The following is a 115343-nucleotide window of genomic DNA, read 5'->3' on the forward strand; positions in this document are numbered from 1 at the left end:
TCGAAAATGCGGGACAAGTCCGACTCAGCAATGCCGATTCCCGAATCCTTGATCTGAATTTTGGCTTGACCGTGCGACTTGCGTCCCGTGATCGTGACGGTTCCGGATTCCGTATACGCAATGGCATTGCCGATCAAGTTATGCAATATTTGCTGGAGCCTGTTCTCGTCCGCTATTACATACAGATCGTCCGGCAGCTTATTTTCCATATGGAGTCCCTTGTTTACTGCCAGAGGCTTAAGGACTTGAAGGGTCAGGTCGACGGCAAGGCGCAAATCCACCGTCACTTTGTGCAAAGTAATCTCCTGGTGTTTGAGCTTAGAGAAATCCAGGATGTCGTTCACCAGATGGGCCAGCCTTTGCCCGCTGATTTTCATGAGCCGCAGCAGCTCGATCACGGGCAGAGGGAGCTTGCCGGAGCTTCCGTCGATCAGCGAATCCGCCAGTCCGATAATGCCATGCAGCGGTGTCCGGAGTTCATGGGATGTTTTGGCTAGAAATTCATCTTTCAGCTTATCCAGTGTCAACAAGCGCTCTGATAAGCTCTCGACCTGGGAGAAAGCACGGGAAAATTTTTTGGATATAAGCAGGGATTGCATAAAAACAAAGCTAAGTACGCCAAATTGCAGCAGTGCCGGGGTATCCAGAATGCCTTTCCGGTTCAGCGTATCATTCAGTGCGGTCACGAAGATCAAACTAAACCCGAGGATGAGCAGCAGAGACCCTTCCTGGCGCTGACGGGCGATCCGGTAAGAAGCATAAATGGCGTACAGCACGAGGCCAATCGAATAAATCTCAAAGGGCAGCAGCGAATAATCGTAAATCCGTATATCCGTGGTAAGCACAAGCAAAGTCAAGATGAGGGTGAACATTTGGGTAACGCGTCGAACGGAACGCGACAAATATTGAGGAAACAAATAATAAATAAATGAGATCAAGAAAAACTCGCCCACGTAAACCGTTAAATAGGAGGCTTTGGCGAACCATTCCCACGAAAAACCGGGAAGGATCTCCAGAATGTATCTCGAACCGACCAGCATCGTTCGAAAGGCGATGCACATGCAGAACAACCCGAAATACAGCGGGGTAACATCTTTTCGCCTGAATCCATACAAGAACAGATGGTAGACTCCCATGACAAGCAGCGCCCCGATAACCAGGCTGTCCTGAACCAGCTCTCCTGACCTCTCCTTCCGAAGCAGCTTGGCATCTCCCAGCTCGAGAGAATTGTTGATTCCTCCCTTGGGATAAGTGAAATTGGACACCTGGATCAGCAGTGTCAAGCTCCCTTCCGGGCTGGGTCTAACCGGTACGACGATGGAGGCACCATACTTTGGAGATGTGTTTTCGGGCGTCGTTCCGGGTTGTCCGGATGAAGCCTCAAGTTCGTCATTCACCCACAAAGCGTAAGAAGAATACACATTCCGCAGTTTAATGGCCACATCATCCGACGGGTGAAGCCCGCGAATCACCATACGATACGTTGCATAGCCGTCCGCCGGAAGCGGTGATCCGTTCAGCCTGTGATTCGTCCAGTAGCCGGGAACTTCCACATATCCGCTGACCTCCGGTGATGTTGCGCTCTGCATATCCTCCGGCCAGAGGAGCTGCTTCCAGTAAAATTCCCAAGTCCCATTCAGTTCGATGGATCCGTCGCTTCTAAAGTCCCATCCGGAGAGCTGCATTTCGCCGTTCTTCACAGTCAGCGAAGACGAAGCGGAGATTACCGCCGGATTCCAGGCTGCAGTGAAGACCAGCACAGCAAATACGGCAGCCCTGATGCGGCGACGCCAACTCATGCACGAAACGAAGAGGCGTCCAAGTAAATTTCGTCGCCGAGTCTGGCGTTTCCAAGCAATGACAAACGATGCTTCGATGTGAAATCTCTAGGTTCGTAACTGTTAGGCGCTTTGGTGGAGGACAGCAGCTTGAGCTGGATATACGTTTCAGCTAACAATTTGCTGCAAAAGAAGTCGCGGAAAGAAGAAGTTATCCCGAACTTTCCCTCTATAATTTCCCAATACATTCTTTTCTTGTCGGGAAAAACTGCACCATGCACTTCTTCAATGAAGCGATCGAGCATAGCCTGCATCTCCGGTGTACGATCAGTTTGAAGCTGACGGATTGCGAAAATCGAGTCATAATGGTTCCCGACGTCCGTAGACAGGCGGTCACGAAGCTTAACGAGCTGGGGACCGGATTTCTTGACATGCAGCCAAGTATCCTCCAGATTATCCAGTGACGTGGATTCCCACAGCAGCGCTTCACCCTCCGGCGCCCGGACCACCATCGCCACGTGCGACCATGGACAATGCTCAAGCTCTTCGATCCGCTGACTGCCTTTGGCGACGCCGTGTGCCAGCAAAATATCCCCCGTTTGCAGCTTAGGTTCAATTTCTTGATAAGTAACCGTTAACAATTTCATCCAGACCCCCTGCCGGTATATGAAATACCTAATTTTTTCCTTCCATGTTTATAGTAAACCCAGCCTGACAATTGTCAATAACTTGATAGAACTGGGTGTTACCATTACTCCAGAATGCTTCGCAGAGGACGTGAACACGCAGCAAAAAAACCGCCTGCGTAGAGGCGGCTTCGTTGTCTGGATTAAACTCAGGACATTTCCCGGATACGCCGCTCCGCATCACGGATTACGCGTGCCATATTCGCGGTCATCATGTTATCGGCTTGATCGAAACCGATGTATTCATAACCGTCTACCTCCGGCTTCGCCTGACCGCTGTATCGGTCAATAAACATAGAGGTACAGGCCATTTCCTCTATCGGAGGGAGAAATTCCGTTTCCCATAAGAATAGATGAAGGTTTTTGGCTCGGTTATACGGGAAAACGCCTAAATCCTTGATTTGATCCGGTAGAATGTTAAGTCCGCTTTCTTCCCGGACTTCCCGGCATGCGGTCTGCTCCGGTGTCTCTCCCTCCTCCGGCATACCTTTTGGCAGATCATAAAACGTATTGCCCGTGGAATGGCAGGCGAGGAACACGGTACGGTTCGTGATGATGACTCCGACGGATGTTGCAGGCATATCCACATTTTCCTTTCCTGGCGTGGATTATTTATTTTATCCATACGATGCTGCTGTATAAGTATCTATTCTAACCGTTTCTGAGTGATTATTATCGTTTTTCAAATCCCCGCAAAGTTCATTCTCATTGAGTTCATCCAATCCGCAAGTACGCCCCTTGCCCGATGCAGCCTTGCCCTGACGGCGCCTTCCGAAATTTCAAGGATTTCCGCGATTTGCTTGACCGACAGGTCCTGATAATAAAACAAATGCACAACCAGTCTTAGCGTATCGTTTAACCGGTCAACAGCCTCCTGCAGGTCGCTCGTTTGATGATCTGCGCCATGAGCAGCGATTGGGTAGTTCGTTTCAGGAAGCTCACCCATCACGATGGTTCGTTTTCGGAGCCGCAGCACTTGATTGCATTCGTTGATCAAAATCCGGATGATCCAAGTATTGAAAAATTCGTGCTTCTTCAACGTATTTAATGACTTATATGCCTTAAGCAGCGTTTCCTGGATTGCATCCGCACAATCCTCGTCACGCTTCACAATAGACTTGGCCAAGCCGTACAGCCGTGATTCCAGTTGGCGTATAAGCTTGACAAAAGTATCGAGATCGCCCTCTTGAGCTTTTTTGACATCCACTACCATATCCAGCAAATTGTTTTCTCTCCTTTTCAAGCAGCATCATTAAGATGGATCGGCCGCATAAAGCGTGATTTGGATTTGACACCAATACAAAGGACCAGCCGAGACGCTTTCTGCAGCTTGCGCTCCTTCGCGATTTAGAATCGGAAAGCAAACTTTCCTTTTATGCGAAGCAGCTTCTCCCCTTGATTTAAGTTATAAATTCAATAAATATTTATAAAAAAATCCATATCTTGAAACATTTTCATATTTAACGACGTCTAGTGCATGAATACCAAACCATTTGGATACAAGACACAGGAGGGAAAACAACAAATGAAAAAATGGAGCTCTATCACCTTATCGGCCGCCGCCCTTTCGCTGCTGCTGTCTGCTGCCCCGATCTATGCGGCACCCCAATCCATGCCTGCTGAAGCGCAAATCGAAGCATCTTCCTTAAGCTTGGATCCTGCAGTTGAAGCTCAATTGACAAAAGTCCTGAACAAACTCTCAGGCAGCACCAAGATCGAATTTACGAGCGTGGATAAGGATGCAAACGGCCAGCCCCTGTTTATTTACGGAAAACTCAGCGGTCAAATCGATGCCGAGTTTAACCAGCAGTATAATCCGGCAAAGAAACGGGTGGAATCGACCAGCATCATCTATAAATCTTCGAATACCAATGCGATTATCGGTGCAGCCCTGGCCAATAAAACGACTGCCTTCTTGAAAACCTATGACACGGATCACAAGTTCAAAACAGAAGCCATCTGGCGTGTTTACTCCCCTTACCAGGATAATGCTCCCCGAAATTATTGGGTTCTCTGGGGGAACAACCAGAGCCTGTACATCGATCTGGATCAAGCGAACCAAATATCGGCAAGCATGACTTATTCATTAGCCTCCGTCAAAGCACAGCTTGCCAATAAAGCGAATCAGTCCCTGAAGACGCTGGGCATCAGCCTCACCAAATCGTTCGAATATGTGCTGCGCGAAAAAACCGGGGACAAGAAGTTTGTATGGAACTTCCGGGACGATGATGATAACAATCACGTCGTCATCGGGGCAAAAACCGGTAAGGTCTGGGAGATCCAAAATTTACTCGGCCAGGATTGGACGAACGACCAGGACTTCGCCAAATCCTTTGCCAAACCCGTTCTCAGCAAAAACCAGGCCCTATCCGCGATCAAGCCCAAAGCCAAGGCTGTGTTCGGGATTCAAATGAAAGGGTACTCGGTGCAAATCAAGAAGAACGAATACATCTTTACAAAGAAAGGCGCAGCCACCATTACCGGAAAGATTAATAAAAAAGGAAAGTTTTATTTCCTTCAGATGACACCGGTGAACGGCATTCGAAACTGATCTCCGGCAGGAGCCTTAGGGCTCCTTTTTTGCTGCCAGAGAACGGAAGAGCCAGAACGGAACATGCTCAGGTCAAAATACCCTAACAGAGTCGTCCATCCCCCTTACCTGTTCGGCGCAATCCGCCGCGCACACTGATGACCGATCCACACGACAGGCAGCACGGTAGCAGCACCAACGGGGATGCTCCAGGCGAGGTCTGAGCCATATACCAAGCCTGCATCCAGCAGGCGGTAAAATAAGTACATTGAATACGGCAGTGTAACCAACACCGCGGTCACCACGCCAGGCGTATATCTCCGAAGGTATATACTCTGCCCCACATGCGTAAATACATGGATAAGCATAATCGTATTAAAGCCTGTAAACAGAAGCATCCAATGATGATCGGCGGCCAAGTATGTAAAAGGGATAAACAAGATAAATTCGAAAAATACGGCTACGGCAAACTGGGAACCGGTGATATTGGAAAAATCTTTGAGGATCCGGCCCGCGCGGTCAGGGACGATCCGGCTGACCTGATCATAATTTCGCCTCATCCAGCCTTCCACCGTAATGATTTCTTCAAAATCGTGAATCATAAATGCAGCAAGAAACAACCAAATGAGCGAATTGATGCTCACTGCTTCGTCGATAGCTTCTAACATGCAAGCTCCTCCCCCGTTTCTGACAAAGTCTCGCTAAATATATTATGGAATTGGATGCATGTCTATCGTTAAAACAGCCGCCCTTTCGGGCGGCTGTTCGCGCATATTCGCTCTATTCGCTTGTATTCGCTTTTTGATCGTTTTTGTGCCTACAGTTGTGCAGCGATTTTATATGCCGTTTGCTCGCCGTTAGCGATACAATCCGGAATGCCGACGCCATAATAGGAACATCCGGCCAGATAGATGTTCGGGAACCGCTCGGCCATTTTCTGTTCCAGATCCTTGACGATGCTGTGGTGCTTGATATGATAATTCGGCATCACATTATGCCACTTCGTGACCTCGTGGGTAACCGGCTCGCCGGTAATCCCCAGGCTCTTACGGATATCTTCCAGCGCAACGTTCAGCAGCTCTCCCTCGCTTAGCTGAACCAGCTCATCGTAGCGTGGATTGCTGCTTTTGTAAAAGAGTCTCACGAGCAGCTTACGTTCACGGGAGGTATGCTCCCATTTCCGGCTTGTCCATGTGCAGGCATTGCACGTAATGTCGCTTCCATCGGCCGTAATAAAGCCCGTGCCGTCTGCTGGCAGTTCGGCATCCGGTAGATCGAAACCGACGTAAACACTGATCATGGAGCTGTTCTTCAACTGGTTGAATTCCTGATCCAATACCGGATCCGCAAGCAGCTGCTGCGCCGCATAGTGCATCGTGCCGAGCACCACATAGTCAGCATCAATCACGCGGCCGTCTGCCAGCGTCACCGCATAACGGCTTCCATCCTTGGCCACGGATTCGGCCCGTACCCCCTTCACGATCTCCGTTCCGGTCAGCTGCTGCTCTAAGGCATCAATCAACGCTGAAACACCGTTTTGGAAGGACATGAACTTTTTTTGCCCGCCGCTTTGAAATTTTGCGCGATTTTCGGACAGCCCTTTGATCAGGCTTCCGTATTCGTTTTTATAATCGATCAAGTAAGGCAGCGTTGATGCGATCGTCAAATCGCTCAGTTTGCCTGAATAAACGCCTGACAAGACGGGCGCGATCTGCTTCTCCACGAACTCCTTTCCAAGAAAGGCCTCCAGAAACGCACCGACCGAATCATTTTTCGTGAAATGCTCATTGGGGGTATACAGGTCTTTCAGGGCTTCCACCTTGCCCTCCGCGGATACCAGCTCGGTTGTGGCAAGCGATTCGATGCTGGTCGGAATCCCAAAGACGGCATCCTTCGGTATCTGCTTCAGCCTGCCGTCCGTATAGATGTAGGAAATACCCGTCGCATTATAGACAACCTGATCCGCCAGGTTCAGCTCCTGAATCAGCGGAGCCACATTCGTTTTCCGGGTCACAATCGAATCGGCACCGGATTCCATTGTAAAACCGCCGTCGTACACGGTCCGCATTTTTCCGCCCAGCGTCTGTTCCGCTTCAACGAGAATGATGTTCGCCGGCTCCGTCTGCCCGCTGTATTGATTTAAAGTTCGGCGCAAATAATACGCGGCTGACAGCCCCGTGATTCCCCCGCCGATAATGACGACTGTTTTCAAGACGCTTCACTCCTGCTTCCAAGATGACTGCATGTTCAACCTTCCCGTAAATTATAACATAGTGCTTCGTACCCGGACTTCCTCATTCGTGACGTTAATCGTACAAAAAAACCGCGGAATCCCGCGGATATGTTCGCCTGCTTCACATTTTATTTCTGCTTAGCCTTCTTCTTGAAACGGTCACGTTCCGTATCAATATCGCCGTCCTTTTGATTGCTCTGAACGACCCCGTAAGCGACATAACTGAGCAGCCCCATAAAGACGCCGGTGCCCACAACAATATAAATCATCGTAAAAATTTTGCCGAGTCCCGTCTTGGGTTTGAATTCCGGATGTCCTACTGTGCTCAGCGTCGTAATACAGAAATAAAGTGCGTCTATGACGCTCAAGTTTTCTTCCGTGGTATAAAAAATCGTGCCAGAAACAAGCAGCAGAACAATTAAGACAAAAAAAACCTGGAAATTTTTCAGTTTAAACGCATGAAGCAGTCCGGTCAGCAGCCGTTTCAAGGTCAAGACAAAGGATATCATGGTTGTTCCGCCTTGTCATAGATATTGGTAAATGAGTCCGCGTTCGGGTGGTGATTCTCCCTTAATATTCCCCTTTTTCCATCCAATAAACCGTGACTTGAACACGAACTTTGGGGTAGCGTTTTTTACTTTGGCTTAACCTAACGCAGGAGATTTTCACGACCATGGGTCCGGAAAATCATTTATAATGAAAAAGACCTAAACAGAGAAGGCTCGTAGGAAGGGAGTTATGTTATGAAACATTTAGCTGTGTATTGCGGATCAAGTTACGGTGCGTCGCCGGCGTATCGGGAAGCGGCAGTCGAGCTGGGCAAAGAAATGGTACGCCGCGGGTTGACCCTGGTTTATGGGGGATCCAGCGTAGGGATCATGGGCGTACTGGCCGATACGGTCATTGCTGAAGGCGGGCAGACCATCGGCGTCATTCCACAGGTGCTGGTAGACCGGGAAATTTCGCATCAAGGGTTGACCGAGCTTCATGTGGTCGGCACGATGCATGACCGGAAGTTTAAAATGGCGGAGCTCGCCGACGCATTCCTTGCGCTTCCGGGTGGACCGGGCACGATGGAGGAGTTTTTCGAGGCGTTCACGTGGGCCCAGATCGGCATTCACCGCAAGCCCATTGGCATGCTGAACGTGAATCGTTATTACGATCCGATGATCTCCCTGTTTGAGCATATGGTACGGGAACAGTTCATGCAGCCGCAGTACCAATCTATGGCCATCATTGAGCCAAATGTGTCTGTATTGCTGGACATGATGAGTAAATATGAAGCCCCTGCCGTTAAAAGTTACGTTAAATAAGCCTTAACATACAGACAGCCGCAGTCCGGAGACTGCGGCTGTTGTTCAAGTGGCAACCCGGGTAATGGCACCCCAGGCTCGATCACGCAAAATGACTAGTATCTTTGGTTAAGCGGGGTATCCACTTTGCTTTGGAGATGTGCCAAGCGGACCATAATGGTCGCCGCTTCAGCCTTGGTGACCGGCTTCGCCGGGTCGAATTTGCCCCCCGCGGCGTCCATCAGTCCAAGCTTCAGCATAAGCGCAACAGCGCCTTTGTCCTGGATCGCATTCGCGTCGGAGAGGGACAACGCCTGTGCATCCTGCTGGAAGAACTTGGACAGGCGGTTGTAATGCAGAGCCGTGGTCAGGCTGGTGGCCACCGCTTCACGGGTCAGCTTCTGCTCCGGATGCAGCTCCGAGGATTTCGCGTCTTTCAGCCAGCTTTTATCCATGAACAGCTGTACCGCTCCCGCGATCGGACTGTCGGCTGGAACGTCGGTGAAGACTGGTTGATACTGGCCCCCATAATAGCCTTGATCCGGGTAAACCCCTTTCGCCATCATTTGGATCCAGTCCCCCAAAGTCAGCTCCGCATCGGGATGGAGCAAGCCATCTTCACCAGGCGACAACACGCGGTATTCGAGCAGCGTCGCCAAATCCTTGCTTGCCGCGTGGTTTGCCGCATCGCTCGGAAGCGCAGCGCTCTTGTCCTTGTTCGAAACGGGCAGCAGACTTGATGCTTCGGTTTTCCCTGTAACCCCATCGATATATCCTACGTTCCGGTCTCCGTTCAGCGTTGGAACATACGCCAATCGAACAGTCGGTTCCACGTACGTGTTATCCACTGGGTAACCGCCGCTGCTGATGTACCGCGGCTCCACGCTGAGATCGTCCAGCAGGCGCTGCTGTGCGTCTTTCGCATCAACTTTTGCTGTCAGGGTATCTAACGCTTTGATATCCTTATCCGACAGGTAGGTATCCGCATTGTAGCTTAGCAGCTTGCCGCTGCCGTCAATGGAGACGCTCACAGTCATTCCGTTAACAGGCAAGTCCTTGTAGAAACGCTGGAACACGAATTGATATACCGTGCCCGATGCCGGATTCAATGTTTTGGCATCTGACAGCTTCAAAGCTTCGGCGGCATTCGGATAATGGGCAAGCACCAGCTCAATGGCTTTCGCTTGTGCCTGGGCTTCTGTCACGGACGGAGCGGTAGCTTTGGCCGGTTCGGCATCCGGATACTGGAACTCATGGTAGCTCAGCAGCTGCCCTGTGTCGGCGTCCACGTACGCGTACTTGCTGTCATCGCGGTTTATTCCGGCAGTTCTTTTGTTCCAGTTCAAGCTCCAGACTTGCTTACCGGTGCCGCCCCAATAATTGCTGAGATTTGATTGGATCTGGTAATCCGGGCCTGGGGCAATGCCTTGAAGCCGCTGCAGCACTTCGTCCGAGGTCAGCTGCCCGCCTTTGTACGGGGTGAACGATTTACCGGAAGCCTTTAATGTGGTATAGCTAACCGCTTGGCTTGGGCCTTCCAAATCCTTGCCAAAAATGGTATCGATCCGCTTCCCTGAATTGGCATCAATCGGCTCCAATGTCCGGTCTGGAACATAACCGATCTTCCATTCCCGGTTGGCGGACGTATCGTACAGCGAGGTGGACGGTATGTATGCCAGCGTTACGGACAAGCCCTGCTCAAGCCTCTTCTCCGCATCTTCCTTGCTGATGGTGGCTTTCGCCGCTGGATAATCCCCCTGGTAAGTATTGCGGTTAAAGCGGATGATATTTCCGTTGCCGTCCACGTCCAGGCTCACAGACTCATTGTCAGCAGGAATCCCATTGACGTCAATCGTGTAAGAAAATGAATACTGAACCGGTCCGAACAACGCCTTGTTGGATGAATAGAGGTTCTGGTTTGACGGTTTCATCGTACCTGCTTTAATAGAAGGAGCCGCTTTGGGTATAAACGCCTCGGCGATTTTCTGAGCTTCCTGCTCGGAAACCGCCGGCGGGTAATAGGCTGTGTTGGAATCGTCTAACGGGTACATATATGGATAACTATAACTGAGAATATCTCCTGTAATCGCATCCACTTCGGTACTGAAGCCCATCGAGTGGTTCCCCTGTTGAATCGTCCAATTCTGCTCCCATACCTTCTTCGTGTTGGATGGGTACACGTTCTGCTCACCATAGGTTACTCCGTTTAGCTTTGCATCCTTCAATTCAGGAAACAAAGACCTGATACGCGATTCCGCTTGGGCTTTCGTAATTTTGGCGTCAGCCGGATTGAGTCCCTTCGAGGCTGTGGAGCCGCTGTCCTGGGACGCTGAAACTACGGAATCCTTCACAACGGAAGTCCCGCTGACTGTGTCCGCTGATGCCAACAAGGGCACCTGCAGCAGACTGAGTCCAAGTGTGCCTGCAAGCACCTTTTTGGCTACGGATGTGTTTCTTAAGCTCCTCTCCTTTGCCTGATTTTTTGGCATGCCCGCGGCATGTTGTTGTTCGCCCATCCTTCTTCCTCCCTGTTATACCAATATAAACCATTTTGATTATAACATGGGACGTTAGAGAATTGGCCTCCAATTTGGATTTTTCAGGAAAAATTTGTGCCGCAGCATCTTGTGCTAATCAGAAAGACCATTTATGCTATAATCAGTTGAACCCCGGAAGCTTTGATTTGCCGTGAAGTTAGACCCGGTTTCCGGGCGTACATGATAACGATGGAGGAATCTACAGATGAAAAGAATGAGGACAATCGATTCCGGGAAGCCGCAAAAGGTTTCCAGCGATCCGGTTCTCGGGGGACGTAAATCCTGGAGCCGCAAACCAATGACACAGGTAGTCAGCAATAAGAAAGCAGAACAGCGCCGATCGTGGTGCCGAAAAGGCACGGACGACGGCGCTTTTTTAATAGGAAATCAGAAAGTATACATTTAGCGGATGAGTCGAACCATCCGGGGTGAAGCGAGATTAATAAGCCGTCCAGCCGGCGTCCGCTGTAATAACCGTACCGTTTACAAAGCTGGAATCGTCCGAGGCGAGGAACAAAGCGACCTTCGCGATTTCATCCGGCTTGCCGGTTCTTGGATTCACGCCCATGCCGGCCATCGCTTGCTGCACGCCAAGCGCGTTCATATCCATACTAGGCGTATCGGACATAATGTTAGTCTCCACACCGCCCGGGGCGATCGCGTTGCAGCGAATGCCGAGCTTCGCGTACTGGTAGCCGACATTTTTGGTCAAACCAATCACGGCATGCTTGGACGCCGTATAAGCTGCCCCTGCCCGGGAGCCAAACAATCCGCCGACGGATGCTGTATTGACGATGACGCCTTTTCCCTGCTTGACCATAATTGGAAGCGCTTTGCGGATTGCCCGCATCGGGCCTGTCGTATTGACGGCGAAGACACGCTCCCACAGTTCGTCGGTCACTTCGGCCGCTGCCACCATTTTATCCATAATTCCCGCATTGTTGACCAGAACGTCCAGCGATCCGTACTGATTCACTGCGGCATCGATCATGTTCTGCACATCTTCTTCCTTGGCAACATTCGCGATGACCCCAACTGCGGTACCGCCTTGCTGCTGAATTTCCGCAACGACTTGGTCAAGAGAGGCCTGGGAGATATCAGCGAGAACCAGTTTGGCGCCTTCCTTAGCGAATAAAAGAGCCATTTCCTTTCCCATTCCTGATCCGGCACCTGTAATAACCGTTACTTTGTCTTGTAGCTTCATGACCAACCTACCTCCAACCTTTGAATTAGACAACACATTGTCTATAATCATTATAGCGCCCGTCCAATTTGGCGATCAAACGTCAATCTGGCCGAAAATGTCTATTTTACAGCGTTTTCAATATCATCTGGAGGATATTAGACATATGAACAAACGAGTCACCTACACCCAGCACTATCTATCCGAGGCTTTAATCAGTCTTATGGCGGAAAAGGACTACGCTTCGATCACCATCCGTAACATTGTGGAAAAAGCGGGCGTGAACCGTTCGACCTTCTATCTTCATTATTACGACAAGGATGACCTGCTGAACCAAACCGCATCCGGCATTCTTACGGCGCTTCGCAGCGCGATGCGCAATCCTTCCTATACCCATGAGTCGGCCAGGAAGGATTATGAGGAATCCGGTAAACCGATTTCTTCAGCCGTGGCCTTGTTTGAGCATATCCGTCAGCATGCGGCATTCTACACCATCATGATGAATGTGAAGGATTTCCCTGTCCAGCTGGACCAGGTGATCAAGAGCGAACTGCTCGCTTTCACCACAGACGCGCTCCAGGCTTCCTTCTCCTCCGGCGGGATGATGGGGCTCATCTACTATTGGCTGAACCATCAAATGCAAGAAACGGCCGAGGAGATGGCCCTATGGCTTACGCGCGCCGCGCTGTATCCGCTGAATCGGCCGGAGGCGTAACCCGCAGGACCGACCTTTTCCCCTTCTGCACCCTTCTCAATGAATGCTAGCCGAACTTGATCACGAACCTATGAATCCAGTTTCTATAATCCATTTGCAGGGCTGCCGTGACTCTCAAGCGTCTAATGAATATGATGTCACTGGTCAACGGCAGTGAAGTGGAACGTGAGCAGCGCCCCCCGACTTAAGTCCAGTTTGAGACTGGTCCACGGGCCGTTTTGTTTGAACGCATGAAAGCATACACTGTTACTATAGCAGGTTCAATTACATAAGCTTACCCACTTATAACATAAGCAAACTTTTTTATAGAAACGAGGGCCGCTCTCTAGCGAAGCCCAAAATTAATCTAGGTAGAAGGTGAACAATCGTGCAAAAGAAGCGTGTACTCATATTATCCGAGGGATTCGGCAGCGGTCATACCCAGGCGGGTTATGCGCTGGCTGCTGGCATGAAGGAAATTCAACCCAATGTGCATACGAAGGTAATCGAGCTTGGCTCTTTTCTGAATCCTACCGTAGCTCCATGGATCTTGTCGGCCTACCGTCTCACGGTAAGCACCAATCCGGCCCTTGTCGGCATGCTTTATCGAAAACAGCATGACAAACCGCTGAAGCGTCTGACCGCTTTGGCGCTCCATAAATTGTTCTATAATCATACGGCTGATGTGATCCGTCAGCTGAGACCCGACCTCATCGTCTGCACCCATCCGATCCCCAGCGCAATCATCGGACGGCTGAAGGCTTCCGGACTGGACGTTCCGCTCTGCACGGTCATTACCGATTACGACGCACACGGCTCCTGGATGAACCGTCAGGTGGACCAGTTTCTCGTATCGACGGAATCCGTCCGCCGGACTTTGTTGAAACGCGGGGTTCATCCAAACAGCGTGAACGTAACCGGCATCCCGGTCCATCCGACGTTTTGGACGAAGGAAGATAAAGCGGTGGTAAGGCGGAAGCTGAAGCTGAAAAACATGCCGACGGTCTTCATTATGGGCGGCGGCTGGGGATTGGTCGCAAACAAAGAGCTGTTCTACCAGCTCGCCCAATGGAAGTACCGCGTACAGCTCGTGTTCTGTGTCGGGAATAATCAGAAACTGCTATCCAAATTAAAGAGCTCGCCTGCATTCTCGCATCCGAATATCGTTGTGATCGGGCAGACGAAGGAAGTCAGCAAATGGATGGATGCCTCCGACCTGCTCATTACAAAGCCGGGCGGGATGACCTGCACCGAAGCGATGGCCAAAGGGCTGCCCATGCTGTTCTGTGAGTCCATTCCGGGCCAAGAGGAGAAAAACTGCGAATATTTTGTCAGCGGCGGCTATGGGGAAGTCCTGAGCCCGCTTGTCCTGGACCGGTGGCTGCATGCGATTAGCATCGGCGGTACGGCTGCCGCACCTCACGGCTTCCGCATGAGCCCGTACCATTCCGCTCCACGCGAGGTTTATCGGCCGGAACGGTGCGCGGAGGAGCTCGTAGAACTGCTGAACGCACGCACGGCCGGCGCAAGACCGGTGGAGCTGCGACGCAGTCTCTGGGCCAGCATGTAACGCTGATCCGTGCTTACGATCATAAGAAAAACGTCTATCGACGTACCTTCAAAGAAGACAGACCGCGTTTAGCTGAAGTTTTTCTTGCGAGATCAGGAAGCAGAAGCTCCGAAACTTATACTTTTCTGATCCCTTAAAAAAAACGTCTATCGACGTACCTTCAAAGAAGTCAGACCGCGTCTAGAGGAAGTTTTTCTTGCGAGATCAGGAAGCAGAAGCTCCGAAACTTATACTTTTCTGATCCCTTAAAAAAAACGTCTATCGACGTACCTTCAAAGAAGTCAGACCGCGTCTAGAGGAAGTTTTTCTTGCGAGATCAGGAAGCAGAAGCTCCGAAACTTATACTTTTCTGATCTCTTAAAAAAAACGTCTATCGACGTACCTTCAAAGAAGACAGACCGCGTTTAGCTGAAGTTTTTCTTGCGAGATCAGGAAGCAGAAGCTCCGAAACTTATACTTTCTGATCTCTTAAACAAAGAAGGAATGCGCTCATCAGCGCATTCCTTCTTTTTGCATGATACGGGTGAACCAGTCCCCCGGCCCTTCCCATTCCTAAATTTTATACGGATTGATGCTTTTTCACTTGTACATCTTCCGCCGCTGCCTGGACATGCTCCTGCTCTCTCTGAATCCGTTCCTCGACCAGCTGTACCGCCTGCTCAACCGACCCGATGGCAAGTACCGGTTCCTGATGGAAAGCTTCGCCGTAAGCCTCGGTGGTATGCGCATATCTCGGATCGTAATAGTATTCCAGCAGCAGTCTCACGGCTGCCCCATAATTTCCTTGCTGCATGCTGAATTCGATTTCCTGGGCGATCGGCGTATGGATCCGCGACTTGATCTTTGAGAAAGCAAGCAGGCTTTCCGCAGGATGCTCCCACGGGCGGTAATCGTCCAAAATGTGATTCACCCGCAGCTCGACCGGAGCTTCGAGCACGATATGCCGCCCCAGCTCTTTCTTCTGGACCAGAAATTCAGGCAGGACCACCTTTCCGATTCGCTTGCTCTCCGCCTCAAGCAGAATGTACGGAGAATCCTGATATCGGATCAGGGACTCCACCAGCAGGGCATCGAAGGTCTTTTGGTTGCTGCTCTTCAGGCCAATCTCGCCGAAAATGGAACCGCGGTGCCCCGCCATCCCTTCAAGATCAACGACCGGGTAGCCCTTCTCCTGCAGTTCCCGGAGAATCAAGGTTTTCCCCGTTCCGGTGTTGCCATGGATCACGTACACGTCCGGAGCAAAGTCCATGCTCTGAAGCGTGTCGACCACCCATTTCCGGTAAGTTCGGTAGCCGCCCTCAAGCCGGTGCACATGGATGCCCATCAGGGACAGCACCGTCGCCGTCGTACGGCTCCGCATGCCGCCGCGCCAGCAGAATACCGCCTTATTCCCTTGAATTTCAGCAAATTGCTTTACGAAGGAAGGCAGCTTCGCGGACACAATCTCGAGGCCCCGCTCCTTCGCAGCCTGGGTGCTCACCTGCTTGTACAGCGTGCCGATCTCCGCCCGCTCTTCATCATTGAAGAAAGGGATGTTGATGCTTCCCGGAATCGTTGATTCCGCATACTCGGACGGGGACCGGACATCGATGACGGTGATTTCATTTTTCGCTCTTAGTTCATTAAGCTTCTCGATCTGTATATCCTGAAACATGATACAGCTCCTTACTCAATCACAATTTGCCCGCTATGTTGTGCGGTAACCTCACCTATAAGTTTCGCTTCCACGCCGGCATCCACCAGCTCCTGAAGCAGACGCTCCGCTTCATCCGGCCCTACGGAAATGAGCAAGCCGCCGGAGGTAACCGCGTCGCACAAAATGTACCGGTCCGTCTCGTCCATCTCTTCCGGGAAAATCACATGGTCCTGCACATGCGCATAGTTATTTTTGGATCCACCTGGAACCAGTCCCTGCTCCGCAAGCTCACGAACCCGCGGCAGGACGGGAACATCCTGCTTGCGAATCCGGATTTCCACCCCGCTGCCTTTGGCCATCTCAAGCGAGTGGCCCATTAAGCCGAACCCGGTGACATCGGTGCAGGCATGGACTTCATAGCCTTCCATAATTTCTGCCGCTTTCTTGTTCAGCGTCGACATGACTTCCGTCACCCGCCGGATTTCTTCCGGGGTGAGCTGATCTTTCTTGATCGAAGTCGTCATGATGCCTACGCCGATCGGCTTGGTCAGGACGAGCTTGTCTCCGGGCCGAGCTCCCGCGTTGCTTCTTACTTTATCAGGATGCACCAGTCCGGTGACCGATAAACCGAATTTCGGCTCTTTGTCGTCAATCGAATGTCCGCCAACGAGCGTGGCGCCCGCTTCCTTGACTTTATCCCCCGCTCCGCGGAGAATTTCGGTCAGCACGCGTTTATCCAGCGTGGATATCGGGAAGGCGACGATATTGAGCACCGTCAGCGGTTTTCCGCCCATCGCATAAATATCGCTTAACGCATTCGCCGCGGCGATTTGACCAAAAGAATACGGATCGTCCACGATCGGCGTGAAGAAATCAAGCGTCTGTACAAGCGCCAAATCGTCATTCAGCTTGTATACGCCGGCGTCATCGCTCGTATCGAGCCCGACCAGCAGATTCGGATCATGCGCTGCCGGCGGCAGGCCGCGAAGCACTTGGCTAAGATCGGCAGGGCCAATTTTGCAGCCGCATCCGCCCTTACTGGAATAAGATGTTAATTTAATATTCAAATCGGAATCCATATTCATGACACAACCCTTCTATATTCATCATTGGCATCAGCCTGATATTTTGTTAAACCCGCAAATTCCATCGTACACATCGCTCAAAAAAAACGCAAATGAGCCTTTCCCTGATTGGATGCAGCTTCAATTTGGACAAACCCAACAAAGAACAGCAGAATGTCATGATCAGAAGCATAAACTGGGCTTCCTTCATAACTTTCTGCTGTTTATTGCAGCCTGCTTTATTTGGATACCGGAACCGCGCTTCCAAAATACTGCTCGAGCGTGATATCCTTCTTCGTCACGTCTTCGGCAATGTCTTTGCCGACGTAGCGAATATGCCACGGCTCGTATTTGTAGCCGGTAATCGATTCTTTTCCTTCCGGATAACGGATTATAAAGCCATATTCGTAAGCATGGTCAGCCAGCCATTTCGCTTCCTTCGTGCCGGCAAAGCAGCTCTCCGCGGCGCATTTGCCGTCGGTTCCCGACACGTCAATGCTCAGACCGGTTTGATGCTCGCTGTGGCCCGGTCGCGCGCTGTAGGTATCGGCTGCTTTGACGCCGTCCCGATCCACATAGTTGTTATATAATGTCGTCTGGCGGGACTCGGAGCGGTACCCCGAAACACCAGCCAAGTAAACGCCGTCCTGCTTGGCCGCGTCAAACAGCTCTTTCAGAGCGTCTGCGGCCACTTTGCGCATTTTACGCTTGTCTATTTTTTCCGAAAACGTGAATGCTACGTCAGGATAGACGAGGTCCGGTGGAACGTAACCTTCCGGCAAACCATACGTTTTATTGACCAGTACCGTATCGCTTGTCGGATTGGATACGACATGCTCAACGTCGTACGTATTGACAAATTCACTGTTGTCCGATGTTCCGCCAGCTGGTTCGTCCGATCCATTCCCTGCATTCTGGCCTGAATTGCCGCCGGTTGCAGCGGAATCCTTGCCATCATCCGTTTGTCCGGCATCCTGACCGGTCGTGCCGTCACCGGCGCCTCCCGTGGCATCGCTGCCGGTACCGCTTGTGCCTTCCGTATCCGATGTGCTGCCGTTATCCGATGCAGTATCTCCGTCTCCGCTGGTGCCTTCCGGATCTACTGTACCGCCATTATCGCTTTGGTCTCCGCCGCCCAGCTGGGCGAGAGCCGGAGGATTCTCTACGGTCGCCTCATCCTTGGCCGTTCCTCTGTTGTTCGCAAAATAGATCAGCGCGCCGCCGACAATGATGACCGCAACGATCAATGTTGCCCATTTTCGCATGTGTTCACCTCAAATAATACCGCGTGATTCAAGACCACGGCTTTCTATCAAACTATAAATCTATCATACCCGGATCTATTATACGACATATTGGAGGAAGATACGACAAAAAAAGCCCCGATCTTTTCGATCAGGACTCATCCAACGCTAAAATATGTACGCTTCTTTGGGGACAGGTCTTATTCCGAACCTTTCAGCCGTTTTTGCATAAAGACAAGCTCGTGGGCCAGCCGCTCAATCCGCTCCAACACGTTCGGATCCGTAATCTCTTTATATTCGTTAAAATGATCGTCATGGACGTAGACATAGCCTGGCGCCACATAAGAACGGAAAAATCCCGCGATCGGCTTCAGCTGGTTCTCAATCACCAGATAATGCTGGTACGTTCCGCCTGTGGCGACGAATCCTACGACCTTTTGCTGCAGCGCCGTGACCGGAATCAGGTCGAACAGGTTTTTCAGCACGCCGGACATCGACGCCTGATAGATCGGAGTTCCGATCAAGCAAAAATCGCTGGAAATGACCGCATCGATCACTTTTTTAGTGTCGTCAGTATATGCCGATGGATCGCGTCCGTCACAGAACTGCACATCGTAATCTTTCATATCAAGCAGTTCCGTCTCCACATCGGGATACTGCTTCTTGACCTCTTCCAGCACTTTGTTCACCACAAGAGCCGTCTTGCTGCCGATGATCGCGCCAGATATTCCAACCAGCTTCATGATGTTAACTCCTTTTCTGTTTGTAGTTTCCTTTAATATTCGACTTCGCCTTCATCCGAATTGACGAAAAAGAATGCGGTCATCGCAAGCCGCTCCATCATTTGCTGGCGCAGCAATTCATCCTCAATAACCTCTTCCATGGCCTGCTGCATGCAGCCGATCCAAGCTTCCGCGCGCTTCGGCGTGATGGCAAACGGAAGATGCCTAGCCCGCATGCGGGGATGGCCCATCTGTATCGTGTATAACTGAGGTCCTCCGAAATACTGGGTCAAAAACATTTCCTGCTTCTTCATGACAGGCAATATATTCTCCGGAAACAGCGGAGCAAGCAGCGGGTGCTCCACCACTTTGGGATAAAAGGCTTCCACCAGCGCCTTCATCGTGTCTGCGCCGCCCATTTGCTCATAAAAAGACGTCGGGCGCGCTTCCCGATTCCCCTGATCCGCCCGTTGTCCGGGATCCTGATTCATATTCGAGTCCAATGGGGAATTAAACCTCCCTTCACGGGTGTGAGCCCCTAATTAGTAAACATAAACGTATACTAATTATTATAATTGAGCGTTCCCTTTGTCAATACTTGTTCCGTAAATATTCTTTACTTTATATACATATATGTTGACTATATTACCCGTGTGAACTACAATTACTCTGATAATAGTACATACCTGTTCTGTAATGGGAAAACACGACGGGAACAGATCCGTAAAACGGCTCGAAATCGCCGGTTTTATCTACAGAAGGTCTGTACTGCTGTTTTGAGCCATATTGTAATAGGGATAGAATGGACTGAAGAAACGACGTTTCATGCACCAGTTCAATCTATCATAGATAGAGAATGAAGGTGATCAACCATGACCAAAGAAGACCTGGTCGCTGCCCTGACCCATTTGAAAGACCATGAGCATGAGCGCCCCCTTGCTGAGCTCGGCTTGATCCGGGATATTACAATCAATAAGGATCATGCCGCTCTATCGGTGCTTCTGGATCCCGTCATGTCCGCAAGCAAAGAGAGCATCGGGGAACAGATTGTCAGCGCCTTGAAGGGAATCGGCATCGCGGACGTGCATATCCGGTTTAAAGCCATTTCAAATGAAGAAAAAAATGATATTATAGCAATTAAGCTGAATAAATCGGTACGCCGTGCACCAACGCTGATGAATTCCCCGCTCGTCGCCGCCGATTCTGGCGTGACGTTCATCGCGATCGCCAGCGGCAAAGGCGGTGTCGGCAAATCTACGGTAACCGTCAACCTGGCTACGGCACTGGCCAAGCAGGGTAAACGCGTAGGAATCATCGACGCGGATGTCTATGGTTATAGTATTCCGGAAATGATGGGAATTCATGATCTTCCGAAGAAGCATAATAACCGAATCGTACCGGTAGAACGGCACGGAATCAAGGTTATTTCGACCGGATTTTTCGTACAAGGCAACAAGCCCGTCGTCTGGCGCGGCCCGATGCTGGGCAAGATGCTCAGCACGTTCCTGAATGAAGTGGAATGGGGTCCGCTCGATTTCATCGTGTTGGACCTTCCTCCGGGTACAGGTGATATTGCCTTGGATGTTCACAATAAAATTCCGCAGTGCTCGGAAATTTTGGTGACCACGCCCCACCCTACTGCCAATCATGTTGCTGCCAGGGCCGGTGAGATGGCGATTCAGACCAACCATCCGATCCTCGGAGTCATCGAGAACATGTCTTATTTTACCGACCCCTCCGGTCAGCGGCATGATCTGTTCGGCACAGGCGGCGGAGCTGCTCTCGCGGAGCGGCTCAACACCAAGCTGCTGGCCGAGATCCCGCTTTCTGCGCCCGGCCAGTCGGCGGACCCGGAGAAGTCCCTGGCCGTATTTGGGGATGACAGCGAGCAATGGCGTATTTTTATGAATTTGGCTCAGAGAATTATTAACCATGATATTTAATTAATTTGAAAGGGTGAAACAAATGTCTTATGTAATTACTTCGGCCTGCATAGACGAAAAAGCGGCCGATTGCGTGGATGTATGTCCTGTCGATTGTATCGAGGAAGGTCCGGATCAATATTTTATTGACTCGGATATTTGCATCGAATGCGGTGCTTGCGAAGTTGCCTGCCCGGTAGGTGCGGTATACTATGATACCGATCTTCCGGAAGAAGAAAAACATATGATTCAAAAAGCGGAAAACTTCTACAAATCCAAATAATTGACGATTTGCGATTGGTTCAGCCTGTTGATTTCCAAATCGACAGGCTGTTTATACTTTGAATTCATTTTTACCAAGAAATGTATGGCCCGGATCAGTGAATAGGCGGTGTTAACATGAATCAACAGCTGGATATTTCAACCAGGGACAAAATACTGCAGATGCTGAAAACCAAAGGCGAACTCAGTGCAAAGGAAATTACGGAGTTTATTGGTATCACCAGCATGGCGGTCAGACGCCATATCAACACGCTAGAAAAAGAAGGCTTGATCGAATCCAAGACGATTCGGCAGCCGATGGGAAGACCTTCCGCGATCTATCGTCTGACAGAGCAGGCTGAAGATTTTTTTCCCAACAAGTATCATTCGCTTACGCTGGATCTTCTCGGGGAACTCGAGCAGGATGCAGGGACGGAAATGGTGAACCACCTCTTTGACCGTCGGGGCGATTCGCTGCTGAAAAACCATGCCGGTAAAATGGAAGGCAAGGACTTTGCCGAAAAGGTCGAACAGCTGGCCGAAATTCAAAACGAAAACGGCTATATGGTTGAGCTTCAAAAAAACAATGAAGATGAATATACCTTATTCGAACATAATTGTCCGATATCGCAAATTGCGAAAAAATACAATCATGCGTGCGCCTGCGAGCTGAAGCTGTTCGAATCGCTACTCGGGGCCGAGGTATCCCGCGACGAGTGTCTCGCCATGGGCGATCGAAAATGTGTCTATAAAATCCGCAAAGCCCACCGATGATCCGCAAGGTCTGCCACAAACCTCTCATTTGGGATGAGATCGCTGTGTGTGGATAAGCTTGCGGATCTTTTTTGCGCGATCGGAATGATAAGTTTTTGATTTCAGCCCCGCAATTTCACATACCCCCGGTTCATCCTTCATACCTTGAATTGTGCCATTCTGTTTTTCAGATCCTTTCTTTCGTCTCTTCCGGATTTGACACAAAGGGGGTGGTCATATTCCTCTAATCGTTAGAGCAACTTTCAATGCTACGGGAGCGATCACGTTTACCGGGAATACCCTCGGGCTCAGCCGATCGGACACGACGGGCGTTCCGGGAACGCTCGACAGTATTGGCGCGTTTGCGACGACCAGCACCAGCTCGGTTTTTGGAAGCTATCCGGCAGGAACGACGAACGCTTTTCAGAGCAACAGCTCTTCGGCTGTATTATCCCTTCCCACTGGAAGTACGGTTTTATATGCCGAACTGATCTGGGGCGGATCTTACATTATTTCAGGCAGCGTTAATCTCAGCAGCTCAATTAACAATCCTGTTACGTTTATTACGCCGGCAGGCACGAACAGCGTTACTCCCGATCCGGCAACCGCCAATTCGATAGATTTCGGAAACGGAATGACAGCGTACGTCCGGTCCGCGAACGTTACATCGCTGGTTCAGCAAGGAGGTGCAGGTACTTATACGACCGGCGGCGTAGTGGGAACCATTGTCATCGCTAACGATCCTACAGGAAATCACGCCGGATGGACGCTGGGCGTCATTTACCAGAATCCCTCCCTTCCCTTCCGGAACATGTCGATCCGTGCGGGCGCCGTCCTGGTTCAGGCCAACTCCGACCCGGTTACGACGACCCTGACGGGGTTTGCTACCCCAATTTCGGGCGCGCTGGGGGGCAGAGCGCTGTTCAGCGCCCAGGAAGGCGATGCCAACCGGACCGGTGACCAGGCATTGTTCGGCCCGACATCTAACACGGCTTCCGCCTTGTCGGGCCCTAACAACTTTGCCAACAACTTTTTTGCATCCCAGATTAACAACGATGCCGGCCAATTGAATACGACCGGGACGTTCGGGACCCGCAATCAGACCAACGGAGCGCCCGGAAGCAACATCATTGGGGGCCGGCAGGGCTGGGATATCACGAATGTCGACGTCTCCTCCCGGCTTGTCAACAACCAGTCTTCAGCAGTACTGGTTCTCACGACTTCAGGAGATGCTTATGCGGTAAACGCGAATGCGATTCAGGTGGACATCAACGCGCCGGCCATCACCGTAGCCAAGAGCTCCAGCACGACGACTGCCGTTGTCGGCGATGTCATCACGTATACGGTGACGGTAAGCAATACAGGTACTGCTAATGCCAACAGTGTTGTCCTTTCGGATACACTTCCGGCGGGACTGAGCTTCGTCAGCGGCAGCGTAACGGTTGGGGGCGTATCCCGCCCGACCTACGATATTGTTGCAGGAGCACCGCTAGGGACGTTAAACTTTGGCACTTCAGCAGCGGTCACTTATCGGGCAACGGTAACGGCACAACCATCCTCCAACCAGTTAGTCAACACAGCGAATGCCTCCTTCTCCTTCCAAAGCGTTGCCGGCGGGTCGACGATTACCGGCGTAATCCCATCGAATGCGGTCACTGTTACCGTCGTGTCGCCGGCCCTTACGCTGACCAAAAGCTCCAACCGGACCAATGCGACGGTAGGCTCCACCGTTACATACACCATTTTGGTGGCCAATTCCGGAAATATCGCCGCAAATGTCACGCTCACCGACAACATCCCGACAGGCAGTTCTTTCGTTATTGGCACGTTCACGGTTAACGGAACCGTCATTGCAGGGGCGAATCCGGCAGCTGGGGTCGCGATCGGCAGTATTGGAGCGGGATCATCTGCGACGGTAACGTTTCGGGTACAGGTGAACTCTCTGCCCTCTCCACCGCAGTTTGTCGACCAGGCCGTTGCTGCATATACGTTCACGCCTTCAGCGGGAAGAACGATATCGGGTTCTGCATCGTCGAACACGCTCACGCTCCCGGTAACCCTGCCGAATATTACGGTTACGAAGAGTGCTAATTTCTCGGATATTGCTGTAGGAGAGACGCTGACCTATACGTCTGCAGTAGCCAATAACGGTACAGAAGCCGTGACGAATGCCGTATTCACCGATGCCATCCCTTCTGGTGCCGCCTTCGTATCCGGCAGTGTAACCGTCGGCGGCACAGCGGTGACATCAGCTAATCCCGCCAGCGGTGTATCCCTGGGAACTCTGGCAGCAGGAAGCTCCGTTACGGTAACTTTTCAGATTGCTGTTCAATCCGTCCCCGCATCCGGAGCCTTGTCGAACCAGTCGACCGTAGCGTACAGCTCAGGTGCCTTTCAAGGGACGGCGGTGTCGAACACGATTACGACTCCCGTCTATCAGCCGGTCATCACGATTGCCAAAAGCGCCTCAACCTCAAGCGCCACGGTTGGCGACACGATTACATACACGCTTTTGGTCCGGAACAGTGGAAACCGGACAGCCCAGGTTACACTGACCGATAACATTCCTTCAGGAACCAGCTTCGTAGCGAACTCGGTTACAGTTGGAGGAGCAGCAGTGCCAGGGGCCACTCCAACCGGAGGCATAAGCGCAGGGACCGTGGGAGCAGGGGGCTCCGTTACCGTCACTTTCCAGGTCGTGCTGAACTCGCTCCCTTCTCCGTCGTCGCTGGCCAATACGGCAGCAGCCAGTTATAACTACCAGCTGCCAAGCGGGCGCAGCCTGTCGGGATCGGCAACCTCCAACACCCTGACGATTCCGGCCTCGGCGCCAAATGTGACGGTGGTCAAGAGCGCCAACACGTCGGCGGCGACCGTATCGGACGTTATAACCTACACCATTACAGCGACCAATAACGGGATCGGGCCTGTGAACAATGTCATCGTATCGGACCCGATACCTGAGGGGACATCGTTGATCAGCGGGAGCGTGACGGTAGGCGGAACCCCGGTTCCCGGCGGAAATCCCGCGAGCGGCGTATCCGTCGGATCTTTGGGTGCAGGGGCCTCTGCCGTCGTAACGTTCCAAGTCCGCGTCAATTCCCTGACAGGCACAGGGCAGCTGAGTAACCGGGCCAGCGTCGCTTTTACGTCCGGCACCTTTGGCGGTACCTCCCTGTCCAACACGTTGGTTATCCCCGTCTTCTTGGCGGTCATCAACATCGTGAAATCGGCCAGTACGCTAAACGCCACGGTCGGAGACACGTTTTCCTACCAGCTTCAAGTAAGTAATACCGGCAACACGGCTGCTGCCGTCACGCTGACCGATAATATTCCGCCTGGCTCCGTATTTATTGAAAACAGCGTGCTCATTAACGGCAATCCCGCTCCAGGCGTTAGTCCCGTGACCGGAATTCCTCTGGGTTCTCTCGCGGCAAGCACTGCGGTAACGGTCAGCTTTGTTGTTACGATTACTTCCCTGCCCGCTTCGAGACAGCTTACGGATCAGGCGGCGGCATCCTATACCTATACATTACCGGGCGGCAGGCAAGTTACGGGATCTGCAGCGTCCAATACAGTAACGATTCCTGTAGCGCTTCCGAACGTTAGCGTTGTCAAAACAGCCTCGAGGCCGAATGTTGTCGTTGGGGACGTCCTGACTTTTTCAAGCACAGTCACGAATAACGGAACGTCCAATGTCAACAACGTCAATCTGATCGACAACGTCCCTTCAAACGCTTCGTTTATTCCTCAAAGCGTAATTGTTAACGGTACCTCGCGCCCGTCAGCAGTTCCGTCCGAGGGCATTTCAATCGGTACCCTGACCCCTGGTTCTGCGGCTACCGTAACTTTTGAGGTGAGGATAACCATGCCGATTCCATCGCAAATCAACAACCAGTCAACCGTAAGCTTTACATCTGGCACGTTCTCAGGAACCGCGTCTTCGAATATTACGACGACGCCTGTCATACAACCGCAAATCGCTGTGTCCAAAAGTGCCAATACGAACAATGCCACCGTCGGCGATTCCGTTACTTACACGGTAACGGTCAGTAATAGCGGTAATCTCGGAGCAGCCGTTACGCTGACGGATACGATTCCGGCTTCGACTACGTTTACTCCCAATAGCGTCATCGTAAACGGCTTTCCAATACCGGGCGCATCCCCGGCAGCCGGCATCGATCTAGGGACAATCGCACCCGGAGCAAGCACAGTTGTGACTTTTGTCGTGGTGATCAACTCGCTGCCGAGCCCGCAATTCATCACGAATCAGGCGACGGCCAATTTTACGTATATGCCGCCTGACGGCCGGACGCTGAGTGGCTCCGCATTATCCAACACCGTTACGATTCCCGTATCCGCGCCGAACGTGAGCGTGGTCAAAACGACGGCCACGACTTCGACGACCGTTGGGGATACCCTCGTCTACTCTGTGGCGGTCACCAATCAAGGGATCGAAACGGTCAACAACGTCCAGTTTACCGACAGTATTCCGGCGGGCGCGTCATTTGTGACCGGCAGCGTAACGATTAACGGCACGTCTGCCCCGACCGCGAATCCGTCCTCTGGCATCTCGCTCGGACCGCTAGATCCCGGCGCCACTGTCACGGTAAATTTCAGCGTCACCGTAAATTCCGTTCCCGTCAGCGGGATCATAAGCAATCAGGCAACTGTAACGTTTACGTCAGGGAGTTTCTCGGGACTTGCCAATTCCAACAGCGTGACCACTCCGGTATTCAACGCCGTGCCAACTGTGGCCAAGACGGCAAGTACCGCAAATGCCACTGTAGGCGATACCGTCACGTATACGTTCTCGATCGGGAACACGGGAAATTATCCTGCTCAGATCACGTTAACGGACAATATTCCGTCAGGGACCATTTTCGTCGCAAACAGCGTTCTGGTTAACGGGGCACCGATTCTGGGGGCAAGTCCTAGCACAGGCATACCTGTCGGCGTCGTCAATCCGGGACAGGCGGCGACAGCCGTATTTTCGGTTAATATCACTTCGCTACCATCTCGGCAGCAGCTTGTAAACCAAGGCGCCGTCTCAGGTACTTTTATTCTTCCGGACGGCCGTTCCTTTACCCGGACCGCCGTATCCAATATACTGACCATCCCGGTATCCGCTCCCAACGTTACGATCGTCAAAAGCACGCCGTCAACCGCGCTGACGGTCGGCGATACGGCGACTTACACGACGACGATCACGAACAACGGGATTGAAACGGTCAGCAGCGTCCTATTTACCGACCCGATTCCGCCTGGTGCCGCCTTAGTGCCCGGTTCCGTCACAGTCGACGGTGCACCCCGGCCTGCAGCCAATCCGGCCACAGGCATCATCATCGGCACGATTGCTACGGGGGCAACGGTTACCGTGTCTTTTAACATCACGGTAACCTCGCTGCCAACGCCTGCCCAGCTCGCAAATACGTCTTCGGTCAGCTTTACGTCGGGTACCTTCTCCGGGGTCACCTTCTCCAATACGGTTACTACCCCGGTATTTGAGCCGATCTTCACCGCGCAAAAGACCGCCAACACGACCAATGCAACCATCGGCGATACGGTCGTATTTACCGTTAGCATGAACAATGCAGGCAATTTCGGCGCGGCCGTCACTTTAACGGACACACTACCTGCCGGAACGACTTTTGTGCCAAACAGCGTAATTCTCAACGGCCAGCCGGTGCCAGGAGCCGATCCGGCCTCAGGAATTCCCCTTGGGGTTGTCGTGACAGGTGCGGTCGTCACGTTCTCGGCAGTAGTTATTGATGCGGTACCGCCAACCCAGCAGCTGACCAACCAAGCGACCGCAGCCTTTACCTTCACGCTTCCGGACTCCCGGGTCATCAACGGTTCTTTTGCCTCCAATACGCTGTCGATTCCGGTATCTGCGCCAAACGTCGCCGTCGTCAAAGCTTCCGGTGCCGCTGAAGCTTCGGTGGGCACGGTGGTTCCTTATACCATCACTGTAACCAACAATGGAATTGAAAATGTCACCAATGCAGTCTTCTCGGATATGATCGCCGCAGGGAGCCAGTTTGTAACGGGCAGCGTAACGGTTAACGGAACTGCTCAGCCCTCGGCCAATCCGGCGGCTGGCATTCAGCTGGGTACGATCGCCCCTGGTGCAGTAGTAACCGTGATGTTTAACGTAACCGTCCTGTCCATCCCTGACGACGGCAACCTGACCAACCAATCGTCCGTAACGTTCAATTCTGGTGCATTCACCGGCACCGCGTTCTCCAACGTTACGTCCGTCCCTGTCTATCAGGCAATTATCAGTGCCAATAAAACGGCCAATACGACGAACGCCACGGTTGGAGATACGATCGTGTATACGGTAACGCTGACGAATACAGGCAACATTGCGGCGACAGGAACATTAACCGACCCTGTTCCGAGCGGAGCTGTCTTTGTCCCTAACAGTATTCAGGTAAACGGCGTGCCGCTGCCAGGTGCGGACCCGTCAACCGGATTCTCCGTCGGCACGATCAATCCTGGCCAGACCGTCCATGTGACCGTTACCATGGAAGTTACGGTGGATACCCTGCCAAACCCGCAGCAGCTCGTGAACCAGGCAACCGTGAACTTCTCCTTTACGCGTCCGGACGGGGTGGTCGTTACCGGAACTTCCCTATCCAACGTACTGACGATTCCGGTTTCGTCGCCTGACGTTTCCGTCGTCAAAAGCACACCGTCCGTTGACGCGGTCGTCGGAGACATCATTACGTACTCTATTGCCGTCACAAATAACGGAATCGAAGCCGTCAACAGCGTCGTGCTTGTTGACCCGGTACCGACAGGTTCGGCGTTTGTACCAGGCAGTGTTACGGTCGCCGGAACGCCTAGACCGACCGCCAATCCGAATACTGGCATTACAGTCGGCATCATCGGGGCTGGAGACACCGTGATCGTGACGTTCCAGGTACAGGTGACGACCCTATGAAGTCCGGGCTGACATCTGATTTTATTTTAAAAAATCAAACCATGGTCCGCTTTAGCGTTGGTGGAGCTGAGTCGGTAGCCTACTCCAATACCGTCGATACGCCATGGATCGGTCCATTGCTGAAGTTCAGCAAGTTTGTCCAAAATAGCATCGTTTCGCTGAATCAAATGGTGACCTACAGCTTTTCAATACGCAATGATGGCAATCGCGAAGCCGGCTTGATCTTGTACGATCCGCTGCCAGCCGGTTTGTCGTTTATTCCGAATAGTGTCTTGAAGAACGGCGCCCCCGTCCCGGGGGCTCAACCCGGTTCAGGTATCGATCTCGGCATGCTGGGGCCTGATGCTTCAGTGTATGTTGTGTTTCAGGCGATCGTGGTGGCGATCCCCCCATCGCTGCAAATCACCAATGAAGGACGCGCTGAGTACTCGTTCCAATCCCTCGGGGGAAGAACGGTACGCGGCTCCATCGCCTCCAACCCGGTGACGCTGTCCGTACTACCTTCTTCCGTATCGCTGATCGCCGACGTCAGCACCTTCCAAACATTTATCGGGGATATACTGTTCTACGAACTTCTGGTGACGAATCAAGGGAGTGTACCGCTATCCAAAGCGGTGATCTTTATTACGCTCCCACCGGGATTAACATTTGTACAGGGCAGTGTCGTCATCAATGACGTCCTGTACCCGGACGTACAGCCCGAAAATGGAACTCCGATTGGGACGATCGCTCCCGGCGCTTCCATCCGCATCAGGGTCAGCTTAAGAGTCGGGATGGTGGACACCGATTCTGTGGTCATCCAAAGCTGCTTGAAGTATTACATTGATGGGATGGAGTATAAGGCCATGGCCAATGAGCTTCAAGTGAACGTGATCAACCCTGAAGTCAGTCTCAGCAAGAAGTCAAACAGAAACCGGGCAACCATCGGCTGTATGATCGGTTACGAATGTACGGTGCAAAATACGAGCAGCCAAGCAGTAGATGCAACGCTGCAGGATGCGTTTCCCCAGGGATTATCCCTCGTTCCGGGCAGCGTCCGGCTAAATGGTCAAAACTTGGAAGGATCACCATTGATGGATGGGCTCTTCCTGGGGACCCTTTCTCCGGGGCAGCAAGTAAGCATCACTTATGAAGCAAGCGTTGACCCGTTTATACCGTCTGCAGCCCCGCTGCGTGTACCAAACGAAGCAACCGTCTCTTACGCCTTCCACCTGCCCGACGGCCGGATCGTCCGCCAGCGCACCTCACCCGAAACGGCCATGGTGGAGCTGTTGGCCCCCAGCCTGACCGCAACGGCACATGCCGCCCATTACGTACTTGAGCCAGGGGATGAACTGCTGATTACCGTTAAACTGTATAACCGTGGAAGCTTAGGAGCGTCCGTGGTTCTCATCGGCTGGATGCAGGATCCCATTCTTTTTCAGGCAGGCACCGTGATCGTAAACGGCAAAGCGGTTCATCCTCCCCAGGATGTCCTGTTGGGCTCCGTGGACCCTGGCGGTTCACTGACGTTCAGGTATACAGCCAAGGTTCCCGATCCGGTGGACGGACAGCTTGAGGAAATAAACGGCTATTTTCTGTTCCGGACCCTGGCGGAAGTCGACGGATGCGTCTATGAACGGGAATGGGTATCCGAAACGATCAGCATTACCGTCAACACAGAAGATGAATAAAAGCAAAAACAGCGAATGCCGATCCTATCGATCGCATTCGCTGTTTTGTCATTCGTTCATTTTTCGAGGAGTGGTTCATACATTGCCAAGTGGCTGATTATCCCCGGAACTGCTTCAAAAATTGCACCGCTTTGGAAATGTCCGCCTCCGGATCCTCCCCGACCTCGCGCTCAATGGTCAAGTATCCTTGATAGCCGATATCTTTCAGCGCCTGCAAATAGCTCTGCCAGTTCACGCTGCCTTCGCCCAGCGGCACTTCGCGGAAATACTGTCCTTCTCCGGGAACAAAAGTATTGTTCTCATTGGCCGGCGGCTCGAAGCCAAGTGTTTCATAGATGTAATAGGCAGGTACTTCTTTTAAACGGATACCGTCTTTGGCGTGGGTATGTACGATGTAATCCTTCAGGTTGTGCACCCCTTCAGCCGGATCGTCGCCGGTAACCATAACCATGTTTGCCGGGTCGAAGTTGACGGATACGCCCTTCGAGCCAAGTCCGTCGAGGAAATCCTTCAGTCGTGCGGAAGGCTCAGGGCCCGTTTCGATCGCAAAGAAAGCGTTCATGCTGGTGGCATAAGAAGCCAGTTCCTCGCATGCATCGTGCATCGTTTGGTAGATTTCGCTGTTCTTGTCCTCTGGTACAAGTCCGATATGCGTCGTGACTACGCTGGTTCCGAGTTCTACCGCCAGATCGAGAATCCGCTTGGACTTCTCGATTTTCTCCGCGTTGACCGTCTTATCCTGGAAACCGTATCCGCCGAGGTCGCCCACCAGCGCCGAAATTTCCAGTCCCAGCGACTCGATATAGCTCTTCAGTTCCTTGCGCTGCGCCGCAGACAGGTTAGCCGGGTCCATTTCACCGCTCACGGCATAGATCTGCACGCCGTCCGCTCCTACCTTCTTCGCCTTGGCCAGTCCTCCCCGAACCCCGACCCGAAAGCTGTCGACAATAACGCCGATTTTATTGTTCATTCCAGTCACCTCTCCCTTGTTTATGCTGAATCTTATAAAAGATTGGCTGCTTTGATTCCAGGCCTATACCTCGTTCCAGAAGCGTTTGACGTTCTCCAGGCCGATTTTTGTGCCCTGAAAGCTGTCTTCCATTCCTTCAAACTCGATCGAGAAATACCCGTCAAATCCGGATTCCTTGATGATCCGAATCGATTCGCGCAGGTTGATGTCTCCGTGCCCCGCAATGGCACCTCTCAGGAAATTCCCGCTGGCCGTGCGGAACCAACCGTCACCCGGATTAAGGGCGGCTGGCCGCAAATAAAAGTCCTTGATGTGCACCATGGAAGCATAAGGAATGTTGTTCTTGACGGCGGCCACCGGATCTTCGTCCGCGCACATAAAATTGCCCACGTCCAGCGTCGTCCGGAAGTTCGGCCGATCCACGGCTTGAACCAGCGTCTGTACCCGGTCGCTTGCCTGGATATAATAACCGTGGTTTTCCACGCTTGTCGTAATGCCATACTGCGCCGCATAATCGGCGATTTCGCGGCATGCCTCCGCCAGACGTCCAACCTCCTGGTTGAACTGTTTGATGGATGTGTCTTGGCGGCTGGCTACGTCATGGCGCATCAGCTTCACGCCAAGGCGTGCGGCGATGTCCACTTCTCCTTTGACACGCTCGATTTCCTTACGGTAAGCCTCCTCGGTGTCCACAGCGAAGTTAGCGCCGATCGCATAGTTGGATACGTCGATTCCGACTTCCTTCGCCTTGGCCACGATCTGATCCACCAGCTCCGGATTCCCGGTCAAGGTGTATCCGATCGGAACGATTTCCACATGTTCTCCGCCCATCTCGGCGATTTTCTCGATCGCGCCCAGAACCGTGATTTCACCCGATTGAATCGGACGGTACAGGCTGTATGTGCTTACTCCGATTTTCATAGCTGAATTTCGACTCCCTTCTCAGAGGATTCGTAAATGCCGTTCAGAATTTTCATCATTTCCACGCCGTCGTCGACCGTGGCGATCGGCTCCGTGCCGTTTTTAATATTTTCGATAAAATGATTGATTTCGTTCTGGAACGCGGCGGCAAAGTTAAAGCCTTTATGGTCCACCTGCGGCTCAATGTTCAGGATCGTATCGTTTTTCTCTGTGACGATGACCAGAGCCGGATCGATTTCGAAGCCGCCATTCGTACCAAACAGCTTGATCGCCGCTTCATCCTGCTTCGCATGCAGGGAAAAGCTTACGTCCACGAGCAGCGACGCTCCGTTCTCAAAACGGATCAAGGCGTTCGCCATATCTTCTACGGTGTTTTTGCTGGCGTCATAGTCGGCCGCTTTGTAAAAAGAATAGTTCTTCACATGGCTGCGGTTGCCCAGCTTGTGGTATACGTTGCCGGACACCGATTTCACTTTCGGCTTGCCCATCATATACCAGCACAGGTCAATCGCGTGCACGCCGATGTCGATCAGCGGCCCGCCGCCGGAACGCTCCTTGTCGGCGAACCAGCCGCCCGGATTGCCCACACGGCGCAGGAGCGAGGCTTTGGCGTAGTACAGCTCACCGATTTCGCCGCTCTCCATAAAGCTCTGCAGCACGGCGACGTTCGGGTCAAAGCGGCGCACATAGCCTACTTGGAACACTTTTCCGCCGGCATGCGCGGCTTCCTGAATCTGAAGCGCTTCCTCAACCGTTCTGCACAGCGGCTTTTCCACCAGGACATGCTTGCCCGCTTTGGCGGCCGCAATGCTGATTTCGGCATGCTGGTTGTTCCATGTGCAGATGCTCACGGCATCGACATCAGGGTCAGCCAGCAGTTCATGATAGTCGGTATATGTTTTCTGAGCTCCGTATTTCTGGGCAGCGGCCTTGGCTCTTTCCCCGTTCAAATCGCAGATCGCGACGATCTCCGCCTCCGGGTTGTTTTGATACGAGTTCAAATGGGACTCCGAAATGGACCCTGCTCCGATTACAGCTACTCTTACTTTATCCATGCGTTTTCAACTCTCCTTTTGGTTCTCGCATTTGGCTTCCAAATGTAGATTGAACCCGTGCAGTCCTTCCTGCGCGTGAATGTCACCCATAAAAAGGCAAGCACGATCAGGCCATTATGGTGTAAAAAAATTAGTTCAACCTATATATATTGAATTATAATAAGAACAGGCGGAACTGCCATGAAGAGCTATGCTAATAATTTATCTTATTGTGCGATTTTGAGGTGACTTGGATGGATAGACCCCTTGCTCTGCTGGAGCCGATGGATATGCCTGACCGTTTTTTTCCGATGAAGATCCATTATTGTACCGCCAAGGAATACGGGAAAACGCTGTTTACCCATCATTGGCACAATCATATGGAGTTTCTGTATTTTACCAAAGGCTCCGCGCTCATCGAGCTGAACTCGGTTCCTTATGAAGTTCAAGCGGGTGAGATGGTGGTCGTGAACAGCAACGACCTGCATTACGGGGTATGCCTGTCCGATGATTTGGTCTATTATGCGATGATCGTCGATATCAAGCTGCTGCAGAGCCAGACACCGGACGCTGTCGAAACGAAGTTTATTACGCCGATTACGCAGAACCAGATTATGTTCGCAAGCAAGATTTCCGGCGATCCGGAAATTACCGAGTGCGCCACGTCTCTAATCCGGGAAATGGACGAACGGGAACTCGGCTATGAGCTGTCGATCAAATCTTATCTGTACCGTCTGCTAGCCATACTGCTGCGCCGTTACGGCAAAGATACGCTTTCTCCGGAAGAGAGCCTGTACAGGCTGAAAAATTTGGAGCGGTTTACCCCTATTTTTCAATATATTGAGGAGCATTACCAAGAAGAACTGTCCGTCGATCTGCTTGCCGGGCTGGCCGGCCTCAGCCGTTTTCATTTCAGCCGCCTGTTCAAGGAGCTTACGGCGCGGACGGTAACCGAATACGTCAACACGCTTAGAATCAACAAATCCGAATACCTGCTGCGCAACTCCAGAATGAACATTTCGGAGATTGCCCTGTCTTCCGGCTTCAAGGACATCTATTATTTCAGCCGGGCCTTCAAAAAATACAAGCATGTATCCCCCTCGGAGCTCCGAAAGAGCTTCAGCGTATAGAAAGCAATGGCTTCAGGAATGCTTCCTGTGTTCGGATAAAACAGGCAAAAGTGCGTCAAATCTGGGAATTTCGCCCGAAAAAATATCGACAAATAGGTCCTGCTAAGTGATAATAGACATGTTAAGCAGAATATATAAACATAAAGTGTTCTGCCAAATGCAGGAGGAGGAAATCACAGTTGGATCCACATTCACCAGACCCGTATCAACATTTTCAGCCGCAGCCGCCAATGACGCCGCCCAAGACGAATGGCAAAGCTATTGCCTCAATGGTGCTCGGCATCCTAAGCGTAATGATTTTGTACATAGGATTTATCCTGGGGATTCTGGCGATCATCTTTGCCGCCCTTTCTTTTAAGGAACTCAAACGGGGGTATGAACAAGGAAAAGGCATGGCGATTGCCGGGCTCGTGTGCGGGATTATCGGCGTGCTCCTATGGGGCCTGATTCTGCTCTTCGTCGTGCTCGCGGTCGCGTTCTTCGGATCGGATATCGACTCGTCCACTTTATATGACGTCATGTCTACCGTACCAAGATTGAAAACGGCATAACTCCCGTCCGAACGGGTACACAAAAAGGAATGAGGCATCCCGTAGCCCATTCCTTTTTCTGTTATTAAAAATTTTGTGCGTTTTCTGCGCTTGTTTGGCGTTCCACGGACCGAGCGCTGCGTTGCTCGGCCAGCTGATTTATGTCAATCCCTTCGTCTCCGCGACCGCATTGGCGGACATGATCTTTAATTTACGGATCATGTCATCGGTCTCCTCGGAGGTCAGGCCGCTCGAAATGATATCCGTCCATGCCTTCAGCTTCGACCTGATAAACTTCCGCTTCTCCAGCCCTTTCTCGGTCAGGGTCACCAAATATGCCCGGCTGTCCTGAGGATCCCGGATCCGCTTGACATAACCGAGCGCCTCCAGCCTGCTGATTGCCCGTGCTGTCGCCGCTTTGTTGATAAACAGGTTGGCCGACAGCTTCTCCTGCGATACCCCGTCCTCGATATACAAGTTGACCAAGAAAATGTACTCCGACGAATTAATGTCATGCTCCTTCAATTCCCGGTTCAAATAGATTTGAAACTGGCGGTGCAGCACCGATATCCACCTGGAAACACTGCCTGTCTGCTCCAATACTCTTCACCTCGAAATAATTGTTTACTAATCAACTACATATGCTGAAGTATACCTTGATTTAACAGCTTGGTCAATGAAACCGGAAGCAATATAAAAAGCCTGGAACTTCTGCAAGTTCCAGGCTCCAGCCAGTAGGGCTTATTCTGTGATGATGCCGTACACCAGTGTTGGCGCTTCGGCATGATCGGAGATTCGGATATTTTCGTAAATCTTGGCGATGACGTCGTCCACGTTTTCGCGGTTCGCATGGATCGTGACGAGCGACTCACCCTTCTTCACGGAATCCCCGATCTTCTTGTTCAGCATCAGGCCGACGGCCAGATCGATCTCGGATTCCTTGGTCGCGCGGCCGGCACCCAGCCACATGGCCGCCGTACCGATCTCGTCGGCGACGATTTCGGCGACTACGCCGTCTTCCTTCGCCGGTACTTCGATCTGGTATTTGGCCTGCGGGAGATTCTCCGGATGGTCGACGACATCCGGGTTGCCGCCCTGGTTCTTGATGAACTCCTTGAATTTCTCCAGCGCTTTGCCGTTCTTGATGACTTCCTTCAGCTTCTCTTCGGCTTCTTCCAGGGAACTGGCTTTGTTCGCCAGGAACACCATTTGGCGGCCCAGGGCGAGGCAGAGCTCTTCGAGATCCTTCGGTCCTTTGCCCTGCAGCGTATCAATGGCTTCCTTAACTTCCAGTGCATTGCCGATCGCGAAGCCGAGCGGCTGGCTCATGTCGGAAATCACGGCCATCGTTTTACGGCCGACGTTGTTGCCGATGCTGACCATGGCGTGAGCCAGTTCCTTGGCATCGTCCACTGTTTTCATGAAAGCGCCGGCTCCCGTCTTAACGTCGAGCACGATGGCATCTGAGCCTGCGGCTATTTTTTTGCTCATGATCGAGGAAGCGATCAGCGGGATCGAGTTGACTGTGCCGGTCACGTCGCGCAGCGCGTACAGCTTCTTGTCGGCCGGCGTCAGGTTACCGGTTTGCCCGATAACAGCGATTTTGTCCTGGTTCACCAGACGAACAAATTCTTCGCGGTCGATCTCCACGTGGAATCCTTCAATCGCCTCCAGCTTGTCGATCGTACCGCCGGTATGGCCCAGACCGCGGCCAGACATTTTGGCCACCGGAATGTCCAGCGCCGCTACGAGCGGTGCCAGCACCAACGTCGTCGTATCGCCCACACCGCCGGTGGAGTGCTTGTCGACCTTGACGCCTTCGATGGCGGACAGGTCAATCGTGTCGCCGGAATTCACCATAGCCATGGTGAGATCGGCGCGCTCGCGCTGCGTCATGTTCTGGAAAAATACAGCCATGGCCCACGCGCTCATTTGGTAATCGGGGATATCCCCTTTGGTATATCCATCAATAATGAAATTAATTTCTTCCGTGGACAGCTCGCCGCCGTCCCGTTTCTTCTCAATCAAGTCAACCATTCTCATCGGATGTCTGCCTCGCTTTCCATGGGATTGTTAGTCTGTGAATGGGATGTAAGAATGCTGCCTTTACAGTCCGATCGCCGTTTCCAAAGCCACTTCCATCATGTCGTTAAACGTAGTTTGGCGCTCCTCGGCACTCGTTTCTTCACCGGTCAGAAGGTGGTCGCTAACGGTCAGCAGGGTCAATGCATTGACGCCAAACTTGGCTGCCAGCGTGTACAGGGCTGTCGTTTCCATCTCAACGGCCAGAACGCCGTGCTCCATCAGCTTCTCAACGATGGATTTATCGTCACGGTAGAAGATATCGGAGCTGAATACGTTGCCCACATGCAGCTTCAGACCTTTTTCAATCCCTTTATCGTACGCGGATTTCAGCAGGTTAAAGCTTGCGATCGGCGAAAAATCGTATCCTCCGAATTGGTGGCGGTTGGCGCCGGAATCGGTGCAGGAAGCCTGCGCAAGGATGACGTCACGCACATGTACATGCTCCTGCATGCTGCCGCACGTGCCGACGCGCATCAAATTTTTGACGCCGTACTCGCGGATCAGTTCATTGACGTATATGCTGATCGACGGAATTCCCATGCCGGTTCCCTGCACGGAAATACGCTGCCCTTTGTACGTGCCTGTAAAACCGAGCATGCCTCTCACTTCGTTGTAGCATTGTACATCCTGCAAATACGTTTCTGCGATGAATTTGGCCCGCAGCGGATCCCCCGGTAAAAGGATCGTTTCTGCGATTTCTCCTGCCTTGGCTCCAATATGAGTGCTCATTTCGTTTCCTCCCCATAGATCATGGATTCATATATATTGTAAAATCGTGCTACTTCAGGTCTCCCAGGAAGCTGGTGCCGTATTTCGGCATCGCGACGCCAAAGTTCTCGGCCACGGTCGCACCGATATCAGCAAACGTCTTCCGCAGTGCAAGCTCACTGCCTCCATTTGCGAAGCGTGGTGAATATACCAGCAGCGGTACGTATTCACGCGTATGATCGGTGCCGCGGTATGTCGGATCGTTGCCGTGGTCTGCTGTGATGATCAGAAGGTCGTCATCCGTCATCTTGGCAAACATTTCCGGCAGACGCGCATCGTACTCTTCCAAGGCTTGCCCGTATCCTTGCGGATCGCGGCGGTGGCCGTACAGCGCATCAAAGTCCACCAGGTTCAGGAAGCTGAGTCCTGTAAAGTCCTCGTCCATAACACCGATGATCTTGTCCATGCCGTCCATGTTAGATGTAGTGCGGATCGCCTTGGTCACGCCTTCCCCGTCATAGATATCGGAAATTTTACCGATCGCGATCACGTCGAAATTCGCATCCTTCAGCTCGTTCATCACGGTGCGGTCAAACGGCTTCAGCGCATAATCGTGACGGTTGGCGGTACGCTTGAAGGATCCGGGCTGGCCCACGAACGGACGGGCAATAATCCGACCCAGCATGTACGGATCGTCCAGCGTAATTTCCCGGCAGAATTCGCAAATTTCATAGAGTTCTTTCAACGGCACGATCTCTTCGTGAGCCGCAATTTGAAGCACAGAATCCGCTGAGGTGTAGATGATGAGCGCTCCCGTCTTCATATGTTCTTCCCCGAGCTCGTCGATAATTTCAGTGCCGCTCGCCGGCTTGTTGCCGATGACTTTGCGGCCTGTCTTCTCTTCGATACGCTGAATCAACTCGTCGGGAAAGCCATCGGGGAACACCCGAAACGGCGTATCGATGTACAGCCCCATGATCTCCCAGTGGCCGGTCATCGTATCTTTCCCTGCGGATTTTTCCTGCATTTTTGTATAATACGCCAGCGGCTTGTCCGCTTTGGCAATCCCTTCGATTTCGCGGATATTGGACAGGCCGAGCTTGCCCATATTCGGCATGTTCAAGCCGCCGCGCTCACGGGAGATATGCCCGAAGGTATCGACGTCAAAATCATCGAACTGGGCGGCATCCGGTGCTTCGCCGATCCCCACGGAGTCCATAACAATCAGGTGGATACGTTTAAAGTTTGGCATAAGTTTCTATCACTCCTTCATCCTTGAGTATACATGACGCAAGTCTTTTATAGAAACAGTCCGGCGATGATCGCGGACAAGACGCTGACCAGCGTCGCCCCGTACAGCAGCTTCAAGCCGAAACGCGCGACGACGTTACCCTGCTTCTCATGCAGGCCTTTGACCGCACCAGCGATAATGCCGATGGATGAGAAGTTCGCAAAGGAAACGAGGAACACGGATACGATGCCTGTCGTGCGTGCGGACAATGCGGTATGCTTGCCGAGTTCCAGCATGGCAACAAACTCGTTGGACACCATTTTGGTGGCCATAATGCTTCCCGCTTCCACCGCTTCCTTCCATGGAACACCCATAACAAAGGCAAACGGTGCAAAGATGTAGCCCAGCAGTTCCTGGAACGAAATGCCGAAGATGCCGTCAAATATGCCATTGATCAGGGCAATCAGTGCGACGAAGCCGATCAGCATCGCAGCAACCGTAATGGCGACTTTGAAGCCGTCCATAATGTATTCGCCCAGCATTTCGAAGAAGGACTGCTTCTCTTCTTCCTGAACGACAAGTTCATCTTCTTCCTTGGTCACCTTGTATGGGTTCAAAATCGAAGCGATAATAAACCCGCCGAACAGGTTCAGCACCAGCGCGGTGACCACGTATTTCGGATCGATCATCGTCATATAGGCGCCTACGATCGACATCGAAACGGTGGACATGGCCGAGGCACAGAGCGTGTACAGCCGGTGCTTCGGCAGCAGGCCAATCTGCTTTTTCACGGAAATGAACACTTCGGATTGGCCCAGGATCGCGGAAGCGACCGCGTTATACGATTCCAGCTTGCCCATCCCGTTCACCTTACTCAGCACGAGGCCGATGTACCGGATAATAAACGGCAGGATGCGAAAATACTGCAGGATGCCGATCAGTGCCGATATGAAAATGATCGGCAGCAGCACGCCGAGGAAGAATGGCGCCTGTCCTTCGTTGGCGATACCGCCGAACACGAAATTGACTCCTTCTCCGGCATAGACCAGCAACTTTTCAAAAATACCGGAAAAGCCTTTGATCAGCACAGTGCCGACGACGGTATTGAGCAGAACGTACCCCAGAATAATCTGGAGAATGATCATGATCACCAGCGGGCGGTAGCGGATCTTCCGCTTGTCGTTGCTGGCCACGAAAGACAGGGCGAAAACAACAATTAACCCTAGTACCGCAATCAAATATTTCATAGCTGTCTCCCCAGTTGAAATTTTTTATGAAACCAAATCTATTAAGCGCTTACAGGCTTGGTATTAATAGAAACGGAAGCTTTCCGCCCGGTTTGCCATATTCCGATGTAAACCGCTTCCGTTCATTTCATGCACAGGTTACTTGAGCGCGAGACTCTTCTCTTCCTTATTAATAGGAAGCCGAGGATTGGCCGCCCTCCATAATCTTGACGCCAGAGCTAGCACCGATACGGCTTGCGCCCGCTTCGATCATTTTGTTCATGTCCTCGAGACTGCGTACGCCGCCGGATGCTTTGACGCCGATGTTCGGACCTACCGTTTGGCGCATCAAGCGAACGTCTTCCGGAGTAGCACCGCCCGTAGAGAAGCCCGTCGAAGTTTTTACAAAATCGGCTCCCGCCTTAACCGCCAAGCGGCTTGCGCGTTCCTTCTCTTCGTCCGTCAGCAGGCAGGTTTCAATAATAACCTTGACCAGAGCTTTGCCTGCAGCCGCATCTACCACCGCTTTGATGTCGGCTTCCACGAGATCGTCCTCGCCGTCCTTCAGCGCGCCGATATTGATGACCATGTCGACTTCCGTTGCGCCGCCAGCGATCGCGTCCTTCGCTTCAAATGCTTTGACGGCCGAAGTCGTGGCTCCCAGAGGAAAACCGATGACCGTACAAACCTTTACTTTAGAATCCTTCAGCTGTTCTGCAGCGAATTTGACCCAGGTCGGATTTACGCACACCGATGCGAATTCATACTTCTTCGCCTCGTCAATCAGCTTGCTGATCTCGGCCCGGGTGGCATCTGCCTTAAGCAGGGTATGATCGATCATTCCCGCCAAATTTGTCATTCTGATCCACTCCTTGATTCATAATGGGTTATTCTTTTATTTATCCAATTCCCTGGAATTGAAAAGCTTTTCTTTCAAGCTGCACGACTATCATAACACCGGCCTGAACATATGTAAATAGATCGTGAAATTATGTTCACAAATCGTTCTGCCCACTCCCGTAATGTGCGCAAAAAAAATCCGCCCTATGTAATCCGGACGGAATTCAAAAAAAGCAATCGATATGAATGGATGATTTTCTAAGAGATCAAAGCTTGCGCTGTAAACTGATCCGTGATCAAAATGTTCGCGTAATTGCCCGCGAGGGCCGCTTGAATGGCCTCCACCTTGCGTTCTCCACCGGCAACCAGAATGGACTTTTCCTTCTTTTGAAGCTCGTGAAGGTCGATACCAACCGTCCGGTTATTGATCTCTTCGCTGCAGATCTGGCCCGTTTCATCAAAAAAACGTGAACAGATGTCTCCGGCACCGGACTTCTTCAGCAGCTCCTGCTCCTGCTCGTTAAAATATCCCAGCCGGAAAAGCAGCGCGTCTTCCTTCACCGTACCGACCGTAAACACAGCAATGTTCGCCTGTTTGCCAAGCTCGATGATCCGGCTGATATGCCGGTCTTCCTCCACGATCCGCTTCAGCTCAATGTTGTCGAAGATGACCGGCAGCGGCAGGTATCTCGCTACCGTCTGGAACGCCTCCGCAAACAGGTTCACCGTCTCCGCCGCATAGGTGTTGACGTGGGAATGGCTGACACCGCCCTTCAGCTGCACGACTTCGACACCTTTTACCTGCTTGGGCGCAAGCTGAAGCGCGACAGCATGCATTGTCGTCCCCCAAGTGACCCCGATAATATCTTTGTCCTGGACGATCTCGTGGAGGAATTCGGCTGCCTTTTTACTGATATGCTTCTTGATTTCCTCGTACTGGTTTAACGGGGAATAACAGACCTGTACCGTATCCAAGCCGTATTTGCGCTTCAGCTTCCGGCCCAGCACGTTTAAATCTTCGCCAGGGTCGACAATTTCGATCCGCACGTATCCTTGTTCCTTGGCATGCTGAAGCAATCTCGATACTGTCGGCCTGGAAACGCCCAGCCGCTCGGCGATATCCTGCTGGCTGTAATCGGACTGGTAATACAGTCTGGCTGCCTCAATTGCTAATCTTTGTCTTTCAATGTCCATCGTCTTCAGCTCACTTGTCCCGCTCTCGCATGATTTGGCTTGCACTGATCCTATTATACCTCTTGTTCCCGAAAGCCCAAACCCTTTTGTCGATTGAACGGTTTTTCTGGTATCCATTTTTAACCCTAAGGTTTATTTAAGCCGCTTAACATGCTATAATTCAGTTCGCATTAGTAACGCGCAATGTCACAGTTTATTTTGGGATTCATTTCCCGTTTACATACTCTTGAAACGACAGGAGCTGGTTTGGCATGGCCCTACTTTGTTTAGAAAGCGAGTGTACCATGAACACATACTCCCCTTATTATACATTTGACCGGAAGGACTGGAAGGCGGCACAAGAGGACTCGAAGCTTCCGCTGACGGAAGAGGAATTTGAACGCCTCAAAGGCTTGAACGAGAAAATTTCGCTGCGGGAAGTGCGCGACATTTATCTTCCGCTGACCCGCCTCATTCATTTGTATGTAAGTGCTTTCCAGCAGCTTCAAGAAAAGATGAACACATTCACCGGCATCCGAGCGCCCAAATCGCCTTATATTATCGGGATCGCCGGCAGCGTAGCCGTAGGCAAAAGCACGACCGCACGCCTGCTGCAAACGCTGCTGTCCAGATGGCAGGAGCATCCGCGCGTAGATCTGGTCACGACGGACGGCTTCCTGTACCCGAACCGCGTTCTTGAGGAAAAAGGCATCATGAACAAAAAGGGATTTCCGGAGAGCTACGACATCAAGAAGCTGATGCAGTTTATCAGCGGCGTCAAATCCGGACAGCCTGCACTGAAGGCCCCTGTCTATTCGCACCTGGCCTATGATATTCTGGCGGACGAGGAGCAGCTGATCGACCAGCCGGATATCCTCATCCTGGAAGGGATTAACGTCCTTCAGGTCAATACGGAGGCGCCGGTCTTTATCAGCGACTTCTTTGATTTCTCGATCTACATCGACGCCGAAGAGCAGGATATCCGCAGCTGGTATATCGAGCGTTACCAACTGCTCCGCGATACCGCCTTCCAAGATCCAAGGTCCTACTTTCACAAATTTGCCAGTCTCTCCGAAGAGGAAGCCGTGCAGAACGCGTCGGAAATCTGGAGAACGATCAATCTGAAAAATTTAATGGAGAATATTCTGCCTACGAAGGCACGTGCCAAGCTGATCTTAAAAAAAGGGCCGGATCATCAAATCCAGCAGGTATTACTCCGTAAATAACCAGCGGCGAAGCTGATGCGGCAGCCACCAATTGACATGCCCCATCAGCTTCATTAACGCTGGAACGAGCATAAAGCGGATCAGGGTCGCATCGATCAGGATCGCCGCAGCGATACCGAACCCAAGCTGTCTGACTCCTTCCACATCCCCGGCGATAAACGGCAAAGTGACGGCGATCATGATGGCTGCCGCTGAGGTGATCACTTTCCCCGTGGAAGAGAGTCCCGCAGCTATCGCTTTTTCCGCATTTCCTGTGCGATGATACACCTCGGTCATTCGGGACAGCAGGAAAACGCCGTAATCCATACTAACCCCGAACACCAACCCGAAGATAAATACCGGGATCATGACAGCGATGCTGCCTGATCCGCCCCCCAGCATCCCATCTTGAAAAAAGTACACCAGCACCCCGAACGACGCAGTAAGGCTGAGCAGGTTCATCAGCAGTGCTTTGACCGGTATGATGATCGAACGAAAACCTGCGAACAGCACCACAAAATTGGTTATAGCCATCCAAAAAAGCACCGAAGGGAGCCTGGCTTTGATCTCTTCGCTTACTTCCAGCCGGTACTTGGCTTCTCCCCCAAGCAGTATCCGAATACCCCTCTCATTCTTTCCCTGAATTTCCCACTTCTGCAGCCATGCCTCGGTTTGCTGATCATCCATGCCTGGGCGAAGCGTTACCGACATCAACAGGTTGTCCTCACGAACGAGCGGTTGACTCGTATTCTGTGGCAGCTGCTGCAGCATTCCGGGGCTTGACAAGCCCCCCGGCTGATCATTGAACTTGGGGATATTGGAAAAGATGGAGTCAACCCGGAGCACATCCCGGTCCGCCTTCAACCTTTGCCACAGCTCGTAAGCTGCGCTCCATTCCGCTGCCGACAAAGTATCCCCGCGTCCAATCACCACCATCGGGATCATTGAGGTAAAAGGGGCGTTGAAACGGAAATCCACCAGTTCCGCACCAAGCCGTGAAGGATAGCTTGACGGCAGAGAGGCGGCATCAGGAACGGAGGTCTGCAAGTAGCGAATCGGCAGGATGCTTGTCAGCAGAAGCGCTGTGGACACCAGCGTCATCCGGACTGGCCTCTGCATGACGTAGCGGGACCATCGCTGCATCAGTCCGGGCTTGAAGGTGGCTGCTGCCGCTGCGGAACTCCGCCGAATCGGGATCACCGGTGACCATAAGGTCAAAAAGGCAGGGACAAGCGTTAAGTTCACCAAAGCCGATACAAAAACGACGACCATCGCCCCAATGGCGACCGAACGGAACATCGGCATCCGGATGAATGTAATGGCGATGAGCCCCAGGATTACGCAGGCGGCCGAATAGAGCACAGCCCTGCCAGCCTGCCTAATGGTGACCGACAGCGCCAGCTCTACTCGGCCGTTGGATGCCCCCCATTCCTCACGGAAGCGGCTGACAAGAATCAGTCCAAAATCGATGCCGAGCGCCAGGCCGACCATGGGTATGACGTTCAGCACGAAGTTGGACAGCTCCAGCTGCAGGCCGCTCCCAAGCCAATAAAGAATCCCCATCGAAACGCCCACGGCCGTGCACCCTGCTGCAATCGGGATGAGGGCATAGATCCAGCCGCCGAACGCGTAGAACAAGATCAGAAAAGCCAGCGGCAGACCGATCAGCTCCGCCCTCTTCAAGTCATGCATACTCGCCCGGTTGACATCGTCCTGCACGACTGGCTTGCCGGTCAGCGTGATCTTCACACCGGGCGGCTCGGGCAAAGCTGAGCGAATGGCGTCAAGCCCCGTCCCGGCGATCTGATGCTGGGTTTCCAACCCCAACAGGGCATAGGCGGCTTGGTTGTCCATCATCCCCTCATGCTCCAGCGGTGAAATGACGGTCAGGCTGCCGTCCACCCGCCGGAGATGTTCCAATACCGTCAGGATTCCCGATTCAAACGAAGCGCGGGAGGCTCCGGGCTCCCGTTCGAAGACGACAATGGCCGGTTCATTGGGGAGTTGGTAATCTTCCGAAAGGATCCGCTCGACCTGTGCGGAAGTTCCTTCCGTACGCAGCCCGTGATCCTTCAGGATAGAAGGCAGTGATATCGCTGCCGAACCGCACAGGACGAGTAGCGCAGTCCAGCATGCCAGCACCCACGCAGGATAGCGGAGAGCAAGTCCGGTTATGAAACGGTAAATCACCCGATTCCCTCCTCCTTTCGGCATGCGGTCTGCAGTCTAACTAAGACATCGTGTTCTTCAGCCGCGTCGCTTTGACCAATGAATCAGCGACCGGTGGGAACAGCCGGGCAAAGCCTGACAGAATCCTTCCGGCAGAGGGCCGGCCGCTGATCGCCTGCAAGTAGCGCCCTTTTCGCAAAATACCGCTGAATTCACGGTGTACCGCCTCGGTATACAGCCGCTCCCAGTCCTGCATGCTAAGCTCGCCCCGCAAATAGCGGTCGGCAAACGAGGCGCACAGAATGCCGGAGCGCAGGGCGGCGCTCATCCCGTCTCCGAAGAGCGGCGGAATCATGGCGCAGGCATCTCCGGCATGCGGAATCATCCGCCAGGGCTGAGGCCGGCGGGACAAATATACCGGCGCAGTCGAGGTCATCGTCCCGTCGGTCGGCGTTCCTTCCGACAATCGGCGGGCAAGCAGGGGATTGCCGCTTGCCGCAAAATCCAGCAGCTCCTTCATCTTCACTCCCGCGCCTTTCAACCGGTCCCGCCGCAGAAGCGCGGCCACATTAAATGTGCCCGCTTCAACAGGGGCGATCCCGATGTAGCCTCCGGGAACCAGATAAAGTTCCACGGCTTCCGTCCCTGCGAGCCCGGTCATATGCGTTTTAATCCCGATGTAGGCATGCCCGTCCTGCCCCATTTGTTCATAATCGATCAAATCCGGCCGGCGGTGACAGCCCCAGGCGGCGATCACCGTTCTCGCCTCCAGCGTATCGCTGAGTCCGCCGGTCCGGGTCCCGACGATATATCCGACTCCATCCTCACGGGCATGAATGCTTGTGACCGTCGTCGCGTCCCGTATTTCCACGCCCGCCTCCCGTGCAGCTCGGTGCAGGCCGGCATCCAGCGTATACCGGCTGATGCCCCAGCCTGTACCGGGGAGCGCTGCTTCCAGCACCTGTCCATGCCTCAGCACCAGGCGGGCCCGGTGAATCGGATTCGGCTCCATTCGCTCGACAGCCTCCGCTACACCAAGGCTGGCCAGCGTCTCCCTCGCCTCCGGAGACAGAAATTCCCCGCATGGCTTATGACGGGGAAAATACTGTCGGTCTATGAGCACGGTCTTCCACCCTTGGGCGGACAGCCGGATAGCTAAACTGCAGCCGGCAAGGCCAGCTCCGATGATGACCGCGTCCTGCATGGGAATCATCTCCTTTCGCTGTTTTATACTTTTCCCGTTTTATGAACAACGGCCACATAACGGAATAACGGCTTCCAGCTGTACAGCAAGTCCGCTTGAATATCCCGCTCCTGCAGCCGCTGTCTCAGCCTGATCCAATCGGAGGACTTGAAACCCTTCGCTACCGACAGGGGCCCGTCATGACGTATATAACGGTTGCCTGAAACCAGGTGCGCTACGACCCAAACGGCGGACCACGAAATCCAGTGCCGGTGAATATCGCTGATCACGACGCCCAGACGGGATGCCTTCAGCATCTGCCCCACCACTTCGGGAAGCCGGACGTCGTCAAAGTGGTGTAGGAACTGCGATGACATGACGATATCGGCGCTGCCATCCGGAAGGTCAAACAAATCGCAGCGTCTGACCGTAATATTTGGTACCCCCTGGTACAAGTTTCTGGCCTCCTCGCAGGCTTCTTCCGTAATGTCCACTAATGTAATCCGGACATCGACCCCGTTTCGGGCAGCCCAGCGCAGAATGCGGCGGTTCACATCTCCCGAGCCGGCGCCAATATCCAGCACCGATACCCTGTCCGGTCGGCCGAATTGACGCCACAACCGCTTGAACCCGTATAAGGATGGAGACGAAGCACCAAAGATCCGATTCAGTCGTCGCAAATGGCGCAGCGCTTCCAGCAGCTCGTCGCCGCCCGTGCTGAAGTCGTCCATGTATTCCTCTTCCACGGCCCGCCGGTTTAACCGCTTAAAGGCCGGCATACTCATAACTTGACTCCCGTTTCGTAACGAATGAAGGAACATACGTAAATCGAAGGAGTTCTGCAGTCAAGCCCGGGCCAAACGCCAGGGCCACTCCGGACCGTTCACCCTCGCCTTGTTCCCTCAAACGCTCTCTCATCCCTTGTAGTACGAACAGCAGCGTCGCCGAGGATAAATTCCCGAAGTCCCGCAGCACGTTCCTACTGAATTCGGTCTGGATGTCCTCCAGCCCGAACAAATCCTGGACGGCATCTACGATGCCCCGTCCTCCCGGGTGAATCGCCCATAACGGCGGAAGTGCTCCTCCGTCCAGCAGCCGGTCCACTTCATCCCGCAGGAACGTTCTGAGCAGCTTGGGGATATTGGGGGAGAGGTATAAATCGAAACCAGTGTCCCCGACCTCCCAAATCATTTCGTCTGCAGAATCCGGAAGGAGCACAGAATGTCCTCCGCCGAGTTGGAACCCTCCCTGTTGGTCGGCTTCATCGGAGCTGACGATGCATGCCGAAGCCCCGTCCCCAAAAAACGAAGCACCGAACAAGGCTTCTCGGGATCCCGAAGGCTGCAAGTGGATGGTGCACAGTTCGACGCAAACGATGAGCACCGTCGCGGCCGGGCTGGTAGACACGATTTGCTGTGCTAACTGAATCGCCCTCAAACCAGCGGCGCAACCTTGAAAGGTAAGCGGGATCCGCTGAATCCGCGCAGACAATCCAAGCCGATGAATCAAGGCAGTGTCTAATCCGGGAAGAAATTGACCGGTACAGCTTACCGTCAGAATGTGAGTGATTCCGGAAGCCTCCACCCCCGCATCACGCATAGCTTCTTCAGCCGCCTTCTCCGCCAAAGGGACCGATTCTCTCCGGTACACCTCCATCCGCTTGGAGGTCGAAGGGGCGGCCTGCTGCTTGTCCGTGGACAGATACGTGCACTGATCGGCAGGTTTGAGGAAATCCTCCTCACAGGTGTACCTGACCTGGACTCCGCATTGCTTAAATATTCTTTTCGCCCACCTTAGCGCGTGGGGATCTTCACTTAACGAAGCTTCGATTTTGGCAAATACGTCATCCTGGCAAAGGCGGTGAGGCGGAAGCGCCGTACCGATGCCCTGAATCAATGCCCTGCCTGCACCATGTTCACTGACCATCGTCAAAAGATCACCTCCATTCATTCATTTACGTCCCATTTACGCACATAAGCCTTAGAACAAGTATATTCACCGTAATAACGCATATGCGCCGTGAGGACAAATACCTGTTTGCCTGCTTTAGGTGGTATAAACCGGATGGATCGCTTTGTACAGAAATCTCCGACTTAAAAGGGAAAACCACCCTCCTGCTACTGATGCTTACCCGATTCCGGTCAGCGGAAAACGTGTGCACCAAAATAACGGCGTACACAAAAAGCAGGCATGGGGCTCATCCCCAATGCCTGCTTTCTACATTTTTATTCGCAATTATTCATTTTTACAGCGCTTTGTCGTCCACATTGTTCAACCAGTTCTCAATGACGCCGATTACCGAAGCAACGGTGCCGTCTTTAAACGGCGACTGCAGTCCGGCAAGCTCCACAAGTCCGGTAAAGGAACGGGATCCTCCCGCCTGGCACAGTCTCAGGTAATCCGCCCAAGCCGCTTCGCGGTCCTCGTTCATCTTCTTCCAGAACTGGAACGCGCAAATTTGCGCCAGCGTATAATCGATGTAATAGAACGGCGCCTGGAAGATATGCCCCTGTTTGTGCCAGAAGCCGCCCCGTTCCAGGTATTCGTTGTCCGGGTACTGCCGGTGCGGCAAATACTTCTTCTCGATTTCACGCCAAGCGCGTTTGCGCTCCTCCGGCGTCGCGTCCGGATTCTCATACACGTAGTGCTGGAATTCGTCAACGGATACCCCGTATGGAATGAAGAGAAGCGCACTGGACAGATGGTCAAAATGGTATTTCTCCGTGTCTTCCTTAAAGAAGTTATCCATCCACGGCCACGTGAAGAACTCCATGCTCATGGAATGGATTTCGGCCGATTCATACGTAGGCCACATGTATTCCGGTACTTGATAATGACGGCTGGAATAGACCTGGAAGGCGTGGCCGGCTTCGTGCGTGAGAACGTCAATATCACCGGAAGTGCCGTTGAAATTAGAGAAAATGAACGGCGATTCGTATTTGCTGATAAACGTGCAGTATCCGCCGCTTTGCTTGCCCTTTTTGCTGACGAGATCCATCAGCTCCCGGTCTACCATGAATTTGAAAAATTCGTCGGTTTCCGGAGACAGCTCCGCGTACATCTTCTTCCCTTGCTCCAAAATCCAGTCCGCATCCCCTTTTGGCGTCGCGTTCCCGGTCTTGAAGCTGAAATTGTCGTCATAGATCCGCAGGGAATCGACACCGATCCGCTCGCGCTGGCGTTCCTTCAGCTTCTGGGCTACGGGTACGATGTGTTCCAGCACTTGCTTCCGGAAGTTGGCCACCATGTCGGCGTCATAGTCCGTACGGTTCATGCGAATGTAGGCAAGCTCAACGTAATTTTTATAACCGAGCTTTTGAGCCATGCGCGTCCGGGTTTTCACGAGTTCATCGTAGATCCGGTCAAAATCCTGCTCATGCTCCGCCATGAAGGAATATCTCGCCTCCGACGCTCTCCGGCGCAGGTCGCGGTCCGGCGACAGCTCAAACGGCAGCAGCTGGGACAGCGTCCGCTCCTCACCTTCGAACGGAATCTTCGCAGAGGCGATGAGCTGACTGTACTCGGTGGCCAGCTTGTTATTGAGCTGCATATCCTCGATGATATCCGGATGGAAGGAATTAAGCGCCAGCTCGGCAAGCTTGAACAGTTGCGCTCCCCACTTGGCTTCGAGTTCACTTCTGAATTTGGACTCTACCAGCGCTTTATAATAATCGGTTATGTATTCTTGATAGACCGGACTTGCTTCATCGATGTATTCTTGTTCGGCCTTGTAAAATTCATCGTTCGTATCGATGGAATGGCGAATGACGGCAATCTCTGCCATGCTTTCGAATTCGCTGCGCAGCTTGTTGATATCGGACATGGCCTTGTCCTGCTCTTCAAAGGAAGCCGCCTGCTCGAACTGCTGGATCAGTTGTTTAAACCGTTGTTCAATTTCTTTCACGTCTGGCCGCTTGTATTCGTACTCGCTGAACTTCATGCATCACGCATCCCTTCTTGATTGGCTTTCGTTACCATTATACTAGAGATTCAGGCTTAGACAACAGATACGTCAAAAAAAATTTAATGTTCGTGAAAGCACTTCCCGTTAGTCAAATTTCTATAAGCTTCCCTACATGGAATGGCTATATTTTACAGATGGATCCATAGTAAGGTTCCGAGAATTGCCCAATATTAACCGCGCTTATGCTTATATCCTCGTTCTTCCCTTTTTACCATTGGTTGTGTTATATTAGTTCGTACCTAAAAATATTAGGCATCACCTAAATGGTTGAATATACATATACTGAATATACAAAGGTGGTTTGAAAGCGATGCTGATATGGATGCTGCGCCAAGTGATGGCAGAACGCGGAATTTGGACGGGAGCGGCACTGGCCCGTCTACTGAAAGACAAAGCCGGCTACGAGCTGTCTCCCCCCTCGATCAGCGCCCTGCTGAACGACAATCCGAAGCAGATAAAGGCCGATACGATGGATGCGCTGTGCACAGCTCTCGACTGCACTCCTAGCGACTTATGGCATCATACCCCATCGAACGTTAGAGGGGCCTAGACGTTTATTGAAACTGGAGGTAACAAGCATGTCGGAAAAAGAAATTCTTCCCTTCGGAGATCCGATTCTCCGCAAAAAAGCCAAACCCGTTACGGAAATAACGCCGAGAATTCACAAGCTGCTGGATGATATGGCGGATACACTGTACGCAGAAGAAGGCAGAGCCGGCCTGGCCGCACCGCAGATCGGCATTCTCCGCAGGGTGATCGTCATGGACTGCGGGGACGGGCTCATTGAGCTGATCAATCCGGTGCTGCTCGAGCACGCCGGAGAGCAGGCCGGACCGGAAGCCTGCTTATCCTACCCCGGGTATACCGGTATCGTGAAGCGGGCGAAATACGTGAAGATCAGTACGTTAACCCGTGAGGGTAAAACGATTGTAATGGAGGCAGAGGATTATTTGGCACGCTGCATTCAGCATGAGATGGACCATCTCGACGGAATTTTGTACATCGACCATATCCAAAACGGGGAGCTGTTTGTCAATCGGACGGAACGCAGAGCGGATTTGATGGCTGCCTTAAAGCTGACCCAGAACGTATAGCTGCACCTCTATGCTCTTAGTGACATCTCATCAAGTCTCATTATAAGTCCCCACATATGAAAAAATAAGGAGCTGTCCAAAGGTCATTCACGACCCGGGGACGGCTCCTTTTTATAAAGAAAAATAATGTTATTAACGGTGAGCTGTATACTGATTAGCCTTACTAAAGCTGCGAATCTGCTCGATCTCCTCGTCCGTGAGCGCCGGAGCGTCTCCAGCCGCAGTATTGTGGATCAGCTGCTCCAGGGAGCTTGCTCCCGCGATGGCCGTCGCCACTACCGGATTCGCCAAGGCGTACCGGATCGCGGTCTGCCCCATACTGCGGTCATTCTTGACAAGGCGCTGCAATTGCTCACGGATCTGGATCAGTTCGTCGGAACTGTAATCCAAGTACCCCTTCGCCACTTTCGCTCCGCCCTGCTCGGTCAGGACACCGGAAGCCACCGGTCCGCGGGCAATGACACTGATATGGTTATCGGCCAGTAAAGGCAGCACCTCTTCCTCTGGGCGGCGGTCCAGAATGCTGTACTGGCTCATGACGCTGACGATTCCGGAACGCTTTACGTATTCCCGGATCACGTTCGGACGGATCGACGAAATGCCGTAATAGCGGATCACGCCCTCCTGCTTCAGCTCCTCAAACGCCTCAATCGTCTCGTCAATCGGATCGTCCAGCGTACCGCCATGGAGCTGGTACAAATCGATATAATCCGTTTGGAAGCGGCGAAGGCTTTCTTTTACCGCAGAGCGGATATACGCTTTGGAAGGGTCCCATACCCAGCCTTCTTTACCAGGAATTCTCCGGTTTCCTACCTTCGTCGCCAGAACAACGTCCTGCCGGCGTCCGCGGATCGCCTTACCGACAATTTCTTCGTTTCTGCCGCTGTCGTAAAGATCCGCGGTGTCCAAAAAATTCACGCCCCGCTCCAGCGCCGCGTGAACGATTCGCTCAGCCTGCGCCTCATCGGTTCCCAAGGACATGCAGCCCAGCCCGATCTCGCTGATGTTCAGTTCCGATGTTCCCAATTGGTTCCTTTTCATTAATTTCACCTGTCCCTTCCCCTGAACTTACCCGTTTAAAATCAGCAAATGAATGGCGCTCAGCACGATGCCGATCACGAATCCGCAAATCGCGCCGTTGACCCGGATCCACTGCAGGTCGCTGCCGACCTTCTCCTCCAGCATGTTGACGAGCGACTGATCGTCCAGCTTGTCCAGATTTTCCCGAACCAGCACGCCGATGCGATAGTAATTGGATTCCACCAGCTGAACGATCATTGCCAGAATCCCTTGTTCCCACCGGTGGGTAAGCTCTTCCTTGGATTGCAACAAATCATGGCACCAGCGGAACAGACGAATCCATATACGCCCGCCGCGCTCCTGTTCGGCTTCCATCCACTGCAGCAGACGTTCACGCAAATGGTTCAGCTGGCCGGCAATCCATGCTTCCGCGTTCTCAGAGCTCAGCTTGTCATCCAGCCATCCCTTTACGCGGCTTTCCGTTTCCGGACTGTCGGCTACTTGGGACAAACGCTCCCGGATGCCTTTGACAACCCGTTCCCGGTATGGACTTTCCGGATTCGCCACTTCAAGCAATGCCGAGAGGATCAGCTTCTTCAGAATCGCTCCCATTTTCTCCTCGTTCATAAAACCCAGCATGGCCTGAACGGCAAAGCCCTTCATTCCTCCAAGCTGAAGCTCGTCCAGTTTGGCATGCGCCAGCTTGCCGAGCATCATTTCGTTGTCCGGGTTGTTCACCCATTCTGCGGCATACAGCAGTCCGTAGTCCAATACCTTCTCGTCCAACTGGTGCGCTTCCGTCTCTTTGACCGCACGGTTTAACAATTCGGTGATGTTCCGGCTATGAATGTACCGAAGCACCATGTCCCGGATGTGCGGGGCCGCTTTCTCCAGCGGCAGTTCGCGAACAGCCTGCTCCAGCGAAGACAGGAGCTTCATGCGGACTTCTTTCCGCCGAATCAGCTTGAACAGCCCGGTCGACACAGACTGGAACAGCTTCATCTGCCGAAGTCTGGACGTGATGCTTTCCTTATTCAGAAGTTCGGTTTCCAATGCGGAAATGAGCGAATTGACGATTTTGTTGCGGTTTTTGAGCAGCAGCGACGTGTGTGGGATCGGAATCCCCATCGGATGGCGAAACAAGGCGGTGACCGCAAACCAGTCGGCAAATCCGCCGACGAGTCCGGCTTCAAAGCCTCCCAGCAGCAGCTTAACCCACGAATTTTGCGGCAGGAAAAGCATGACGAGAAAGCCCGCACCCATAACAGCCAGGGAATACCCGGCCAAATATCTGGATTTCAATCTGCATACCCCCATATGTACATATACCATGATGGCGTCGATTCGACTTGCTTCAATGACCGATCACGCTATCAAACTATTAACCATATTGTAGCCCATTTGTTTCGTTTACAGCCGAAAAACCCGGGCTCGCGAAAAACTCCCGGCTTCCCGGGAGTCTGCTGTCTGCACATCATGATTCCAGATGTCCGTTAACAGGGCATCAGGAATAAGACTGCTTCGGCTCGCGGCGGAAGATCACGGACAGAATAATGGCCACGATGCCGATATTAATCGCGATATCCGCGATATTCATAATGCCTGTCATGCGGCCGAGGACGATAAAATCGGTAACCTTGCCAAACAGCACCCGGTCGATCGCATTGCCGATCGCCCCGCCGACGAGAAAGCCCGTAGCCAGCTCCATCCATGTCCCCTTAAGCACGCCTTTGGTCCGGTAATAGATAATGACGGCCGTAACAAACACCGCAAATACGACAAATAACTTGCCGTAGCCCTGGAACGAGCTGAACGCGGCTCCGGAATTTTGGTAGTACTCAAAATGAACGTACGGGTCAAGAAAAGGCCTCGAACCTCCGACGACCATGGATGAGCGGACCCAGAGCTTGCTCAGTTGGTCGATCGCAATGACGATCAGCGATATGATGTAAAACATAATAATGATGCACCTCTTTCCCTCTGCGTCCGTTGTCTCATTTCCCCTTGTTCAGCGAAAGAACAAAACGGGTAGAGACGCCGATGCCGACCCTTTCTAATGGAGCCATGCAGCATGCCTGTATGTCCATTATGCGTCAGATCGCTCTGCGTACACAAGTTTGACTCCGATCCTGCAGCTGCTGGCTGCCACGAACTTGCCTCAATCCCCTCCAGGGACGGCTACATCCGGGCTGAACACCGGCCGCGAATCCATTTCCCCCGGGCGTACCGGGTAGAGCGTTCCGTTCAGCGCAAAGGATACCCTGCCCGTCTCCTCTGAAACGACAAGGATCAGCGCATCGCATATTTCTGACAGCCCCAACGCGGCCCGATGACGGGTTCCAAGCTTCCCCTCGCGCAGCGCTTTGGAAACCGGGAGCACATTGCCGGCGGAGACGATTTGGTTCTTGTCGACCAGCACCGCCCCATCGTGCAGCGGTCCCCCCGGATAAAAAATCGATTCCAGCAGGGTATGCGACACGTCTGCCCCTACCCGTATGCCGGAATGCACCAGCGGCGGGAGCGCATCGTTTCTTTTGACGACGATGAGCGCCCCGTGATTCCGCTCCGACAGATGCTGCAGCGCCGTGGACAATGCTACGTAGCGATCTGTATAAGGCGACAGATACGCATTCAGATAATAGGATGCGGCCGTCATCTGCATGTCGGTAAAGACGCTGTGGATCTGCTCAAACTCATTCAGAATGCAGCATTCCTTCTGGTCGATCGTCGCCAGCATGCTCTCGATTTCCGCCTTAATAGTGGACAGGCTCTTTTTCAGATGGACCTGTATCGTTTCAGACAGACCCAGCTCATCTTCATTGTTCACGTCGGCTCACCTTTCCTTATAGCTTAAAATATAGACTGCTCCGTCCAGCCTTCCGACTATTCGCCGTCTTCCATCGTATCCATCGCGGCATCAAGCAGCGCATCAAACAGGTCATCGTCCTCTTCCAGCCGCGCATCGGCCTGAAGCATCTCCTCTTCGCTGCCCGATTCGTCCGCATAGTTCAGGCTGTAATCCCAATCATCGCCCTTCTTGCTGAAAAAGGTAACCTCATACTTGGACTTATGTCCCTCCAAAGTAAAAATGGTGTGCCCCACGTAGTGTCGTTCCTCGTCCAGCTTCATCCCGGCTTCGATAATTGTAAAGTCCATGAATCCATTGCTCCTTCTAAGTGGTGTATTTGATACTATAGTATACCATGGAGGCGGCTGTTTCCATCAAACGGCAGAGCTTAGGTTTTCATTATGCGGAACAATTTAGTACAATACTACTTGTGTCAGTTGATAACCAGTATCTGGAGGGATGAATCCATGACCGATTTCATCAGTCAATTAAACAAATATGCCGATCTTGCCGTCCGTGTAGGCGTCAATGTCCAGAAAGGCCAAAAGCTGGTCGTCAACGCATCGATCCAGTCGGCGGAATTTGTCCGCTTAATCGTGGAAAAAGCGTATGATGCGGGCGCCAAGCTCGTCAAAGTCAATTGGAGCGACGAAATCGTTACCCGTCTGCAGTATGAACGGGCCGACGATGAAGTCTTCGCGATTCCACCAAAATGGTTTGCAGGGGAAATGATCGAACTCGTGGAAAACGGGGCAGCCGTGCTGCACGTGATTGCCGAGAACCCGGATTTGCTGAAGGGGATCAAGCAGGAACGGATCGCCATGAACCAAAAAACACGCGGCCAGGCGATGGCTCCTTACCGTGCTTACCAGCAGGCAGACAAGTTCAGCTGGTCGATCGTGGCTGTCCCTTCGCCGGAATGGGCTGCAAAGGTGTTCCCTGACGCTCCCGAATCTGAACGGGTGCAGAAGCTGTGGGAAGCGATTTTCCATACGGTGCGCATCGATCAGGAAGACCCGGTCGGTGCCTGGAAGCAGCATCTGGCCACGCTGGAGGATAAATCGAACATCCTGAACGCCAAAAAATATAAGAAGCTCCACTATATCGCACCGGGAACCGATCTGACCATCGAGCTTCCGGAAGGACATATTTGGGCAGCCGGCGAGAGCATCAACGAGAAAGGACACAGCTTCGTCGCCAATATGCCGACCGAGGAAGTGTTCACAGCGCCGTTGAAGACGGGCGTAAACGGCACGGTGCGCAGCACCAAGCCGCTGAGCTATGGAGGCAACATCATCGACAACTTCTCCATTACGTTTGAGAATGGCCGGATCGTAAGTGTCAGCGCCGAACAGGGACAGGAAACGCTGGAGCATCTCGTCGAAATGGACGAAGGCGCGCACTACCTCGGCGAGGTCGCGTTGGTTCCGCATCAATCACCGATTTCCGAGTCGAACATTTTGTACTTCAATACGCTTTTTGACGAAAACGCCTCCAACCATTTGGCGATCGGCAGCGCCTACGCCTTCTGTGTTGAAGGCGGCAAGGACATGAATCAGGAGCAGCTTGCTGAGCGCGGTCTGAACACAAGCGTGACCCATGTCGACTTTATGATCGGCTCGGGGGAAATGGACATTTTCGGCGTTAACGCTGACGGTTCGGAAGAGCCTGTATTTAAAAACGGAAACTGGGCATTTTAAGGACTGACTCCAATCGGTCCATTAATGCTGTGAATCCTTGTTCTGCATACGATGAAATATTGGAGCCGCAAGAGCCTTCCTGGAGCGATGACAGGAGGGCTCTTTTGTAGTCAGGTGTTTTTTTTATCCAGTGGTTAATTTATAATGGGGAAGAATTGAATACATATGTGGAGGTAGAGCCTATGCTCTCGTTCGAAGAGAAATTAAACAATTATGCCGAGCTTGCCGTCAAAATCGGCGCAAATGTGCAGCCCGGACAAACGCTGGTCGTGAATGCAACGATTGACGCCGCCCCGCTCGTTCGCCTGATCGTCCGCAAGGCGTATGAGATCGGCGCCAAGCTCGTCAAAGTCAATTATACCGACGAGGCGGTCACCCGGCTCCGGTACGATCTGGCACCGGCGGAATCTTTCCTTGAAGCTCCGACCTGGTATGCGGGCGAAATGACCGAGCTCGCTGAGAACGGAGCCGCTTTCCTGACCGTTCTCTCCTCCAGTCCCGACCTGCTCAAAGGAGTAGAGCCTGGAAGAATCGCCGATTATCAGCGCACCTACGGTCAGGCGATGGCGAAATACCGCCAGTTTCAGCAGGCGGATAAAATGAGCTGGACGGGCGTTGCCTTCCCTTCCCCGGACTGGGCCGCGAAGGTGTTCCCGGATGCGCCGAAGGATCAGCAGGTCGGCAAGCTGTGGGACGCCATCTTCCATGCGTGCCGCGCGGACCGCGAGGATCCGATCGCCGCTTGGGAAGAGCATATCGATACGCTGCAGAAAAAATCGGATGAGCTGAACGCCAAAAAGTATCAAAAGCTGCATTTTACGGCGCCGGGCACGGATCTGACGATCGAGCTACCCGAAGGCCATATTTGGGCGCAGGCGGGCAGCGTCAATGAGCAGGGTACGGCGTTTGTCGCCAACATCCCGACCGAAGAGGTGTTCACCGCTCCGCTCAAAACCGGCGTGAACGGAACCGTGAGCAGCACCAAACCGCTCAGCTACGGCGGCAACATCATCGACCGCTTCACGCTGACATTCGAAAACGGCCGTATCGTAGATTACAAAGCGGAAGAAGGCCAGGACACGCTCGCACGCCTGATCGAGATGGACGAAGGCTCCCACTACCTTGGCGAGGTAGCCCTTGTTCCGTTCCAGTCTCCGATTTCACAAAGCAACATCCTGTACTATACGACTTTGTATGATGAGAATGCTTCCTGCCACCTGGCAATCGGCAGCTCTTACGCCTTCAATATACAGGGTGGTAAGACGATGTCCCAGGACGAGCTTGAGTCCCAAGGCATGAACCAGAGCATCACACACGTCGACTTCATGATGGGTTCTTCCGAGATGAACATTACCGGAATCACCCATGATGGCAAAGAAGAGCCGGTGTTTGTCAACGGAAACTGGGCATAATTCACTGGTAGCACCCCTCACGGCCGCATGACCGACGGGGTGCTTTTTTGTGTTTACAAAATGCTGCCCCCTCCCTACCTCCCGTTCAGGTATAATCATGGATTCCATTTGACGCTCCCGGATGCCGGTGGTACGATTTGTACGAATTCACCTACCATGGAGAGGAGCAGTTTGATGATATCCATAGATCTTACGGGGAAAACCGCTTTGATCACCGGCGCCTCCGGCCAGCTTGGACGGGTCATGGCCCGTACACTGGCCCGTGCCGGGGCCGATGTGGCCGTCCACTACCGCGGCAACGAACAGAAAGCGCTGGAGCTGAAGCAGGAAATTGAGGCGCTGGGCCGGCGCTGCATCGCCGTTCAAGCCGATATCACCGATGCCGAAGCGGTTACGGCGATGAGAGACCGCCTGCTGGGAGAGTGGCAGGCCATTGACATCGTTGTCGCAAACGCTGTCATTCAGTATGAATGGACCAGTGTGCTGAATCAGCCGGTCGAGGATTACCGGAGCCAGTTCGAATCCTGCGTGCTGCAGAACGTGCTTTTGGCCAAAGCCTTCATCCCGGCCATGATCGAGCGCAAGCAGGGGCGGATGATTGGCATCAACACCGAGTGCTCCATGCAGAACTTCCCCGGCCAGTCCGCTTACGTTGCCGGCAAGCGCGGTATGGACGGCGTGTACCGCGTGCTTGCGAAAGAGGTCGGCGAGCACAACATCACGGTCAATCAGGTCGCTCCCGGGTGGACCATCAGCGACCGCGACCGGGAGAACAACACCGAGGTCAGCGAAGGGTATTCGAGCAGCGTTCCCCTCAAGCGCCGGGGCACCGACCAGGAAATTGCTAATGCGGTATTGTTCCTGGCGTCCGACTTGTCGAGCTTTATCACCGGGGCTTACATTCCGGTGAACGGCGGCAACGTCATGCCTGCCATTTAGATGCTACATACTAAACTTTATCAAAGTGAGTACAGTAAAAGGACAGCCGGATGCTGTCCTTTTGCTTTTTGTCATATATCATTCCTATTTCCTTTATGAAAAGACGCTGCTACAGCCTGCCGTATGCCCGCAGTGTGATCAGCCGGTTGACCGTGATCAGCCCCCGCCACTCCGCCCCATTACCCGGACTGATGGATGGGAAGGACACCTTCCATCCGCCATCGGCCTCCTGCTGTTCTTCCAAATCGTCCAGGTGACGCTCGATATCCGCCGGAGAGATCAGCTCCGCGGCGTAGCTGGCCGGAACAGGCGCCCAGTCCAGCACTTTATGGACATAGCCTTCCGCGCGGGGGTCAAGCTCGATGACGCCTGGCTGGCGGAGCCATTCGTTCAGCTCCTCCTGCATCGCTGAGGCCTTTCCCCGATCGGGAGCATATTTCAAAAAGGTAATGCATTGGTGCAGGTCATGATAATCCGTCTGATCTGCCTGGGGAATCCGGTTCCAGATGAATTCCGCACTTCGCGTGAACCATTCCTCTTGCTTGAAATCGTTCACAGCCGTCTGCCTGTATAGCAGACCGAGAATATTACCGGTTGGATTCAGCGATGGCTGCTGGTCGTCCTCCGTTATCCACCAAGGCGCATGCGGAGCGTCATTAACGGACAGCAGTGCCCGGGGGAAACCGCCTGTGGCCGGGACGGTAATCGATTTGAGATATGACGCGATCCCCGCGATGATATCCGCATCAAACCGGTTCGCCTCGTCCATGATCCAGAGTGCCTGCTCCACCGCTACAGGCTGGCTTGCGGATGTACGCATGTCAGGCTCCAGGGCATTGCCGAACCCGCCGTCAGGGTTTTGATAGGCTTTGAGCGCAGCAATAACCCCATCCGCGGAACCTCCTTCAAACCCCATTTCATAACGCCGCCGGTCCAGCAGCCGCGCGTTGGCAAGCACGAATGCTCTGGCTTTTTCCAGACGGGCTGACCTTCCTTCCTTTGCTCCCATTAACAGTTCCTCCTTTAATTCTGATTAACGGATGCCGAACGCTTTATGCATGTACGCTGCTGCTTCCGGTGTACATACATGCTCCATTTTAAACTTCAGCTCAGACTGCGCCTGCTCCCTCGTTCCCCGGAATCGCTCGATACCATACTGACGCATCCAATCCTCTGTCGTCTGGTAGGAGGTGCTGCTCCAGCCGTTTTTCTCTCCGAGCAGGTTCCGCTTCTCCTTGACACCGGAAATGACGATGGCGAGCTGCCCCTGCAGCTCCGCCAGCGCTTGATCAAACTCCTTTTTCCGGTCCGGTGATTTCATGCCCGCGCGGGCCCGCAGCTCCCTCGTCTCGATCCCTTCGTCGTCTCGGATCAGCTGGTACAGCTCCCATGCCGGCTTGGATAGCAAGCCGTCCCGGTAACGTTTCTCGGGATCCTCTTCACTGCCAAGCAGCCGCAGCACCTGCGGAAACCAATCCGCCGCGATCAGCACCGCCTTCTTTTTGATGAATTTGCCGTAAGCCGCCGTCCCGTCGCCGGGAAATCGGGCGCGCCACAGCCAGGGATCCCGTTCGGTTCCCGTATGCCAATTCTCCTTGGGAGTGACCCCGTCCAGGGATGGATGTCCCGGAATCAAGCCGGCCAGCGGCAGGATGCCGACACGGGCGATTAAATCGCACGCGTCCTCGTACCGTTCGATGTGCAGCGGTTTTTGTTCATTTTCCTTAAGCATCTGATCATCTCCTCCAACGTCTTATGTATGGTCTTGCTCATACGCAGTCAGCAGGCGCACAGCCTTGGCACAAACCTCCCGGCGAAGAGCCTCGGGCTCAAGTACCTCCGCCTCCGTGCCAAGCGCGTAAAAAAGCTGCACGGCCCAATGCCACTCCGACACCGGCAGATGAAAATCCGCCAGCCACTCTTCGTTTCCGACCGCGCTGATTTTCTCTCCGACATGCTCGTCCCGCTCGACCTGAAGCATTCCGCGGTAGGTCAGCTTCGCCCGGATATGGACCGTTTGCGGCTCCGACTTTCCTTGATGACGATCGCCATCGCCTTCACCAACTTCAGGCGGGTCTTCCGGACGAAGCTCCGTCATCCGGTCGATCCGAAAGATCCGCTGCTCCCCGTGGGTTTGCGAGTAGGCATCACAGTACCAAAACCCGTTGGCGGCGTAAATCCTCAGCGGATGGATCAGCAGCCTGCGGCGGTTGTTCATCGAATGGTAAAACACAGATACCCATTGATTGCTGGAGGCATAATCCAGCAGTTCGTTCAAGTGCGGAACGGTATACTTACGCTTGGGCACCTCCACTTCCAGGCGATCCAGCATCGGATGGACCGTCTCCGCAGTTTCCCGGGGCAGGATGGTCTTGATTTTGTCCATCACGGTCCACCGCTCCGAATTGAACGGCGTGTCCGCGTAACGGGTCAGCCCTTCCAGCGCGAACAGCAGGCAGAGGGCTTCGCGGGAATTGAGCTGCAGCGGCGGCAGCTGATAGCCTTCCATCAGATAATAGCCGCCTTGGGGGCCGCTCACCGCGGCAAGCGGAATACCCATTTCGGAGAGGGCCTGCATATCCCGCAAAATGGTCCTCCGCGACACTTCAAGCTTGGCGGCGAGCCCTGCGGCTGTCTGATTTCCCTGCTGAAGCGCGATGAGTATCGCCATCAGGCGGTCCATACGGTTCATGTTTTTCACCTCTTCACGCTGTAGAATCATTGTATCAGCCTATTGGTGACAACTTGGATGTCACTAATGTTTGGCCGAATTTTCTTTTTCAACATAATGCAAAAGTTGTCGAATGTCGCGGTTTAAGGCGCTGGCAGGACTTTCCCTTCGGCCCCGGCTCAGTTATAATGCATTGGGAAGAGCCATACAATAGCATAAAAGCGAGTCAAACGACTGGACAGGATATGAAGAAACGCTGTGACCGACGCGGCGGCTTCATCAGAACACGGACGCAAGGAGGAGAAAACCCGTCATGTCCAACTTTTTCAACAAAATCAAGCAGGGCGTTTCGGATGCCGGCAAGAAAGCGCAGAACACGGTTGAATCCACAACCCTGAAGTTTCAAGCGGCAGCGAAGGAAAAGGAAATCGAAAAAAATTATACGGAAATCGGCCGTATCGTCCATCAATCCTTGGAGAAACCGGACGGCACGATCCCCAGCGCGGAGATCCAGAAATACCGGGAGGCCATTTTTGCCTTGGAAGAAGAAGTGGAAGAGCTGCAGCGGAAAATCCAGCACCTGCAAAACCTGAAGGAATGCGGATGCGGCAAGATGCTTCCCGCGGACGCGACCTACTGCCCGTTCTGCGGACAGCAGTTCCATACGGTGGTCGTTCAGCCGGCAGCCGTTTCGAGCTCGATTCCCAAAAGCGCCTACTGCACCAAATGCGGAGAACCGGCCTCATTTTCGGATCATTTCTGCCGCAGCTGCGGTCATAAGCTTCAGCACGAGTAATTTATCAGTAAATCAGAGAACGCCGTATCCCACACTGCAGCAGGGACACGGCGTTTTGTCGTTAATTCAAGAGCGGATCAGGAAGCCCGGCCGCGATGCTTAATTTCTTTTGAGCGCATACAGAAAGCTCGTCTCTTCCCACTTCTCGCCTGGGGTCAAGCCGAACAGTCCCATTTCCTCTGCGGGAATGTTTTTGATATTCGGAGCGTTGACGAGGTTGATCTGAGGCTCAGGGCAGAAAAATTTGCCGCCGGCGAACTGGTTCCAAACCATCCAGTGCTTATAGCTGGTACCTACGTCGTAAATCAGCACGTCCCCGGTGCGTGTATCCGTGAGCTCCATCCGGTTGCGTCCGTCCTGCGGTTCAGCAGTATAATGGAAGTCCATTTCGGTGAAGTAAGGGAACACGCCTTCTCCTTTGAGCTGCTCTTCTTCCGGAGACAGCGGCTGGAAAGCACCTGTCGGCAGCATCCGGTCATCCAGCTCACGCCGCTGGTCGATCGTAATTTTAACCCGGTAATCCTTCGCTTCGCTTCCCGGTACAAATGGGGCATTGACCGCCGTATGGAACGCCAGCAGCACAGGCATTTTTTCCTTGCCATCATTGGTGATGGTGACCTGCTGCCGCAGCCCTTCCCGGTTCAGGGAGTATCGCAGCGTAATCGTGAAATCGAAAGGCAGATACTTTTTATACAGATGCCCTTCTCCTACGCGCTGGGACACAACGACTGCGCTTTCATAATCGTCGCTGGTTATGTAATCCACGGTCCATGGGATCGTATGCATGTATCCGTGCAGTTGGTTGCCCGTGGCTTCTTCATTGATTGGGAATTGGTAGACTTTGCCCTCCCATTCGAATTTGCCGCCATCGTAACGGTTGGGCGGAAACAGTACCGGAATGCCGTAAACACCCGGATTCGCCTTGAAATCTTCCATTTCACCGGCTTCGGGTTCCCGCAAAAACTTGAAGTTTTGCTCGGTATCCCGGAATAAAATCAGGTTGGCGCCGATCTCAGGCAGCACCGCCGCTTCGTATTCCCCATGCTTCAGCCAGATCGCCTTTTCCCCATTAAAATCGCCTTCAAATGCCGCAAATTGTGTCAACTTGTTCTCCTCCTGTTCATGATTAAAAGGAATGTTCTTCTAATATACCATTTGTGGCATTATACGAGAAGCACATCGATCCGGCTTGCCCCATGAATCAGCCGTTTCAGCATTCTTCGGCGTGCATATCTAGTCATGATTCCTTCTTCTGAGCGTCCTAGAATCATCTGGGTTGCATGAATTTGTTCGGCCTGCCCCAGCACTTTGGCCGGCAGTTCTTTCCACCCGTCTGTTTCAAGAATGCCGAAATGCCCCTGCAGGCTTTCGGTCAGCCCCTGCCACCGCCCCAGGTCGCAATCCCGGCCTTCCATGCGGACGCAAGTCACATGAAGCGCGGCCTTCAGGCGGTAAGCGATCCGGAATCCGCGCCGGATGAGGCGCTCGGCAGAGGTCCCGGGGAGGATACACACAAAGATCACCTCCTCCTTTCTCCAGGGTCCGCGAAGGGACATATTCCGCTGCCAGGACTCCAGCCGCTCGTCCACATCGTCGGCCAGTTCCCGGAGGGCAAGCTCCCTTAGCGCGATCAGGTTCCCCGTTCGGAAAAAGGAACCCAGCGCCTGATCGACCTTGTCCGCCGCATAAATTTTCCCTTCCCTCATCCGCTCCTGCAGCGATTGCGGCGAAACGTCAATCAGCTCCACCTCATCGGCCATGGACAGCAGCGTGTCCGGAACCGTCTCGGAGACCCGGATGCCGGCGATGCGCTCGACGGCATCGTTGAGGCTCTCCAAATGCTGAACATTCAGAGTTGTTATGACCGAAATCCCGTTCTCCAGCAGAAGCAAAATATCTTCATACCGTTTGCGGAAACGGCTGCCTGGCATGTTGGTATGAGGCAGCTCATCGACGAGCACGAGCTCCGGACTTCTTGCCAGCAGCGCCTCTGTATCCATTTCGTACAGCGTTGCACCTTTATAGGAAACCTCCTTCGGTGGGATAACAGGCAAACTGCCGACCTGCGCCGCCGTTTCTGCGCGGCCATGCGTCTCAAGCCACCCGATAACCACATCCGTTCCCTTGGCCAATATGTCATTCCCCTCGCGAAGCATGGTGTACGTTTTGCCTACACCGGGGGCCGCGCCGATATAAATTTTGAACCGGCCGCGCTCGATCCGCTTCACTTTCTCGTTCATTTCCTCGCGGCTGAGCCGGTGATACCCCTTCCCCTGCTTGTTTTGCGTTCGGCGGGCCGGCAGAATCCGCGGTTCCCCTTGCGCCGTGCGGTCGGCCACCCAGAACACGTCGATGCCATGCGCATGCTTCAGAATGCCGTTCGTCACCGAACCCTGCCACAGTTCTTGCCAGGGGCTTTTCCGGGAATGCCCCAGCACGATCCGGGTCACTTTTTTATCAAAAGCATACCGGATCAGCGACTTGGCAAACCGTCTTGGAGCCGACAAAGGCAGCTCCTCCAGCTTGGCGTCCGTCTTGTCCGCCATTTTGTGCAAAGAACGCTTAAATGCCTCTTGCTCGCGCGACAGTGACTGCTTGGGCCGCGTAAAGACAACGACGAGCAGTTCGCCGTTCAGGCGCTTTGCGATTTGCTGTCCGCGCCGTACATAGATCGAACCGTTCCAATGGTATTGCGCCGCCACTAGGATACGCTCCGAGGCACCGGAGGGACCGCTGATGCCCTCGTGTTCGCGGAACTTCTCCAGCGACTGATTCACATCGTCGGCCATCAAGCGCAGCGCAAGCTCCCGAAGGAGGGCCAAATCCTTGCGGGAAAAGGACGCCCCGTCCCGGACGCTCCGCAGATGGCCTTCGTTCAACCGGGAGATGAGCGTTTCCGGAGAAACGTCGATCAGCCGAACCTCGTCGGCCATACCCAGCGTCGTTAGCGGAACGGTTTCCCTGACCTCTACCCCGGTCCATTTGCGGGCAAGTTCATGAATGCCTTCAATTTCATACACATTGATGGTCGTGATGACGCTGATGCCGTGATTCAGCAGAAACTGGATATCTTCCAGCCGGGTTCGATGCTCGGCGTGCTTGCGGTTTCGATGAGCCAATCCGTCCACAAGCACAACTTCGGGATTTCGGCTTACAATGCCCGGCAGATTCAAATCCTTGTGCTCCGTTTCTCCTTCATTCCAGTGGATGCTGGGCACCCTCTCCAGGTCGGCGAGCTGCTTTTTCGTTTCCGTACGCTGCAGCGTGGACACCGCGCATATGACGACGTCAATCCCCTGGGATTTCAGGGTTTGACCCTCGCGGAGCATGTGATAGGTTTTCCCGGAACCGGTTACCGCTCCGATGATGATTTTGAGCCGCCCCCGCCGCAGTCTATGGATTTCTTCGAGAATTTCTTCCGGCGATTTGCGTCTGTAATCCCCCATGGCTCAAACCCCTTCTGCACATTGTTGATATGTGGTGAATCTTACCTGTTCACAGCCACCTTTGTAAAATCGTTCACCGCCCTTTTTGGATCACCCTGTATTGGTATTGCCCGATCTAGCGTCTTTTTCGGAAGAAAAAGCGGCTATTTAAGCCTGATTCACCCTGTCTCTTCCGTATCCGTTTCACATGAAAGAATAGGCTAAACTGGACATATCATGTAAAATGGGAAAGATGAGATAAAACAGACGAGAGACGGGCGAATGGGAAAGAGGGGAAAACCATGCCGAACATGATCCGGCTTCTTGTGTCTACGGATTACAACGATCTCAGCCGGGATTTACAGGAAGAAATCTATTATGAATACTATGATTATGCCTACGGCATGATCATGTATATCGTGAAAAACCATTCCGTGGTGGAAGATATTATCCAGGATGCTTTCATTAAGATCATCAAAAGCAAACCCGTGTTTGAAAATGAAGCCAAGCTGAAAGCCTGGCTCAAAGTCGTGACGCGCAACACGACCATAAATTATTTGCGAAAAAATAAAAAGTACCGTAACCAAGTCGATGTCGAAGGTGTCTTTATGTATAAAGAAGAGATTGCGCAGCCGACGGTGTCGATCGAAAATACGATAGAAACGAAATTTATGGAAGAATCGATTGTCCAGTATTTAAGGGAACTGAAACCGGAATACCGGGTTCTGGTCGAGTATCGCTGGCGAAAGGGCCTGTCGTACCGGGAAATCGCCGATCTGCTTGAAGTTACCGAGGATGCCGTCAAACAACGTCTGTACCGGGCACGCGAAAGTATCAAGAAAATGCTCTTTAAGGAGTGGGGGGTAAAGGATGAAAAGCGAAAAATTTGAAGATTGGTTCGATTCCGCCTTCGAGAAGGCAGCCTCTTCAACTTCCTTGACGTCCGAAGATAGCAAGAAGGCATCTTGGAACAAGGTTCAAGCCCGGCTGAACGAAGTGAACCGTTCCCGCAGACGTAATCGGCACCTTCAGCTTGGCGGCGTGGTGGCCGCATCTTTCGTGGCTGGAGCGGTCATTTTCAGTTCCACAGCCGTGACGAAGGCAATTTCTCCGCTGATCGACTCCATTGTTGACTGGGGAGACGGCGTTAAGAATGTGGTTTTTCTCCAAGACGATCAGTCTGATACGGGAGGGATCGCGAAAACTCCTCCACCGCCAAATTATATGGACGGAGAGAAGGAACCGCCGCCATGGGATGGGAAAATCATTTCTTCGGAACAGGGTGTCCCAACAACGCGCCCGCTCAGTGAAGTGCAGAAAGAATTGAGCTTTACCATTCCGGATTTTAGCGGCAGAATTCCGGAGCGTTATCATTTCAAGCAATCCACCGTCATAGCAAAAGATCTCGAAACAAAGAAATATAACGAAATTACTATGCTTTATACCGGGCCAAAGGAAGACGATAATCTGTTCATTACCGTGAGCCGAATTCTCCCGAATTCAAGCACAGGTTATTTCACGAACGGAGAACCTGTCAAGATCAAGCTCAAGAACGGTTATGAAGCCTATTACACCGAAAGCAACATGAATTCGCTGATCATGAAATATAATAAAGTGCAGCTGTACATCATAACCACGGCGAGTAAAGAGGAAATTCTCAACCTGGTCGAGCCGCTTCCCTAATGAATGATTTGTTGGCATATCCCTATTCAACGTGACCAGAAAGTGACCGCCCGCAGGCGGTCACTTTTATTTGTTATCCTATTTGGCCAACACTTGTGGGGAATACGTGGTGGTCTGTTCGAAAGCAGATCCTTGATATACGGTATGGTAGGCTTTGGCGCGGTAATAATATCCCGTGATCACCGTACCGTTGTAATCCCCGGATATAGTGCTGTTTCCAGTGTCCAGGAACCGTCTCGTTTCCATATCGACCCATGCAGATCCAGTCCAGCGCTGCAGGGTTAGGTCGACACCAATCTTGTCAACGCTCTGTTTGGCGTAAGTGCTTGCCTTTAAAGCCACGGTTGTGCTATTGACGAGCGAGGCTGATGCATAGCAGTTGTTCAAGTATGTGAAAGACGCGAAGCTCGTGATGAAGTGTTCAGGAGGCGGAGGAGTGGTTAAGGCTCCCGGTTCTTTTACGGCGGCTGCGGAAATGTCCGCATCATCGGATCCGGCTGGTTCGGCACCCGCCCCGGTCGCGAGAAGCATACTGAGTACGGTAGTGGCGGCAATAATGGCTGGCAGTTTGTGGTTGATCCATTTCTTCGTCATGACTCTCACCTTTCCTTTAGGAAATATTGAATTTCACTACTATTAACGGCGGCCTCCTTTCAGAGGTTTCATCATTTTTTCATCATTTTCTTTGCTTTTTCTCACATTTTCATTAAAAGCACTAAAAAACCCCCGTTTCGATCGAAACGGGGGTTTCCCTTCCCCTAACAAGGGGCAGTTACACCAGGTGACAGGCCACGAAGTGACCGCCGCCCGCATCGCGGAACTCCGGCACTTCTTCTTTACAGCGGGCCACCGCAAACGGGCAGCGCGTATGGAACTTGCAGCCCGAAGGCGGATTGGAAGGGCTCGGAATGTCGCCCTTGAGCACGATTCGCTCCCGCTTCAGCTTCGGGATCGGAACCGGCACGGCTGACAGCAGCGCCTTCGTATACGGATGCAGCGGATTTTTAAACAGCTCATCCCGGGTGGCCGTTTCGACCATGGAGCCCAGGTACATGACGCCGATCCGCGTGCATAAATGCTCCACGACGCTGAGGTCGTGGGAAATGAACAAGTACGCAAGCCCACGCGTTTCCTGCAACTTGCGGAACAGATTGATGATCTGCGCCTGGATGGATACATCCAGCGCCGAGACGGGCTCATCGGCAATAATGAGATCCGGATTGAGCACCAGCGCCCGGGCTATTCCGATCCGCTGCCGCTGACCGCCCGAAAATTCATGCGGGAACCGGTCGATATGATAAGAGGACAATCCGCAGGATTGGAGCACTTCCAGCACCCGGTCGCGAATCTCTGCTTTGGGCACCAGGCCGTGATCCAGCAGCGCTTCGCCGATGGCGTCTCCGACGCGGATCCGCGGGTTCAGGGAACTGTACGGATCCTGGAAGATCAGCTGCATGCTCGGCCGAAGCTTGCGCAGTTCCTCGGGAGGGAGATCGTAAATATTGATACCCTTGAACTTGACCTCCCCTGACGTCTTCTCGATCAGGCGGATGGCCGTGCGGCCAACCGTGCTTTTGCCGCTGCCGGACTCGCCGACCAGCCCGAACGTTTCGCCCGGCCGGATCGTGATGCTGATATCGTCAACGGCCTTCACGTGACCGACGGTGCGGTTCAGCAGACCTTTCTGGATCGGAAAATATTTTTTCAAATGGCTGATTTCAAGCAATGCATCAGACATGAACAACCGCCTCCTCATACAGCCAGCAAGCGGCTTTTTGCTGATCCGCAACTTCTTTAAGCGCCGGCTGTTTCGTTCTGCAAATGTCCATGCAGTGCGCGCAGCGATCATGGAAATAGCACGATTCGGTCAGATCCAGCGGATTCGGCACCTGCCCCGGGATCGAATACAGCTCATCCTGCCGCTGATTAATGATCGGCTTGGACTTGAGCAGCCCCTGCGTATACGGATGCTTCGGCGACTCGAACAGCTTCACCACTTCGCCTTCTTCCACGACTTTGCCGGCGTACATGACAACGACGTAATCCGCCATTTCGGCCACGACGCCCAGATCATGGGTGATCAGCATCATCGACATGTTCGACTTCTTTTTAAATTCGCGCAGCATATCCAGAATTTGAGCCTGGATCGTAACGTCCAGCGCCGTCGTCGGCTCATCGGCGATCAGCAGCTTCGGACCGCAGGAGATCGCAATCGCGATCATGATCCGCTGCAGCATACCGCCGCTCAATTCATGCGGATAGGAATCGGCGATTTGCTCCGCCCGCGAGATCCCCACCTGCTCGATCAGTTCGATCGCACGGGCGCGGGCCTCCTTCTTGCTCAGCTTCTGGTGCACCATAAGCGGCTCCATAATCTGCTGCCCAATTTTCAGAACCGGGTTCAGCGAAGACATCGGCTCCTGAAAGATCATGGAGATGTCATTCCCGCGGATCGTACGCAGCTCGTTTTTGCTGAGCTTCAGCAGGTCCCGGCCGTCAAACTCAATGCTTCCGCCAACCACTTTACCTCCCGGTTCCTCAATCAGACCCATGATGGACATGGCGGTAACGCTTTTACCGCAGCCCGACTCGCCGACGACGCATACCGTTTCGCCTTCCCGGACGCGCAGGCTGACGTCATTTACGGCTTTGATCACGTTTTTGTCGCTGAAGAAATGCGTGCGCAGATGGTCGATTTTAATGAGATCTTTCATAGAACGCTGTTCACCTACCTCTTCTGTTTGGGATCCAGCACATCCCGGAGTCCGTCTCCAAATATGTTAATGGCAATTACCGTAATAAAAATAGAGAATCCTGGAGGAATCCACAGCCATGGGTGCTCCTGAAAATCGATCAAATTGTTCGCCGCGTCGATCATATTTCCCCAAGTCGGTGTCGGTGGCATGACGCCGAGGCCGAAGAAGCTCAGCACCGACTCGCTGAGGATCGATCCGCCAATATTGAGCGTCGCAATGACGATCAGGAGCGGAACGATATTCGGCAGCAGGTGGTTGAACAGCTTGCGGCGGTCACGCAGACCGAGCACCACGGCGGCCTGCATGAATTCGCGTTCGCGGAGGCTGAGCATCTGCCCCCGGACCATCCGGGCAAGCCCCGGCCAGTTGACGAGACCGAGCATCAGCATGACGATATACATGCGGTAATTCGTCGGCACCTTCCATTCCGACAGCAGCGCGCCGAAAATAAACAGCAGCGGCAGTCCCGGAATGGTCAGAAGCAAATCGGCGATCCGCATAATGATTTGGTCCACAATCCCCCGGTAGTAGCCGGCGATCGCGCCGAGCAGCGCACCGATAAACACGGACAGGAACATGGAAGCCAGACCTACCGTCAAGGAAATGCGGCCGGCCTGAAGCACCCGCGTAAGCACGTCACGCCCCAGGGCATCGGTACCGAGCCAGTGCTTCATGCTTGGCGCTTTGTTCATCACGTTCATATGAATCTTGTTATCGGCATAAGGCGAAAATACGGGCCCCAGGAAACAAGCGATAAACATGATGACCACGACGACAAGTCCAAAAATCGCCAGCTTGTTATGCAGTAGTCTCCGCATCGACTGTTTAAATAAGGAGGAAGACTTCGGCGTCGTTGTTGCAGCCGGAACGGCATCGGTCATTGGTGTACTGTTAATGGCCATAAGCGTCTCCCCTCCCTAATGCAGCCGCACGCGCGGATCGGCGATGTGATAGAGCACATCCGACAGCAGCGTGCCGATAACCGTCAGAATGGCCAGCAGCATCGTGAAGCCCATGAGCAGCGGATAGTCCCGCAGGCTGAAGGACTGCATGTACAGCTGGCCGATTCCCGGCCAGTTAAAGATTTTTTCGATAATAATCGATCCGCCGAACAGGGCCGGCAGTTCAAAGCCAACCAGGGTAATGGCCGGCAAAAGCGCATTTCGCAGAGCGTGTCTGAACAGCACTTTGTCTTCCTTCAGCCCTTTCGCCCGGGCTGTGCGGATATAATCCTGCTTGATGACGTCGATCATATTGCTGCGGAAATAGCGCGTCAGTGAGCCGACGCCAAGCAGCGTCATGACGATCACAGGCAGCGTCATATGATGGATGACTTCCTTAATATAAGCCCAGCCGGTCGCGTTGCTTCCCGTCGTTAACATCCCGCCCGGCGGAAGCCATTTCAGGTCGACGGCCAGAATCTTGATCAGGAACAGGCCGATGAAGAAGGAAGGGATCGACATGGCGGCAAAAATGGCCACCATAACGATCGTGTCGAACCACGAATACTGCTTATAAGCGGAAACGACCCCGATGATCACGGCGATGACCCAGGTCAAAAACGTGGATACGACCGCCAGCAGGAAAGAGTTCCAAATATACTGGTTAAACAGCTTCAGCACCGGCTGCTGCTGCGCCAACGAGAAACCGAAATCTCCGTGAAATACGTTGTTCATCCATATGCCATACCGTTCCAGCAGCGGCTTGCTCAGTCCGTAAATCTCCCTTAACTCCGCTTTACGTTCCGGGCTCAGCTTAATGTTGCTGCTGATGAAATCCCCCGGAGTCAGCGCGTAGAGGCTGAAGATCAAAAAGGATGCCGCAAACAGGATGACGATCATGTAAATGATACGCTTCGTCAAATAAGTGCCCATCATTCGCCTCCTAATTACATGGTCCCCCGCCGCAGAAGCGGCTGCTTCGCGGTCGGGGGACTCCATTGTGGGTCCTTCTGATTATTGTACCGGCTTCAGCGACCAGTCAGGCAAGCTGTTGGCAAGTCCGACGAACGGGCTGACTTTCAGGTTCTCGATGCGGCCGTTGTAACCGTACACCGTCTTCTTGTAGTTCGTGAAGATGACCGGCAGCTCGTCGTTCAGCAGCTGGAACAGCTCTTTGTAGACGGCCTTGCGCTCTTCGATGTCGGAAGTCGCGAGCGCTTTGTCATAGAGCTCTTTCACCTTCGGATTGTCGTAGGCTTTGATCTCGCCGTCGATAAACTGCATGACGCCGTCCGACGGATCCTGCAGCAGCGGAGTCGAGAAGGATACGAGATCGTAATCCCCGCTCTCTACTTTGGACACGAGGGAGTTGAAGTCAGCGAACACTTCCGGCTGGAAGTCGACGCCGATCGCCTGGAAGTTCTCTTTAGCCACCGGAATAAAGATATCCGTCTGCTTGCTCTTCGAGCCCAGGTAGTGGATCGTCAGCTTCTTGCCGTCTTTCTCGCGGATGCCGCCTGCGCCTACTTTCCAGCCGGCTTCGTCCAGCAGCTGCTTGGCTTTTTCCGAATCAAATTTGTACGGGTTAATGCCGTCTTCGGTATAAGCCCAGGAGATCGGCGGAGCCGGAATGTTGGCTACGGCACCGGCACCTTCGTTCGCGTCCACGTAGATGCTTTGACGGTCGAGGCCGTAAGCGATCGCTTGGCGTACCTTTTTATCCTTCAGCGCTTCGTGTTCCAGGTTGACCTGCAGGTAACCGTAGTTGCTGGCCGTGTAAGGCAAAATATTGGTGAAGCCGAGGGACTTCAGCTTCTCGATATTTTCGGTTGTGGCTGGGAACGAAGTGTAGTCAATTTCTCCGGTCTCCAGATACTGCCAAGCATCGCCTTCGGACGTTTTATAAATGAAGTGCTCTGTTTTCGGCTTGCCTTTATAGTAGTTCTCATTGGCGACAAAACGGACTTCCTGGCCTGGAATGAATTTCTCCAGCTTGTATGGGCCGTTGCCGACCGGCGTTTGATGCAGGTTTTTGATGTAGCTCAGGTTGCCGAACTTATAATCCTTGCCGTAGTATGCCTTGGACAAAATGTTCGAGCCGAGCGTCACAAGCGCCGTTGCGTTCGGCTTATCCAGCGTGACGGAAATCGTCTGCGGATCGACCACCTTGATGCCGGAAATGCTCTTCGCCTTGCCAGACTTGTAATCCTGCGCTCCCTGGATCGCGATCGTGCTCGGGATGATCGAATCGCCGTCATAGGACGGGTCGAACAGGATCGTCCATGTAAACGCAACATCGTCAGCCGTCATTGGCGAACCGTCGCTGAATTTCAGATCCTTCCGCAGATGATATGTAATCGTCTTCTGATCTTCGGAAATGTCCCATTTCTCTGCAAGGTCCGGAACCGGCAATCCCTTATCGTCCACCGTCACCAGCGAACCGAACAGCAGGGAGTTGACGTTGCCGTCATAACCGCTCTGGGTAAAATAAGGTGTGAACGCGCCGCTTGGGTCGGTCAGCGCCACGATAATCGTGTCCGTACGCTGCTTGGCCACATCGGGCAGTTTGGACAAGTCGGCTGCCGTATAAGGCTCGGTCAGTGCAGAGGTTCCTCCGGCATCGGACGAAGCCGCTGTATCTTTTGTACCCTGCTCTGTTTGAGCCGTTCCGCTGGATGAACCCCCGTCATTACTATTGTTCGAGCATGCCGTAACCAGCATTGATCCGACGATCAACAGCGAAGTTAGCAAGTACACTCCTTTTTTCATCATCATAACCTCCCGTTTTTACTCACCATTCCGATGAATTAAGTATGATTTATATTTGTAGATGATATCGTTATTATAGAAACCATTTCGAGTTCTGTAAATAGAGAACTAAAAGTTTTTTTCTGAAAGTTTGTCATATGCGTTTTCTGTAAGGGAAACAGCCCGTTTCAACGTAGAGGAGATGTACCTAGTTTGTTCCCGTTTCGGCATGACTTCGGCCGTAAAAATATGCTAGGATAAGGTAAATCATAGATTCATTGACGACTGGCCAAAGGAGACTTCATTACAGTGACCATTAAACACGAAATATTCATTGAAAAAGAGCTGGATCTGGTATGGAGGGCTTGGACGGAAGAAGACCGCGTCAAGGCGTGGCTGGCTCCTGCAGCACGGATTGAACCATGGGAAGGCGGCAGATACGAGTTGTACCCTGACCTCAATGATCAGACACCGACCGGATGCAAACTGCTCAAATACGAGAAACCGCGGGTGCTGCAGTTTGAGTGGAAAGGACCTGAAATTTTTGCGGAGACGATGAATCTGGACAGGGATTTAACTATGGTGCAGGTCAATTTCAAACAGCTGGAGGACCTTACCCGCCTCAGCGTGATGCATATCGGATGGAAAAATACGCCGCAAGGCATGGCTGCAAGGCAGTGGCATGTCCGTACGTGGCTTCAGCTGCTGGACGAGCTCAAAGCGGCGATAGAGTCCAAAGATCATATACTTAGCCGGCCGTAAATGGTCAACGTACAAAAAGCCTGGTTCCGTAACATCTACGGCCAGGCTATTTTTTATAATGATATCTGCTCGCATCAGTCTATACGATCTGCTCCCGAATGACCCCTTCAAGTAATATGGTCCGGTCCCTCATGCTCTGCTGTTCCAATTGGTATCGAAGCGTTATCCTTCTTCTATGTACCCGAGCAGCTGCTCCTGCATCTGATGGATGGCGCGTTTTCTCAGGCTGTATTCGGTCAGGTTCTCCCCTTCAAAATGGGCGTAGATCAACCCGGCGGTGCGCAGCTTCGAGATGTGGTCATGGGTAATGCCTTTGGACAGCTGGACATGACTGACGATTTCCGTAAACGTCCGCGGTCCTCCATGCAGAAAGCGCAAAATTTTAAGCCTGCTTTTCTCGCCGAGACTGCGGATCATCCGCAGGTCATGGGTCGGAATATAATCATCGTCTCCCAAATAAATGCGGGAATTATAATGGCAGTAAATTTTCCGTCCATAATGGGTCACCATGTTGACCGGTTGAAAATGATACTGCGGAATGAGCACCAGCTCGTCCGCGCTGTCCACCGGTTTGAACAGCATGCCGTTGGTCGTCTCGTCGACAAAATCCGCCCGGTCCGCGTCCGTCAGCTGCTGCAGCCGCTCCTCTTTCTCCCGCTCCAGCGCCTGCAGAATGGCCGGATCCACGTTCCGGAAGTACTGCTCATACCACTGCTCAAACATCGACCGCGTCCGGGCCAGGAAAACCTCCAGATCCTCGTCCGGAAACTCATTGCCGTTCGCCGTAAACAGCTGGACCAGGTCCTGAATCGTCAGGTTCTCCATCCAGTCCAGGAATCCCTCGACGCCCCTGCCCTCCGGAACGAGGAGGCCCAGCAGGTAAGCAAAGCTCCACCAGTCGCCATTCACGAGCATCTCGTCCAGCATGGCGGCAAATTCCGGCTTGAGCTTTTTCTTGGTGGCCGTTGCCCACGAAGGGGACAGATCGATCTTTTTGTAGGACGCCCGGCAAATATAGGTATGAAGGCTGTTCATAAATTCATGTACGGGCTCGAATTTTATGTCAATGCGGTAATCCAATCCTCGGTTCCCCCTCTCAAATTAGTAATCATTATAACGTGAATGCTACGTGATGTTCCACTCCTTTAACGAATCACCGTGCGATAGTCCAAACGGCATTCGACCGAAATGCTGCCTTTTCAGCACATAATGGAACTCAATATAAGGATTTCTTATCGATTTACTAAGAAAAATTGAAGATCCAAGCTTTGAATATAAAGAGCACAGCGCCGCAGCACTGTGCCCTTTAGAAAGCACCCGCCAATCCGCGGACTGCTCCCGTGAACTTCTCCCTATATGTTACAACTCTACGCGCCCGCTTCCTCGACCATGACCTCTGGCTTCAGGAGCTTAATCCTTGAAATGCGCTTATTATCCGTTTCTTCCACTATGAAAATGTGGCCGTCCAGTTCTGCCGACAGTCCTCTCTGCGGAGGAATCGCCTCGATGCGTGAGTACAGCCAGCCGCCGATCGTATCGTAATCGGATGTATCCAGCTCCAGACCAAAGCGTTCGTTAATTTCTTCAATCAGCATCAATCCGTCAATCGAATATTCGTCGTCACGGATTTTCTCGATTCCCGGACGTTCCTCGTCGAATTCGTCCTGAATTTCACCGACGATCTCTTCCATAATGTCTTCCAGGGTAACCAGCCCGGATGTGCCTCCATATTCGTCAATCAGGATGGCGATCTGGGTTTTGCCCCGCTGCATCAGTTTCAGCAATGCGCTGATCTGGATGGATTCGGGCACAGTCAGGATCGGACGTATCAAAGTATTGTATTCAAGCGTTGTGGAATGTAATAAGTCTTTAATGTGCAGGAAGCCGATGATATGGTCCTTATCCCCGTCACAGACAGGGTACCGGGTCCGCATGCCTTCATAAGCGATCTCGAGATTCTCCTCCCGGGACAGCTGAGTATTCAGACAAATCATCTCCGTTCGGGGAATCATAATTTCCCGTCCGGTCGTTTCCGCAAATTCGAATATGTTATCAACCAGTGCCATTTCCGTATTGTCAATGAGTCCGTTTTTGTTGCTTTCTTTCATCAGAATGCGGATTTCTTCCTCCGTATGCGCCGAGTCCGACTCGGAAGCCGGGGCGACACGGAACACCCGCAGCAGGCTGCCTGCCAATCCGTTCAATACCCAAATGAACGGGTACATCAATTTGTTGAAATAGATCATGATGGCCGACGACATGAGCACGACCGATTCCGCCTTGCGGATGGCCATCGTCTTCGGCGCAAGTTCTCCAAGCACAATATGGAGAATCGTAATGAGCAGGAATGCAATGACGACCGCAATGCCGTGTACAGCTGCTTCCCCAAACCCTAGCGAATGAAGCAAAGGTCTGAGAAGCGTCGCGACCGCCGGTTCGCCGAGCCATCCAAGCCCCAGCGAAGCGAGCGTAATGCCCAGCTGGCATGCGGACAAATACGCATCCAAATTGTTGACGATCTTGCGGGCATACACCGCGCCTCGTCGTCCTTCTTCCACCAAGGTCTCTACCCGGCTGCTCCGGACCTTGACCATGGCAAATTCAACCGATACAAAAAAACCGTTCAATAATACGAGTATAAAAACCCATATCAAACTCGGTAAGGGGTCTCCCAATCTGCTTCCTATTCACCGTCATCCTTGACCGGCAAATAGGTACACCTCCTTCGTAAGTTAAAATGGCGAACCATCGTTATCCACTGCTGCGAATAGGCCGTCAACTTCCCAATGGATTCATCTCCCTTCAAATAAACGAAATCTTTAGCTTAATTTATACACTATACTTAATTATATAATTATACACTACACAGTCAAACGGCAAGGTATGACTGCATCATTCAGGGACGGCCTGATATTTCAAGCAATCGAGCGGTTGCCAGGCTAAAAGAGCCGTCCCTTGTCAATTCAGACACCAGGGACGGCTTTTTCGTCATTTGCTATGGGTTTTATGGGCGAAATGCGGTTTAACGGGTTGTCGGCGGGTTGCCGATAACACCCGGATATTGATAGGTCAGCGGCTCGTCAAATGTGATGTAGTCCAGGTTGATCGTCAGCAAAATAATCCGTTTGCCTGTCGAACGTTCGCTGATAATGATGTGGTCACGGCCTGCCGCCTCGATGACGCCGGTGAATATTTTTGCATTCCACTGCGAGTTGTTTTCGTATGTCATGTAAAAGGTGCCCGTTTTGCCCAGATTCAGGCGAAGTATGTTCTCAACGTACGACTGCTCAAACTGCTGGGAAGGCGGTGCCTGGATGACAGCGCCGGTCTGTGTGATCGGGCTGCCGCTGGTCACTGGCGGAGGAACGGTTCCCGTAGTTCCGGGCTGTCCCATCATCCCCTGATGACCCATCATCCCCTGCTGCCCCATTGGACCCATCATTACGTGCTGGCCCATCGGACCCATGCCGGAGACCCCGGGATAACCTCCTCCAGAATACGTAACAGGTCGGAACGGTTGCGGTATCATTGTGTTTTGCATCCTCCTTTATATATGGCAAATTGGAAAACCATGTCCCATATGCTGCTTGAAGGTCTATCCATAGACTCGTGGGCAATCCGCTGCGGTTGGGCTGAAGAAGCAGTGGGATTTAAAACGTCCGGTTTGTTGCTGGTTGAACCAGGTCGGCGGGCATTCTCCCGTCGGACGGAAGAACCACAGCGCATTGGATGCCGGCCAGGTTCTTTCACCGTTAATCGATCGCCTTGCGAGCCTGATGTCGGCGTCTCTCGCTCTTTGATAGAAGTACCCTTTTTGCGTGGACTCAAACCCGCCGGGACTTTGAAACACCATATCCCGAATGCTGCGGATATTGTTGAAATCCAGGCAGTTGCCGAGCACCCGGTTCACCCCGACATTGCCTACCATCAGCATGCCCAGGTCTCCCTCAGATTCCGCTTCCGCTCTCATAAGCCGTGCCAGCAGCCTGGTTTGCTCCGAATTGGTTTTGATGACAGCCAAAGGTCCATCCTCCTTGCTTCGATGTTTTCCTCTACAGTGTATGTGCATCCGCCCAGTTGGTGACCAGAAAAATTGCGCTTCTTGTCCTTTCCTGCGGCTCATTTACAAGCATTTGACAAAGTTGTCCGTTCCGTAGGAAAGCTTTACATTCGTCTGATTTCCCGTTAACAACGCCTCTCTATACTGGGTAAGGAAAGTCCACATCCTTATAAAGTGAGGTCGAACCAGGCTGATGGAAAAAAACATGACGCTACCCAATCCTCCCCGATCCCGCGCCCGTGCCGGGGCCATCCCGCTGAAATCGCTGCGCGTTTCCCGCTGGAAAGAACGGCTCCTGGCCTATTGCTTCCTGGCTCCTTCTCTTATCGTTTTCGGCATCTTCCTATTTTACCCCCTTGGTAAATCCGTCTACCTGAGCTTGTTTTTGACGGATCCGCAGGGCCGGATTGCCGAATTCGTCGGAACCGACAATTTCAAGGCCATATTGAGCTCGGACCAGTTCTGTAACAGCCTGTGGGTAACCGTAAAATACATCCTGTTCACCGTGCCGACCGGTGCGGCCGCCGCCCTGCTGCTTGCCGCCTTGTCCCACCAGAAGCTTAGAGGCATGAAGATCTTCCGTTTCATCTTTTCTCTGCCGATGGCCGTCTCGGTCGGAACAGGCTCTGTCATCTGGATGATTCTGTACCACCCGACCCTCAGCATTCTGAACTACGGGCTCAGCTTTCTCGGTATCCCGGCGATCCAATGGCTGACCGATCCGAAGTGGGCCCTGCCTTCGATCGCGATGATGACCGTCTGGCTGAACCTCGGCTTTAACTACATCGTGCTGCTGAGCGGCCTGCAGGGCGTTCCGGACGACCTGTACGAAAGCGCCAAGATCGACGGCTCCGGATCGGTGCGAACGTTCTTCCGGATCTCGCTGCCGCTGATCTCCCCATCCCTTTTCTTCGTTGGGGTCGTGTCGATCATCAGCGCGTTCCAATCTTTTGCCCAAATCAACATTTTGACCAAAGGCGGCCCGATGAACAGCACCGACGTCCTTGTGTATAACATTTATCAGGATGCATTCATCAACTATCGCTTCGGCAGCGGCAGTGCGCAGGCGCTGATCCTGTTCGTCTTGATCACGACGCTGACGATCCTACAGTTTAAATTCGGCGAAAAGAAGGTGCATTACCAATGACCCTTAGCAGAATCCAGCAGCCGCTGCTGTACCTTCTTCTGATCCTGGCGTCTCTTGCGATTTTGTTTCCGCTGCTGTACACGCTGTCGTCGGCCTTCATGAGCAGCGCAGAATCGGCGGCGTACCCGCCAAGGCTGCTTCCGTCGGGACTGCATTTCGCCAACTTCGTTCAGGTGTTCCAGACCATTCCGGTGGCCCGGTTTATCGGCAACAGCTTCGTCGTCGCCACGGCCATCATGCTCGGCCAGCTGATGACGGCCAGCCTGGCGGCGTATGCCTTCGCGTTCTTGCGCTTTCCCGGCAAGGCGCTGCTGTTCTCCCTGTTTCTGTCGACGATGATGATTCCGTGGGAAGTCACGATGATTCCCAATTATTTGACCGTACGCAGCTGGCATTGGGTCGATACGTATCAAGGCTTGATCGTTCCCTTTATCGCTTCGGCGTTCGGCACGTTCCTGCTCAGACAGTACTTCTTGCAGCTGCCGAAAGAACTGTTCGAGGCGGCAAAGATGGACGGCTGTGGCCATCTCCGCATCTTTTCCCGGTTGGTGCTGCCTTTGTCGGCGCCGGCCCTGGCGACCCTTGCCGTCTATTCCTTTCTGACGAATTGGAGCAATTATTTGTGGCCTCTGCTCATTACAAACAAGGAAAGCATGCGGACCGTACAGATCGGCATCGGCATGCTGCAGTTTGAGGAGGTCACCGCCTGGAACGTCGTCATGGCCGGCATCGTGGTGCTTCTGCTGCCGTCCCTCCTGCTCCTGATCATCGGTCTGAAGCCGTTGGTGCGGGGAATTACCGCAGGTGCGCTCAAAGGCTAATAACATTAGCCAAACGTCTATCGATGCACATTCAATCCATTTACACTCAATGAACCGGATCGTTGTTATAAGTTGGTTAGTGATCAGGCCGGCTTATAATTTCCGATATCAATTAACGATTTCAAAAAGGGAGAGATTGTTGAAGATGAAACCATTTGGCAAGAAATCACTCGCCATGATGCTGCTGTCCTGCATGATGCTGATTACGGCGGCATGCGGAACATCCAGCGGCGGCCAAGCATCCGGGGAAGATACGGCAAATGCCGAGGCTTCCGCATCCGGCGGCAGCAGTCCTGTAAAAGTGGTCTGGTGGCATTCCATGAGCGGAGATGTGGGAAAAGCGGCACAGCAGCTGGTGGATGAATTTAACGCTTCTCATAAAGATATCGTCGTTCAGGCGGAATACCAGGGGACGTACGACGAGAGCCTAAACAAGCTCAAAGCTTCGCTCGGTTCGGACAGCGGTCCTTCCCTGATTCAGGTGTACGAGATCGGAAGCCGCTTCATGATCGATACCAAGGCGATTACACCCGTACAGCAGTTCATTGATGCGGACCAATTTGACATTTCCAGCCTCGAACCGAACATTTTGAACTATTACAAATTTGACGACAAGCTGTACTCCATGCCGTTTAACACGTCCAACCCGATTTTGTACTACAACAAAGACGCGTTCAAAGCAGCCGGTCTGGACCCTGAGAAGCCGCCGGCCACGTACGCCGAAGTAGCGGAAGCGGCAAAGAAGCTGACCAAGCAGGGACAGGCCGGTGGTTCCTTCGCGATCTACGGCTGGTTTATGGAGCAGCTGCTGGCCAATCAGGGCGCAGAGCTCCTGAACAACGGCAACGGCAGAACGAGTATGGCCACCGCCTCGCAGCTGAACAGTGACGCGGCCGTCAAGACGCTCGATTGGTGGAAACAAATGGTGGACGACAAGTCGCTCTTGAACCTCGGTCGCAAGACGGATGATACTTCCAAAGCCTTTGCCGCCGGCCAAATCGCCATGACGCTCGATTCCACGGCTTCGCTGCGCAGCATCGTTAAGGCTGCTGGTGATAAGTTTGAAGTCGGCACCGCCTTCCTGCCGAAGCCGGACGTCGCAACGAAAGGCGGAGTCATTGTCGGCGGGGCGAGCAACTGGATCCTGAACAATCGGCCGGAAGCCGAACAAAAAGCAGCCTGGGAGTTCATCAAATTTCTGGCCGAGCCAAAATCTCAAGCGGAATGGCACATCAATACCGGCTACTTCCCGATCACGACCAAAGCTTATGACGAACAGAACGTGAAAGACAACATGAAGCAGTACCCGCAGTTCCAGACGGCCGTAGATCAGCTGCACCAAACCGAACCAAGCCTCGCTACCCAAGGCGCGGTGATGGGTGTGTTCCCCGAAGCGCGCCAGCTGACGGAAACGGCGATCGAGGAAGTGCTTAACAACAAAAAAACGTCCAAGCAGGCATTGGATGATGCCGCCAAAGTAATTACGAGCAAGATCGAGGAATATAACAAAACGGTTGGCCATTAAGGTCAACTAATAGCTTTAGCTGAATTCATTTGGGTGCACAGGCAGCATTTTTAGCTTCATCAAACAGGAAAAGCCGGAAGTTCTCTTCTCGAGAACTCCGGCTTTCGTTTTGTCTTTTGAAGGAATTCGTGTCCGCAAGCCGTTATAGGGAGATCGGCGGCATCGTCTTGCCTGTTTCCAAAAAGGTTTTGAGATTGCTGAGAATCGCCGGCCAGCCGTTGTTATACCCTTCAAAGGTTCGTTCCTCATCAACAAAGTCGCTGTCCAGCAAGTTCTCGTGCCTGAGGATCAGCTTCACGACCGAACCCATGGGCTGCAGCTCGAAGTTGACAACGCCCGGGCTGTTCCGCGGCGTGTTGTCCCCTTTATAGGTCCAAGTAAAAGACAGCTGTCTGGGCGCATCACACGCCAGCACCTCACCATAATCGGTTACCTCGCCGCCTCGCAGATAGTTCACGGAAGATCCGACTGTCCACTCGGATTCCACCCGTGTTCCGAAAAAGTATTTCTCGGTCAGGTTACCATCAGTCAGCGCTTGCCAAAGGTTTTCGGGCGTCGCAGCAATATAGGTGACATAAACAAAGGAGCGCGTGTCCATTCGGTTCATTTCCTCCCTCTTCTCATGGATTTCGGAGCTTGTATCATCATAGACAGCAGACATAGGCAAGTCAAGTAAAGCCGCTGCGGGATAGCCATGCACCAAAAAGCCCCGTTCCCAAAGATTTGGAAACCGGGGCTTTCCTATGATGCAAAGACGCGGATAACCGTAATTAATCGCCAACGACCGACGAGTTCGTCAAGGCATCCACTTCGGCCGAGATTCCTTCGGCCAAACGGCGGATGGCCTCCCGGTCGACCGCCTGGTCATAAATTCGCAGAACGGGCTCCTGAACTTCTCTGATTGTGGCCAGCAGGGCGATCGCTTCCTTCATCGAGCGGGAGTAGCGGCCGCGAATTTCGGCGATCTGATCCTCATACTGTTCGTCGGTTCCCGCCGTAATCGCCAGTTCGTAAACATCGAGAATTTCGTCGCCCTCACGGCTCGGAAAATGCTCATGGGGCGCCGTGCTGTCAAAGATCGCCAGGCTCTGCTGCGGGAAAATAATCATGTCCAGGCTGTTCGGATCAAAGCCGCAATGATAAATTTCCGTGTCGACCCCTCGCTCCTCCGCCGCTTTAGCAAGGCGTTTAAACAGCGTCGATTTGCCTGAACCCGGGCGGCCTTTGACGAAGACGCGCTTCTCGAGGCCATCCGTTAAATTCAGAACGTAATCGACGGCCCCTTCACAGGTAGCCGCGCCAAGGAAGCGGTGAACGGCATGGGCACGTCTTGGCCGGATCGGAACAAGATGTTCTTCCGCCCACTCTTCGGCAAGCCGGTCCATGACGGCCCGGTCCAGATTCTGGATGTAGAAGGCTTCCCATTCATCATGGATCCGCAGCGTTTTTTGAAACGTATCGTAGGCTTCGCTGTAAAGCGCGCTCGTTTGCCGTTCGGCTTCTTCTATTTCGCCGGCATGCTCGTTCAGAAGTTCCGTGGAAATCGCATCCTCCAGATCGATCATGCGGATTTCGGTTCCTTCGAGAACCGGATCGGCGCTCCAGGCGTTGCCGTCGACAACCCCAATGCCGATATCCTTCAGGATGAGGCCTTCCAGCCAGTCTCGGTTCAACGGATGATGAATATAGTGAAGGCTCCAGCCCTTTTGGCTCCATGCTTCCGCAAGCTCCGAGAGAAATGCCGAGACCGCCGTCCCTGCCCGGCCCTGCAGTACGAAGACCGTATCCAAGCCGCTCAGCACCGAATCAAACAGCGTATATAAACCGTTCGCCGTATTTCCCCTCGCAAAATAATGCTTCACTTGATCCGCCATACGGGTCAACACTCCTTTGTCGTCCGAAAATGTTTACATCCTATGTTATGCATGGCGGCAGATCTGTGTGAATGCCTAGGGAAAACAGGTTAAGGCTTCGCGGTTCTCCAGTAGTCGTAAGCGTGAACAACGTTTCCGGTATAGGACGGCGAGTCGGCCAGCAGCCCAGGCAGCTTCGCGAGTTCTTCCTCCATGTAGGCGGATCCTTCCTCGGCAAAAGTAATATGGTTCCCTTCCCCGCTGTCCTTCATTTCGACAGAGATGAGAATCGGCTTGCCAAGCTCATTGGCAAAGGCGATCTCTTCCTTGGAGACGGCTGCAATCCCGTTCGTTCCTCCCGCCGTATCGCGGAATGCCATCAGGGATACAAAATCCATCTTGTCGATCATCCACTTGCTGATGGATTCATCCGTGCCGGGGACCTTGTATTTGTCCAGCCAAACGGCCAAATCCATGCTGGCCTGCAGATTCGAATCCTTTTTAATTTCCTGGACAAAAGCGCTCAAATTCCCTGTCCATTCCTCAAGGAGGTGGTCCGGATCCTTTCTCCATTCCGGCAGCACGTACGGCTCGATATCCAGATGGATACCGTGGAAACGCTCGTCCCCTGCCACCTCCTGGTTATATTTCTTCACATAATTCACCAGTTTCATCATCTTCGGCCGGCTCTCCGTCAGTGCCCAAATCGGGTGACCGCCCATGGCGTGAACTTCGATGCCAGCCGCCGAGGCTTCCTTCACAAACGAACGATACGCTTCGACTGGCTGCTGAAGGTCCAGGCGGACGAACAGCCAGTTCAGCTTCTTCTCCTTGGCAAATTCGATAATTTCCTGGCCATGTTCCATGACCTGATTGGCTTCCCATACGTAGGTGCCGCGCACCTGCTTATCCCTGTCAACCGGATCCGGGTCCGGCACTTGGCCGTCTGAAGGTGTCTCAGGTTCCGGATCTGGATTAGGTGCGGGATCCGGTTTGGTGCCTCCCGGCTCTCCGCCGTCCGGCATGTTCTCCCAGTTGCGGAAGTCGTGAATCGCGATGCCACCATACGAGGTATAGGATTCCAGCGCGCTCGACAGCGATGCAAGCGATTGATCCATTTCGCTTTTGCCGCTTCCGTAGAAGGACGTATGTTCCTCACCGGGCATTTGCTTCGTATTAACAGCCACGAGGACTTTGGTTCCGAGCCGCTGGGCGGATTCCATCTCGTCCCTGGCCAGTTCCACGATGCCGTGTTCCGAATCGACCGTATTGCGGTAAGCCAGAACGGTAACATGGTCAAACGACTTCATAAACCATTCGTTCAGCTTCTCGTCGCCCTGGCCCGGGACGGTATACCCGTCAAACCAGAACGGGAGATCGATCCCGAGGTCCAGCTTGGAGCCGGATGCGTGCGCTGCATCCAGGAACGCTTGTATATTATTGATCCATGTCCCGATGACGCCTTCCGGGTCCGTGCCCCATTCTGGAAGAACATAAGGTTCGATGTCCAAATGGATGCCGTCGAATTGGGCTTCAGATGCTTCAGCGTTGTTGTAATCGTTTACCCAATCCACCAAACCCACAAGCCGGTCACGGTGCTTGGTCTGAGCCCAACCCGGGTCTCCACCGAGCGCATGCACGGCAATGTTGTCAGCATGAGCATTTTTTATGAAAGCTTCGTATTCGCTTGCCGGCATGTCCCGATTAATCTGTAAGTAAATCAAGTTGATTCCTTGGTTTTGAGCAAAGTCAAGCAGGTTCTTCCCGCCATCCTCGATCAGCTCCGTCTGCCATACCCATGTGGCTTTAACTGGTTCGGAAGGGGACGAAAACCCCATCAGCAGCCAAGCCGAAAGGCACATCAGCGCGGTCAGCAGGATTCGAGAACTTTTGACAATCATAATTTCCCTCCATTCCTATAGATCTCTAGTAGAACGGAGTAATTATAGCATTGATGTCGAAAAAAGAGATGAGCCCAAGTCCTTATTAGGCTGGGCTCACCTCGGGCAGCAGGTTTCCCGACTGCATAGAAGGAACTAAATTCTCCAGTTAATTTTTTCCTTTTACAAGGCTATAGAGAAAAATTGGAAAGGATTAGTACCTTTTGATTAGTCGAAAAGTTACGGTTCATATATCATTTTGCGGGTCATGCCCCCATCGACTACGAGGTGGGTCCCGGTTACAAATGAATTGTCCGGATCTGCCAAATATAGGCAGGCACGGGCGATATCATCCGGTTTACCTACTCGTCCCGACGGATGCTGACTGTGGTCCTCCTCCCGCAGGCCGGAGTAGTCACCCGTTTCGATCCATCCCGGGCTGATGCAGTTGACACGGACCCCGTCCGGCCCAAGGGAGACGGCCATCGCATGGGTCAAGGCCACGATCGCACCTTTGGAGGCGGCATACGCCTCGGAATTCGGCTCCGACATGAGTGAACGGGTCGACGCCATGTTCACAACGGATCCATGAATCCCCTTCTCCTTCATGATCCGGGCCGCTTCCCTGGTCGCCAGAAAACAGCTGCGGACATTGGTGTTCAGCACGTCGTCCCATTCGTCCACCGTCAGATCGTACGGCGACTTCCAGCGTGACACGCCGGCATTGTTGATCACGACGTCGAGTCTCCCGTATTCGTCCAGCGCCGTCTGCATCAGCCGCTTGATATCCGCTTCGCTTCGCACGTCGCACGGGCAGAACACGGCTTGTCCCCCATCCTGGCGGATGGAGGCGGCAGCTGCCGCACCTTTCTCCTCATGTTGATCACCCAGGACGACCAGCGCGCCATGCCGGGCAAAAGCCCGGGCAACCCCTTCTCCGATTCCCTGCGCCGCCCCGGTCACCACGACGACTTTTCCTCCAAATGACATGACCATTCCTCCTTTAGATCTAATCTCGATGTCTCTATTTAACCTTAACGCAGCCGGGGAATCAAGAAACGTCCGTACTGCAAGCCGCCCGCGCAAATCAGAAAAAAAAGCGCCTCCGGCAGAGCGATCTGCCGAAGACGCATCCATTTCAATGCTTTGGATTCGTGTTCCGAAACTATGGGTTCATCCTCCGAAAAGCGCCCGGGGTGCCTTCTTCACCGGATACGCGCATGTAGCGCTGAAATCCCAGGTATCTCGTACCCTGGAAGGTAAGACGGCCGGCGTCGCCCTCGGCGCATAAACCGTACTGCTCGCCGCTGACCGTAAATTCCATCCGGTCGCCGCTCTCCACTTCGAAAGTAAGGTAATAGGTCGTTTTCGTATAGCTGGATAGATGGTCATTGGTATCTTGATGCTGATGATGGCTGACCTGACTGCGTTTGCTGACAATCCGGGAATCCACGGTGAGCACGGGCTGCTTGTTGTTGCGCCCCCACTGCAGAATTCCTTTTCCGGCAGACAGTAGAATAATTCCGATAACAACGACAAAAAAGATCGGCATGACCTTTCCGAAGAAATCGAACATCCAGAAAGACGTATCTCCCATGCTCTTCCCCCTTCCATCCACCAGCTTCAAGCTTCACAGTGACACACATAGCATGGTCATTAACAGTATATGCGTCCATTCGAAGAACTTGATGCCAATCTTACGGGATCAGAGCACTTTCCATGTAATTCCCCCATCAATCGTCTGAAGGAGCCGCGATCGCATTTCGTCATTTTTCATAACGAGCATCCAGCCGACTCGCTGGGAGCTGAACTGCAGCTTACCGACCTCGGGATATTCCTTTAATATACTGGTCAGCACGCGGCTTGCGGGCAGCGGCATCCACGTCTTCCCTTGATCTTCGGTGTGATACATTAGATTGCCGACCAGAGCCCAGCCTTGTGTAGAATTAATAAATGAAGGCCGGAGCGACTGGTTTACGCCCTTATTCCAACCCAGGTTAAAAGGGGTGAAAGTCCAGGTCTGGCCTTGGTCCGTCGTGAAAAAGCCGTTGTATTTAGCTGAATCGCCGACCTGGCAGCCGACGGGAATCCAGCCTTCCGTATTGGACGTATCGAAAAATTCCGGGCTTGACGGAATAAATCCGCTGCAGGACGCCAGCTTGTCCCGGTTAAAAAACGCCGGTCCTTCACTCCACTCGCCGCCCCCATCCTGTGTACGGTACAGCTTTGGCACCCCAAGCTCCTGAATCATCGCAAAGCCTTTTGACGGGTTGGTAAAAGTCATGCCCATCGCATAGCCGAGCGGCGGAATAGCGCCCTGCGTCGACGTCTGATTGCTGCTGATATAATTATGCATCACCATTTTCCATTTGGCTCCGCCGTCTTCGGTTTTATACAGCGTTTTATCCTGTTTGCCTGTCGATGATTCCGCGGTCAGCATAATCCAGCCGACATGATTGGAATCGAAAAAGATCGAGGTCACCTTGTTCTTGTCCGGGATGGAGGCCACTTTCCAGGAACCGCCTCCGTCCGACGTATGCAGCACGATCGTCTCCGACGTGCCGGAAGCGCTGCGGACCACCCAGCCGTTCATCCGGTCCTTGAAATACAGGTCTCTTCCATATTTTAAATTGTCGGGAAATTGTACATTGGAAGCCGGCGAAATGTTGACCCACGTTTTTCCGTTGTCTTCCGTGAGGTACATCCGCAGTTCATTTCTCGTCAGTCCCCACGCGATGCCCGTCGTCCCGCTTAGAAGCTGGAAATCCGTCAAGCGGGTCTGTATTTGGTATTGGGATGGATCTTCCGCAGCGGCCTTGGCTGATTCTGTCGGCACCACGGTCAGCGTTTGTCCCAGCTCCGCAGGCTCAGGATTCGGGACAGGTACAGACGCGGGTTCTTCCTTCTCTGATGTGCAGGCAGAGAGCAATAAACAGAACAGGAGACCCATGCCCGTCCATTGTTTCCACCGTTTCATTCTCATTCCTCCTTCGCTGAGGACCCTTACACTCAAGTCATCTTCTAAAATAAATATTATAACATAAAGAGGTGCTCACGCCAGTCGGATACGACTGGTATGCAATGGTACACAAAAATACCCGGCATCCTCATGAAGGACACCGGGTATTGTTTACAGGTATGATCGCAATGGATCAGCGAACCACTTTCACGCGTTCTTCGATCGGCTGGAACTCCTTGTCCCCTGCCGGCGCCGTCGGTTTGCCGAAAGGCATTTGGGCGATCAGCTTCCAGGATTCGGGAAGGTTCCATTCACCGCGGACGCGCTCGTCGATCAGCGGGTTGTAATGCTGAAGCGAAGCGCCGAAGCCTTCAAGCTCAAGCGCCGTCCATACGATCAGCTGCACCATCCCCGAGGTTTGATTGGACCATATCGGGAAGTTTTCGCTATAAGCGGCGAATTGGTCCTGAAATTTGCGGACGACGTCCATGTCTTCATAGAATAAAACGGTGCCGTAGCCGCTGCGGAACGAACCGATCTTTTGCTCGGTCGATTTGAACGCCTCCGGATTGTTGACGACCTCGCGCAAAATATCTTCCGTAATATCCCACAAGCGGTCATGATTGGACCCGAGCAGAACGACCGCGCGGGAGGTTTGGGAGTTGAACGAGGAAGGCGCATGCTTGACCGCGTCCTCCACGATTTCCTGAATACGCTCATCGGTGGTCACGTTCTGTTTGCTGATGGTATAGATGGAACGTCTTCTTTTCAGTGCTTCGATAAAATCCTTGGGCATCGCTCTTTCTTACCTCCATGTTATATATCTGGCGACAATGTGCCTGGACCAAGGAAAATGAACTTTGGCCGTTACCGGTTAACTTTCCCAGCCAGCTTTTTTAATATGCGGACCCCCTGGGATTGTTCGTATCAAAAAGTCAGGCCCATCCGCGGATATCACGAATTGACCTGCCTGTTAGTTACACGTTGTTCCGTGCTTCGGTTTCAATGGTACGCTTCATAACCTCTGCACCCCGGTCAACCCGGATCTGAATTTCCGCTGCCAGCTGGTCGGGCAAAAAATCCGTAATCCACACGAGGCGGCACCGGCCCCCGCTGTCCTCAAACACCTGAAACGAAGCATGGTGATGCTGCAGCGACATTTTCGTTTCCACCACCGCATAAGCCATTCTTCTCCGCTCATCATCCCGGGTGACGATTAGCTCTTTTACAATATTGCCGTTGCTGAAATGGATCAACCGATTCACCCCGTCAAAATGCGTCTCGGCCGTGTAATCCGGCACGAACCGCTTGTGCACGGCGCCGACGTCACGGACGACGTCCCAAACGAGTTCCGGAGATGCTTCGATCCAAATTTCTTTATAAATCGTTGCCATCTCAGCATCCGCCTCCATTCCATAGTTGGGCCGACTGAACATTCGATGAACCGAATTGTACGAATGAACCCGGATGAATCCGGATGTATCGGCTGATCCGCTGTATGGTGTCGTCGAATGCAGATTTGAATTGTTCATATAAAGGAGAGATTTCTGGATGAGGGATCGCGGCATTCGTGCGCGAAAGGGGGACATGTCCTTCGATCGCTTCCTTGGCTTCGTCCAACATCCGAATGAGTTCGGTTTCGCCAAAAAAATGCAATCCGCCTTGTACGCCCTGCCAATATCCAGGTGTATCAAGCAAATACCGGATCCAGGCTTGGAAGTCCGATTCCGAATGACATGCTGGGTACAACAGCCTGATCATGAACACCTGCTGCTGATCCGGATGAAGCGAACGAATCATACTTGCCTTATCGACACCCTCTTTTCCCTGCAACGCACTGACTGCCGGGTCGGTACAAGCCAAAACAAGCTCTGCATCGGTTAACGCATCAAATGCCTGCTTCTTCATTTCCACTAATTTCAAAATATCACTCTCCTTGCCTTCATTTTATTTTTGACTGATTTATAAGTCAATATTAAAATCAAAAAAAACATCAGCCTCCTTTGATCAAGGAAACCGATGAATCTACAATTTGATTGAGTATCACGTTCAGCTTTATTTTGACCTCAGCATCCGGCAGTCCTTGAGCTTCCATTTCCTGCTTGGATTGATCCAAATAAGCCATCCCCTGGCTCACCGAACCCCAAAACTGCATCGCCATCAAGTGCGCGTCACCCTTCCGGATCTCGCCTTCCGCGATGCCTCTGTCAATTGTGCGGGTCATCGGGAGCATAAATCCCTTCACCCAATCAAACGGTGAAATCTCGTCCGGGGTATAGAGGAAATGGATATCGTGACTGATCCGCATGTAAAAACGGGACATCACCGGATTTTCCAGAACCCGTTCGCAAACGATTCGCGCATAGGTTTCGAGCAGCTCCAGCACGGGAAGATCCTGTGCAAAAAATGCATCGGTATAGCGCCGGGATTCCTCCATCATGTGCTCATACAGCGCTCTGAACAGGTTTTTCTTATTTTTAAAATAATAGAATACAAGTCCGTGGGCGAGCCCGGCCCGATCCGCAATGTCGCTGACTTCCGAAGCCGCATACCCCTTCTCAACATACACGCGCATGGCTGCCTTCAATATTTCCTGCTGCCGCTGCCTGCGGATTTCCTCATTTTGTTCTTTGGTGCGCGGAGACATGATACGTCCACCTTTTCGTTGACTTAGATAGATTGAACTAAAGTATTTGCATTTGAACATCCTATGATAACGGCAAAATATGCCTATAACATTCATTTCTTTAGTTCATTCTATATAGATACTAGTCGAAATTATAGGAGAAGCATACCGGGTTGTCAATTTACCGGCCATCGGCCGCAAACACAAAAAGCCTTAGGGCTGATTCAGCTCGAAAAGGCGTTAGATCCCTTTCCGCTGCTCAGCCGCAAGGCTTTTTCGCAAACAGTGATCAACTGCTTTAATTTTATCGTTTTACCCAGGCCCGCTCCAGGTTCATTTCCTGAATGCATTCCTCCGTGTCGTGCGTGTCGTTGTCGATAAGCGGCGTGACCGCGTATGCATGCATCTCTTCCGCCGAATGCGTGCGCAGAATCGGATCCAGCGCGTCCAGATCCATCGTACTTTCATCCAGCCAGCGTTCCATGTCCCCGGGAGACAGAATCGCCGGCATCCGGGCGTCGAATTCACCGATCAGCGGATTGGCATCCGTCATGACCAAAGTGCAGGTGCGCAGCGGCTCTCCACGCGTATCCCGCCAAATTTCATACAATCCGGCCACCCCGAACATGCTGCGGTTTTTCATCACTACACGGACGGGATAAGACTTCTTGCCTTCCCTCTTCCAATAATAAAATCCGTTGCAGGGGATCACGCAGCGCTGCTTGTCCACCATTTTCCGGTAACTGGGGTTCTGGTGCACATTCCGAAGGTCCGCATTGATCGCGTCTTTTCCCCAATAAGGGATAAAGCCCCAGCGGAATTCATCCAGAATCCGCGCCCCGTCCTGCTGGAGCACCACCGGCATATGCTGCGTCGGACTGATGTTGTAGCGATTTTTATAGTAATACATCACCCGTTCGATTTGAAAATGCTCCTGAACCTCCGGCAGCTCGGCGGCCATGGAAAAACGTTGACACATGAAGCATCAGCCTCCCTTTATCCCGTATTGTTTGCCATTGGAGGGAAATTATTCATGTGCCTGCCGCTTCACAACAAAAAAACGGCCCCCAGCGCGGAGGGAACCGTTTTGACGCTTGGTTACTCGGAAAACACTGCCGGAGTCTAGGTCAGTTTCTCGCGTGATTATTTTCTTCCTCGTCTTTCTTATAAAGCAGCTGCTTCCCGGCCGCCCGAAGGTTTCGGGCTGAAGCAGCTCGATCGGCAGATCGCCCGAACTCTATAGATTACGTATGATCAGCTGGTCCCGTTTAGGCCCCACGGATACGTATTTCACTTTCACCCTTGCGGTCACTTCGATGATCTCGATATATCGCTTCGCCGCCTCAGGCAGCTCATCAAAGGAACGAATGCCGGAAATGTCACAGTTCCAACCCTTGTGATGCTGCAGAACCGGCTTGGCCTCATCCAGCTTCGCGCTCACTGGAAACTGGTCGGTCACCGTCCCGTCAGCCAGCTGATATCCGATGCATACAGGGATTTGGTCCAGGTACCCGAGCACGTCCAGGTTCGTTAACGCGATCTCGGTGGCTCCCTGAATCATGCAGCCGTAGCGGGTTGCCACCGCATCGAACCAGCCCACTCGTCTCGGACGTCCGGTTAATACGCCGTATTCGCCCGCATCGCCACCGCGCCGGCGCAGCTCCTCGGCTTCTTCGCCTGCCAGCTCGGTCACGAACGGGCCGGCACCGACGCAGCTCGAATAAGCTTTGACCACCGCCACCACTTTGGATATGGCATACGGCGGAAGGCCGGCACCAACCGGCGCGAATCCCGCTAACGTTGAGGAGGACGTGGAGAACGGGTAAATGCCGTGATCCGGGTCCCGCAGCGCTCCCAGCTGCCCTTCCAGCAAAATGCCTTCCCCTTTGCGGTAGGCCTCATTCAGCATTTGGGCCGTATCGCACACGAACGGACGAATCTTCTCGCCCTGCTCCAGTAATGCCGGCATGAGATCCTCCGGAGTTAGAGGCTGATGACCATAAAGATGTGTCAGCAGAACATTTTTGGCTTCCAGCATCTGTTGCAGCCGGCGCCGAAGTCTTTCTTCATCGTACAGATCGGCCACCTGCACGCCGAGCTTGGCGTATTTATCGGCGTAAAACGGAGCAATCCCCTGCTTCGTCGATCCAAAGCTCCGTGCCCCCAAGCGTTCCTCTTCCAGCTCATCCAGCAGCCGGTGAATCGGCAGGACGACCTGCGCCCGATCCGATATGGCCAATTTCGGTTCGGGGACGCCTCTTGCCAGCAAAGCTTCCCGTTCGCTCACCAACACGTTTACGTCCAGCGCCGTTCCCGTTCCAATCACGTTTGTCACATGCGGATAAAATACGCCGGAAGGCAGCATATGGAGTCCGAACTTCCCGTATTCGTTAATAATCGTGTGCCCGGCATTGCTTCCGCCCTGATATCTCACGACGTAAGATGATTTGGCTGCCAGCACGTCCGTCATCTTGCCCTTTCCTTCATCGCCCCAGTTGGCTCCAACAATCGCTGTTACGGTCAATGGTTTGGCCTCCTCTTGTTTTCCTTTACAGCGATCATTATAATTTGGATTAGTCACATAAGTAAAATTGATATTAATAATGAGATATATAAATTGAGGTAATGACGATGAATATCCAAATGGAATGGTACCGTGTTTTTTACTGGACGGCCAAGCTTGGCAGTTTGACAAAGGCGGCAGAGCAGCTGCATATTACCCAGCCTGCGGTCAGCCATACGTTAAAGCAATTGGAAGGTGCTCTTGGCGGGGCTTTATTTTTCCGGACAGCAAAAGGAGTCACGTTAACCGCAGAAGGTGAAGTGTTGTACAGTTACGTGGAACAGGCCATGCAGATGCTGGACATCGGGGAGAAAAAGATGGCCGAGATGCAAAATCTGCTGCTTGGGGAAATCCATATCGGAGCGAGCGACACCTTGTGCAAACACTACCTGCTGCCATGCCTCGAACAGTTCCACCAGCAGTATCCGGACATCCGGGTGCATGTGACGAACCGGACGACGCCAGAAACGATCACATTGTTAAAAGAAGGAAAAATCGACTTCGGGATCGTGAACCTGCCTGCGGACGACCCCAAAATCGATTTTCGGCCAAGCGCTCCCCAGCAGGACTGCCTTGTCGGGCATCCGAAGTATGCGGAATTGGCACGGCAGCCGCTGCCTTTGGCGGAGCTTCACCAGTACCCGCTGCTGCTTCTGGAACCGGGTGGAAGTACGCGCCGATTTCTTGACAGCTACGCCGGGGCGCACGGCACGACCCTTCATCCGGAATTCGAGCTTGGCAGCCTCGATCTCTTAGTCCAGTTTGCCCAGAGCGGATTTGGGCTTACCTTCATAACGCGCCAATTCATCACCGAAGAGTTAGCCTCAGGCAAATTGGTGGAGATTCCTTTGGCACCTCCGATTCCACTTCGGCACATCGGGATTGCGACGCTCAAAAACGTTCCTCTTTCGGCTGCATCCAAACGGTTTATCGGCTTTTTGTCGTAGTTGAAAACCGGAATGCTGCCTGAGATACCGTTCACGGATGAGCAATGATGGATCCGCTCCCGGATTTAAGCATCCATCGATTCCCGCCGGAGCAGGCGAAAGCCGAAATCGCGTCCGAACAAAGGCGATAGCGCCTGCCACAGCATGCCGATCCCGGCCTCTATCCGTTCCATATTTTCGGAATCGCCGACATCCACCGGATCCAACCCGATGTCGCGGGACAACCGGGCAACCGTATCCTTTGCTTCGGCATCCTCCCCGCTGATATAAACGGTGGCATTGCCCTCCTCGTATCGGGGCTGGGCAAGTACTTCCCAAGTAAGGGTATGGAATGCCCGGACAACCCTGGCCTCCTGCGCCAGTCTACGCACCTCTATATCGGCCGACTGCCCGTCGAAACGGTTGGTGCAGTTGATCAAAATTTTGCCGGCCAGAGCCCCAGCTTCCGCCAGCACCCTTTCCACATCGTCCGCCATTACGGCCAGCAGGATGACTTCGCCAAAAGCAGCCGCTTCCCGCACGGTTCCCGCCTGTGCCTGAGGGCCGGACTCCTGAAGCAGAACTTGAATTCGCTCATGATGCGGATCCCGAGTGCCGAACATCACCTCATGCCCCTCTGCGGCCCATTTTTTCCCGAGCGTTCCACCCATGTGTCCCGTTCCGATCACACCTATTTTCATGGTCATTCTCCTTTGCGATGGATAGATTGAAGGGGAGTAAGCCCCTCTCTCAAGCATTCTAATCGCTGGAGCCGTCTCCAGCGCAAGTCATGACAACAACATTTTAATCCGGGTAACCTCTTCCCCTATTCAGACGTCTTAGATAAAAAGGAGTGAACTTTGTATGAAAAAGATGATTTGCGCGATCATTACGGCATGCTTGCTCATGTCAGGCTCGTCCGCTTACGCGGCTGTTCCGGACAAGGTATATATGGAAAATGTAGAAGTTCCGAATGCAGCACCTGTGCTGAAAGACGGGCGGGTACTGGTCCCCTTGCGTACCTTAGCCAATTCCATCCATGCGTCGGTATCCTGGGATGCCAAAACCCAAACAGCGACCGTCCATAAATGGTCGGAGAAGGTTGTGATTCCGCTTGGTAAAAACGCAGCTGTGGTGAAACAGGGAGATGGGTCGACGAAAATCAAGCTGGATGTGCCTATGCAGAAAATTCACAATCAAATGTATGTACCGCTGCGATTGTGGGGCGAATGGCTGGGGTACCGTCTAGAGGTGAAGGGCACGACGGTATCGTTTCAGTCTCCGCTGAATCCGATGCAGCTGGCTGTGCTGAATTCAGGTGACCTGGCCGACGCCCGCCGGATGATGCTCGATATGAACAGTCGCCTGCATTATGAGCATGAAGCCTTGAGCAGCGAGCATACTTCCGAAGGGTTCAGCACCATCCTTCTCTTCCCTCAAGGGGTGGGCACCCGGTATTACGTCATCTCCGACAACCTGGTGTCTAGGATCGAGTTAAAAGGTGGTATGCAGATCGTCACCTGGCAGGCGCACATCTCGCCGGGCGTGAGACCTGTGGAGGAGCTGTTCGCACAGCAGAAATTTACGGACGCAACCGGACCGTTACCCTGGAAGGATACGACCTATTTTTATTACCGCGAAGGGAGCATTGTGAACATCAATACGTACACAGCGGGACGTCTGGATCCGGATGGAAAGCTGAACAAGCTGGCATATAAGCTGACGCAAGACGGGGAGATTCGGGAGCAATCCGGAACCCTTACTCTAAAGCTCCCCGATGAGGTCCGGACAGATGTGAAGAAATGATCGTAGCAAATATAGCTTCATATAGATATTCAAGCGGAGTCTATAAATCAAAAGTGCACCTAACTCAGCCATTCTGCCGAATTTCAGCTCGAATGAACTCGTTTAAGTGCACTTTTGCTTTTAAATCATATTTTGAAGCATCAATATGTGGCCTTCAAGATTTTTGCGGTACTCCTCACCAGCCGGATAAAAATACAAAGTCTTGAAAAAGTTCATTACATTCGTTCTTGAGCGAAAAAAGTATAACGTGGCTCCCTCATCAGCATGAATCCGAACTAGATCATGAGCGATCCCTTGCAGCCAAAGGCCGAAATCCAGTTCTCTACTATCTTTTCGATGAAGTAGAGCTATTAAAACTTGGATCAATCTTTCATCCTCGTCGTCTGTGTAAACGTCTCCTTTGTACAGGGTTTGACCCACAACATTTAAGACTCGCCAAACTGACCCATCAACAGGACTAAGTGGATGTTTTACGGCCGCTGCCAATAAATCCGCCCCATGTGCTATCGCGTGAGCCCAACCCTTCCCTTCCACATATCCTCTCGTATCCTGCTCCATTTCGAGATACTGGCAGACCCGTTCAAGGAGCTTGCTTACGGTATCTCGGTCAAGTCGGACTTCAATCTGGTCTTTCTGTAATACAGTAGCAGCAGCAAGTGCCGAAAATGAACGTTTAAACACCGAATCTGTGCATACTTCACCAATTTGATAAAATAAATGATTATCATCAAAAGCTTTAGTCAGAATGTGCTCCAGTTGGTCTTCGTTAAAAAAATCGTTATGTATCCAGCGGGCTAATGTTGCGTATGTGAGCTCGTCTCGAAGCCGGGGATCAGTCGCACCGATGTTCTCCAGCATAAAGGAGATCGTTTCGTTGGCCAATTCACGCGTCATCGACTCCTTTGATATGGCTATTAACTCCTCAAGCCGCCTTTTCAACGCTACCTCCTCCCCACTTCCACCACGGACAAAATAACCTCTGCCATCTGTTCTTCGGACATAGTCCGCGGCTCCCGCGCCCACTGAATGGCCGGACCAAAAATAGCCCAGCTAACGGCCCTTGCCCCTGCCTTAAGCTGCAATGGATCATCAAGCGGATATCCAAGATCATTCCTCATCAACCCGGAGATATAACGGGTTAGTTCTTCATGGATGGTCTCTTCCAAAATCGAAACCGGTACCCTGCTGGATGGCTGCCGATGGCTATATTTACCCTCAAAGCACTGAAGAACAGCAATAACGATCTTCCGAGCTGTTTCGCGGTTCCACGGAGAATTCGGCGAAACGGCATTCATCAGCAGCTTGCCGAAGTTGTCCCGGATGACATGTTCCAGGAGCATATATTTGTCCGTGTAATGGATGTAAAACGTCCCCCGGCTCACATTCGCCCGCTCCGTGATGTCCTGTACACTCATGGCGGAAAAGCCCTTTTCCCGGATCATCTCGACGAAACCTTCCCGAAGCAGCTGACGTGTGCGCTCGATTCTGCGATCACCGTTTTTATCTGTGGATGCCATATTTATCCCTCCAATACTGGATATCGTTCATGATCAATGACCTACTGCTGAACAATTCTTCCTAACTGTTCAAAACTGAACACTGGCTGCGATTTGTATATGGTTCACTTCCTTGCACCGACCTAAAATAATCATATCTCAACTGACTTCTGCGAAGAAAGGGATACACCTTATGTTCTTGTGAATATCTACGTTTTAACTATGAAAGGGGAAATTTAATGGTGGAAGAATATGCAGCGGACACAAAGCATGAAGCACAATGTGATCTTGGCGGCAGATTCAACAACGCTATAACAGAACTGGTTGAAATCACCACGACATACTTTTGGAATGGGCGGTCCCAGGAGGCGCTGCATATCCTGAATCAACTTCTGCCGATCACCGGCATCCGTGAGGCGCAGCACCTGCGTCTTCCGATTTTGCTGCAGCTTGGCAAAATACAAGCCAATGAACATGTCTACACCAACGCCGATCCGGAACCTATGTTTTCCATATTGAACGAAGCCAGGCGGCTCGCTGAGCAATCCAATGAGCGAAAAGGCCTGGCCGATGCGCTAAGTGCCCTCGGTACGGCCCACTATTTTGTTGAACTGAATGCGAGCTCAACGATCGAGAGCACCGCAGAACAATATAAGGAGGCTCTGAATTACCATGAGCAGGCATTGCAGCTGAGGGTGGAACTTCAGGACAACCGCGGCATAAGCGAATCGTATTTTCAAATCGGTACCGTGTATGAACGCTGGCAAAAGAAGGAGATGGCCCTGAATTATTACGCCCAGGCAGCTCGAATCGCTGAGGAATATCATTTTCCGTTAGAGCAGAGCGAGCCTGCACGCCACTTTGCTTTCCATGCGTTTCAATCCGGAGACCTGGAAGAAGCGTTAAGGTTTGCACAGCACGCTTTATTCATGCGAGAAACAGCTGGGTTCAAGCCCCATCTGCCGCTTGATCATTTGCTGCTGAGCGACATTTACCTGAAACGCGGCCAGATCGAAACGGCTCGGCAGCATGCCGAAACCGCCATCCGCTTGGGAGAGGAGATGGGATATCTAAGAGCCGTGTCCTCCTCCTGCCTCACCCTCGGCGATATTGAACTCGCTCAACAAAGGGGTGATGCCGCCCGTACCTATTATGAAAAAGCTCTCCGTTTAGGACATGAACTCAAGCTCCCACTTTCCGTTCACAGAGCAGAAGAAAGGCTGGAACAATTGAGCGATCGCGCGTGAATCCCTCAGCGGAATTCCAGCAAATGTGTGCTATACTGTTTTAAAAAACGAAACGGGGCGGCGGATTTATGACGGTGTATATCGCACTGCTGCGGGGCATTAACGTTGGCGGACATAATCTGGTGAAAATGACCGAGCTCAAGAAAATGTTCGAGGACATGGGCTTCCACGATGTCAAAACGTATATTCAAAGCGGGAACGTCTTGTTTAAAAGCAATGAAAAGCCGCATGGACTGAAGTCCAAAATTGAGCAGTTTTTGGAAAAGGCGATCGGCAAGCCGGTATCGGTCGCCCTGAAATCTGCGGAGGAGATGCAGCAAATCATCGCGGGATGTCCATATGACGCCTCTGCTTTGGGCGAAGGTGAAAGCATCCATGTCTCTATTCGCACCGCACAGCCCAGCCAGAAAACGCTGGACAAGCTGGCGGCCTTAGACAAAGGCGGAGATGACTTCCACACCGACGGCGATGTCGTATACCTGATGCTTCGGCAAAGTATCCGGGACTCCAAGCTTGCCGCGAATTTGTCCAAGGCTGACGCTCCGGCTACGTCGCGAAACTGGAATACGATGAATAAGCTGAACGAGCTGGCCAAAACGTTGTAAGCAGCCAGCTGCCCGTCCACTGGAAATCTATCTAACGATGAAGCTATCACGCCGGAAACACCCCGCTTTACCAAAAAAAGCAGGCAAAGGAACGTTCCCGTTCCTCTGCCTGCTTTTTCACGTCTTGTGACATAGACCCGGCAAGTAGACTCGGCCCTGCCCATCTAAATACAAAACGCACCGTTTACCCCTTTGTACCTCCCTGCAGCCCAAACCCTTTGGACATAAACTGCTGCGACAAAATATACAGCACGACCGACGGCAGCGCATAAAGGACGGAAAATGCCGCCAGCTTGCCGTAATCTGCCATGCCGTATTGGCCGAAAAACTGATACAGCTTGAGCGACGCCGGAAAGTTTTCGGGGGATTGCAGCAGGATGTACGGGACGAAGAAGTTGCCCCAGCTTCCGGAGAACGTAAAGATAGCCACGGTGCAGATCCCGGGGATCATGAGCGGGGCTACTACTTTGCGAATTCCGGTGAACACCGAGGCGCCGTCGACCCATGCGGCCTCCTCCATATCGTTCGGCACGGAATCCATGAAATTTTTCAGCATCCAAATGCCGTACGGCATCGAGGAAGCGACATAGAACAGAATGACGCCGAAGATATTGTTGTACAGCTTCAGGCTGAGAAACAGCTGATACACGGGAACCATGACCGCCGTAATCGGCAGCGAGGTCATGAACAGAATGGTCAGCATAAACGGCTTCTTATATTTCATTTGATACCGGGACAGCGGATAGGCGGCCAGCAGACCGAGAATGACAACGATGACGGCTTGGCCGAGAGACATCACAAGGCCGATCAGAAAGGCGCGCTGGTTCTCGCCATTCGTAATTACGGCGCCATAGTTCGCACCGGTGAAACGAGTTGGCATTTTCAGCGACTGCAGCGCATTGGAATCGACGGACGCGACCAGCACCCACAGCAGCGGAAGCAAAAAGCAGATCCCGATGACGGTAAGGATCAAATACGGCAGAATACGGTAGATGAGATTGCGTTGTTTCGCGTTCATACGAAGTCTCCTTGTTTATTGCTCTTTCATCGAGCGGATGTAGAACAGGCTCAGCACGATGCCCAGCAGGAGGAGCAGCAGCGATATGGCCGTGCCGTACCCGAGCTGGTAATTGACGAAAGCCTGGTTGTACATAAAAATCGGCAGCGTCGTTGTCGACGTTCCCGGTCCCCCGCCCGTCATCGCGTAGATCAGGCCAAAAACGCCCAGCGTCTGCAGCGTGACGAGCATCATATTGGTCAGAATGGTGTCCTTTATGTAAGGGATGGTGATCCGGAACAAGATTTGCAGCCGGGAGGCGCCGTCGACGACGGCCGCTTCTTCGATCTCCGTCGGCACATCGTCGAGTGCAGCCTGGAATACGAGCATCGAAAAGGCGGTGCCGTGCCAAATGTTCGCTAAAATGATGGTCAGCATCGGTACGGTATAAAGCCAGGTCACATCGGAGATCCCGACGAAGGAGAGAATGGCATTCAGCGTCCCTTCATCGCCGAAAAAGCTGTATAAACACAGCGCGCAGACGATTTCCGGCGTGACCCACCCAGCCAATACGATCGTGCCGATGATCCGGCGAAACAGCCGGTTTTTGTGCTTCATCAAGAGCGCAATGATAAATCCGAGCACCTGCTGGCCGATGACAGCCGAGCCGATCAGGAAGATCAGCGTGTTCCAAATGCTTACCCGGACCGTGGGGTCATGGAACATGCGGACATAGTTGTCGAAGCCGACGAATTTCAGTTCCTTGGCCGCTTCCCCCGTCAACGCCAGGTTGGTGAATGAATAGAAAAACGTTAACAGGATCGGATAAATGAAAAACACGAGCATGATCGCGATTGAAGGAAGCAGGAAGTAGAGCCACGTATACGACTTTCTTTTTTTGTACACCGAAGATACGGTCAAACTGCTCATTCAGGTTACGTCTCCTTCCCCTAAGCTGAAAATAAAACCGCTTGCCCACGCGCTCTTCCCTCCGGAAGCAGCGACATGAGCAAGCTTTGAACCGTTACTTCTCTACGATATGGTCCTCACCGACAATCCGGGTTACGTCCTGCGCGTACTTCTTCGCTGCATCCGCAGGCGAGGTTCCGGTGGCGACGCTTTCGACCATCGTCTGGATCTGCGTGGACACCTCCGGATATTTGTCCTGCGCCGGTCTGAACTCGGCATGCTGCAGGTATTCCGTGGCGATGCCGTTAAACGGCTGAGCCGTATATTCGGGATCCTTGGCGACGTCCGCACGGACGGTAATGTTGCCGGAAGCGATGACCAGCTTTTTCGTGTTGTCCTTGTTCAAAGCGTACTTAATGAAGTCCCACGCTTCGTCCTTATGCTGCGCGTTGCTCGGGATCGACAGCGCCCAACCGCCGGCGAGCGTGATGGAACCCGGATCCTGGCCTTTGCTGGTCGGCATTGGGGCAAAGCCCAGCACGTCTTTATACTCCGGCCAAGGCGCAGCTCCGGTGTCAAAGTAGTTGCCGGTAATCCACGATCCGTCGAGCGAAATCGCCAGCTTGCCTTTTGGCAAATATTCGCGGGACGCGGTGTTGCCTGCCTGGCCGTTCAGCACTTTGGACAGCGGAGGTCCGAGCTTCTCCTTGTTGACCGTCTGGATGAAAGTCAATGCGTCGATGATACCTTGGCTTTTGATGATCCATTTGCTGGTATCGTTGTCATAGAGACGCTCCCCGGTGCCGTACAGCAGCATTTCGTACGTTTGCATCGAGGTGGCTTCCCCTGTCGCCTTGCCCATGTTCATCCAGATCGGCACGACATCCTTCGTTTTCTCTTTGATCGTCCGGGCCGCGTTCAGCACGTCGTCCCACGTTTTTGGCTGCCAGTCCTCGGGAAGTCCCGCCTGTTTGAAAATTTCCTTGTTGTACCACAGTCCCCGGGAGTCGGTGTTGTACGGTACTCCGTACACCTTGCCGTCGCTGGCCGTAACCCCTTTTTTCATCGCTTCGATAAAGGAGCCGTTCGTCCAGTCCTCCCAAGCCTTGACCTTGTCATCCAGCGGTTCCAGATAACCGGCACTGGCATCGGAGTTGAGGATAAACGTATCCTCAGTAACGATATCCGGAGCGGTGTCCTTGGACTTCAGCGCCAGAGCGACTTTGGCAAAATAATCCCCTTCGGACGCCTGAATCGGTGTCGGCTTGATTTCCACATCCTTGTTCGGATACGATTCGGACAGCTCTTTCAGCCATTTGTAGAACGTGCCCTTCTCCCCGATTCCGTCGTCCCGGTAAGTGATCGATATCGTCGTTTTCGTCTTGGCGGTTCCTTCGCCTGAAGAATCCGTATTGCCGGTAGTCGTGGTCGTCGTCGTATCCGTTCCCGGCTCCGCCGTCTTCGTGCCGCCGCTGCCGCTTGAGCAGCCTGCCATCGCCACCGTTAACGCGCAGAAGAGCGCGGTGGATCCGAGCAGCCATTTCTTTTTCCCTTTGACCATGCTTGCCCCTCCTTTTTGATGTAAAGCCTTGGGATCTCTGCCTTGAAGCCTTGGAGTAAAGCGCTTTACTATGTATGTGTATTAACATTTCAGGTTTTCATAACAACATATTTTGGGGATGGCCGGACAGAACCATTTCACTTACAGGACACCCGCAAATCTCTTCGATCTCCGCTTTCAACAAACCAATCCGCTGCTGTATCAACAAAAAGACTGCCCTTACCCGGGCAGCCTCCTATCTCGAAGTTATATTTTATCCACATGCAGCAGCTTGATTTGCTTGACCTCGTACGTATTCTCCAGCCTCTCTTCCGGGATCACACGCAGGCGGACCAGACTGGAAATTTTCGATCCGTCCGCTTTGGACATCAGCCGCCACAAATCCGGGTCCGGCAGCGCTTCGTACAGCTTCTGGTCGTCGTATTCCTTGCGGATTTGCGATACCAGCTTCACTTTGTAAGCACCAATCTCCAGCTGCTCGGCCTGCTGCTTCTCACAATAGGCGGTAATTTCTTCGCGAAGCTGCTTCAATTCCTGCTCCGTTTCTCTCTGCCGCTGCTTCAGCAGGTAATACCTGTCTACGATCTTGTCCATCTTCCCACTCCCTTCTACCTACACCATATGTGTGCAGAAGCGGTTTTAGGATCGATTTTGCATCGCGGACGCGCCCATGGTACTGTGGGAATATCATGAAACGGGGAACGGATGGATATCCCATTTATTTGTATCGTTACTATGAAAATGGAAGGCTGGCTCATCATATGCCCAAACTGGATTACATGCTGTCGCTGCTGTGGCTTTTGCGGTCGAGGGGTAAAATGACGGCGGAACAATTGGCCGAAGCGTTGGAGGTCAGCGTCCGCACCGTCTACCGTTATGTCGACCTCCTATGCCAGAGCGGCGTTCCGGTCGTCGCGGAACCGGGTCATGGGGGCGGATTCACGCTTCCGGACTCCTTTCGGGAGTCGCCGCTGTTTTTTGACACCAATGAACTGAAAGCGATGGCTCACAGCGCGCGGATTGCTTCCCAGGCAGGGTATCCGTTTGCGGACGCTCTGGAGCATGCGCTCGATAAAATCAGCCACCGGCTGAATGAGGACCAAGGAGAACAATTAAGGCGCCATCAGGCCGGACTGGAAGCCGTCCCCTATTCAACAAGCCGGGAGATTAAGCGGTTACTTTCCGACCTTGAAGAAGCGGCCGCCCATTCCCGTGTGTGCTGCATTCAATATGCCAACACGACTGGAGATGCTGAGCGAATGCGTCGCATTCACCCCTACCGCCTGGCTTACCGGACGAACCGCTGGTATGTCGCCGCTTACTGCGAGCTGCGCGGTTCCGTCCGAATGTTTCGCGTCGACCGGATTGAACAGCTGGAGGTAACGGAAGAAACGTTTGCGAGGCCGGAAGATGTTACGTTTATTGAGCTGGCCAGGGATACCTTGGCCTTGGCCGGTCATTCGAAAACGGACGCATCCTGGGTTACGGTGCGAATTGGCGGCGATTCGGATGTATTGGAGTCCATCGGGAATCAATATTTCGTGCAGCCGTTTCTGACCGAACACACGGACCGGGAGCTTCGGTTTGAAATGCCGCCCTCCGTGATGCTGACCTATATGCCCCACCTTCTTCTTTCCTTCGGTACGCTCGTATCTGTGCTGGAACCATTCCTGCTGGGAGAACGGATCGCCGAACTTTGTCACGAAATTGCCGAACATCATACAAGCCCTAAACTTCCCTGACAATCTAGCTGTCAGGGAAGTTGTCGTATGATGCGGTTATCCTGTAACACAAGAAAGGAGTCTAACCTTATGAAATTGGATAACCGCAAACTGGATTTGACCAAAGCGTACTCCTCGTATTATTCCGCCCCTCAAGTCCCGCAAAAATGCTATTTTGATGAGATCCCCTACCTCACGATCGACGGCGAAGGCGATCCAAACGGACCAGGATTTGCTGAAGCGACCGAAGCCCTCTATACCGTAGCTTATGGCATAAAAGGGATGTGTAAACAGGAGGATCAGGATTTTACCGTGGCCAAGCTCGAAGGACTCTGGTGGGCCAGGTCCCATTCCGGACAGGACGCCATGTACGCTTCAAGGGAGGATTGGATATGGAAGCTGCTGATCCGGATGCCGGACTATGTATCGGCCGAACGATTCGAAGAAGCCCGGATGCTGGCTGTGAACAAGAAACCGCATCTTGCCCCCCTTCACTCCGTGAGCTTCGAACGCCTGTATGAGGGCGATTGTGTGCAAATGCTGCATGTCGGTCCGTTCAGTACCGAGCCGGAAACAATCCGGCAGATTTTCGAGTATATCGAGGCCCAGCGCCTGACACCAAAGGGGCGTCATCACGAAATTTATTTGTCGGATCCGCGCAGAACACCTCCCCATAAAATGAGAACCATTCTGCGGCATCCTGTCATCCAGCAGGAGAACTGATCAGTCCTCTGAGCCCCGCAGGGGGACTTTTCGATCCTCTTGGCCTCCCGTCTCATGGGAGATCAAGAGGATTTTTGTCTATCGGCCTTTCGCATTTCCCTCTTTCTTTAGTCCTACGATAACGACTCTATAAACCATTTCTAACCGATGGGATAAGGCAAAAAATGTCCGTTGTGCCACAGAAAGCGCCGTTTTGAAGCATTTCGACACCTCTGCTCGACAGCAAACGCCCACCCTGCCCAAAGTACCTATCAACCTTTTGTCTCATCCCAACAGAATGCAAAAATTGTAAAATGAAAAATGTATTTTACTAGTGTTCAATTAGTTTCGCGCAAAGGAGGATCGTTTTTTCGGCATGATTTCCTATCTCATTCGATAAAGGAGGACATCTTTTGAAAAAAGGTTCATCGACCATCCGTACTTATTCGACGCTGTTGTTAAGTGCCTTGCTGGCTATTGGTGTCGCCTATCCGAACGCCAGCGTGTCGGCGGCTGCTGCACCCGATCTCCGCTCGGCCGACCATTCGGCCATTCATCTGGAATCTTCCCTGCGCCAAGGGGACTGGAAGCTTAACCCTCCGGCCCAAGGCACCTCATCCCCTGTTCAAAGCCTGGCGGCTACGGCGCCGGATGAGCCCCAAAACTTCGTAGATCCTTCGGACAGCAGCGAACCAGTAACGGTCATCGTTCAGCTGAAGAACGATCCGCTTAAGGTCTATGAGGCCAAACCGGGAGCACAGGCCCGTTCATCCCTTGGAAGCTACAGCAGCATTTTGAATCAGGAGCACAGCGCCTTTAAATCGGCAGCTTTATCGAAAACCGGCGCCAAGTTCAAACGGGAATATTCCAAAGTGTTTAACGGTTATTCCGTGACGCTCCCGGCGAACGAAGTGGACAAGCTGCTGACGCTGCCGAACGTCAAAGCCGTCTTCCCGAATGAGGAAATGCACGCCCTGCCGGTTGCGGACGGGCATGAAATGACGCCGAACATGGATGAAAGCGCTCCGCTGATCGGTGCGGAAGACATGTGGGATTCAGGTTATGACGGAGAAGGTATCAAAGTCGGTGTCATTGATACCGGAATTGACTACAATCATCCCAGCTTGAAGGACGCCTACAAAGGCGGATATGACTTTGTCGACAACGATGCCGATCCGATGGAGACGCTCCCGGATCCGAGCAAGCCGGTCAACAGCAACGGCAGCACCTATGATACGTATCACGGAACGCACGTCTCCGGAACCGTTGCCGGGCGGGGCGACCCTAAGCACCCCGATGCGGGCAAGGGCTGGGTCCGCGGCGTAGCGCCGGGATCGGATCTGTACGTATACCGCGTTCTCGGTCCATACGGAAGCGGCTCGACCGAAAACGTCATTGCCGGGATTGAAAAGGCGGTCAGCGACGGAATGGATGTCATCAACCTGTCGCTGGGTTCCAATATGAACAACTCGTATACGCCGGATGCCATCGCAGCGGACAACGCGGCGCTGGCGGGAGTCACCGTCGTTATCTCCAACGGCAATGAAGGACCGGATGCGGAAACGGTTGGCAGCCCGGCTGCGGCACAGCTGGCCATTTCTGTGGGCGCCTCGACGCCGCCGCTCCAAACGCCGATTTTCACATCCGACACCATCGGCATTACTTACGCCCAGCTGGCGGCGACATCGCCGAAGCTGGAAACGGAAGGCGCGGACTTGGAGCTTGTGGACGCCGGCCTCGGCCGTACTTCCGATTACGCCAATATTGACGTCAAAGGCAAAACGGCGTTTGTGCAGCGCGGAGAAATCTCCTTCGCTGAGAAAGCGCAAAACGCGGCCGCCAACGGCGCCGTGGCCGTCATCATTTACAATAACGCGCCAGGCGAAATCGGCGGGGCTACGCTGAATGGCGCTGAAGACGTCGTGCCGGCTTATACGATCAGCCAGGAAAGCGGCAAGAAGCTGAAGAACGAGATTGCCAAAGGCAATAACCACGTGACATTCGGCTATAAAGCCGAAGTCGACCTGCTCGCAGACCTAAGCTCCAGAGGTCCTGCTCTGCCGAACTATACGATCAAGCCGGACATTACCGCGCCTGGCGTGGGCATCAAGTCCTCCATTCCAGCGTTTGGCGGCGACTATACCAACGCATATGAGGAACTGCAAGGCACCAGCATGGCTGCTCCGCATGTGGCGGGTTCGGCTGCCCTCATGCTGGAGAAGACGCGCGAAGAAGGGCTTCAGCTGAAGCCGGACGACGTGAAGGCTCTGCTTACGAACAATGCGGTTCTGATCAAAGACCGGGATAACCGTGAGTATGGCACCAACGAGCAAGGCGCCGGCCGCGTCGACCTGAAAAATTCTTCCGAGGCGGATGCCATCGTTAAAGTGGAAGAATCGCTTCCGGCTCAGCTTCAGGACGATACCCACCAAACCTCGTACTCCGGCAGCATTTCTTTCGGTCTGCAGGGTGCAGGAGCGGACGTCACCCGCAAGCTGACGGTGGAAAATATCGCGAATACGGATCAGTCCTATTCGATTGAGGTCAAATGGAATCATGGCGGAGGGCCAGTGTTGACACCGGCAGCGGAATCGGTAAGCCTGTCCGCAGGCCAATCGACTGCCGATCTGAACGTATCCCTGAACATTCCGGAAGGAACCGCAGATGGCCTGTATGACGGTCAGCTGATCTTTACACAAGCCGGAAACGGGCATGTCCTTCATGTGCCGTTCAGCGTGTATGTCGGCGAAACATATAACCTGGCCGATATTTCGAACGTAGAACTCGATCCGATTTACCTGTCCAGCACCAAAGAAGGCAAAGGCTCGACCCTTTATTATGCACTCAATAAAAAATTGGTGGATTATGAATTCGACATCTACCGTTTTGATGACGAAGGGAACGGCGAGTATGTAGGATATATCTACGACCGCGACTTCCAGAACAAACTGGATCCGTTCTACTATTCCTATGAATGGGACGGCAAAGTGGATATCGCCACCACACCAGGAAAGAAACGCGTGTACCTGGATCCGGAAGGCGTCTACGGCATCGTTCCGGTAACGGTCGAGGAAGGCGACAAAACCGCCGAAGTGGTGACCGACTCGCTGTCGCAGTTCCTGGTCGACAACACTGCACCGGATGCGTCGGTGCCGGATGAGCTTGTAGTCAATCCGGATAAGCCGAACGTCGGCGTGCTTCAAGGAACGATCAACGGAGATTTGCTGCTGGATTACTTCTATGACGGCACGAATCTGCAGGATCTGATCCATGTGAAGGCAGTCAATTCCGTAAAAGGCAAAGATAATGAATACCAGGGAACCATCGATGAGTACGGTAATTACACCGTAGAAGTTCCGCTTGAGAACGGAACGAACAACATCGACCTGTATATTTCTGACGATGCCGGCAACGGAACAGCTAAAGCGGCCAAATCCTATAAGTATAAATACAAGCCGGAGGAGACCCCAAGCACAGACGTAGAATTGTCAGCCAAGCAAGGCAAGATCAAAACAGGTAAACCCTTTAACGTTTCCGTTGAATTCAAAGGTAAACAAGCCGTGCAATTTATGACGGTTGAGGTAATTTACGATGCTAAATTAAAACTAAACAAGATTACACCTTCTTCCAAGCAGGTTAAAATTCAAAATGATGTCACGGCAACCGATGCGAAAGCATCTTTGGCGAATACAGGCAAAAAACGGGCCGTGTTCGGCATTGAATTCAACAAACCAGTCAAGAGTGGTACCCTGGTGGATTTCTCCTTCACCGCTTCGGATGCAGGCACCTACGATTTTGAGATCAGCAGCGTCACGATGCTCGATTCAAATCAGCAGCCCGTCCTATCCGGAAAATTGACCGGTACCAGCGTAGAAGTCACCGGCGGCAAAAAACCTGGCAAAGGCTCCAATTCCGACGATGCACAAAATCTTGATGACAACTTAACAACGGATGAGGATCAAAGCCCAGACCAGGCACAAAGCCCGGACGGTTCTCACAGCACGGATGGAACCCAGAGCCCTGATCAAAGTCCAGTTATGGATGATAACCAGCCAGCTTCACCAGAAACTGATCCTTCCCAGCAGCCGGATAACAGCCAGCAACCGGCTCAGTCGGGTGATGGCGTACAACAGGGTTCAAGTCCTGCCGGTGAGGGCGCAAACACAGGAGCAACAAACCAAACGCCAGCAGCAGACAGCAATGCAGCAGCCGGTCCAGATACCAATACTGAAAGCTAAGGAAACTAAAAATTCGAATAAGACTTGATTCGCTTTTGAAAAAGACACAGGCAGTTCTGGAGTAACTCTCCAAGACGCCTGTGTCTTTTTTGTAAAGGTTGATATTTTATTCTCCTCCGCCCCGAACCGTTCCCGCGATCAATCGACGCAAATCTTGTACCCGGTTCAGCGTCTCCGCCATCGAGTGGCTCAGCTTGTCGCATAAGGCGACCAGGTCCTCCAGACTGGACAGAAGCCTCCAGTTCTTTTCCAGCACCATTCCCTCCGCCTCGTAAGCCTTTATGAAGTGCTGTTCGATCCACGAACCGTTCGCCTTATAACGCAGCATATTACCCAGATCCGCTTGCCGGTTCCAGGCAAAAGCTTCCTCCCAGCGAGGACGGCTGAAACAAAGTACCCCTCGGAACCTTTCTCCATCAGAATATTTAAGCCGTTATAATCGGAGTGCTCGAATACCCACATTTACGCTTGATCTTTAAGTTAACATCATATAAATTATGGTTTTTCGCAGCTCCCTTTTTTCCAAATGATTTGCTGTTAAGTACGTTGTAATGGTGATATAGCTCGGATCATCTAGGGTCGGTGTTGTGACGATTTTTCTATTATGAATTTTTCATATAGTGAGTTTTTGGAACAAAACAACTTTAATTTACTCAGTTTTAACCTAGCTGCAAAAGTAAACCTCTTTCACCTTCAACGGCCGTGTTCCTTCCAACCAGGCTATCCGTATACGATCGTTTCATCGACAACCGTCATCCGAACCTTATTTTCCAAAAAGGATTCCGGCGGTTCGCCGAACGGGTCCCGTTCCAAAACGGTAAAATCAGCGGCGTATCCCGGCTGAATCCGTCCCCGGTCCAGTTCATGCCCTGCTGCATAGGCACTGCCTGTCGTATACAGCGAGATCGCTTCATACAAGCTGAGCCGCTCATCGGAACCATAGACGGTCCTCTGATCGTCCCCCGGTTTCATACGGGTTACGGCAGCGTATATGCCAAGAAGAGGCGAGACGCTTTCGATCGGCGAATCCGATCCGCCGGCACAAGGAATCCCGCTGCGAAGCAGTGTCTGCCAAGCGTATACATGCAGCCCCTTCGCATCGCCGACCCGGTCCAGCACCCACGGAAAATCAGAGGTGACAAAGCTCGGCTGAATGTCGACGATAACAGGCAGCTCCTTCAGCTGCGCCAGCAGCTCATCCCGCAAAATCTGCCCGTGAATCAGCCGGTCCCTCCTGCCTGCCGGGCATGGATGTGCGGCCAATGCGTGCAGCACCTTCTCAGCGGCCCCGTCGCCAATGGAATGCGCAGCTGCCGCAAGCCCAGCGCTCCTTGCCTTGGCCACCAGCCGGTCCAGCTCCTCATCCGAATGGACGGCGACGCCGCTCGTGGTTGGATCATCTGCGTAGGGGCGGCTGAGCAAGGCCGTTCTTCCGCCCAGGGATCCGTCCGCAAACAGCTTCATCGCTCCGTATTCGAGGAACTCGGATTCGGGCACAAGCCGCCTTCCTTCCTCGAGCCATTCATCGAGCGCAAGATGGTGGATCAGAAGATGCGTTCTGAATTTCTTTTGCCCCTCCATAATGACCTTTTGGAACGCTTGCAGCGTTCGGGTACAGCCGCCATAGTAGCACAGATCTTCCGTATGGCAGCCGGTGATCCCCTGTCTCCAGCAGTCCTCAATGGCCATCGTCAGTGCAGTCTCCAGGTAGCTCTGAGTCACGCCGGGCATCCGATGCAGGATCAGATCCTGGGCCTGCTCCTTAAAAATACCGTCTAGGCATCCGTCACTGCCTTTTCCCGCGACTCCGCCGCTTGGCACCTCTGTGTTTTCATTAACGCCAGTCTCCTGTAGGGTCATTGTATTGACGGTCAGCACGTGCCGGCAGACCCGCCGCAGCATCACGGGATGATTCGGAGCGGCCCGGTCCAGCTCCACTCTTGTCGGGAGGAGCGCTTCCTCCCACTCATTCTCGTTCCATCCTTCCCCGATGATCCACGTGCCTGGCGGAAGGCGCCGGGCTTGTCCAGCAATCTTGTCCAGCAGCTCGCCCCGGTGCTTCAGACCGGAAAGCTGCAGCTTGAGAAAGGTCTCTCCGTGGCCGATCAGGTGAATATGACTGTCTACAAAACCAGGGAACATGGTGCCCCCGCCAAGATCGATCACCTCGTCGATCCGGCCGTGAAATCTCTCTTTCAGTTCCCGCGTATCGCCTGCATTAATGATGCGGCCTCCTTCGGTTATTACCGCTTCAACCGTCTTATGTTCCTGTTCCATCGTGTAGATGGTTCCGTTCGTCCAGCACTTGGCCATGACGCTCCCTCCTCTATCGCTTCATTCCTCAATCATCGATAAGTTTGACTGCTACAAGAATAGCACAAAAAAAGCAGCCGGTCCCTTGACCGCTGCTGCCTCGTATCCATTAATCTATCGCTCAATGCATCACGTATTTCCAGATCAGCCAGCATATCAGCACACAAATCCACGAAATAAAACCGAAGATCGTAACAATTTTGTTTTCGCTCCATCCATATTTCAGACTGAAATGGAAATGGATCGGGGTCATTCGAAATAACCGCAGCTTCGTCTTTTTGTAATACCATACCTGCAAAATGACCGACAACTGCTCCGCAAGATAGATAAAAAACAGGATCGGTATCAATATTTCAACCTTTTCAATAACGGCCAAAATGGAAAGCGACCCTCCGATTGCCATCGATCCCGTATCCCCCATAAACGCCCTTGCCGGATAGATGTTGTAAAGAAATAGTCCAAGCAAACAGCCGATCATCACCAGCGAAAATGTCTGCACCTCAGGTTTGTCCGAAATCAAAAAGAAGAAAAAATACGTCGGAATCGCCACATTGATCAGCAGTCCGTCCAATCCATCCGTAAAGTTGATTGCATTCGCAGAACCTACCACAAACAGCAATATGATGGCCACATATACGTAAACTGGCAGCTGCAGATGGTATCCTTGAAACAGCGCGATATCACTCGTTACGCCAAACGAATGGAGCAATACATACAACATGATTCCCGTAAAAGCAAATTGAAGCACCAGCTTCGTACGGCCGGAAATGCCGGCCGGGTCTTGCCAGAAGGCCTTTTTGAAGTCATCGAGAAAGCCAACCGAGCTGAACAACAGAAACGTAGCGCATAGGAGCAGCATAAGGGATGCCGGTTGTGATTGCAGCGAAATCGCTACCCCGATCAGCAGGATTAATCCGGCCATCAGCGGCGTACCGCGTTTGGCTTGATGATCTGCCGGAAGCTCGGCGCGGATCGGCTGCGTCAGCTTCAACCTGCGCAAGGTCCAAATCAGCAATGGCGTCAGTACGGCAACCAGAAGGAAAGACAAGCCGGAAACAGCCATAATTCCATACATATGACGAACCCCTTCTCATTGAAAAATATGGTTTCCTTACATTATAAATAATTCGGATATGTAGACAAACATTCCCCGAAGTCAAAATCTCTTCGGATCATCTTGCTTGTGCAAGCCATCTATGAAAAATATGTACCTTCAACCTCACCAGTTACTTCCCAGGAGCAGCTTCCTCTTTTTTTGTATACAGCGGCAATGTAATAATAAAAGTGGTCCCTTCGCCTTCCTTGCTTTCAATCGAAATATGTCCGTTCATTTCGCGTATGATATTGAAAGTTACCATGGTTCCCAGCCCCGTGCCTTTTAATTTGGTGGAGTAATATGGGGATCCCAGCCTTTTGACCTGCTCTTTTGTCATGCCTACGCCTGTATCCGAGATATAGATTCTGGCCTTATTGTCGCTTTCGTCCACAAAGTATTTA

At 52.8% G+C, this 115343-nt stretch carries 104 protein-coding genes (2 of these 104 cut by a window edge); 32 read left to right on the forward strand and 72 right to left on the reverse strand.

The features are described from left to right. The 4 genes from GCU45_RS02805 to GCU45_RS02820 form a co-directional block, all read right to left on the reverse strand. On the reverse strand, positions 1-1799 hold the 5' portion of the coding sequence (locus tag GCU45_RS02805; RefSeq protein ID WP_244364408.1) for an ATP-binding protein. It extends 1357 nt beyond the left edge of the window; only the first 1799 of its 3156 coding nucleotides appear in the window; it begins with the start codon at positions 1797-1799; the stop codon falls past the left edge of the window. Next, a complete protein-coding gene (locus tag GCU45_RS02810; RefSeq protein ID WP_152397991.1) occupies positions 1796-2425 on the reverse strand; it encodes a hypothetical protein in 630 nt (209 codons plus the stop codon). The genes GCU45_RS02805 and GCU45_RS02810 overlap by 4 nt, the downstream gene beginning before the upstream one ends. A gap of 188 nt (positions 2426-2613) precedes the next feature. Next, the gene (locus GCU45_RS02815) at positions 2614-3045 is read right to left on the reverse strand and encodes an NUDIX domain-containing protein (protein WP_152397992.1); all 432 of its coding nucleotides are present in this window, start codon (positions 3043-3045) and stop codon (positions 2614-2616) included. A 101-nt stretch (positions 3046-3146) separates the two neighbouring features. Beyond that, on the reverse strand, positions 3147-3677 hold the full coding sequence (locus GCU45_RS02820) for a sigma-70 family RNA polymerase sigma factor (RefSeq protein ID WP_152402735.1): 531 nt from the start codon (positions 3675-3677) through the stop codon (positions 3147-3149). Positions 3678-3989: 312 nt separating this feature from the next. On the opposite strand from GCU45_RS02820, the gene GCU45_RS02825 reads away from it, so the two are divergent. Then, the gene (locus tag GCU45_RS02825) at positions 3990-5015 is read left to right on the forward strand and encodes a hypothetical protein (protein ID WP_152397993.1); all 1026 of its coding nucleotides are present in this window, start codon (positions 3990-3992) and stop codon (positions 5013-5015) included. A gap of 104 nt (positions 5016-5119) precedes the next feature. Here GCU45_RS02825 and GCU45_RS02830 read toward each other — a convergent pair whose 3' ends face one another. From GCU45_RS02830 to GCU45_RS02840, 3 genes are all read right to left on the reverse strand, one after another. Beyond that, positions 5120-5662, reverse strand: coding sequence for an HXXEE domain-containing protein (locus tag GCU45_RS02830; protein WP_152397994.1), 543 nt, complete (start codon positions 5660-5662; stop codon positions 5120-5122). A gap of 149 nt (positions 5663-5811) precedes the next feature. Further along, complete coding sequence (locus tag GCU45_RS02835) at positions 5812-7206, reverse strand: protoporphyrinogen oxidase (RefSeq protein ID WP_152397995.1); 1395 nt, start codon at positions 7204-7206, stop codon at positions 5812-5814. 149 nt (positions 7207-7355) lie between these two features. Next, complete coding sequence (locus GCU45_RS02840; RefSeq protein WP_152397996.1) at positions 7356-7736, reverse strand: potassium channel family protein; 381 nt, start codon at positions 7734-7736, stop codon at positions 7356-7358. Between the two features lie 234 nt (positions 7737-7970). Between GCU45_RS02840 and GCU45_RS02845 the strand changes: the two genes are divergently transcribed. Then, positions 7971-8540 carry an LOG family protein gene (locus GCU45_RS02845; protein WP_116230032.1) on the forward strand — a complete coding sequence of 190 codons (570 nt, stop codon included), beginning with the start codon at positions 7971-7973 and terminating at the stop codon, positions 8538-8540. Positions 8541-8635: 95 nt separating this feature from the next. Here the strand turns inward: GCU45_RS02845 and GCU45_RS02850 are convergent, their stop codons facing one another. After that, positions 8636-11035: a YcdB/YcdC domain-containing protein gene (locus tag GCU45_RS02850; RefSeq protein ID WP_152397997.1), complete on the reverse strand. Its 2400-nt coding sequence runs from the start codon at positions 11033-11035 to the stop codon at positions 8636-8638. Between the two features lie 226 nt (positions 11036-11261). On the opposite strand from GCU45_RS02850, the gene GCU45_RS02855 reads away from it, so the two are divergent. Further along, positions 11262-11462, forward strand: a complete 201-nt coding sequence (locus tag GCU45_RS02855; protein ID WP_152397998.1) for a hypothetical protein — start codon at positions 11262-11264, stop codon at positions 11460-11462. 33 nt (positions 11463-11495) lie between these two features. On the opposite strand, the gene GCU45_RS02860 is transcribed toward GCU45_RS02855, so the two are convergent. Then, entirely contained in the window at positions 11496-12260 is a 765-nt protein-coding gene (locus GCU45_RS02860) for an SDR family oxidoreductase (protein ID WP_152397999.1), read from the reverse strand. A gap of 145 nt (positions 12261-12405) precedes the next feature. Between GCU45_RS02860 and GCU45_RS02865 the strand changes: the two genes are divergently transcribed. After that, positions 12406-12954, forward strand: a complete 549-nt coding sequence (locus tag GCU45_RS02865) for a TetR/AcrR family transcriptional regulator (RefSeq protein WP_163875822.1) — start codon at positions 12406-12408, stop codon at positions 12952-12954. Between the two features lie 367 nt (positions 12955-13321). Continuing rightward, entirely contained in the window at positions 13322-14503 is a 1182-nt protein-coding gene (locus tag GCU45_RS02870) for an MGDG synthase family glycosyltransferase (protein WP_152398000.1), read from the forward strand. A 559-nt stretch (positions 14504-15062) separates the two neighbouring features. Here the strand turns inward: GCU45_RS02870 and mnmH are convergent. The 5 genes from mnmH to GCU45_RS02895 form a co-directional block, all read right to left on the reverse strand. Further along, positions 15063-16157 carry a tRNA 2-selenouridine(34) synthase MnmH gene (gene mnmH, locus GCU45_RS02875; RefSeq protein ID WP_152398001.1) on the reverse strand — a complete coding sequence of 365 codons (1095 nt, stop codon included), beginning with the start codon at positions 16155-16157 and terminating at the stop codon, positions 15063-15065. Positions 16158-16168: 11 nt separating this feature from the next. Beyond that, complete coding sequence (gene selD, locus GCU45_RS02880; protein WP_152402738.1) at positions 16169-17218, reverse strand: selenide, water dikinase SelD; 1050 nt, start codon at positions 17216-17218, stop codon at positions 16169-16171. A gap of 224 nt (positions 17219-17442) precedes the next feature. Continuing rightward, positions 17443-18468, reverse strand: a complete 1026-nt coding sequence (locus GCU45_RS02885) for a M15 family metallopeptidase (protein WP_152398002.1) — start codon at positions 18466-18468, stop codon at positions 17443-17445. Between the two features lie 179 nt (positions 18469-18647). Continuing rightward, positions 18648-19190, reverse strand: coding sequence for an NADPH-dependent FMN reductase (locus GCU45_RS02890; RefSeq protein ID WP_152398003.1), 543 nt, complete (start codon positions 19188-19190; stop codon positions 18648-18650). Positions 19191-19222: 32 nt separating this feature from the next. After that, the gene (locus GCU45_RS02895) at positions 19223-19588 is read right to left on the reverse strand and encodes a globin domain-containing protein (RefSeq protein WP_425281283.1); all 366 of its coding nucleotides are present in this window, start codon (positions 19586-19588) and stop codon (positions 19223-19225) included. A gap of 453 nt (positions 19589-20041) precedes the next feature. Between GCU45_RS02895 and GCU45_RS02900 the strand changes: the two genes are divergently transcribed. From GCU45_RS02900 to GCU45_RS02920, 5 genes are all read left to right on the forward strand, one after another. Continuing rightward, the gene (locus GCU45_RS02900; RefSeq protein ID WP_152398004.1) at positions 20042-21112 is read left to right on the forward strand and encodes an Mrp/NBP35 family ATP-binding protein; all 1071 of its coding nucleotides are present in this window, start codon (positions 20042-20044) and stop codon (positions 21110-21112) included. Positions 21113-21134: 22 nt separating this feature from the next. Further along, complete coding sequence (locus GCU45_RS02905) at positions 21135-21374, forward strand: ferredoxin family protein (RefSeq protein ID WP_076171713.1); 240 nt, start codon at positions 21135-21137, stop codon at positions 21372-21374. Between the two features lie 116 nt (positions 21375-21490). After that, a complete protein-coding gene (locus GCU45_RS02910; protein ID WP_152398005.1) occupies positions 21491-22126 on the forward strand; it encodes a helix-turn-helix transcriptional regulator in 636 nt (211 codons plus the stop codon). A gap of 613 nt (positions 22127-22739) precedes the next feature. Further along, complete coding sequence (locus GCU45_RS02915) at positions 22740-29054, forward strand: DUF7507 domain-containing protein (RefSeq protein WP_244364410.1); 6315 nt, start codon at positions 22740-22742, stop codon at positions 29052-29054. Further along, positions 29051-30727 carry a DUF11 domain-containing protein gene (locus GCU45_RS02920; protein ID WP_152398007.1) on the forward strand — a complete coding sequence of 559 codons (1677 nt, stop codon included), beginning with the start codon at positions 29051-29053 and terminating at the stop codon, positions 30725-30727. Before GCU45_RS02915 ends, GCU45_RS02920 begins: the two co-directional genes overlap by 4 nt. Before the next feature lie 97 nt (positions 30728-30824). On the opposite strand, the gene GCU45_RS02925 is transcribed toward GCU45_RS02920, so the two are convergent. The 3 genes from GCU45_RS02925 to GCU45_RS02935 all read right to left on the reverse strand — a co-directional run bounded on the left by GCU45_RS02925 (position 30825) and on the right by GCU45_RS02935 (position 33673). Beyond that, complete coding sequence (locus GCU45_RS02925; RefSeq protein WP_152398008.1) at positions 30825-31697, reverse strand: sugar phosphate isomerase/epimerase family protein; 873 nt, start codon at positions 31695-31697, stop codon at positions 30825-30827. Between the two features lie 63 nt (positions 31698-31760). Continuing rightward, complete coding sequence (locus GCU45_RS02930) at positions 31761-32618, reverse strand: sugar phosphate isomerase/epimerase family protein (protein ID WP_076171703.1); 858 nt, start codon at positions 32616-32618, stop codon at positions 31761-31763. Then, positions 32615-33673, reverse strand: coding sequence for a Gfo/Idh/MocA family protein (locus GCU45_RS02935; RefSeq protein ID WP_152398009.1), 1059 nt, complete (start codon positions 33671-33673; stop codon positions 32615-32617). The genes GCU45_RS02930 and GCU45_RS02935 overlap by 4 nt, the downstream gene beginning before the upstream one ends. 233 nt (positions 33674-33906) lie before the next feature. On the opposite strand from GCU45_RS02935, the gene GCU45_RS02940 reads away from it, so the two are divergent. Both GCU45_RS02940 and GCU45_RS02945 read left to right on the forward strand, forming a co-directional pair. Beyond that, positions 33907-34782 (forward strand): AraC family transcriptional regulator, encoded by an 876-nt coding sequence (locus tag GCU45_RS02940; protein WP_076171697.1) that lies wholly within the window; start codon positions 33907-33909, stop codon positions 34780-34782. A gap of 230 nt (positions 34783-35012) precedes the next feature. Beyond that, positions 35013-35333 carry a DUF4190 domain-containing protein gene (locus tag GCU45_RS02945; protein ID WP_152402741.1) on the forward strand — a complete coding sequence of 107 codons (321 nt, stop codon included), beginning with the start codon at positions 35013-35015 and terminating at the stop codon, positions 35331-35333. Positions 35334-35471: 138 nt separating this feature from the next. Here GCU45_RS02945 and GCU45_RS02950 read toward each other — a convergent pair whose 3' ends face one another. The 7 genes from GCU45_RS02950 to GCU45_RS02980 all read right to left on the reverse strand — a co-directional run bounded on the left by GCU45_RS02950 (position 35472) and on the right by GCU45_RS02980 (position 42596). After that, positions 35472-35912, reverse strand: a complete 441-nt coding sequence (locus GCU45_RS02950; RefSeq protein ID WP_105442369.1) for a MarR family winged helix-turn-helix transcriptional regulator — start codon at positions 35910-35912, stop codon at positions 35472-35474. 141 nt (positions 35913-36053) lie between these two features. Further along, entirely contained in the window at positions 36054-37355 is a 1302-nt protein-coding gene (locus GCU45_RS02955; protein WP_152398010.1) for a pyrimidine-nucleoside phosphorylase, read from the reverse strand. A 63-nt stretch (positions 37356-37418) separates the two neighbouring features. After that, positions 37419-38126, reverse strand: a complete 708-nt coding sequence (gene deoD / locus GCU45_RS02960; protein WP_076171689.1) for a purine-nucleoside phosphorylase — start codon at positions 38124-38126, stop codon at positions 37419-37421. Positions 38127-38175: 49 nt separating this feature from the next. Then, positions 38176-39357: a phosphopentomutase gene (deoB, locus tag GCU45_RS02965; RefSeq protein WP_152398011.1), complete on the reverse strand. Its 1182-nt coding sequence runs from the start codon at positions 39355-39357 to the stop codon at positions 38176-38178. 47 nt (positions 39358-39404) lie between these two features. Then, the gene (locus GCU45_RS02970) at positions 39405-40583 is read right to left on the reverse strand and encodes a NupC/NupG family nucleoside CNT transporter (protein ID WP_152398012.1); all 1179 of its coding nucleotides are present in this window, start codon (positions 40581-40583) and stop codon (positions 39405-39407) included. A gap of 169 nt (positions 40584-40752) precedes the next feature. Next, entirely contained in the window at positions 40753-41421 is a 669-nt protein-coding gene (deoC, locus tag GCU45_RS02975; RefSeq protein ID WP_145024503.1) for a deoxyribose-phosphate aldolase, read from the reverse strand. A 239-nt stretch (positions 41422-41660) separates the two neighbouring features. After that, the gene (locus GCU45_RS02980; RefSeq protein ID WP_076171822.1) at positions 41661-42596 is read right to left on the reverse strand and encodes a DNA-binding transcriptional repressor DeoR; all 936 of its coding nucleotides are present in this window, start codon (positions 42594-42596) and stop codon (positions 41661-41663) included. Between the two features lie 284 nt (positions 42597-42880). On the opposite strand from GCU45_RS02980, the gene coaA reads away from it, so the two are divergent. Then, entirely contained in the window at positions 42881-43801 is a 921-nt protein-coding gene (coaA, locus tag GCU45_RS02985; protein ID WP_152398013.1) for a type I pantothenate kinase, read from the forward strand. Here the strand turns inward: coaA and GCU45_RS02990 are convergent. The 5 genes from GCU45_RS02990 to GCU45_RS03010 all read right to left on the reverse strand — a co-directional run bounded on the left by GCU45_RS02990 (position 43787) and on the right by GCU45_RS03010 (position 51072). Then, entirely contained in the window at positions 43787-45970 is a 2184-nt protein-coding gene (locus GCU45_RS02990) for an MMPL family transporter (RefSeq protein ID WP_244364411.1), read from the reverse strand. The two genes, coaA and GCU45_RS02990, sit on opposite strands and share 15 nt — an antisense overlap. Positions 45971-46010: 40 nt before the next feature. Next, a complete protein-coding gene (locus tag GCU45_RS02995; RefSeq protein ID WP_167527070.1) occupies positions 46011-47153 on the reverse strand; it encodes an NAD(P)/FAD-dependent oxidoreductase in 1143 nt (380 codons plus the stop codon). A gap of 23 nt (positions 47154-47176) precedes the next feature. After that, on the reverse strand, positions 47177-47911 hold the full coding sequence (locus GCU45_RS03000; RefSeq protein WP_152402745.1) for a methyltransferase domain-containing protein: 735 nt from the start codon (positions 47909-47911) through the stop codon (positions 47177-47179). Further along, positions 47898-49058, reverse strand: a complete 1161-nt coding sequence (locus tag GCU45_RS03005) for a type III polyketide synthase (protein ID WP_152402747.1) — start codon at positions 49056-49058, stop codon at positions 47898-47900. The genes GCU45_RS03000 and GCU45_RS03005 overlap by 14 nt, the downstream gene beginning before the upstream one ends. Positions 49059-49377: 319 nt before the next feature. Next, entirely contained in the window at positions 49378-51072 is a 1695-nt protein-coding gene (locus GCU45_RS03010; RefSeq protein ID WP_152398015.1) for a M3 family oligoendopeptidase, read from the reverse strand. Positions 51073-51406: 334 nt separating this feature from the next. Here GCU45_RS03010 and GCU45_RS03015 point away from each other — a divergent pair, with 334 nt between their 5' ends. Both GCU45_RS03015 and def read left to right on the forward strand, forming a co-directional pair. Then, positions 51407-51646, forward strand: a complete 240-nt coding sequence (locus GCU45_RS03015) for a helix-turn-helix domain-containing protein (RefSeq protein WP_152398016.1) — start codon at positions 51407-51409, stop codon at positions 51644-51646. A gap of 28 nt (positions 51647-51674) precedes the next feature. Continuing rightward, complete coding sequence (gene def, locus GCU45_RS03020; protein WP_152398017.1) at positions 51675-52190, forward strand: peptide deformylase; 516 nt, start codon at positions 51675-51677, stop codon at positions 52188-52190. Between the two features lie 132 nt (positions 52191-52322). Here the strand turns inward: def and GCU45_RS03025 are convergent, their stop codons facing one another. From GCU45_RS03025 to GCU45_RS03045, 5 genes are all read right to left on the reverse strand, one after another. After that, positions 52323-53231, reverse strand: a complete 909-nt coding sequence (locus tag GCU45_RS03025; RefSeq protein WP_152402749.1) for an aldo/keto reductase — start codon at positions 53229-53231, stop codon at positions 52323-52325. A 27-nt stretch (positions 53232-53258) separates the two neighbouring features. Continuing rightward, positions 53259-54512 (reverse strand): DUF445 domain-containing protein, encoded by a 1254-nt coding sequence (locus tag GCU45_RS03030; protein WP_167527071.1) that lies wholly within the window; start codon positions 54510-54512, stop codon positions 53259-53261. A gap of 202 nt (positions 54513-54714) precedes the next feature. Then, positions 54715-55167 carry a signal peptidase II gene (lspA, locus tag GCU45_RS03035; protein ID WP_221223914.1) on the reverse strand — a complete coding sequence of 151 codons (453 nt, stop codon included), beginning with the start codon at positions 55165-55167 and terminating at the stop codon, positions 54715-54717. A gap of 201 nt (positions 55168-55368) precedes the next feature. Further along, entirely contained in the window at positions 55369-56037 is a 669-nt protein-coding gene (cdaS, locus tag GCU45_RS03040; protein WP_152398020.1) for a sporulation-specific diadenylate cyclase CdaS, read from the reverse strand. Between the two features lie 56 nt (positions 56038-56093). Continuing rightward, complete coding sequence (locus tag GCU45_RS03045; protein ID WP_152398021.1) at positions 56094-56366, reverse strand: hypothetical protein; 273 nt, start codon at positions 56364-56366, stop codon at positions 56094-56096. Between the two features lie 159 nt (positions 56367-56525). Between GCU45_RS03045 and GCU45_RS03050 the strand changes: the two genes are divergently transcribed. From GCU45_RS03050 to GCU45_RS03060, 3 genes are all read left to right on the forward strand, one after another. Beyond that, positions 56526-57758, forward strand: coding sequence for an aminopeptidase (locus tag GCU45_RS03050; RefSeq protein ID WP_152398022.1), 1233 nt, complete (start codon positions 56526-56528; stop codon positions 57756-57758). Positions 57759-57940: 182 nt separating this feature from the next. Further along, positions 57941-59170 (forward strand): aminopeptidase, encoded by a 1230-nt coding sequence (locus GCU45_RS03055; protein ID WP_152398023.1) that lies wholly within the window; start codon positions 57941-57943, stop codon positions 59168-59170. A 174-nt stretch (positions 59171-59344) separates the two neighbouring features. After that, on the forward strand, positions 59345-60109 hold the full coding sequence (locus GCU45_RS03060; RefSeq protein ID WP_425281254.1) for an SDR family NAD(P)-dependent oxidoreductase: 765 nt from the start codon (positions 59345-59347) through the stop codon (positions 60107-60109). Between the two features lie 109 nt (positions 60110-60218). Here GCU45_RS03060 and GCU45_RS03065 read toward each other — a convergent pair whose 3' ends face one another. Genes GCU45_RS03065 through GCU45_RS03075 form a run of 3 tightly spaced genes read right to left on the reverse strand, consistent with a single transcriptional unit; the run spans position 60219 to position 62801 of the window. After that, on the reverse strand, positions 60219-61118 hold the full coding sequence (locus GCU45_RS03065; RefSeq protein WP_152398024.1) for a hypothetical protein: 900 nt from the start codon (positions 61116-61118) through the stop codon (positions 60219-60221). A 24-nt stretch (positions 61119-61142) separates the two neighbouring features. Continuing rightward, a complete protein-coding gene (locus GCU45_RS03070; protein WP_152398025.1) occupies positions 61143-61841 on the reverse strand; it encodes an AlkZ-related protein in 699 nt (232 codons plus the stop codon). Positions 61842-61862: 21 nt separating this feature from the next. Continuing rightward, positions 61863-62801, reverse strand: coding sequence for a helix-turn-helix transcriptional regulator (locus tag GCU45_RS03075; protein ID WP_152398026.1), 939 nt, complete (start codon positions 62799-62801; stop codon positions 61863-61865). A gap of 292 nt (positions 62802-63093) precedes the next feature. Here GCU45_RS03075 and GCU45_RS03080 point away from each other — a divergent pair, with 292 nt between their 5' ends. After that, complete coding sequence (locus tag GCU45_RS03080; protein WP_076171647.1) at positions 63094-63576, forward strand: zinc ribbon domain-containing protein; 483 nt, start codon at positions 63094-63096, stop codon at positions 63574-63576. A gap of 99 nt (positions 63577-63675) precedes the next feature. Here the strand turns inward: GCU45_RS03080 and GCU45_RS03085 are convergent, their stop codons facing one another. Beyond that, complete coding sequence (locus GCU45_RS03085) at positions 63676-64680, reverse strand: aldose 1-epimerase (protein ID WP_152398027.1); 1005 nt, start codon at positions 64678-64680, stop codon at positions 63676-63678. Between the two features lie 59 nt (positions 64681-64739). Continuing rightward, positions 64740-67022: a histidine kinase gene (locus GCU45_RS03090; protein WP_152398028.1), complete on the reverse strand. Its 2283-nt coding sequence runs from the start codon at positions 67020-67022 to the stop codon at positions 64740-64742. Positions 67023-67303: 281 nt separating this feature from the next. Here GCU45_RS03090 and GCU45_RS03095 point away from each other — a divergent pair, with 281 nt between their 5' ends. Together GCU45_RS03095 and GCU45_RS03100 are read left to right on the forward strand one after the other, a co-directional pair. Next, positions 67304-67891 carry an RNA polymerase sigma factor gene (locus tag GCU45_RS03095; RefSeq protein WP_145024472.1) on the forward strand — a complete coding sequence of 196 codons (588 nt, stop codon included), beginning with the start codon at positions 67304-67306 and terminating at the stop codon, positions 67889-67891. Further along, positions 67872-68684 (forward strand): DUF4367 domain-containing protein, encoded by an 813-nt coding sequence (locus GCU45_RS03100; RefSeq protein WP_152398029.1) that lies wholly within the window; start codon positions 67872-67874, stop codon positions 68682-68684. Before GCU45_RS03095 ends, GCU45_RS03100 begins: the two co-directional genes overlap by 20 nt. 78 nt (positions 68685-68762) lie before the next feature. On the opposite strand, the gene GCU45_RS03105 is transcribed toward GCU45_RS03100, so the two are convergent. From GCU45_RS03105 to GCU45_RS03130, 6 genes are all read right to left on the reverse strand, one after another. Next, complete coding sequence (locus GCU45_RS03105; protein WP_152398030.1) at positions 68763-69287, reverse strand: hypothetical protein; 525 nt, start codon at positions 69285-69287, stop codon at positions 68763-68765. A gap of 169 nt (positions 69288-69456) precedes the next feature. After that, positions 69457-70422, reverse strand: coding sequence for an ABC transporter ATP-binding protein (locus GCU45_RS03110; RefSeq protein ID WP_076171631.1), 966 nt, complete (start codon positions 70420-70422; stop codon positions 69457-69459). Beyond that, entirely contained in the window at positions 70415-71398 is a 984-nt protein-coding gene (locus GCU45_RS03115; protein ID WP_076171628.1) for an ABC transporter ATP-binding protein, read from the reverse strand. The genes GCU45_RS03110 and GCU45_RS03115 overlap by 8 nt, the downstream gene beginning before the upstream one ends. Before the next feature lie 14 nt (positions 71399-71412). After that, complete coding sequence (gene opp4C / locus GCU45_RS03120; RefSeq protein WP_152398031.1) at positions 71413-72342, reverse strand: oligopeptide ABC transporter permease; 930 nt, start codon at positions 72340-72342, stop codon at positions 71413-71415. 15 nt (positions 72343-72357) lie between these two features. Continuing rightward, positions 72358-73314, reverse strand: coding sequence for an ABC transporter permease (locus GCU45_RS03125; protein WP_076171622.1), 957 nt, complete (start codon positions 73312-73314; stop codon positions 72358-72360). Between the two features lie 81 nt (positions 73315-73395). Beyond that, entirely contained in the window at positions 73396-75150 is a 1755-nt protein-coding gene (locus GCU45_RS03130) for an ABC transporter substrate-binding protein (RefSeq protein WP_152402752.1), read from the reverse strand. Between the two features lie 288 nt (positions 75151-75438). Between GCU45_RS03130 and GCU45_RS03135 the strand changes: the two genes are divergently transcribed. After that, positions 75439-75891 (forward strand): SRPBCC family protein, encoded by a 453-nt coding sequence (locus GCU45_RS03135; protein WP_167527072.1) that lies wholly within the window; start codon positions 75439-75441, stop codon positions 75889-75891. A 162-nt stretch (positions 75892-76053) separates the two neighbouring features. On the opposite strand, the gene GCU45_RS03140 is transcribed toward GCU45_RS03135, so the two are convergent. The 4 genes from GCU45_RS03140 to GCU45_RS03155 all read right to left on the reverse strand — a co-directional run bounded on the left by GCU45_RS03140 (position 76054) and on the right by GCU45_RS03155 (position 79912). Then, positions 76054-76971, reverse strand: coding sequence for an ArsR/SmtB family transcription factor (locus GCU45_RS03140; RefSeq protein ID WP_244364413.1), 918 nt, complete (start codon positions 76969-76971; stop codon positions 76054-76056). Positions 76972-77258: 287 nt separating this feature from the next. Further along, positions 77259-78566: a hemolysin family protein gene (locus GCU45_RS03145; protein WP_076171613.1), complete on the reverse strand. Its 1308-nt coding sequence runs from the start codon at positions 78564-78566 to the stop codon at positions 77259-77261. A 347-nt stretch (positions 78567-78913) separates the two neighbouring features. Next, positions 78914-79420: a spore coat protein GerQ gene (gene gerQ, locus GCU45_RS03150; RefSeq protein WP_167527073.1), complete on the reverse strand. Its 507-nt coding sequence runs from the start codon at positions 79418-79420 to the stop codon at positions 78914-78916. Positions 79421-79486: 66 nt separating this feature from the next. Then, positions 79487-79912, reverse strand: coding sequence for a cell wall hydrolase (locus GCU45_RS03155; RefSeq protein ID WP_076171610.1), 426 nt, complete (start codon positions 79910-79912; stop codon positions 79487-79489). Between the two features lie 229 nt (positions 79913-80141). On the opposite strand from GCU45_RS03155, the gene GCU45_RS03160 reads away from it, so the two are divergent. The 3 genes from GCU45_RS03160 (at position 80142) to GCU45_RS03170 (ending at position 83444) form a co-directional block, all read left to right on the forward strand. Further along, positions 80142-81098, forward strand: a complete 957-nt coding sequence (locus GCU45_RS03160) for a carbohydrate ABC transporter permease (RefSeq protein ID WP_425281284.1) — start codon at positions 80142-80144, stop codon at positions 81096-81098. After that, entirely contained in the window at positions 81095-81919 is an 825-nt protein-coding gene (locus GCU45_RS03165; protein ID WP_152398034.1) for a carbohydrate ABC transporter permease, read from the forward strand. Before GCU45_RS03160 ends, GCU45_RS03165 begins: the two co-directional genes overlap by 4 nt. A gap of 145 nt (positions 81920-82064) precedes the next feature. Further along, the gene (locus GCU45_RS03170; protein WP_152398035.1) at positions 82065-83444 is read left to right on the forward strand and encodes an ABC transporter substrate-binding protein; all 1380 of its coding nucleotides are present in this window, start codon (positions 82065-82067) and stop codon (positions 83442-83444) included. Between the two features lie 142 nt (positions 83445-83586). On the opposite strand, the gene GCU45_RS03175 is transcribed toward GCU45_RS03170, so the two are convergent. From GCU45_RS03175 to GCU45_RS03230, 12 genes are all read right to left on the reverse strand, one after another. After that, positions 83587-84051, reverse strand: coding sequence for an SRPBCC family protein (locus tag GCU45_RS03175; protein WP_208837099.1), 465 nt, complete (start codon positions 84049-84051; stop codon positions 83587-83589). Positions 84052-84214: 163 nt separating this feature from the next. Further along, positions 84215-85318, reverse strand: a complete 1104-nt coding sequence (locus tag GCU45_RS03180) for a hypothetical protein (protein WP_152398036.1) — start codon at positions 85316-85318, stop codon at positions 84215-84217. A gap of 89 nt (positions 85319-85407) precedes the next feature. Continuing rightward, complete coding sequence (locus GCU45_RS03185; RefSeq protein ID WP_152398037.1) at positions 85408-87198, reverse strand: glycoside hydrolase family protein; 1791 nt, start codon at positions 87196-87198, stop codon at positions 85408-85410. Positions 87199-87417: 219 nt separating this feature from the next. After that, entirely contained in the window at positions 87418-88167 is a 750-nt protein-coding gene (locus GCU45_RS03190) for an SDR family NAD(P)-dependent oxidoreductase (protein WP_152398038.1), read from the reverse strand. A 175-nt stretch (positions 88168-88342) separates the two neighbouring features. Beyond that, on the reverse strand, positions 88343-88774 hold the full coding sequence (locus GCU45_RS03195) for a DUF2500 domain-containing protein (RefSeq protein ID WP_152398039.1): 432 nt from the start codon (positions 88772-88774) through the stop codon (positions 88343-88345). 108 nt (positions 88775-88882) lie between these two features. After that, positions 88883-90154 (reverse strand): WD40/YVTN/BNR-like repeat-containing protein, encoded by a 1272-nt coding sequence (locus GCU45_RS03200; protein ID WP_167527074.1) that lies wholly within the window; start codon positions 90152-90154, stop codon positions 88883-88885. Positions 90155-90329: 175 nt separating this feature from the next. Then, positions 90330-90932, reverse strand: coding sequence for a nitroreductase family protein (locus GCU45_RS03205; protein ID WP_116229983.1), 603 nt, complete (start codon positions 90930-90932; stop codon positions 90330-90332). A 181-nt stretch (positions 90933-91113) separates the two neighbouring features. After that, a complete protein-coding gene (locus GCU45_RS03210) occupies positions 91114-91530 on the reverse strand; it encodes an SRPBCC family protein (RefSeq protein ID WP_152398041.1) in 417 nt (138 codons plus the stop codon). A 1-nt stretch (position 91531) separates the two neighbouring features. Next, positions 91532-92059, reverse strand: a complete 528-nt coding sequence (locus GCU45_RS03215) for a hypothetical protein (RefSeq protein ID WP_152398042.1) — start codon at positions 92057-92059, stop codon at positions 91532-91534. A 70-nt stretch (positions 92060-92129) separates the two neighbouring features. Next, on the reverse strand, positions 92130-92783 hold the full coding sequence (locus GCU45_RS03220; RefSeq protein ID WP_152398043.1) for a TetR/AcrR family transcriptional regulator: 654 nt from the start codon (positions 92781-92783) through the stop codon (positions 92130-92132). Positions 92784-93066: 283 nt separating this feature from the next. Further along, on the reverse strand, positions 93067-93741 hold the full coding sequence (locus GCU45_RS03225) for an SOS response-associated peptidase (RefSeq protein ID WP_105442337.1): 675 nt from the start codon (positions 93739-93741) through the stop codon (positions 93067-93069). A gap of 258 nt (positions 93742-93999) precedes the next feature. Continuing rightward, the gene (locus GCU45_RS03230; RefSeq protein WP_152398044.1) at positions 94000-95286 is read right to left on the reverse strand and encodes an adenylosuccinate synthase; all 1287 of its coding nucleotides are present in this window, start codon (positions 95284-95286) and stop codon (positions 94000-94002) included. Positions 95287-95393: 107 nt separating this feature from the next. Between GCU45_RS03230 and GCU45_RS03235 the strand changes: the two genes are divergently transcribed. Next, a complete protein-coding gene (locus GCU45_RS03235; RefSeq protein WP_152398045.1) occupies positions 95394-96272 on the forward strand; it encodes a LysR family transcriptional regulator in 879 nt (292 codons plus the stop codon). A 65-nt stretch (positions 96273-96337) separates the two neighbouring features. Here the strand turns inward: GCU45_RS03235 and GCU45_RS03240 are convergent, their stop codons facing one another. After that, positions 96338-96952: an NADPH-dependent F420 reductase gene (locus GCU45_RS03240; RefSeq protein ID WP_244364415.1), complete on the reverse strand. Its 615-nt coding sequence runs from the start codon at positions 96950-96952 to the stop codon at positions 96338-96340. A 163-nt stretch (positions 96953-97115) separates the two neighbouring features. On the opposite strand from GCU45_RS03240, the gene GCU45_RS03245 reads away from it, so the two are divergent. After that, positions 97116-98057, forward strand: a complete 942-nt coding sequence (locus GCU45_RS03245) for a copper amine oxidase N-terminal domain-containing protein (RefSeq protein WP_152398047.1) — start codon at positions 97116-97118, stop codon at positions 98055-98057. Positions 98058-98177: 120 nt separating this feature from the next. Here the strand turns inward: GCU45_RS03245 and GCU45_RS03250 are convergent, their stop codons facing one another. Beyond that, positions 98178-98996, reverse strand: coding sequence for a DUF2785 domain-containing protein (locus GCU45_RS03250; protein ID WP_152398048.1), 819 nt, complete (start codon positions 98994-98996; stop codon positions 98178-98180). A gap of 2 nt (positions 98997-98998) precedes the next feature. Next, positions 98999-99574: a TetR/AcrR family transcriptional regulator gene (locus GCU45_RS03255; protein ID WP_152398049.1), complete on the reverse strand. Its 576-nt coding sequence runs from the start codon at positions 99572-99574 to the stop codon at positions 98999-99001. A gap of 218 nt (positions 99575-99792) precedes the next feature. On the opposite strand from GCU45_RS03255, the gene GCU45_RS03260 reads away from it, so the two are divergent. Both GCU45_RS03260 and GCU45_RS03265 read left to right on the forward strand, forming a co-directional pair. Then, on the forward strand, positions 99793-100800 hold the full coding sequence (locus GCU45_RS03260) for a tetratricopeptide repeat protein (RefSeq protein WP_152398050.1): 1008 nt from the start codon (positions 99793-99795) through the stop codon (positions 100798-100800). Between the two features lie 68 nt (positions 100801-100868). Then, complete coding sequence (locus GCU45_RS03265) at positions 100869-101405, forward strand: DUF1697 domain-containing protein (protein ID WP_152398051.1); 537 nt, start codon at positions 100869-100871, stop codon at positions 101403-101405. 184 nt (positions 101406-101589) lie between these two features. Here the strand turns inward: GCU45_RS03265 and GCU45_RS03270 are convergent, their stop codons facing one another. From GCU45_RS03270 to GCU45_RS03285, 4 genes are all read right to left on the reverse strand, one after another. Continuing rightward, entirely contained in the window at positions 101590-102423 is an 834-nt protein-coding gene (locus GCU45_RS03270) for a carbohydrate ABC transporter permease (protein ID WP_152398052.1), read from the reverse strand. Between the two features lie 15 nt (positions 102424-102438). Next, on the reverse strand, positions 102439-103332 hold the full coding sequence (locus tag GCU45_RS03275; RefSeq protein ID WP_145132459.1) for a carbohydrate ABC transporter permease: 894 nt from the start codon (positions 103330-103332) through the stop codon (positions 102439-102441). A 94-nt stretch (positions 103333-103426) separates the two neighbouring features. Then, positions 103427-104872, reverse strand: a complete 1446-nt coding sequence (locus GCU45_RS03280; protein ID WP_089547804.1) for an ABC transporter substrate-binding protein — start codon at positions 104870-104872, stop codon at positions 103427-103429. A gap of 246 nt (positions 104873-105118) precedes the next feature. Next, entirely contained in the window at positions 105119-105466 is a 348-nt protein-coding gene (locus GCU45_RS03285; RefSeq protein ID WP_145024403.1) for a hypothetical protein, read from the reverse strand. A gap of 167 nt (positions 105467-105633) precedes the next feature. Between GCU45_RS03285 and GCU45_RS03290 the strand changes: the two genes are divergently transcribed. The 3 genes from GCU45_RS03290 (at position 105634) to GCU45_RS03300 (ending at position 111533) form a co-directional block, all read left to right on the forward strand. Then, positions 105634-106614 (forward strand): helix-turn-helix transcriptional regulator, encoded by a 981-nt coding sequence (locus GCU45_RS03290; RefSeq protein WP_167527075.1) that lies wholly within the window; start codon positions 105634-105636, stop codon positions 106612-106614. A gap of 69 nt (positions 106615-106683) precedes the next feature. Next, the gene (locus GCU45_RS03295; protein WP_152398054.1) at positions 106684-107316 is read left to right on the forward strand and encodes a GyrI-like domain-containing protein; all 633 of its coding nucleotides are present in this window, start codon (positions 106684-106686) and stop codon (positions 107314-107316) included. Between the two features lie 392 nt (positions 107317-107708). Further along, positions 107709-111533 carry a S8 family serine peptidase gene (locus GCU45_RS03300; RefSeq protein WP_152398055.1) on the forward strand — a complete coding sequence of 1275 codons (3825 nt, stop codon included), beginning with the start codon at positions 107709-107711 and terminating at the stop codon, positions 111531-111533. Positions 111534-111639: 106 nt separating this feature from the next. Here GCU45_RS03300 and GCU45_RS03305 read toward each other — a convergent pair whose 3' ends face one another. The 4 genes from GCU45_RS03305 to GCU45_RS03320 all read right to left on the reverse strand — a co-directional run. Beyond that, complete coding sequence (locus GCU45_RS03305; protein ID WP_152398056.1) at positions 111640-111861, reverse strand: hypothetical protein; 222 nt, start codon at positions 111859-111861, stop codon at positions 111640-111642. A 392-nt stretch (positions 111862-112253) separates the two neighbouring features. Next, the gene (locus GCU45_RS03310; RefSeq protein ID WP_152398057.1) at positions 112254-113846 is read right to left on the reverse strand and encodes an amidohydrolase; all 1593 of its coding nucleotides are present in this window, start codon (positions 113844-113846) and stop codon (positions 112254-112256) included. A gap of 121 nt (positions 113847-113967) precedes the next feature. Then, entirely contained in the window at positions 113968-114921 is a 954-nt protein-coding gene (gene mraY / locus GCU45_RS03315) for a phospho-N-acetylmuramoyl-pentapeptide-transferase (RefSeq protein ID WP_152398058.1), read from the reverse strand. Between the two features lie 151 nt (positions 114922-115072). After that, positions 115073-115343, reverse strand: the 3' portion of a protein-coding gene (locus GCU45_RS03320) for an ATP-binding protein (protein ID WP_167527076.1). It continues 998 nt past the right edge of the window; the window shows 271 of its 1269 coding nt (coding positions 999-1269); its start codon lies off the right edge, out of view — the gene reads right to left on this strand; its stop codon occupies positions 115073-115075.

The organism is Paenibacillus cellulositrophicus, assembly GCF_009363095.1.
In the GTDB taxonomy this organism is placed as follows: Bacteria; Bacillota; Bacilli; order Paenibacillales; family Paenibacillaceae; genus Paenibacillus_AQ; species Paenibacillus_AQ favisporus.

Bases quoted from the DNA above. Each gene is read 5' to 3' on its own strand.
- GCU45_RS02905 (WP_076171713.1), top strand. From the start codon at position 21,135: ATGTCTTATGTAATTACTTCGGCCTGCATAGACGAAAAAGCGGCCGAT.
- GCU45_RS02850 (WP_152397997.1), bottom strand. From the start codon at position 11,035: ATGGGCGAACAACAACATGCCGCGGGCATGCCAAAAAATCAGGCAAAG.
- GCU45_RS03310 (WP_152398057.1), bottom strand. From the start codon at position 113,846: ATGGCCAAGTGCTGGACGAACGGAACCATCTACACGATGGAACAGGAA.
- GCU45_RS02840 (WP_152397996.1), bottom strand. From the start codon at position 7,736: ATGATATCCTTTGTCTTGACCTTGAAACGGCTGCTGACCGGACTGCTT.
- GCU45_RS03225 (WP_105442337.1), bottom strand. From the start codon at position 93,741: ATGTGTCAACGTTTTTCCATGGCCGCCGAGCTGCCGGAGGTTCAGGAG.
- GCU45_RS02980 (WP_076171822.1), bottom strand. From the start codon at position 42,596: ATGGACATTGAAAGACAAAGATTAGCAATTGAGGCAGCCAGACTGTAT.
- GCU45_RS03255 (WP_152398049.1), bottom strand. From the start codon at position 99,574: ATGGCATCCACAGATAAAAACGGTGATCGCAGAATCGAGCGCACACGT.
- GCU45_RS03305 (WP_152398056.1), bottom strand. From the start codon at position 111,861: ATGCTGCGTTATAAGGCGAACGGTTCGTGGATCGAACAGCACTTCATA.
- GCU45_RS03260 (WP_152398050.1), top strand. From the start codon at position 99,793: ATGGTGGAAGAATATGCAGCGGACACAAAGCATGAAGCACAATGTGAT.
- GCU45_RS03060 (WP_425281254.1), top strand. From the start codon at position 59,345: ATGATATCCATAGATCTTACGGGGAAAACCGCTTTGATCACCGGCGCC.
- GCU45_RS03220 (WP_152398043.1), bottom strand. From the start codon at position 92,783: ATGTCTCCGCGCACCAAAGAACAAAATGAGGAAATCCGCAGGCAGCGG.
- GCU45_RS03045 (WP_152398021.1), bottom strand. From the start codon at position 56,366: ATGGACTTTACAATTATCGAAGCCGGGATGAAGCTGGACGAGGAACGA.
- GCU45_RS03240 (WP_244364415.1), bottom strand. From the start codon at position 96,952: ATGAAAATAGGTGTGATCGGAACGGGACACATGGGTGGAACGCTCGGG.
- GCU45_RS02820 (WP_152402735.1), bottom strand. From the start codon at position 3,677: ATGGTAGTGGATGTCAAAAAAGCTCAAGAGGGCGATCTCGATACTTTT.
- GCU45_RS02890 (WP_152398003.1), bottom strand. From the start codon at position 19,190: ATGAAGCTGGTTGGAATATCTGGCGCGATCATCGGCAGCAAGACGGCT.
- GCU45_RS03090 (WP_152398028.1), bottom strand. From the start codon at position 67,022: ATGGGGGATTACAGACGCAAATCGCCGGAAGAAATTCTCGAAGAAATC.
- GCU45_RS03100 (WP_152398029.1), top strand. From the start codon at position 67,872: ATGAAAAGCGAAAAATTTGAAGATTGGTTCGATTCCGCCTTCGAGAAG.
- GCU45_RS02930 (WP_076171703.1), bottom strand. From the start codon at position 32,618: ATGAAAATCGGAGTAAGCACATACAGCCTGTACCGTCCGATTCAATCG.
- GCU45_RS03175 (WP_208837099.1), bottom strand. From the start codon at position 84,051: ATGAACCGAATGGACACGCGCTCCTTTGTTTATGTCACCTATATTGCT.
- deoC (WP_145024503.1), bottom strand. From the start codon at position 41,421: ATGACAAATTTGGCGGGAATGATCGATCATACCCTGCTTAAGGCAGAT.
- GCU45_RS02945 (WP_152402741.1), top strand. From the start codon at position 35,013: ATGACGCCGCCCAAGACGAATGGCAAAGCTATTGCCTCAATGGTGCTC.
- GCU45_RS02855 (WP_152397998.1), top strand. From the start codon at position 11,262: ATGAAAAGAATGAGGACAATCGATTCCGGGAAGCCGCAAAAGGTTTCC.
- GCU45_RS03000 (WP_152402745.1), bottom strand. From the start codon at position 47,911: ATGCCGGCCTTTAAGCGGTTAAACCGGCGGGCCGTGGAAGAGGAATAC.
- GCU45_RS03265 (WP_152398051.1), top strand. From the start codon at position 100,869: ATGACGGTGTATATCGCACTGCTGCGGGGCATTAACGTTGGCGGACAT.
- GCU45_RS03290 (WP_167527075.1), top strand. From the start codon at position 105,634: ATGCCCAAACTGGATTACATGCTGTCGCTGCTGTGGCTTTTGCGGTCG.
- GCU45_RS03200 (WP_167527074.1), bottom strand. From the start codon at position 90,154: ATGAAACGGTGGAAACAATGGACGGGCATGGGTCTCCTGTTCTGTTTA.
- GCU45_RS03065 (WP_152398024.1), bottom strand. From the start codon at position 61,118: ATGGGAGCAAAGGAAGGAAGGTCAGCCCGTCTGGAAAAAGCCAGAGCA.
- GCU45_RS03010 (WP_152398015.1), bottom strand. From the start codon at position 51,072: ATGAAGTTCAGCGAGTACGAATACAAGCGGCCAGACGTGAAAGAAATT.
- GCU45_RS02895 (WP_425281283.1), bottom strand. From the start codon at position 19,588: ATGGGCGGCGCAGACACGATGAAGGCGCTGGTGGAAGCCTTTTATCCC.
- GCU45_RS03015 (WP_152398016.1), top strand. From the start codon at position 51,407: ATGCTGATATGGATGCTGCGCCAAGTGATGGCAGAACGCGGAATTTGG.
- GCU45_RS02910 (WP_152398005.1), top strand. From the start codon at position 21,491: ATGAATCAACAGCTGGATATTTCAACCAGGGACAAAATACTGCAGATG.
- GCU45_RS03095 (WP_145024472.1), top strand. From the start codon at position 67,304: ATGCCGAACATGATCCGGCTTCTTGTGTCTACGGATTACAACGATCTC.
- opp4C (WP_152398031.1), bottom strand. From the start codon at position 72,342: ATGGCCATTAACAGTACACCAATGACCGATGCCGTTCCGGCTGCAACA.
- GCU45_RS03055 (WP_152398023.1), top strand. From the start codon at position 57,941: ATGCTCTCGTTCGAAGAGAAATTAAACAATTATGCCGAGCTTGCCGTC.
- GCU45_RS03050 (WP_152398022.1), top strand. From the start codon at position 56,526: ATGACCGATTTCATCAGTCAATTAAACAAATATGCCGATCTTGCCGTC.
- GCU45_RS02920 (WP_152398007.1), top strand. From the start codon at position 29,051: ATGAAGTCCGGGCTGACATCTGATTTTATTTTAAAAAATCAAACCATG.
- GCU45_RS02915 (WP_244364410.1), top strand. From the start codon at position 22,740: ATGACAGCGTACGTCCGGTCCGCGAACGTTACATCGCTGGTTCAGCAA.
- GCU45_RS03190 (WP_152398038.1), bottom strand. From the start codon at position 88,167: ATGTCATTTGGAGGAAAAGTCGTCGTGGTGACCGGGGCGGCGCAGGGA.
- GCU45_RS03070 (WP_152398025.1), bottom strand. From the start codon at position 61,841: ATGCTTAAGGAAAATGAACAAAAACCGCTGCACATCGAACGGTACGAG.
- GCU45_RS02940 (WP_076171697.1), top strand. From the start codon at position 33,907: ATGGATAGACCCCTTGCTCTGCTGGAGCCGATGGATATGCCTGACCGT.
- GCU45_RS02955 (WP_152398010.1), bottom strand. From the start codon at position 37,355: ATGAGAATGGTTGACTTGATTGAGAAGAAACGGGACGGCGGCGAGCTG.
- def (WP_152398017.1), top strand. From the start codon at position 51,675: ATGTCGGAAAAAGAAATTCTTCCCTTCGGAGATCCGATTCTCCGCAAA.
- GCU45_RS03125 (WP_076171622.1), bottom strand. From the start codon at position 73,314: ATGGGCACTTATTTGACGAAGCGTATCATTTACATGATCGTCATCCTG.
- GCU45_RS03285 (WP_145024403.1), bottom strand. From the start codon at position 105,466: ATGGACAAGATCGTAGACAGGTATTACCTGCTGAAGCAGCGGCAGAGA.
- GCU45_RS03275 (WP_145132459.1), bottom strand. From the start codon at position 103,332: ATGAGCAGTTTGACCGTATCTTCGGTGTACAAAAAAAGAAAGTCGTAT.
- GCU45_RS03130 (WP_152402752.1), bottom strand. From the start codon at position 75,150: ATGAAAAAAGGAGTGTACTTGCTAACTTCGCTGTTGATCGTCGGATCA.
- mraY (WP_152398058.1), bottom strand. From the start codon at position 114,921: ATGTATGGAATTATGGCTGTTTCCGGCTTGTCTTTCCTTCTGGTTGCC.
- GCU45_RS02830 (WP_152397994.1), bottom strand. From the start codon at position 5,662: ATGTTAGAAGCTATCGACGAAGCAGTGAGCATCAATTCGCTCATTTGG.
- GCU45_RS03170 (WP_152398035.1), top strand. From the start codon at position 82,065: ATGAAACCATTTGGCAAGAAATCACTCGCCATGATGCTGCTGTCCTGC.
- GCU45_RS03115 (WP_076171628.1), bottom strand. From the start codon at position 71,398: ATGAAAGATCTCATTAAAATCGACCATCTGCGCACGCATTTCTTCAGC.
- GCU45_RS02865 (WP_163875822.1), top strand. From the start codon at position 12,406: ATGAACAAACGAGTCACCTACACCCAGCACTATCTATCCGAGGCTTTA.
- GCU45_RS02925 (WP_152398008.1), bottom strand. From the start codon at position 31,697: ATGAACAATAAAATCGGCGTTATTGTCGACAGCTTTCGGGTCGGGGTT.
- GCU45_RS03205 (WP_116229983.1), bottom strand. From the start codon at position 90,932: ATGCCCAAGGATTTTATCGAAGCACTGAAAAGAAGACGTTCCATCTAT.
- GCU45_RS03235 (WP_152398045.1), top strand. From the start codon at position 95,394: ATGAATATCCAAATGGAATGGTACCGTGTTTTTTACTGGACGGCCAAG.
- GCU45_RS03080 (WP_076171647.1), top strand. From the start codon at position 63,094: ATGTCCAACTTTTTCAACAAAATCAAGCAGGGCGTTTCGGATGCCGGC.
- GCU45_RS03195 (WP_152398039.1), bottom strand. From the start codon at position 88,774: ATGGGAGATACGTCTTTCTGGATGTTCGATTTCTTCGGAAAGGTCATG.
- GCU45_RS02825 (WP_152397993.1), top strand. From the start codon at position 3,990: ATGAAAAAATGGAGCTCTATCACCTTATCGGCCGCCGCCCTTTCGCTG.
- GCU45_RS03185 (WP_152398037.1), bottom strand. From the start codon at position 87,198: ATGATTGTCAAAAGTTCTCGAATCCTGCTGACCGCGCTGATGTGCCTT.
- GCU45_RS03110 (WP_076171631.1), bottom strand. From the start codon at position 70,422: ATGTCTGATGCATTGCTTGAAATCAGCCATTTGAAAAAATATTTTCCG.
- GCU45_RS02970 (WP_152398012.1), bottom strand. From the start codon at position 40,583: ATGAAATATTTGATTGCGGTACTAGGGTTAATTGTTGTTTTCGCCCTG.
- GCU45_RS02995 (WP_167527070.1), bottom strand. From the start codon at position 47,153: ATGCAGGACGCGGTCATCATCGGAGCTGGCCTTGCCGGCTGCAGTTTA.
- gerQ (WP_167527073.1), bottom strand. From the start codon at position 79,420: ATGATACCGCAACCGTTCCGACCTGTTACGTATTCTGGAGGAGGTTAT.
- GCU45_RS03025 (WP_152402749.1), bottom strand. From the start codon at position 53,231: ATGAAAAGGAACCAATTGGGAACATCGGAACTGAACATCAGCGAGATC.
- GCU45_RS02860 (WP_152397999.1), bottom strand. From the start codon at position 12,260: ATGAAGCTACAAGACAAAGTAACGGTTATTACAGGTGCCGGATCAGGA.
- GCU45_RS02935 (WP_152398009.1), bottom strand. From the start codon at position 33,673: ATGGATAAAGTAAGAGTAGCTGTAATCGGAGCAGGGTCCATTTCGGAG.
- GCU45_RS03165 (WP_152398034.1), top strand. From the start codon at position 81,095: ATGACCCTTAGCAGAATCCAGCAGCCGCTGCTGTACCTTCTTCTGATC.
- lspA (WP_221223914.1), bottom strand. From the start codon at position 55,167: ATGTTTTACATCATATCGCTGATCGTCATTGCGATCGACCAACTGAGC.
- mnmH (WP_152398001.1), bottom strand. From the start codon at position 16,157: ATGTTTCAGGATATACAGATCGAGAAGCTTAATGAACTAAGAGCGAAA.
- GCU45_RS03210 (WP_152398041.1), bottom strand. From the start codon at position 91,530: ATGGCAACGATTTATAAAGAAATTTGGATCGAAGCATCTCCGGAACTC.
- GCU45_RS03180 (WP_152398036.1), bottom strand. From the start codon at position 85,318: ATGGCGGATCAAGTGAAGCATTATTTTGCGAGGGGAAATACGGCGAAC.
- deoB (WP_152398011.1), bottom strand. From the start codon at position 39,357: ATGCCAAACTTTAAACGTATCCACCTGATTGTTATGGACTCCGTGGGG.
- GCU45_RS03005 (WP_152402747.1), bottom strand. From the start codon at position 49,058: ATGGTCAGTGAACATGGTGCAGGCAGGGCATTGATTCAGGGCATCGGT.
- deoD (WP_076171689.1), bottom strand. From the start codon at position 38,126: ATGAGCACTCATATTGGAGCCAAGGCAGGAGAAATCGCAGAAACGATC.
- coaA (WP_152398013.1), top strand. From the start codon at position 42,881: ATGAACACATACTCCCCTTATTATACATTTGACCGGAAGGACTGGAAG.
- GCU45_RS03075 (WP_152398026.1), bottom strand. From the start codon at position 62,801: ATGAACCGTATGGACCGCCTGATGGCGATACTCATCGCGCTTCAGCAG.
- GCU45_RS02810 (WP_152397991.1), bottom strand. From the start codon at position 2,425: ATGAAATTGTTAACGGTTACTTATCAAGAAATTGAACCTAAGCTGCAA.
- GCU45_RS03245 (WP_152398047.1), top strand. From the start codon at position 97,116: ATGAAAAAGATGATTTGCGCGATCATTACGGCATGCTTGCTCATGTCA.
- GCU45_RS02900 (WP_152398004.1), top strand. From the start codon at position 20,042: ATGACCAAAGAAGACCTGGTCGCTGCCCTGACCCATTTGAAAGACCAT.
- GCU45_RS02815 (WP_152397992.1), bottom strand. From the start codon at position 3,045: ATGCCTGCAACATCCGTCGGAGTCATCATCACGAACCGTACCGTGTTC.
- selD (WP_152402738.1), bottom strand. From the start codon at position 17,218: ATGGATTCCGATTTGAATATTAAATTAACATCTTATTCCAGTAAGGGC.
- GCU45_RS02885 (WP_152398002.1), bottom strand. From the start codon at position 18,468: ATGCGAAAATGGGCAACATTGATCGTTGCGGTCATCATTGTCGGCGGC.
- GCU45_RS02845 (WP_116230032.1), top strand. From the start codon at position 7,971: ATGAAACATTTAGCTGTGTATTGCGGATCAAGTTACGGTGCGTCGCCG.
- GCU45_RS03280 (WP_089547804.1), bottom strand. From the start codon at position 104,872: ATGGTCAAAGGGAAAAAGAAATGGCTGCTCGGATCCACCGCGCTCTTC.
- GCU45_RS03295 (WP_152398054.1), top strand. From the start codon at position 106,684: ATGAAATTGGATAACCGCAAACTGGATTTGACCAAAGCGTACTCCTCG.
- GCU45_RS03270 (WP_152398052.1), bottom strand. From the start codon at position 102,423: ATGAACGCGAAACAACGCAATCTCATCTACCGTATTCTGCCGTATTTG.